Origin of the sequence: Nostoc sp. DedQUE02, assembly GCF_034531035.1 — a bacterium.
In the GTDB taxonomy this organism is placed as follows: domain Bacteria; phylum Cyanobacteriota; class Cyanobacteriia; order Cyanobacteriales; family Nostocaceae; genus Nostoc.
Map to the genome: position 1 here is coordinate 1 of NZ_JAVRBY020000026.1, position 98,253 is coordinate 98,253.

Here is a 98,253-nt window from a genome sequence, read left to right on the forward strand (position 1 = left end):
CTATGGGTCAGCCACTTTATATAGTACATAAATACTATAAAATAGCGATCACGCTGTGCCAGTTGCGTAAGTCCTGTGCCATATTGATGCGTTTCAATCCCTAATAGGGATTTTAGTTGATTGCAATTTACTTATAAGAAAGAGAACTCTACTATGTCTATTAAGTTTCAATCCCTAATAGGGATTTTAGTTGATTGCAATCTTAATAGAGGTGTACAAGCTTAAGTGTAAGTTAGTTTCAATCCCTAATAGGGATTTTAGTTGATTGCAATCTAGGTAGTGCATCCATAGCGGTCACATAATCTGCGTTTCAATCCCTAATAGGGATTTTAGTTGATTGCAATTTCTGGTTGTACCCAAGCACCCTCAAACCATATATGTTTCAATCCCTAATAGGGATTTTAGTTGATTGCAATGTTATATTGACGCTTATAGTTCTAGCCCTGTAGGCGGTTTCAATCCCTAATAGGGATTTTAGTTGATTGCAATTTAAGTTTTATCCAGCAAGGGAAATGCGGGCCCAAGTTTCAATCCCTAATAGGGATTTTAGTTGATTGCAATCACGGGGTTTTGCTGATGGTGCAACTGTTAACTTGTTTCAATCCCTAATAGGGATTTTAGTTGATTGCAATGCACAACAGGATACTTTCGGAAAGTAAATAATTTTTGTTTCAATCCCTAATAGGGATTTTAGTTGATTGCAATTGCACAATATTGGCGTTATGTCTATTTCTTGTGGTTGTTTCAATCCCTAATAGGGATTTTAGTTGATTGCAATTATCGGAAGTATGAGAACACAACAAAAGTACACTGTTTCAATCCCTAATAGGGATTTTAGTTGATTGCAATTGGATACGCTGACATCGTTACAAACTGGCAAGGCGTTTCAATCCCTAATAGGGATTTTAGTTGATTGCAATTAATCCCTCTTTGTCTGTCTTACTCAAGTTCTCACGTTTCAATCCCTAATAGGGATTTTAGTTGATTGCAATACTCTGGATGTCAGCAATGTTTGGGTAGATTTTGTTTCAATCCCTAATAGGGATTTTAGTTGATTGCAATTCTGGTAAACCTACTTGACCAAACTTATTAACTCCAAGTTTCAATCCCTAATAGGGATTTTAGTTGATTGCAATTTTATTTCTCCTGCTCTGTCTTCTGCTTCTGCTAATGTTTCAATCCCTAATAGGGATTTTAGTTGATTGCAATAACGCCAGTGACCATCGGCTCTATATGGAGTCACAAGTTTCAATCCCTAATAGGGATTTTAGTTGATTGCAATGGAAAAATCCAGTTTCATTATTTCTCTTAATAATGTGTTTCAATCCCTAATAGGGATTTTAGTTGATTGCAATTTTCATCCCAGCTTTGGAGGATAGTTTGATGTTGTTTCAATCCCTAATAGGGATTTTAGTTGATTGCAATTTAAGTCCATAAAAGCTAGTACTTGGGGGCTAAGTTTCAATCCCTAATAGGGATTTTAGTTGATTGCAATCCAAAGAACCGTAGAGGCTGCCAGAGGTATCCAAGGTTTCAATCCCTAATAGGGATTTTAGTTGATTGCAATACTCTACTACCACTTGCATTATGGGATTATATACCGTTTCAATCCCTAATAGGGATTTTAGTTGATTGCAATAGCTTGAGGTTTGATGTCTTGCATCTCATCCATGAGTTTCAATCCCTAATAGGGATTTTAGTTGATTGCAATTTTTCATAATGATAAGCTACTAGTACGCCTGGGGGAGTTTCAATCCCTAATAGGGATTTTAGTTGATTGCAATAAGGTATTGTGGTCTACGGTGCTAGAACTTTAAGGTTTCAATCCCTAATAGGGATTTTAGTTGATTGCAATCAAACTGGGCGATCGTTTCATCAGCTACAGCCTGTTTAGTTTCAATCCCTAATAGGGATTTTAGTTGATTGCAATCCGATTATGAACTGGCAGCCCAAGAGGAACTAGGGGTTTCAATCCCTAATAGGGATTTTAGTTGATTGCAATTCCGTAACGTAGGCTTTGAGTTAGCTAATCAGCTGTTTCAATCCCTAATAGGGATTTTAGTTGATTGCAATTTGCTGGCTACCCTTAGCGGCTGATAGGTTTCCCGTTTCAATCCCTAATAGGGATTTTAGTTGATTGCAATCCCAGGCGATCGCTGATATCACAGACCTCTGGATTGTTTCAATCCCTAATAGGGATTTTAGTTGATTGCAATAACCAGCGTTGTATTATCGGCTACCTCTGTGGTTGTTTCAATCCCTAATAGGGATTTTAGTTGATTGCAATCTGTACCGTTCTGGTGATTAGAGGGTAAGAAGTGTAGTTTCAATCCCTAATAGGGATTTTAGTTGATTGCAATTTCCAAAGACATGAAGCCCACAAAGGTTTGCTCTGTTTCAATCCCTAATAGGGATTTTAGTTGATTGCAATTTGCATACCTGAACTATAAGGGTATTTGGAGATGGGTTTCAATCCCTAATAGGGATTTTAGTTGATTGCAATCGCTGGCGTGTGAAAGCCGTGTGTTATTTGGTTTTCAAGGTTCAATAGCGCGAATGCAAAAATCATAACATAAGGAGTGGTAATTGTGCTAAATGTAAATGGCTGAAAGTCAGTCTACATAAGGTGCGCGGATGGTTTAAAGATGTTACAGCCCTCAAATCCTTATAGATAAAGCAATCTAGCGATTTTTGTAGTCACCCCTTCACCAACACCTACCCATTCGCGCACTTGGCAAAAAAACCAGCCTGAATATTTAAAATTTTTCTTTAGCAGCTAACATCTGTAAAATCTTTTCTACATGATCCAACTCTCCAACGATTCGCCGAATTGGGTGAGGCCAAACCTTGACAAGAGTAGGAGTTGCAGAAACTTGATTGAGTTCTGCTTGTTCTGGATGACTTAAAACATCAATTACCTTCAAAGTATAAGGATGTCCAAGCGATCGCTCTAATAATTCATGTAAATTTTGCAGAATGCGTTCAGTAGTACTGCTATGTCCGGCTACAAACAAGCGCAAAACATAGCCTTGTGCGATCGCTTCTTTCTTTTGTACTATTACTGGTTGGTGGTATTTTGGCACAGGTTCCGAAAGGTCTAAACGGACAATTAAATCGTGATCTTCCCAAAGCTGCGGGAATGACGAACGATAAGTTGTTAAAACCATGCGATCGCACAAACCTTCTTGCCAAGGAGCTGGTTGCCATACTAACTCCCCTGTGCCAAAAATGGCATTCAGCAAAGCTTGATGTCTAATTACAGCCGGATAAGCTTCAGCAAAAATTCGCACTTGTTGAGTGCGCGGATCTAACCAGTTATCAATAGTCGCAGTATAACAAGGTACTAAAAAGTGCGGTGGTTCTGGTAAATCTAGGATTTCTTGCAAAGCCGAACACAAATGCAAGTGCCATCGACCTTGCTTACTAGGGTCGATGCAGTAAATTAAATCTCCTCCAGGTGTAAAAAGCGCAATGCCCTTAAACAACTGGGGTGTAGATAGTTTATTTGTCGTCAAGTTATTCATAGAGGGTAAGCAGCTAAAAGTAAAAAAATCTTTCTTTTACCTTTTACCTTAGCTATAACCGCAACCAGGATCAGCTATAAAATTAGGAACCTCTTAAAAGGGAAGCTACACACAGATATTCACGCCGATCTACTTAAAATTATGTCTGATGACGCAATTATTCAATCTGATTTATCAGATTACGCTGATAACAGGCAAAACATCTCCCAGATTCTCAAGATATAGGAATTAAGCGTTTTAGGCGATCGCTCTAATAGCAAACGGCTAATTCAACTGGGTTTTAATCTCACTGTTATGAGTTGCAGTGGCTACTTGTGGACAATGAACTTTGGTAATTGGTTAGTGGCTATACCAGCACTAGTAATCTACGGCTTCAGCCTGGCTTCGATATTTGCACCGATGTATGAATGTTTTCACAGAACGGCTTTTGCTAACAATCGTTTGAATGATGCTGTAGCTTAGTTTTCCGGGTTGCTCTGAATTAGGACACACAGAAAATTGCTGACGTTAGCGATCAAGAAACTTTACCATTTTTCCCCATCGTCCTGTCACCTGTCACCTATTCCCTATTTCCTTTGATTTTAATTTGTTCTAGACTCGACCTTAACGCGCCTTTGCCCGATCATGAAGAATGATTAAGAAAAACGAGTATAGACAAACATGATAAAAATGCTAGCTGAAAACTTAATGGGAATTGAGGCAAGCTTACAAATTAATTGGGTTTGGCTAAATGCCAGCTTACAGTTTGCTAGTTGGGCAATCTTCTCACTTTTACTCGCTGAGGTCTTGAGAGACAGTTACCATGCTTTGTGTCACCAAGTCAATTGGCTTGCTAAATGGCACAACAAGCACCACATGGCCTATCGCCGCGATTTATCAATAGTTTCCCTGAAAGTTTATCAAGAATCCCAGCTTTATCACGATATTTTAGAATCGAGTTTACTGCTAGTGGTATTGGTAGCCATTGCCTTAATTGTCCAACAACTGGGGTTATGGTTGGGAGTAGCTTATGGTTGCACCTTCTTGTATGGCGCGTCTGTGCGGTATTTTCAGGGAAAAATTGATACAGACTACAACCACTTACCCGGCCCGTTAGAGACAATTCCATCCATTTGGTGGGTGAATCGGTCTTACCATTGGCGGCATCATTTTGATGATGTCAACGCTTACTACAGTGGTGTCTTTCCTCTAGTGGATAAAATTCTTGGTACAGGACTGTCTCTCAAAGGTAAAACCATCGCTTTAACCGGAGCATCAGGAGCGTTGGGACAAGCGTTGGTGGCTGAACTTGTCAAGAATAATGCTAAAGTTGTCGCATTAACCACTAATCCAGAAAAATTAGTAGAGCAAGTTGGGGTGAAGGTGGTTCCTTGGCAGTTGGGTAACGAAGCTGAACTAAGAGATAGTTTAGAGAAAGTAGATATTTTAATTATCAACCACGGAATTAATGTCTACGCCAGCCGCACATCGGAGGCGATCAACTCCTCTTATGAGGTGAATACCTTTTCAGCATTGCGGTTGATGGATATATTTTTGACAACTGTAACAGGGCCACAAGCAAAAGCAACGAAGGAAATTTGGGTAAACACTTCTGAAGCTGAGGTTTCTCCAGCGCTGAGTCCGCTTTATGAACTTAGTAAGCGATCGCTAGGGGATATTGTTACCCTGAAGCGTTTGGACGGGGATTGTGTAATTCGCAAGTTAATTCTTGGCCCATTTAAGAGTCAACTGAATCCTTATGGAGTGATGTCTGCACAGCAAGTTGCTCGTGCAATCTTGTTTTTTGCGCGGCGAGACTTCCGCAATATTATTGTGGCAATAAATCCTCTTACTTATCTGCTGTTTCCCTTAAAGGAAACCACTGCGTCACTATACTATCGACTTTTTAGCCGGACAGCGAAAAGCGAACAGGATTTAGGTAAACAATAACGTAAACCCTTATTTTCAGGTAGGGGCAGTCTATGAATTGCCTCTACAGGGTTTAGTTTGCGTAGGCGTAGCCCGCCGCAGGTGATCGCTCCGATTGAGTACTGATTATTTAATTAATATTGAAAAAAGCATACTCTTATGCACTTTTAAACATGGAAAGGCTATTATATTCCAGACTTTCAGTCATTAGTAAAGTAATAGCAGTGTCATCTATCCCTAAATTAAAAAGAATTGTAATTTTTATCTCGCTCAATTGCAATGTTTGATAAATTAATATATGGCTCAAATAGAGGTTTTATTTTAGGTGTTTGAACTATAAACCACTCTCTAATTTCCCTGAGTTTCTTTATATAACTATTTAATTGTTCGCCGTTTATTTGTGCATCTGATTTATTATTTCCTTCACTTGTATTATACCATTCAGTAGATTTGGACTGTTCTGTTCCATAGTTATTTGCATCATTAATACAGTTTTTCAAAGCAATTAATTCATTGGCTTTTTCATAAATTTCTATAAGTTTATGGTAAACTTCCTCACCAAATAAAAATTCTGCTTCAAATAGTGCAGGTAAACAACTATTTATTTTCTCTTGTATTATTTCAGTACTATCCCTTCTACCAGAACTAACTAAAGTCATGGCAGATACATAAATTTGTAATCGCTTGTCAGACAAGTTTTTTCTTAACTGCTGTCGATTAATTTGGTACTGTTGATATGCAATATAAGCTGCAATGCAAGTAATTGGAGTAAAAGCCTTTAGAAATTCATCTGAATTTTTCAAAAAGACGTGAAAAATTAAAGTTGAAATAAATGGAGATAATATAAATAACAAAGATGGCATAATAAGTGGTCTGTGTTTAAGCCAATTCAACAGTTCCATGATTATATTTAATCTATAAGTAATCAATATAGATTTGTAAATAAGCCACACGCCTGCTATGGATAAACCTATGATAGCTGGTAGATTATCAAGTATATTAACGTAAATCATATTCATATATATATTTTCAATTCTTTAACCGATGTTAAAAGCGTGGTTATCATAATTCATACATACTATTATACTAATAAGTAGTGATCGCGTTCTGTATAAAAGACAATTTCAGTATTTTCTAAATCTTCCTTGGGTTGCTCATTTCCATATTTATAGATGATTCTTTTTACTCTCTCCTATTTCTGAACATGGAAAACAAATAATTTGATTTAATACCGTTATAATTCACTTTGAATAAAAGAATCTATAAAAAACTCTTGGTAGATATCTTAAGATATTACCAAAATTATGAAAAATATCTGTTACTAACATATAAAAAATGATTAAACCGATGCAAAACCAGTAAACTGTCTCACATGAGGCGATCTAAAACCTAAAACAATATCCGTTTTTGGTACTCCCAATTCTACTAATTCATTAGCTACACCTTCCTCTGTAAAATCGCACTGAATCCAGATTTTTTCATTGATAATATCTATATGAATAACCGAACCATAAGTCCGTTTTTCACCTTCCCAACCTAGATGAATTACTAAATAGTGATTTTTTTGATTATCAAATATTAATTGTATTTCTGTTCCCTTGGCTAAATGACTTTTTGTATGTCTTGCTAATACTGTCTGTACTAATTCAGGATAATTCATTCCTTCCATAAAATAATCTCCTGTTTGCTACTTTCAAATATCAATAATTTTAATTTATGTTCAGCAATTATTTCTTGAATCACAGGTATCAGAAAAAAAGCTGTATATATTTCATAACTAATCGCTAAATATAAAATACGATCGGGTTCTTCCTTTCTTAAAATAGAACGGTAATTAAGTGTTTGTCCTAAAGCTGTATGAAATTCACTAATCGCTGATTTTCCCAAAAAAGATTTTATTTCAACTGCTATTTTTTCTCCTTCTTTTTCTGCTCCTAAAAGTCTTTCTGCTCCTAAATCAAGACGAAATTCTATAGTATCTACTAGAAATATTAAAGGATCATCAGTAATTAACCAACCATCTTTTTCTAAAGCTAACTTAACAGCATTATGAAAAAAATCTTTTGCTGACATACAAACTTACAATAACACCCTCCATCTTATTATATTCTCTCTCTGTGCCTCCCCATCTCTGCGAGAGAAACACAAAAAAAGGGATAAGCAAAACGCCTATCCCCCTAAAAAATCAATTAATCAATGTATCAAGTTCCACTTGTCCAAGAATTGATGTACTCAATTTGATCTGCTGTTAGGCTATCAATCGTGATACCAATAGCTTGCAACTTCAAACGAGCAATTTCTTGATCGACTTCAACAGGAATTGAGTGCAAGCCTGGTTGCAACTTACCTTTGTTCTTCACCAGGTATTCACAAGCCAAAGCTTGGTTTGCAAAACTCATATCCATTACTGCGCTAGGGTGTCCTTCAGCCGCAGCTAGGTTAATCAAGCGTCCTTGTCCAAGAACGACAACTGATTTACCATTTTTCAATTTATACTCTTCGGTGAAAGGACGAACTTCTTTGACTTCCTTAGCTTGTGCAGCCAAGTATTTCAAATCAAGTTCTAAGTCAAAGTGACCGGAGTTACAAACGATCGCACCGTCTTTCATGACATCGAAGTGTTCACCACGAACGACGTGCTTGTTACCAGTCACAGTGATAAAGATATCACCTTGAGGTGCAGCTTCAGCCATTGGCAGGACGCGGAAGCCATCCATTACGGCTTCAATTGCCTTGATCGGGTCGATTTCGGTGACGATGACGTTAGCACCCATCCCACGGGCGCGGAGGGCTGTACCTTTACCACACCAGCCATAACCGACGACAACAACGTTTTTACCAGCCAACAAAATATTTGTGGCGCGGATAATGCCATCTAGGGTTGATTGCCCAGTACCATAGCGATTATCAAAGAAGTGCTTGGTGTCTGCGTCGTTGACGTTGACTGCGGGGAAGGTGAGAACGCCTTCTCTAAACATGGCGCGTAAGCGCACGATACCAGTTGTGGTTTCTTCGGTGCTACCAATCAAATCAGCAATTTGGTGTTGGCGTTCTTGTACCAAAGTTGCAACCACATCGCTACCATCATCAACAATAATGTTGGGGCGATGATCTAAAGCTATTTGAACGTGGCGGTTATAAGTTGCGTTATCTTCGCCTTTTTGAGCAAAGACGGGAATTTCATGATCGACAACGAGGCTAGCTGCTACGTCATCTTGCGTTGATAAAGGATTGCTAGCAATTAAAAGCGCATCTGCACCACCGGCTTTCAAAGCGATCGCCAAATGTGCTGTTTCGGTTGTAATGTGGGCGCAAGCTACAAGGCGTAAACCAGCAAAGGGTTTTTCAATCGCAAAGCGATCGCGGATTTGCCGCAAAACTGGCATTTCGCGTCCAGCCCATTCAATGCGTTGTCTACCCAAGGCAGCTAGGCCGAGGTCTTTAACCTCGTGCTTTAATCGGGAAGAAGTTGCGGTCATCAAAAGTTACCTCAAAAAATAAAAAAGCTACGTAAAATTTACGCACTCTACTAGGTTATTCTACTACTGCCGATTTTTGCTTGTATGAAAGCAAATCAATAGTCAATAGTCCTCAAAACTAGCTTGACGTTTGATCGGCAGAATGTCAACTTCCTCCTCAGGTTCTTTCTTTTTGTTTTATCTTTGGAAAAAGTAAGGCCTTTTAACCTTTACAGGCTGATTTTAAGTACGTCGTCATCTCTCTAGAGATATAAAGTAAAGAAAAAAACATCAAATTTTTATCAATTCAAGGGAAAACCTCAACTTTAGATAGGTACATCTACCCAAAGGAATTAAGCAGGATAGTTAAAGTAGTGATTAATAGATTTTACTCAAGGAGGTGTTTGAGTGCGCTTTCAATTTTTGGCGTTGGCTTTGCCCGCCGTAGGCATCGCTAGTTCAATGGCCATAGCTGTTGTATCTGTCCCAAAAGCCACAGCCCAGATTCCTTTGTTACCACAACTGCTACCATCTCCCAGCAGTGTGAGTAATGATGCAAATAATCGACTTGTTACAGGCTGGATTTATTTAGATGGTCGTCAGTTATTTCAGATAGCGGCATCAAGAAGCAACTTTCCTGAGCGTTCAGAAGATATCCAAAAAAAGTTGGAGAAAATTAGCCAAAATTACTTTCAATCACCAGCAAAAACACCAGTCAAGGTAGATATTCGGGAAGTAAACCAATTACCAGTAATTTATGTCAACGACCAATACCTAATGACCGTCACTTCTGAAGATGCTGGATTGCGAGAGGTAGATATATCGACATCAGCAAATCAAATCAAGGAATCGTTACAAGAAGACTTGCAACAAGCAAAGCAAGAAAGGCAAACTCAATTTTTAATCGACCAAGGTAAAATTGCTGCCGGTATGGGACTGGCAATGATTGTGATGAGTTGGGGGGTATATAGCTGGCAAAGGCGTTCCAAAAACGATGTTGTATACCCCCTTGGCTCCCAAACCGCTAGAGAGTCCCTAAACTTGCCAATTTCATCAACAGCATCTCAACCAATTGCAACACAACTGAATCAACAGCAACATCGACATATCCAAGAAGCCAAAAGACGATTGTTTCAGCTCACTCAAGCAGGAATTTGGGGAGGTGGAAGTTTCTTCATCTTGGGTCTATTTCCCTACACACGACCATTTCAAGTAGGAATTCTCACAGCAGCCCAATTTCCTTTGCGATTAGGTATTGTGTTCTTGGGAACTTACGTAGCAATCCGTCTCATATACGCCCTGATTGACCGCTTTACCACTACTCTGATTAGCAGTGGTGCTTTATTAACTCCAGAAAGTTCTGAACGGCTGCAACTGCGAGTTTCTACATTTTCTGGCGTAACTAAAAGCATTGCTACTGTTATCTGCGTCGGAGTAGGCTTCTTGCTAGCGTTGCTGTCATTGGGAATAGATATCGTTCCCTTGCTAGCGGGTGCGAGTTTAGTTGGTGTTGCAGTGTCTCTAGCTTCGCAAAACTTAATTAAAGATGCGATTAACGGTTTCCTGATCATTCTAGAAGACCAGTACGCTTTAGGCGATGTGATTAATGTGGGAAATGTGGGAGGCTTAGTAGAAAATCTGAATCTGCGGATGACCCAGGTGCGGGATTCCGAAGGGCGCTTGATCACGATTCCCAATGGTGAAGTTAAAGTTGTTGCCAATCTTTCTAGCCGTTGGTCACGAGCCGATTTAACGATCCCCATCGCCTACCAAGCCGATATTGAAAAGGCTTTGAAGTTGATTGAAAGTATTGGCTTGGAGATGGATAAAGATCCACAATGGGAGCGTCAAATTCTGGAAACACCGCAAGTTTTAGGAATAGATCAGTTTGGCGATCGCGGTTTGATTATTCGTGTATGGATTAAAACACAGCCCCTCAAACAATGGGATGTCGCACGGGAGTTTCGCCGCCGTCTGAAAGTCGCCTTAGACGAAGCTGGAATTTCCATTTCTGTGCCTCAACAAGCAATTTGGGTCAACGATGAGCAATCGTTAAATTTCCAGAGTAATGGCAAAGCTCATTAGAAATTTGGCTTCATTACCAACCCCCTTTGGGGTAACAGGGCTGTTTCGTCCCCTAAAAGGCGCTGATTTACAAGCGTTTCAAGCAAAAAAATCAGGTGACTAAAAAATCTGATTGAACAAGAAAATGGCGATCGCACTTAAATTTATCCGTTGAAGTGGTAATTTTTCTTTTTCCCACTTCCCTAAATTTCTCGCTCATACTCTTGACAAAATCATGATCTTATCGAATGAAACAGCCCTGCTTTGGGGTAGGGAATAGGCAAGAGGGAAAAGGCAAGAGGGAACAGGCAAGAGTAGGATTGAGGATAAAAGATAAAATTGCCTGTTCCCTTCTACCCCAAAACCTCTTGTGTTCAAAGCCTGTTATTCAAGAGGAGTGTTTAGCTATGGTTCTAAATCCCCGAACAAAACCTTCTGTTCCCTATTCCCTATTCCCTATTCCCTATTCCCTGTTCCCTTTTAACGAGTGGCACTCTGTTAAGCCCAAAAGCTTGTGTCGCCTCGAAGTCTAAGTTTGGGCATACCCTTGTGATTACTGAACCCTATGCTGTATAGAAGTTGATAGCATAGGAGTTTATAAATATCTAAGCAGCAACGAAAATATCTGCGTTAGTTAAGGACAATCCAGTATTGAGTTTAGCAATTTGGATTTTGCCGATCGCTCCTGCGCCATCTTGATCGAAGAAGAGAGAACCATAACCTTTGTCGTAAATAAATCTTTGGCTACTTGTATTTGCTGCCGAACCAATGAAAAATTGATTAGCAGCGATCGCCACACCAGCAACTAATCCTCCACCAAAACCAGCCGCAGAGACAACAATCGTATCATCAACTACACTAAAATCAGTAATCCGGTCGATTCCTTCAGTGCGAGAGTTGAATGTAAAGCGATCGCCTCCGCTAGCACCTGTAAGTGTATCATTGCCAGCACCACCAACCAGGATGTCATTACCAGTACCACCATTGAGGATGTCAATGCCAGCGCCACCATTGAGAGTGTCATTGCCAGCATCACCATTGAGTTGATTGTTAGCACCGTTCCCTGTAATTGTGTTGTTGAGACTGTTACCAGTGCCGTTGATTGCAGAGGTGCCTTTGAGAATGAGGTTTTCTAAATAAGCTGGGCCTAAGTTAAAGTTGTAGGCAGACTCAACCGTGTCTGTACCTTCATTAGCGTATTCGGTGATAGTTATGTAATTATCACTATTAAATATATAGCGATCATTCCCAGTGCCGCCATTGAGCGTATTATTGCCAGTGCCGCCATTGAGCGTATCATTCCCAGCACCACCATAGAGCGTGTCATTGCCAGCGCCGCCATCAAGACTGTCATTCCCAGCTTTTCCATCAATGACATCGTTCCCGCCTTGGCCAGAGAGATAATTGTTGTATTGATTCCCTGTTAAAGTGTCATTAAAGTTGCTTCCTATGGCATTTTCAACAACACATATACCTCCTTGGGAATTGGCGATCGTAAATCCTCCTTTAACACCAACAACTTGACTAATGAAGCCGCCCGCATCAGGATCGTTATTCGCCAAAGTAGCATTGTTCAAGTCGATAATGACTGAATTAGTTGCGTTTTGACCGCTTATGGTATCTGTTCCGCCTGCATCCCAAATACAAGACCAATAGGTTCCTGCGCCATTATAAGATGGAAGTAAATAGACATTATTACCTGTGTTGTATGTCTTATTGATACCGTAAATATGTTGGATGGCTGCGATATCAAATGCCATTGGCCCCGCAGCAAATCCCCAATTTGCACTATACCCAGGAGAATAGGGACTGTTATCAGTGTTGTAGGACATGATTGTTGTCACAAACTGATTGAGACTCAAGTCACCTTTATCAAAAGCATTGTCAACGCCAGGAAATACGGAAGAAGTTCCTCCATTATCGTGAGGATGGGCTAATCCCAAAGCATGACCAATTTCGTGAACAAAAGTGTAGTAGTAGTAGCTACCAACTACGAGTTTTGCATCAGGATTGTCTTGATAAGGCTCCCAGTTAACTCGAACATCTCCTTGCCCATAAACGTCATCAGATTCTCCTGGTGGATTTGCTTCACCTAGTACGCCATCACTGTCCCAAAGAGAAGAATCAACACTATGAAAGGTTAACTCAGCTTGAGAATCATTAAAACCAGAATACTCTAGTTGGAAGTTAGCGACATTTGACCAGGCTTTGATTGCATTAGTATAAGCTGTTATTTCAGCGTTATAGAAAGTGTCATCCCAAGACTGATTATCAACAAAGGAATAAGTAATTTTTCTATTGTCGTTTTCAATTTTCCAACGACTGCCCCATAATAAGCTGTCTACATAGATTGAACCAGTTTTAGCAACACCACCAGTAGAACCAACAAATTTAGACATCAGTTTCTCTTTTTCAGAATTAGATAGTTCTTTCAATTATTTTGGGAAAAATATAGCTAGGTATTTACTAAATACAAGCAGAAGTAAAACCCCTTGTAGCTTGGTATCTTGCCCGTTGGTGTGATTATGCTTATAACTAAAGTTACGAACTCATTCACAAAATAGATAATAAAAAAAGTAAAAAAATTAGTCATTAACCTTTTATGCAGTCTTATATGCAAGATTTAGCATCTACATATACATGATCCTCTATGTAAGATTGCAGAAAACTACATTGTAATTTAGCCAGAATTAGCGAAACGGGCGGTTAGAAACCGCTTCTACACGAAACTTTACCCACCTTCCCTACGGAACGCTACGCGAACGTGGGTTTCAAAACCTTGATTTGACCTTAGTCCGCGCAGGCGAACTTTGCCTGTATAGCAGCGTACTCCTACTGTGAAGCAAGCTACGCGTCAGCGTTCTGGAGGCTCTATTCCATTCGCCAAGGCAAAAGTAGACACCAATGCCCCTGCCCCAATCCTCAATTTTGTGCGATCGCTAACACTAAACCTTAATAAATTCTTATATTAATAAAAAGCTACTACCTCACTAACGAGTCTTGAACTTTTCCTGAATTTATGTTTGTCAATACCTTCATCAGACGTCCAGTCCTGACGACGGTCTGTACGTTCATTATTTTGCTGCTGGGGAGCATCTGTATTCCCATCCTGCCCATTTCTCAGCTACCGGATCTCGCCCCGGTGCAAATTACCGTTAGCTCTAACAATACTGGTGCAGATGCTCAAACAACAGAGAATACTGTTACTAACATCATTGAGCGACAAATTAATGGTGTTAAAGATGTATCTTATATCTCTTCTAATACGGGTAATGATGGTTCTAGCAATATAACTGTCTCCTTCCCAACTAATGTTAATAGCGATATTGCTCAAGTAAACGTTCAAAATAAACAAGCACTTGCTGAACCTCAATTGCCAGATACTATTCAACGGACAGGTGTCACCGTTGAAACGGCATCGAGCAGTCTCCTTCTTGTCTATGGGTTTTACTCAGACAATAATGAGTATGACAACATTTTTATCAGCAACTATGTCGATCTGTATATTTTGGATCAGATCAAACGGCTTCCGGGTGTAGGAAAAGCTACAATTTTTGGGGAGCGCAAATATGCCATGCGTCTTTGGCTCGATCCCAACAAGCTTGCCCAACATCAACTAACTCCTCAAGATGTGACAGCCGCCCTGCAAGAACAAAATATTCAGGTGGGTGCAGGGGCAATTGGTAAGGAACCAGCACCAGATAATCAAAGTTTTGAATTTGCTTTACGGGCAACCAGTCGATTTAAAGATGCGGCTGAATTTGAAGATATGGTGTTGAAGGTGAGTCAAGGTGGTACTAACAGTACCACTAATGGCACCACTAATGGCACTACTAATAGCACCACTAATAGGACTATTAATAGCACCTTAGTTAAGGTCAGAGATATCGGTCGAGTTGAACTAGGAGCAGAAAGCTATCTCGCTGATGCCAAATTCACTATCCCAGGAAATGCTCCTAAGCCAGCCGTGGGTTTGGGGATATATCAACTTCCGGGTAGTAATGCCTTAGACGTTGCCCATGCTGTTGAAGAACAGATCGTAAAACTAGAGAAGAGTTTTCCACCTGGACTAAAAGCACAGTTGGCATTTGATACCACTCCGTTTGTAGAAATTTCTTTAGAAGAAGTTCTACACACTCTGGTTGAAGCGATTATCCTGGTAGTCTTGGTAATTTTCGTCTTTTTGCAAGACTGGCGTACCACGATCATTCCCACTGTGGCGATCCCCGTTTCCTTAATTGGGACATGCGCGGCTCTGTTGGTTTTGGGATTTCAGATTAATACACTAACCTTATTTGGTTTCGTTCTGGCGATCGGTATCGTTGTGGATGATGCCATTATTGTGGTCGAGGCAGTTGCAGTCAAACTAGAGCAGGGCATGAGACCCTTTGAGGCAGCCGTCGAAGCCATGAAGGAGTTAACCGGGGCAATTATTGCCACTTCCCTTGTACTCATGGCGGTATTCATTCCAGTTGCATTCATTCCCGGTACTACTGGGATTGTGTACAAACAATTTGCCTTAACCGTTGCTTGCTCCATTGGCATCTCGACCTTCAACGCCTTAACCTTCTCTCCGAGTATGGCAGCTATCCTCATGCGCCCTGCTCAGACTCCACGGGGGCCTTTAGGTTGGTTCTTTACGCAGTTTAATCGGGGATTTGCTTGGTTCACACGGCGATATGTCAGGTTTGTTAGCTACCTCACCCATATCAAGCCGATTGTAATTGGGGTTTTTATTACTGGTTTACTAGCAACGGTTTTAATGTACAGAGCAGTGCCTACCGGATTTATTCCAGAAGAAGATCAGGGTTACTTCTTTGTAATTGTCCAGGGGCCGGACGGGGTTTCTTTGAAATACACTGAATCTGTTATGGATCGGGTTGTCAAAGAAGTAACATCGGTTCCCGAAGTGAGAGCTAGTTTTATGATCAGTGGTTTTGGTTTCGATGGTAATGCTTCTAATTTAGGTATTGCCTTTGCTAACCTGAAACCCTGGAAAGAGAGACCTAAGGAATCTGAGTCTGTCTATGGAATACTTCAAAGGGTGAACAAAAAGCTCTCTACAATTACAGATGCTAGAGCGATCGCTGTGAATGCTCCTCCGGTTAGAGGGTTAAGTAGTACAGGTGGTTTTGAGTTTATCATTCAAGACCGAACTGGAAGTGCGCCGATTCAAACCTTGGTTGATACTGCTCAAAAGTTCATTGCGGCGGCAAATAAAAAGCCTGTTTTACAACGAGTCTTCACTCAGTTCACCGCAGACACTCCCCAATTTGACATTCAGGTAAACCGCAACCAAGCCAAAGCTCTCAACGTCGAACTCAACGACATCTTTGGGACATTGCAAAGTTACTTGGGGTCGCAATATGTGAATGACTTTGTGCAGGGACAGCGACAGTATCGAGTATATGTCCAAGCAGATGGAGCCTTCCGCTCTAATCCAGATGATATTGGCAAGCTGTATGTTCGCTCTGCAAGTGGGGCGATGATTCCATTGAGCAATCTGGTGAAAGTTACTCCCTTTGTGGGGCCAAAAACCATCTCTCATTACAACTTGTACAGATCGATCAAAGTCCAAGGCGCTCCTGCTCCCGGTGCTAGTTCTGGGGAGGCAATTAAAGCGATGGAGCAATTAGCAGCAGAAATGTTGCCTCAAGGATTTGGTTACGAGTGGACAGGGACTTATCTTCAGGAGAAGACATCTGGAGGAGCTACAGGCTTGATTTTTGCCTTAGCGATCGTGATTGTCTTTCTGGTGCTATCTGCTCAGTATGAAAGCTACGTTGACCCAATTATTATTTTGCTGACGGTTCCTTTGGCAGTCTTGGGAGCAATGACGGCGATATGGCTACGTTCCAATATTTTCATGGCAACTAGCCTTTTCCCGAAAGTGGTGGATGATATCTATTGCCAGGTGGGTCTGGTGACTTTGATTGGTCTAGCCGCCAAGAACGCGATTTTGGTTGTGGAATTTGCCAATCAGCTGCATGAGCAGGGCATGAGCTACACACGGGCGGCAGTGAAAGCAGGGCAAGAACGTCTGCGCCCTATCTTAATGACTTCCTTTGCTGCGCTGTTAGGATTTTTGCCCTTGGTGATCTCTCAAGGGGCTGGAGCCAGCAGCCGTTGGTCTTTAGGAACAGCGCTCTTTGGGGGACTGATGCTTTCAACATTCTTGAGTTTGTTCTTAGTACCAATTCTCTATATTTTGGTTAAGAGCTTGGCTCAGGCTGTATTTTCTCGTAAGCGAAGGGGAGGCTCAAACCCTCCAGATTCTCCCAATGGGACTTCGGTATCGGAACATAGAGTTTTGCCTGCTGGCTCAAGTCAGCCAGAGACACAACTTAGGTCTCAGCAGGATGGGATAACCTGATTTTTGCCCTTAACTCTCTCTCGAAAAGTGGTTAGTTTTGAGGGTTTGTAGTAAGCACTAAAGTCTTTACTACGAACCCTGTTTACCTAGCAAACTATTGACACCAATAGAGGATTTTTGTAGGTAAAAGGCTTAATATCCCTAACATTCTTCAATTTTGATACCATTTTCTGTAATTTCCTGCTTGCTAAAAAAATTAGTCGAATAGAATTAAGTACGTAGATAAGGAAGAGTGAAATGGGACTTAGCGACGGACTTTTGAATCCGACCAAAAAGGCTATGGTCATAGAGGACTGTTGCAACATGATCGAAGGACAGTTGGCATCGAAGTCAGGTATGAGCGGCATCGCTTTGAAAACTGCCTTCGCTGCTCTCAAGGGCGTTAAGCCAGGGTACATCCCCTATGTCGTTGAGCAGATTTTACCGCAATGCTTCACGGCGCTTGATCCCATCTGGAGTGAAGGTGTCAAGAAAGGCGACCCAATTGAATACTTGAGTGCGAATCGCTCTGATACAGCAGACGCGCTGTTGGGTGTTACTGATGCGAGAGTCAAGAACGCAAAGCGCCAAATCGTGCGAGGAACCTATGAAAAACTTCGTGGTTCAGCCAAAAAGCACGTAGAAGAAGCAGTGCCAGATTTAGCAAAAATCATCAGTAATTATACTAAAATTTGAGCTAGAAGGGAAGAATCACAATAAACGTATGCCGCCGTTCGATGCGTCGTTGGCTGGCATACGGGGCAGATTTACATACTAAAAACGTGTGTATATTTCTAAGAAAATCAAGTGATGTTAATCCATTGATGCATATATATTTGACTTTAGAGGGAGCGATCGCACTTCGCAAAGCCCACCTTAAAGGTGTTGAATTAGCTGTTGGAGAAACAGATTTGCTCAAGCGGACTTTTCCGGTAGAGTGTCCCTACAAATTGATAGAGATTGTGGACTATAATTTCTATCCCGGTGAACCAAGCAAGTTACTAGATGAATCAGAGCAGTAATTTGAAATTAAAGTAAATCTTCTTCAGATAACTGGGCTATTTTCATTAAGGCTTTCAAGGTTCCAACTTTCAAATCTTGATTGCGGTGAACAGGAATTGACAGGATTTTTTCTACTTCGGGGTTTTCATAAATATGATGACTGCCAGTAATTCTTTGCAAAACCCAACCTTTTTGTTCCACAATCTTACAAAGTTGCTTGCCAGAAATCGATTTCATACAGCAATTTCGACGACTTGATCTGTTGACTCAATTGCATTACGACTATTGGCAACTTCAAGCCAACCTTCAATAGCATCCTTTAAATTAGCGATTACCTCTTCTCTGGTGTCTCCTTCTGTAATACAACCGGGAAGCGCGGGAACCTCTGCCCAATAGCCGCCTTCTTCTGCTGGATGAATGATTGCTCTAATTTTCATAAACTTGTTGAGCTAGTTTGTGAGAATACACTAATAAACATAGCTGTTTGCTCTTAAGTCTGGCTAATAAAATTAATTTGGTCAAATCAGAAAAATCCTTATCCAATGTTCTTATCTTTGACCTTGAACTAAATCATTAAATTGAAAAGACGAGCCGCTTTTCTTTATTATCTTTATATTTGAGAGAGAGTCATGAGTAGGATCAATGCGTGTTATCTTTTTGGGTATTTTGATGTTCTTGATGCTGACGAAACGACATTCATAATCCTTGAGAAAATTTTGCTCCTTCCAAAATGATTGACCAATTTCCCGACAGTAGGCAACAAAACACTGCGCTCCTTTAAGTTGTTCAATAATTTCTGTGTGCGATCCTCCTTTCCCTGCCTTCATCTCAATACAGAGGATGACTTTTTTCTTACCAGTATCAGTAACTATGACAAAATCTGCACGTTTACATTCACCACGGTTTCCTTTAAAAACTGTATCCGGCGACTTAAATTTATCTGCATTGATGATTATGACCTCATCATCATCAGGCATACCATAAATAGTTACATCGTAATTGGCGGGTGGAGGCTCTGTGAGTGTTACCTTATTTTTGCCATAGCGATCATTTTCCAATGCTACTGTAGCGGTTTCTTTGATCATTTCTTTGAGGATAGCAATATCAGACATTACTCCTCACCCCAGACAATTGCTTCCTGAATCCGGTTCATCGTTTCGATGGTTGTATCAAAGCTGCGGGCTTCAATACCCAGTTCTGGGTCTATATTGGCTGGTATCAGAGTCTGGCATCTACTTCTTCTCTTTTTACCCTCTAATATTATCGATACAACTTGGGCGATATAGACTTTGATTTTTTCAGAAGAGATCAGTTCCTCTTGCCGATAACCTTCTTCTTCAGCAATTTGCTTGAGATGAGGTTTATCGTGATTTAGCATGATCAGCGTATTTAGTTCTTTGATGATGTAATCACTTTGGGTAGTGATAAAAACCTTAATGCCGAGGTTCACCAGTTGGGCAAATAGCCGTGCGATGCGGCGCTGGTTTTCGGGGTGTAGGTTCATCTCAGGTTCATCCACTATCAGTAAATCACCAACCTGGGCTTCGTGTCTCAGATAAAAGCCGATATGTAGTAGAGAACGCACGGCGCTAGAACTTTCATCGATAGAAAGCTTGATCCGTTGACCTTTTGGCTCATAATAAAGTTCATCATTACGGGTGACTGTATATTTACCACCAATGATGTCGGCGAAATCAGCCAGCACATCGGGATAGTTCTCAGCTATGAAACTGCTTTTTTGGAAAATTGTCTCCAGTTCCCGCGTAAAATCCACATTTTTTTCTACTGGGAGCGGATAATCCTGGTATACCTTAAATAAAAGCTCTCTTGGATTGATGTTTTTATCAGCCTGACCCATTTCTTCAAGCAAGCGATTACGGGCAAAATTCAACTCTTTGCGAAAAATGGCAGCACCAGTTCGTTCTGCACTAGCGATAAAAGGGTTAGGAAGAAACTGATCAAAAATAATATCTTTTAGTGCGTCGGCAATGATGCGCTTAAGGATGTCGCGGGGAATTTTTACCTTTTCTTTCTCAACAAGCAGAGTTACAATTAATTCTTTGCTTCCTTCGCTTTTGGTAATAGAGAAAAGTGATGCCTCGCCAGAGCCAATTTCCCGATTAAATCTGGCTGCTAAACTAATATTTTGGATGTCTAGACTTACTTGAAAATCTGTTGTTTTAAATCGTTCTGCCGGTGCTGCAAAAATCTTTGGTAATTCTTGGGTATATGCCTGACAACCTTCATTCACAATCTGGTCGGACTTTTTAATATAGTCTTGTATATCAAGACGAATTACGCCGTTCGCAAGGAGCTGCTTAATCTTATCGGCGTTGATTTGGATCGTAAACATTCGTCGCCAAGTAGACAAAAAGCCAAACAACGCATAAGTAGCGTAGGTCTTGCCCGTATTATTGTAGCCACAAATTATTGTCAGGTCGCCAAGTGTGAATTCGGCTTGCTTTAAAGCACCAAGATTTTTGACTTTAATTTTCATTGCCGTATTCTTTTAGCAATTATCCCCTATCTTTGAGTGATAACACTTTAACATTAACCTTTAAATCATATCCCTAGTGGGATTTAGAGGTCTAAACTATTTATCAGACGGCAACACCGATCAAACAATAGCCGCCTCTGGAATCGCACCCTGCATTCTCCCAAAAGCATCAATTAAATTCTGCAATTGTTGATCTGCTTTAAAAACTCCTAACCCGCGTACTGTAACTTTACCAAGCGAATAGACAAACCTGGCCTTGAGATTGTCTGGTAAATTCGCCGCCAATAAATTCCAAGCTGGTTCCTCCATCGGCGTTTCTAAAACGACGTGCTGCTTGTTTTCTGGTTTAATCCGGCTAAATCCGAGTTTTTTCGCTAGCTGTTTGAGTTCCATGACTCGCAAAAGTTGATTTGCTGACACTGGTAAAGTACCATAGCGATCGCTCCACTCGGCTGCAATCTGATTTAATTCTGATTTAGATTTAGCTGTGGCCACCGCCCGATATGCACTCATTTTTTGATCCAAATCGGTGATATAGTCTGCTGGGATAAATGCCGTCAGGTTAAGGTCAATCTGGGTATCCTCCACTTTCGGAATTTCTTGTCCTCGGATTTCCCGAATTGCTTCTTCTAGCATTTCCATGTATAAATCAAAACCTATGGCATCCATTTGACCAGATTGTTCTGCACCTAGCAAGTTACCCACGCCTCTGATTTCCATGTCACGCATCGCTAGCTGATACCCAGAACCTAACTGAGTAAATTCCTGAATTGCTCGTAATCGTTGCCGTGCTGCGTCAGATAATGCCCGTTGCTTCGGATAAAATAACCAAGCATGAGCTTGGATACCTGCACGTCCCACACGACCGCGTAATTGATATAGTTGTGCCAATCCAAAGCGATGAGCATCTTCAATCAAAATCGTGTTGACTCGTGGAATATCTAAGCCAGATTCAATAATTGTTGTACAAACAAGGATGTCTGCATCGCCATTGCTGAAAGTGAGCATGGTTGATTCTAACTCGCTTTCATCCATTTGACCGTGAGCGATCGCAATTCTAGCTCCTGGTAAAACTTCTCGTAAATTGGCTGTTGTCTCTTCAATTCCATCCACTCGTGGAACTACATAAAATACCTGCCCGCCTCTGTCTAATTCTTGACGAATCGCAGTGCGGATACTTTCGGAATTAATCGGTGACAGATGGGTTTTAATTGGTCGTCTGGTTGGGGGTGGCGTGGTAATCAAACTCATTTCCCGAATTCCTGACAAGGACATATACAAAGTTCGGGGAATGGGTGTGGCAGAGAGGGTAAGCACATCCACTTGAGTTTTTAGGCTTTTAATTTTCTCTTTCTGGTTTACCCCAAATCGCTGTTCTTCATCCACCACCAACAGTCCTAAATCTTTGAATGACACACCTTTACCTAAAAGTTGGTGTGTACCAACTACTACATCTAATTCACCCGTTGCCAATCGTTTTTGAATCTCGCGGCGTTCTTCAGCAGACCGAAAGCGGTTGAGCAAACCAACATTTACGGGGTACGGTGCAAAACGTTCTTTGAGTGTATGGTAATGCTGCTGTGTTAAAATTGTCGTTGGCGCAAGGAGTGCCACTTGTTTACCGGCGGTGACTGCTTTAAAAACAGCACGAATCGCCACTTCCGTCTTTCCGAAACCGACATCGCCACAAACTAAGCGATCCATTGGGCGATCGCTTTCCATGTCGCGTTTTACATCTTGTACAGCTTTGAGTTGATCCGTTGTGGGTTGGTAGGGGAAAGAATCTTCCAATTCCTCCTGCCAAGGCATATCACTTGGAAAGCTAAAACCTTGTTGTTGCGATCGCGCTGCATACAGTTTCAACAAGTCCACCGCCAATTTTTTAATCGCTTTGCGGACTTTATTCTTGGTATTTTCCCAAGCTTTACCAGTCATCCTGTTCAGTTCCGGTGCTTTATCACCCCCGGCGCGGAACCTCGATAAAGCGCCTACTTGGTCGGCTGCGACTCTGAGTAACCCGTCAGCATACTGCACCACCAAATAATCACGGGTTTCATTATTAATCGTCAAACTTTCCAGCTTGACAAATTTGCCAACACCATGATTTCTGTGAACTACATAATCACCTGGACGTAGTTTATTGGGATCAACTTGCTTAGAAGTAGCTTTGTGGCGCTTGCGGATATAGCCAGGAGTCGCCAAAGAATGCTGCCCAAAAAATTCCCGATCTGTAACGACTACCAATCGATATGTAGGTAGGATAAAACCTTCTAGTTCGGCAAGACCAGAATATTTTAAAGCTATGGGAGTATGGTTGATTTGCAGCTTATCTATCGCTTGGTAGTCGCGGGGATTGGGGATAAACTGAGCTGGACAATCATGTTCTTGCAACAGCGAGACAGAACGGGAAGGTTGAGCAGAAAGCAACCAGATCGAGAAATTGCGATCGCGTTCTTGGCGGATGGTTTCAGCTAGTTTAGCAAACTGGTGCGGCGTGGCTGGAACAGGACGGCAGGCAAGATTGATCCCACTATTTTCCTCTGACAATTCCGACAAATATAATGTCTTAAATTTGGCAACATCAAGCAGACAGTCATCAAACGAACGGTGGATTTTCGGCAATCTTAGAGGGGTAGATTCTTCCCCATGCGCCATTCCCCATTGTTCTTCGGCATTTTCTACCCAGCGATCGCTATGAGCATGACACTGTTCAGGCTCATCAATGGCAATCAGGGTATTTTCTGATAAGTAGTTTAGCAGAGATGCTGGTTGCTCGAACGCTAACCCTAAAAAGCGACGACTACCTTCAATCAGTGATGAGTGCCCAGTTCCGAGTGCTGAGTCAGAATTTAACTCAGCACTCAGCACTTGGAACTGGGCACTATTCTTCAGTGCAGCCATCACCACAGGAGTAAAGCTAGTAGGGGTAAGAATTATCTGGTCAACTTTGTCGAGGGCAGAACGTTGGGTTGCTGGGTCAAATTCTCGTATTTGCTCGATTTCATCACCAAACCATTCCAGGCGAACTGGAAACTCAGATGAAACCGGGTACACATCAACAATATCGCCCCGTCGGCTCCACTGTCCTTCTGTTTCCACCAGAGGTACTCGTTCGTACCCCAAAATAGTTATTTTCTCACTGAAGCTATTCAGGTCTAATTCCATCCCTTTTTTCAGGGTAAGACAGAATTGTTGAAATGCTTCTGGCGGAGGTAAATGAGGTTGCAGCGCCCCTTGAGTAGCCACAATCGCTAAAGGTCGCTTCACTCCAGTACTGGGGATTGGAAATTGGGGATTGGGAACAGACAAGGGAGTAACTTTTTCAATAATTCCCTCTTGTCCTCCTTGTCCTCCTTGTCCCCAGCGATGCACTGAGTCTGTCGTTCGCGGAGCGTCTCGAAGAGAAGTGTCCCCAGCGATGCACTGAGTCTGTCGAAGTGTCCCCAGCGATGCACTGAGCTTGTCCAAATGTCCCCTATCCCCTGTTACCAAATCTGCCAATACCTGCATTTGCCCCCAACTCATTTCAGTTTCCGGGTCAAAAGGTTCGTAAGGAGAAGCCTCGGAGGTGGGGTAAAAATGTACTGTTTGCCATCCCATTGCCTCCAATTGTGCGTAAACGCGTCCAGCTTCTTCTAGGGTGGCACAAACCACGAATAAATCCTTGCTCTGAGCTTGTGCTAATGCCGAAGCCACTAGAGCCTTGGGCAGCCGGGGAATACCATTCAACCGCAATTCTTGTTGCCGATTCAGTTTAGAAATAAATTCAGTAGTGAGCGACGATCGGCCTAAGGCACGCACAATAGAAGAAAATGACATAAGTACTACTAGCGATGGGAGTCGTTGTGGGTCAGCAAATTTTGAGGCAGTTTATGTCAACCATTTTAAAAGTGTTAACAGCTTTCTTATCCCTTCGATGGAAGAATAATGCACAGCGACTAATAAACTTAAGAACTATAACTATTACTTTGTGTATAGTCAAAGCATTTATCGAAGCACCTTTAATACTAGATACTAGGGATTGAGCTACGTTCGCTCTGATAAACCGCAATTTTAAACATGTCCTCCATAACTTTTGAAATTTTAATCATTTTGGTGCTAATTATTGCCAATGGCGTCTTTTCTATGTCTGAGATGGCGATCGTCTCGGCACGGAAAGTTAGGCTACAGCAGCTTGCCAATCAAGGAGATATCAAGGCAAAGGCAGCATTGAAACTAGCTGAATCTCCAAATCATTTCCTGTCAACCGTTCAAGTGGGTATTTCCTTGATCGGTATCCTGACTGGTGCTTTCGGAGGAGCAACAATTGCTGCTCGACTGGCAATCTATGTGCGACTTGTCCCCTTATTAGCACCTTATAGTGAACCGATATCCTTTGGAATAGTGGTTTTGCTCATTACCTATTTCTCACTCATTGTTGGCGAATTGGTACCGAAGCGTCTGGCGTTAAATAACCCAGAAAGGATTGCCTCGATTGTAGCTATTCCGATGCAAGCCTTGGCGGCGATCGCTTCTCCTGTAGTCTTTCTCTTAAGTGCTTCTACAGATTTGATCCTGCGAGTGCTGGGAATTACAGCTTCTACCGAGCCGCAAGTCACCGAAGAAGAAATTAAAATCTTAATTGAGCAAGGGACTGAAGCGGGAACCTTTGAGGAAGCTGAACAGGATATGGTAGAGCGAGTCTTTCGTTTAGGCGATCGCCCTGTCAGCTACTTAATGACACCCCGTCCTGATATTGTTTGGCTAGATTTAGACGACTCTGCCGAAGAAAATCGCCAAAAAATGGTTGATAGCGCCTATTCTCGGTATCCAGTTTGTCAGGGGGGACTTGACAATGTGCTAGGTGTTATCCCTGTCACCGATTTATTAGCCAGAAGTTTTCGAGGGGAACCACTAGATTTGACGATCGGATTGCGACAGCCCGTATTTGTGCCCGAAAGCACTCGTGGCTTGAAAGTTTTGGAATTGTTCAAGCAAACCATTACTCACATGGCGCTAGTAGTGGATGAATACGGTGTGATTCAAGGATTAGTAACTCTCAACGACATTATGAGTGAAATCGTGGGTGATGTTCCTTCAACCGATGGACAAGATCAACCACAAGCTGTGCAACGCGAAGACGGTTCCTGGCTTTTGGATGGAATGCTGCCTGTAGAGGAGTTTTTGGAACTTTTTGGGATGGAAGAGTGGGAATCTGAGGAACGCGGCAGTTATCAAACATTAGGCGGTTTTGTGATTACCCATTTAGGTCGTATTCCTGCCGCAGCAGATCATTTTGAATGGCAAAGTATGCGAATTGAAGTGATGGATATGGATGGTAATCGCGTTGATAAGGTGCTAGTCGTACCAAAGTTAATTAAATCAGCAGAAACGAAAAAATCTGACTAGCAAAAGAGGAATTATTGAAAAAGTCACTTTCTTTATCTCTTCCCAATCCCCTTAAGTGCGAGATAGACGTTTGACTGCTTCACCCGCTAACAACTGATGAGCTTGTTCCAGAAGTTGGGGGATTTTATCGGCGTAGGGATTACGTCTGAGACATTGCCGCAAGTCTAGTTCTTCTAGCCGATCGGCTTTGTTGCCGGGGAACCAGTGGCCACCATTGCCAAGCAGGTTGTAGCGCATTTTAGCGTAGTCTACTAAATCGTAGGCGATCGCCAAATTCCGTAGCCACAAAATCACCCGAATATTTACCTCACCAGGAGTTTCCTCAAAGGTTGGTAGATTTGTTTCCCAAGATTTTATCCAATCTTCTCCCAAAGTAGCGATCGCTTCTGATTCCAACCTTGCTAAAATTGGCGGTAAAATTTCTGATGCCCGATCTATTAATTCTAAAGTCTTCAGGTGTTCATCAAAATCTTCTGGTTTTGCTGCTCCCAAACTTAGAGTATGTACTTCTCGATGGCTCAAACAAAACAAATCATTAAACACCATTGGACTCAACGGGGCGCAAAGATTTACTAATTTTTCTGGGGGTTCATACAATAAACCTCCTTTATTAGATGGACTAATAATAAATACCCCCATATCGTGGCGTTTAGCTGCTTCAATTGCCGCCCAATTCCATTGATTAATGTAGTACCAGTGCAGGTTCACGTAATCAAATTGATTGGTACTAATTGTCTGCACAATCATCTCTGTTGAGCCGTGTGTAGAAAAGCCAATAAATCTAACTTTTCCCTCTGCTCGCAACTGCTGCGCTACTTCTAAACAGCCGCCAGGACGGATGCTATCATTTAACGACTCAGGATGATTAATACCGTGCAACCCTAAAAGGTCAACATAATCTAGTTGGAGATTTTTTAATGATTGTTCAAATGTCTCTCGAAATTCTTTTGCATCTGCCTTTGGGCTGATTTTAGTTTGAACAATTAACTTTTCACGGGGAAACTTGGGCAATATTCTCCCCAATTGCATTTCAGAAGTGCCATAACCACGGGCAGTTTCAATATGATTAATCCCAACTTCGACTGCCCTTCTAATAGTCGCTTCTAGATTCGCCTGGTTATCAGCAGGAATTTCATGATTGGGAACATCCTCCCATTTGAACTGATATCTCATGCCACCGCAGGAAAACACTGGCATCTGTAATTCTGTGCGTCCAAATCTTCTATATAGCATCAGTGGATTGTGGATTGCTTACCAACTTAAAATTTGAAAACGATAGTCATGCGAGCTTTCAGTGCCACAATTATTACCTCTGTTCAATCTGTGACACTAGCAATATTCATCGGATTATTAAATCGGTCAGGTATTTTGGTTATTGGATTCTTACCAATATTCCAGTTCCACAGAATAATTATCTCATCCTAGTTACCACTAGCAAGCATTTTTATCGAACAGAATTCAGGAGTCAGGAGTCAGGAGTCAGTTGGGTATTTTGACCGAAAGGCGGATAGCGTAGCATAAAGCCAACTCTTAGAGAGGCTGATCGCTTCTCTACAAGACGCTACGCGAACGCTGAGAGCAAGTCCGCGTTAGCGAGTATTTTCGAGTCGCGTCAAGATTGCTGACTCCTGAATTCTTCTTCAATTTATTTTTTTAGAGATTGAGACTGGGCCTGAGTTAAGCAATTTCTCAATTTTTCGGCTAACACCTGTACATGGGGTTCATGAAGTATGTCAAGGTGAGAGCCAGGAACGTAATGGATATCTAATCCTCCAACTATTACATCGCCCCAGCCAAATTGAGGATCGTATTGTGTACCTATAGCTTCGTCGCGATTTTCATCCTCTGTCCGCAAAAGAATAGCTCGACCAAGGTAAGGTGAAAAGATATATTCACTGATGGCTTGAACATTAGCATCTATAATCTTTGAATGCTTGTCAGTTTCAGTTAAATGCAGTACGTCTTCCAAGTAACGATTATATCTATTTTTGAGATGGTGCTTACGCCAATAGCTCCATCTCACAGCCTTTTGCCAAAGGTAGGTAGGCCCTTGTTGAATAATATTATTTAAATGCAAAAAAATTCGTTTGATAAATGACGCCTGCCAGCTATAACCTGGACGACAACTGTCAAGTATAACTAGAATGCCTACTTGTTCGCCTTGCTCTTGGAGTTGCCGAGCCATCTCAAAGGCAACTGCACCCCCAAAAGAGTAACCTCCGAGAAAATAAGGCCCCTTGGGTTGAAGGGTCTGGATTTCTTGAATGTAGTGCGCTGCCATATCTTCAATGCGAGTGTACAGAGGGTGTTTTCCGTCAAGCCCCCGTGGTTGTAATCCGTAAAATGGTTGTTCTGTCCCTAGATACAACGCCAATTCTCGGAAACACAATATTTCTCCACCCAGTCCGTGAATACAGAAAAAAGGTGGCTTGGAACCGTTGGGTTGAATTTCTACTAAGGATGACCAGCGAGATTTTGATTGCTCTAAAGCCAAGTTTGTTGTTAAATCTTCTTGGCAGATTATTTTGGCTAGAGCCTCTACACTACCCGACTGGAAGAGAATAGCAAGAGGCAGATTTTTACTAAATTTCTTCTCAATTTGCCAAAATAGTTTTACCGCTAGGATGGAGTGTCCTCCTAGCTCAAAGAAGTTATCTGTGACGCCAATGGGCTGGACACCTAAAATTTGTTCCCAAATCTGTGTTAACTGGCGTTCCACTTGATTGCGGGGAGCAACAAAGGTATCTGGCTCTTGCCTCGATAAGTCTGGTGCAGGTAATGCACGGCGGTCTACCTTGCCGTTGGGGGTTAAGGGTATGGTGTCCAGCAAGACAAAAGCCGAAGGTAACATATACTGTGGCAATTTTGTCGAGAGGAAGCGCCGGATATCAGTAATCGCGATCGCGGAGTCTTGATTTGGTATAATGTAAGCCACCAAACGTTGATCGCCGCGAATATCTTCACGGGCAATGACTACAGTCTGGAGTACATCTGGGTGTTGGGCTAATACCGTTTCAATTTCCCCTGGCTCAATGCGTATTCCCCGGATCTTGACTTGATGATCAAGGCGTCCGAGAATTTCTAGAGAGCCATCTGAACGATAGCATCCGCGATCGCCTGTATAATAAAGCCAATCATGGCGATCGTTCCGAAAAGGGTTCTTGACAAACCGAGAAGGGTTTTCTTGCTGGGCATTGATATAACCTAAACTGCGGAATGGAGTTCGGATCACAATTTCACCTGGTTCTCCAATACCACACGGTTGCTGATTTGGTGTGAAAACCAGTGCTTGAGTTTGAGGCAGGGGTAATCCAACTGGTTGTACACCAAGGCTACACTCAACAGGTACGCGGTAATAACACTTTGCTAAAGTTGTCTCTGTCGGCCCGTAGAGATTAACTATTTCACCAGATTCGGGAAAAGCATCCCGCCACCGCACTACAAGTGTTTCCTTTAGAGGTTCTCCAGCCAAGAACAACCAGCGTAAGTTACGTAAAGAAACTCCTGATGGCACATTCGCTAACCATAATTGCGCCAGTGAAGGAACTGTATGAAGTACAGAAATTTGCTCATTTTCCAAATAATGCAGAATTCTAGTCGGTTCTAAGTTATCCTCTTCTTCGGGCAAACATAGAGTTGCACCACTCGTTAAAGGTAAGAAAATATCTCTAAGAACGACATCAAAAGAAAGACCAGTTAATTGGGCAATGCGGTCTTGCTGATTAATTTCAAAGGTCTGTCGCTGCCAGTTTAGAAAATGTGCCAAGCCTTTGTGACACCCCAACACCCCTTTCGGCACACCAGTAGTACCGGAAGTAAAGAAAATATAAGCTGCATCATTAGGAGCGATTTCAGGCAGGTTTACTGCTTCAATGCTCTTGTTGTATGAATTTATGGCTTCTCCTGTATCTGGGTTTACACAGATGATAGTTAAAGACTCCGATATTTTTTCGTCTTTTGGGTGTTGACCATCAATATATAATATGTATTTAGCTTTAGCTTCCTGTAACATCAGGCGCTGGCGTTGGCTAGGAAGTTTTGGATCAAGAGTGAGTAACACACCGCCACTCAAGAGTACGCCAAGCACACTGGCAATTAGCCCAAAGCTGCGTGTACCATATACGGCTACGACATCTCCCCGCTCTACTCCGTGAGATAACAAAACCTGTGCTAAAGTTTGAGCGATTTTGCCCAATTCCTCATAATTCCAAGTGCGAATTCCTTGACAAAGTGATGAATGCTCTGGGGTACGATTTACCCAAGAGGTAAACATTGTTGTCGTCAATTCATACTGTGGTTCTGGCAAAATTGCCCTTGGTTCTGGCAGCAAAAGTTGTGCTTTTGGTGTCACCAGAGAATATAAACTAATCTGCTTCTCTGGAGCAGCAACAATTTGATTCAGCAGATGATGAAATTGATTAAGCATTTCCATCATCCGCTCTGAAGTAAACAGATCGGTGTTGTAGACTAAATCAAGTTGGATTCCTTGATTTTGTTCTGTAACATACAGGGTTAAGTCGAACTTAGAAGCTGTTTCTATGATCGAAACTGGTTCTATAGCCACTCCAGGTAGTTCCAGTTGGATGTCCCTTAAGTTGAGCATATTAAACCACACTTGAAATAGTGGGTTACGACTAGTATCCCGCTCTGGTTGCAGTTCTTCTACCAGTTTCTCGAAGGGCATATCTTGATGAGCATAAGCATCTAACGCCATCTGGCGAATTCGATTTAGCACTGAACAAAAACTGGGGTTATCCGCAAAATCAGTCCGTAAAACAACGGTATTAATAAAAAATCCGATCAACCCTTCAATTTCAGAACGGTTACGCCCAGCAATGGGAGAACCGATGAGAATATCTTCTTGCCCAGTATAGCGGTGCAGTATTGTCCCAAAGGCTGCCAGTAATGTCATGAATAGAGTGACACCCTCTTGATGCGAGAGTTCTGTGAGTGATGCACTCAAAGTCTGCGGTAGCATCAGAGATTGGGCTGCTCCTTGGTAAGTTTGCACTGGTGGCCGTGGTCGTTCGGTAGGCAATTCCAGTACAGTATTAGCACCTGCTAACTGGGTTTTCCAATAGTTAATTTGCCTGGAAAGTACCTCACCTGATAACCATTGGTGTTGCCACACAGCAAAATCTGCATACTGAATGGGTAATTTTGTTAAGGGGGAAGGCTTACTGCTCAAAAATGCTTCATAAAGCGCTATTAACTGCTGCCAGAGAATACCGATTGACCAACCATCTGAGGCGATATGGTGCATCATTAACAAGAGTATATGCTCCTGTTCGTCTACCTGGAGCAAAGTAGCTCGCAACATCAAGTCAGATTCTAAGTTGAAGGGGCGTTGCACCTCTTGATTTAAGAGAAATTTTACTTGCTCTTCTGTTATCTTGATGATTTTCAGTTCTACTGGTCGGGGTGTGCCAATTACTTGTATGGGGCTACCATCAGATGATGTAATAAAGTTGGTTCTTAATGCCTCATGATGGACAACGATCGCATCTAATGACTGTTGCAATACACCCACGTTTAACTTGCCCCTTAAGCGTTGTGCATTGGAGACGATATATGCTGGGTTATTGGGTTCCAACTGCTCCAAAAACCAGACTCGCTGCTGGGCAAAGGATAAAGGGGCTGATTCCCGGTTCGCTATTTGGGGAATAGTCTGATTTTGGGGATCATTTTCTGGAGTTTGGTTTTGAGCAATCGCTTGAGCTAAGGTAGCGATCGTGGGATTCTCAAATAATAGTTGCAATGGTATTTCTATTTGAAAAGCCTGACGAACCCTAGACATCACTTGAGTCGCCAGCAGTGAATGACCTCCCAATTCAAAAAAATTGTCGTGGATGCCAACTTGTTCCAGACGCAAAACTTTTGCCCAAATGCCAGCTAAGACTTCTTCTGTCGAATTCTGAGGTGGAACAAAGTTACTTGACAGCCTAATATCAGATGTATCTGGTGCAGGTAAGGCACGGCGATCTATTTTACCATTGGGATTTAATGGTAAAGTATCCAAAAATACAAAGAAACCAGGCACCGTGTATTCGGGCAACCGATTTTCCAAAAAGCGACGCAATTCAACCTGACTAGGAATTTGCTCTGAACTGGCAACAACAATATATGCAACGAGTCGCTTATCCCCAGGAACATCCTCTCTGGCTATGACTAAAGTCTGTTTCAGTGCCGGATGTTGAGCTAGTACGGCCTCAATTTCTCCTAATTCAATTCGGAAGCCGCGTATTTTCACTTGGTGGTCAATCCGGCCAAGGAACTCGATATTACCATCGCTCAAATAACGTCCCAAGTCCCCAGTTTTGTAAAGGCGTGCCCCAGGTTCAGAGCTAAAAGGGTCGAAAATGAACTTCTCTGTGGTCAATTCTGGATGGTTAAGATAGCCTCGCGCTAAACCAATACCACCAATGTGTAGTTCACCTGATTCACCAACAGGTACTGGTTGCAAATTTTCATCGAGGATGTGAATCTCTGCATTGGTAATGGGGCGACCAATGGGAGCGATGGCATAATTAGCGCCGCGCTGGCAAGTCCAGAAAGTGGTATCAATGGAAGCTTCTGTCGGGCCATAACAATTATGTAGAACATTATCCAAATTCAGTTGGGCAAAGAAGCGTTCTATAAGTTCACCAGGTAAAGCTTCACCACCGCAGATAATGTGTCTGAGGAATTGGCAATTCTCAATTCCCTTTTCTTCCAATAAGACACGCAGTATGGAAGGTACTAAAGCCAGGACGGTGATTTGCTGCTCAGTAATTACCTTCACAAGGTAGGCAGTGTCTTGATGTCCACCAGGGCGAGCCATAAATAATTGCCCCCCAAAGCATAATGGCCAGAATATCTGCCATACTGAGGGATCGAAGCTAAAAGAAATAGTTAGTAAAACTTTGTCTGCGTGAGTTAATCCAAAAGTTGTTTGTTTCCAATGGAGTTGATTGCAGATACCACGGTGAGGGATCATTACACCCTTGGGCTTTCCTGTAGAGCCAGATGTGTAGATGACGTAGATAAGGTTATCAGCCGTAGTTTCATTTAGAGGATTTTCTTGACTGTTTTGAATATTCCCTTGCCAATTTGAGTCCAGACAAACCACTTGTGCCTGATGCGGTGGTAAGTTCTTGACCAATTTTTCTTGGGTTAACAATACTGGTGTCTGAGTGTCTTCCAAAATGAAAGTTAAACGATCTGAGGGATATGCTGGATCTAAAGGTACATAAGCGCCTCCAGCTTTGAGAATGCCCAGTAGTCCTATAATCATCTCTAAGGAGCGCTCCAAGCATATACCTACAAGTACTTCCGGCCCAACGCCTAAAGCACGTAGGTGGTGCGCTAGTTGATTCGCGCGCTGATTTAACTGCTGATAAGTAAGTTGTGTATTTTCATATACTACTGCAATGGCTTGGGGCGATCGCTCTACTTGCATCTCAAACATTTGATGGATGCACAGATCCTGATGATAAACTAATTGTATATCATTCAGTTCCTGTAAAACTTGAGTGCTGATAACGTGAGTTAAGGTATCTAAAGGAATATTTTGGTTATATTCTGAAGTTTGACTATTTATCTGCATTTTCTATACATCAACTCTATCAGGAAATCTAAATCTTTGTTAATTTATTATTTATTGTAATATGTGATTATCCAAATTCTACCTGAGGGTATATATTAACGATTTCAGGTTCTAAGCTTCGAATAACATAGCTTTTGATAACTGGCAATATGCAATATAATAGATGGTTATATGCATCTTCAAGGGAAAGATAACTAATCTTGGAATCTCTAGTTAATCAATTTATAATCAGCATAATAATTTTATATAACTACTAAATTTCATCTAAATTATTAGCGAAATACTTAAAATAAAAGCAATGATTGATTTGCTGTTTCCCTTTTGTTTAAAAACTATTTTTGCTTGCTTAATCACAATAGAACAAATACATACAATAATGATGATGAAAAGACTCTATCCTTTTTTATAAAAATTTGCTGAGGGAAAAAATCATTATTACCGAATCTTCATTGTGTTTCTTTATATGTAAAAATAGTGTAAAGCCATCATTTATGATTTGCCAAAATAATTAAGTAGGTTAGTGTAAAAATTTGTCATTATAATCAGATAGGAGACACGGAGAAGTTCGAGCGACGGCTTTCAGCGTTGGCGCAACCCGCCACAGGCATCTAAACTTAGACCAATTTGCCTAAATCCTGCTGCTAGCAATTATTATCAGCCGCGCTATCATAAGCGAATAATCAAGAATATCCAAAAAAGGGCACAACGATTGGGTTTCAAGCTTATTCTCCAACCTCAAGCAAATGCGGTTTCTTAGGAGAGCTTTATGCGGACTCAGCAAAACCATCATAGGTGGGTTTTATCTCACTATATATAAAGCATACATAAAGCCAATAAAATCTTTTTCTCTCGCAACAAACACTCATTCAAGCTCTTTAGCCATAAATAAAGGCTTGCCACAGATCCAATATTGATTTTTTGGCGTTGCAGAATAGAAATATGAATGAGAGAGATCGCTATGAAATGTCCAAGATGTTCATCAGATCATATTCGCAAGAATGGACGACAGCGTGGTAAACAAAATTACATATGTGTAGACTGTAGACGCCAGTTCATCGAATCTTATGATCAGAAGGGGTACACAGAGGATATTAAAATTGAGTGCTTAGAAATGTACGTTAATGGATCTGGTTTGCGCGCCATAGGAAGAGTTAAAAAAGTACATCATACTACTGTCATAAATTGGGTGAAACAAGTGGGTAGTACTCTACCAGATACGCCTTATAGAAGTGAAATACCAGAAGTTACCGAAGTTGATGAACTTGAAACTTTTCTTGGCTCAAAAAAAACAAAATTTGGTTGTGGACAGTAGTAAATCATAGCGTTGCGGGAATTATAGCTTGGGTTTTGGGAGATAGAAGTTCAGAAACTTTTAAACATTTGTGGATAGCGAGCAAGTGTTGGCAATCTTACTTCTATGTAACAGATGGTTATCCTGTATATCCTTGCTTTATTAGCAATGAAGACCACATCGTTAGTAAGACATATATGACAAGAGTAGAAGGTGAAAATAGCCGTTTAAGACATTATCTGCAAGGGTTACATCGTCAAACTTTTTGTTACTCTAAAACCGAAGAAATGCTGAAATACTCAATTCGGTTAGTAATACATTATCTTAAGTATGGCTCTGTGGCGCTGCGGGCGCGTAGCGCCCGCAAGCTTGAAGCGATGTCTACGACGGGCTACGCCTACGCATGATTCATATTTTGATTCAGCAACGCCGATTTTTTTATGGTGATCCCACCGTACTTTAGCTCTCAGTTTTAATCGACAAGGTTAAAGCACTCTAAAATTTAATCTAGACATAAAAAAATCAGCTCAAAAAAATTGGCTCTCTTTCGGAAGGTAAAAATATCTACAATGCAGATATAACAAGGCTTACAGATACCAGACATTACTGATGTTACTTGAACTTATTTTCATTAATCTGCAATCTGCCACTAATTCTTTTAGGGATGCCCATCAACCTGACCGTAGTTAAATCACCACATGCAGTTATGTAAAGTTTTGTAACAAAAATCAAACTTTTGATGCATTTCGTTATAAATTGTGTGTAAGTTTTGTTAATCAGTAATTATGCGTAAAGAAACAAAGAAGCTTTTGAGCAAAACTGAATTAGTGTAAGTAAACATGCTAGAGTAAATTGCAAGCAGGTATCACATATCTCTCATAAAAGCCTAGCTTTGCAATATGATTTTAGTAATACAGTCCAATTATTTATTAATCACCTTAAAAATCTTAATACCATATTGTTTGCCTGACCTGGTTTATTGTTAATGTCAGTATTTTTATAAAACTATAAGTTAATTCACCAAAAGATCATTTATTCGGCATCAAAGCTCAAAATTTTCGGATTAAACTTGGTGTTAACCTGAATAAGAAGTTAAGCATTATGATAGCAATTACAATGAAAAGTAAATTTTAAATATGCTTTTCATCAAAAATTTAAAGTTACTCTGAAGAAAATGGTTAATAGTAGAGTATAAAGGACAGGTTTCTTCGAAAGAAAAATGTGAGATACCTCACTTGTATAGGTTTCCATCAAAATTTAACTACATCAATTATTACTAACTATGAGTAATCAAAGCATTGCAACAAATAAATTGAGTGAAGTGCCTTTAGACTTACGTGCATCTGCATCTGTCAGAGTACGTAAGGGTTCGTGGTGGTTAAGATTAACAACATTGTTTTTAGTAGATTACACTCTGTTATCCTTAGCTTGGGTTTTAGCTGGATATCAATTTTCTTATGATAATTTAACTTGGTATGTACAGAGTCACTATTTACCAATTTTAATAATTATTGGCATTCAAATAGGATCACTAGGTCTTGAAGGTATTTATCGAGAAGGTCAAAAACGCTACGACTATTTGAATATTATCAAATCGCTAACTTTTGCTCATGGATTAATCCTCCTTGTTTGTTGTTTGTATAAACCAGTTATTGATATTACACAACCAAGATTAATATTACTGTCTTGGTTGTTAAGTATAATATTTATTTGTAGTGGTAGATATACTGTAAATATTATTCTTGAATATCTACGAAAACAGAAAAAAATAGTTCGTTCTTCTGTATTTATCATTTGTGATCCTCAAGATCATGAGCAGATTTCTAGCTTTATAAGAAAAGAAAAACATTACATTGTATCTGGAACGGCAAATGCTAGTTCACTAGACAGATATAAGCGTCAGCAAACGTTGAATCACCTTAATGAATTAGGTGTAACTGAAGTTTTTATATCTTGGGATGCTCTAAAAAATAGAATGTTTTTATGCTGGTTGTTTCAAGCATCTGGCATCCAAGTACATATTTTACCGATGGAATTAAAACCAATTTATAGAAATGTAGAGTTTAATAAAATAGGAGGAATGCCTTGTTTGAGTTTGGATTGTCCAATACTTACAGGTAAGGACTTTTGGATAAAGCGTAGTTGTGATTTTTGTTTCGCGACTCTATTTGTAATGTTATCATTCCCTATTTATATAGCTATAGCTATAGCTATAAAACTGGACTCTTCCGGCACAGTATTTTACAAGCAAACTCGTATAGGTTTACATGGACAACAGTTTAAAGTCTGGAAGTTTAGAACTATGAGGTCTGATGCGGAAAAATTACAGAAAGAATTAGAGGCTTTAAATGAAACAAAAGATGGAATTATCTTTAAAATTAAAGATGATCCTCGTATTACCCGTGTTGGGAAGTTTCTCCGTCGTTACAGCTTAGACGAATTACCCCAACTTTTTAATGTTATCCTTGGAGAAATGAGTATAGTAGGACCTCGCCCTTTACCTACTAGAGATGTTGATAAGTTCTCTGAGCATCATTTTATTCGACATGAGGTATTACCTGGTATTACAGGTCTTTGGCAAGTCTCAGGTCGCTCGGATATTTTAGATTTTGAACAAGTTATTCATCTGGATCTTAGCTATATCGAGAATTGGTCGCTTCGATTAGACTTTGAAATTCTCTTGAAAACAGTTATGGTAGTCTTGAAAAAAGACGGGGCTTACTAAGGTTAATGTGAAACAAAGGAAGTATTTAGCTCAGAAAATGATGTTTTTGAGATCAATAAAACCAAGCTCTTCCATCACCTTGATCTAGAGGAACCCAATTAATTATTAGATATTGAACTGTAAAATAGCGAAAGCTATATTTATATTCATACATAGAACATAGATTTACCAAGGTCTAAAGCAACATCTTTTGTTCTAAATTTAAAAGTCGTAAAGTTCAAATATAGAGCCTTGATTTATTTCACTTCAACATCAACCCATTAAACCAAAGGAGTTATTTATGGAACCCAGAGGATTTGAGTTAATAACTCGCTATAAACGCAACTACCGCATCCCTGCTGAAGCAGAAATCACCGAACAAATGATACTTGAACACTGGGATTTAGAAAGAAAATTGACACAAAAGCTTTTAGAATCGAACTCAGAGAATCGATGGGAAATATTTGAGCAAGCCTACACTACTCTTTATAGTAAATTAGAATGGCAAAACTCTTTTGTAAGAGACAGCGCACCAACTATAGAGAGATATGAAACTTGGCTAGAAATCATAGGTTCTCCACCCAAGAAAATTTATGAGATTGGTTCTGGTAAAGGAGAAATGATAGCATATTTAGCCAAATGTGGGTTTGAATGCAAAGCTACAGAAATTACAAGGGAGCGTGGTTCAAAACATGTAACTGATACGTCACTTAACTTGTCTTGGGGGAACTCTGACGGTGTGCACTTAGACAATTTTGAACAGCCTGAATTTTATGATGTAGTCGTATCTAATCAAGTTATCGAGCACTTTCATCCAGATGATTTAACTACACACTTTAAAAGTGCTTATAAAATTCTCGTTAATCAAGGAAAATACATTTTTACAACACCTCATTGTCATACAGGTCCTCACGATGTATCATTTGTTTTTGGCTATGATAATCCTCAAGGTATGCATCTAAAAGAGTACACATATAAAGAATTACACAATTCTTTGAAGATTGCTGGATACAAAGGTATTTATTGCGCTGTTCCAGCTAAATTGAGAAAATTGTTATCTATATTAGGCATTAAAAAAGAAGAAACAATAATATTCATAGGTATTTTGTACTTGAATATAATGTTCATTGTAGAAAATATTCTTTTCGTAATTCCCAGTAAAAACCTACGCCGTTTTTTTAGTAGATTGCTTAGGAAAGTTTATTTGTTTGCAGACAATATTTTCTTAGTTGCCCAAAAATAGAATATTGTAATCAAATTCATTTTAGATAAATTTAATTTTTTAGAAACAATGGGACAACGAAAACTACTAACAAATTCTTTCTCATTGTTGATCAATCGGTTAGTACAAAGCATTACAAGCTTTGTGTTAGTGGCATCTATCGCTCGTACTCTAGGAGCCTATGAATTAGGGCGATATCTACTAGCATTTAGCTACTACTATATCTTTATGGCAATTGGTTCGCAGGGTCTAAAAACCTTGTTGACACGAGAACTGTCTCGCAACCCACAAGAAATGCCTATTTACCTGGTGAATGGTACTTTCTTGCAAATAGTTTTAAGCATTATTGCTTATGTTGCACAGATCATTGTAGTGTTTGTACTGCCCTATAATTCAGACACCTCAACCACTTGCTACATCATGGGATTAACAATAATTCCGTTTTCGCTTTCTAATATCACGGAGGCAGTTTTTCAGGCTCAAGAAAGAATGAATATGATTTCCATATCTACAGTGCCAGTCTATGTCCTACGTTTAGTAGTGATGCTCTGGTTTTTGCATCTGAATTATGGAGTAAATCATTTAGCTGGAGTTTTAGCAATTTCTGAAACTATAGTTTTTGTAATTGAATGGATTTTGCTTACGAGAGTAGTTAAGCCAAAATGGCAAATTAAACAAGATTTTATATTGCAATTATTGAAATCTGCTCGGACATTTATGCTTATTGATGCAGTAGGTATAATTAGTAGTAGAATGGGCATTTTAATTATCTCACTTTTGGGAAGTGAGTTGATGGTTGGTCTTTATGGCGTGATTGGACAATTGATGCTACCTATGACTATCGCTTGCGATAGTATATGTATGGCTGCCTTTCCTGTTATGACAAAGGCAGTATCTTTAGGCCGGCAACAATTGCGACAAATTACTGAAAATGTAATTGAAATGCTTTTGTGTCTATCATTGCCACTTTTAGTTGTGATACTTTTTGTAGGAAATGATTTAATAACATTGATTTATAAAGATCCTAATTTTAACCAGGTAAATTTAGTTTTGAAGGTAAGTTCATTAACGCTAATTACGTATCCATTTTCGCGCACACTTGTCTATCTGCTTTTGGCTAATGGGTTTGAAAAATTTAACTTAGGGCAGGTTATTGTTACTAATGCTGTAGGACTAATATCAGGTGTTGTGTTCATTTCACAATACAAACTAATGGGTGCAGCGTTTATGCAATTATCAATGTCTATTACTGGTTTTACATTACTCATATATGCGGTGTACAGTAAGCTGTTTCCATTGCGTTTATTGCGAATAATGCGTCGTCCCATGTTAATTAGCGCTTGTATGGGATTGGTATTGTTAATACTACAAAGATTTAGGCTAGAGTTTATATTTATTTTGCTTATTTCAACTTGCATTTATAGTTTGCTTGCTAGTTGTTTGATAATCAATAAGTTTGGAGGAGTTCGAGCTGTGTGGGGAAAATTATTCAGTATGAATTCAGAAAAAATATAGATAAATATATAAAGTGGTAAAAGCAGAGTTAATAAAGAAATATTGTATAAAAAGTTAATTTTATGATCAAGGTTGCTTTACTACATTTTGGTTTTGAAGACTACACCATCGAATTAGCAAACAGTTTAGTTAAATATGTTGATTTAACTCTAATTCATCCAGAAAAAGTCTCGGATGTATGCAGGGATGCTCTTGATTCCAGTATTCGTGTCATTAGCTTTAAAAAACCACGGATTCGCGATCCGCGAAACCTGTTATCTATGAACGCTATGATGCGTATTATCAAAGGCATACAGCCAGATATTTTACATGTGCAAGAAACTAACGATCCCTGGTACGATTGGACTTTGTTAGTCAACAAGATGCCACCACTGGTGACAACTATTCACGATGTATTCCGTCACCCAGGAGATAGCATGGCTGTATTCGGTTCAGAATATACCAGGCGTCTTGCCTTTTACCGTTCCCAACAATTGATTGTCCATACACATCAACTAAAAAAGATTCTAGTTGAACAATTCTCTGTACCTCAAGAGCGAGTTAATGTTTTACCGCATGGGGAACTTGGTAGTTTGTATCAGCGCCGGAGTGATCAGAATAGTCAGCCTCGTGAGCCAAATACATTGCTATTTTTTGGACGTATCTGGCCCTATAAAGGGTTGAAATATTTGCTTGAAGCTATGCCTTTAATTGCTGAACGTGTACCTGAAGTCAAGCTGATTATTGCAGGACGAGGAGAAAACATCAAACAATATTTTCCTAATGGCTATGATGAGAAACGCTATGAAATTATCAATGACTTTATCCCCCTTGAAGAAGTAGGTAATCTATTTCGACGCAGCACAATAACAGTTCTGCCATACATCGAAGCATCTCAAAGTGGTGTGGCTGCTTTATCTTATGGAATGGGAACCCTGGTTGTAGCTTCTGAGGTAGGGGGATTGAGTGAGATAGTTCAGCATAAAAAAGATGGGTTGTTAGTTCCACCTGGTGATGTCCGAGCTCTAGCTGATGCCATTATTTATCTACTCAGCGATCACAATTTGCAACAGCGTATGCAAATTGCGGCATTAGCTCGTTGTCAAGAAGATTTAAACTGGTCAAATATTGCTGCTAAAACCGCTCAAATTTATTATAAAAAAATGAATATGCAAAATAAATATTAGTTATTAGTGAATTTATGAAAAAAATACTAATTTTTGCTGAATATGCATTTACAATTTTCAGCTTATTGATGTATTCAGGTGCAATTTTTGTTCTAATTCTCTCAGGAGGAGCAGGACAGAATGATGTGGTAGAATTTGATAGTTCTTTGATTCGGATTATTTTTTCCTTCATCTACGCAGTCACCTTCGTACTATTAATTTTGCGTTGGAAGAAAAGCCTTTATTTCCTTAGTAAAGACCCTTTACTTTATTCTTTTATTATATTGACCTTTGTTTCTATTACTTGGTCTTTTGAACCATCAACAACATTAAAAAATAGTTTTGCCCTCATTAATTCCAGCTTGTTTGGGCTGTATTTTGCTTCGCGATATAGTTTAAAACAGCAATTAAATTTACTTGCTTGGAACTTTGGAATTATTATAGTATTCAGTTGCATTTTTGCTATAGCCTTGCCTAAATACGGAATACAGAACGACTTGGGTGGCCCAAAGTGGCGTGGAGTATTTACACACAAAAACGGTCTGGGAGCAAGGATGGTAATTAGTGGTATAGTTTTTTTTATCCTTGGTTATCAAACTCAAAAACGTAGTTGGATTTTCTGGGGCGGCTTTAGCTTGTCGATACTACTCTTAGTTCTATCTTCTTCCACTTCATCTCTACTGAATTTATTAATTATAATATTAGCATTTTTTGCTTTTCAAATTTGGCGTTGGCCATACCAGGTGATGGTACCAACCCTAATAATGATCGCAACCATCACTCAAAGTTTATATTTTTGGTTATCTAATAACGGTGCTGCCCTGTTTAGTTCAATTGGTAAAGATGCGACACTAACAGGTCGAACAGACTTGTGGCCGTTAGTAATAGATATGATTTGGAAACATCCTTGGCTTGGTTATGGTTATGGCGGATTTTGGCAAGGATGGAATGGTGAATCTGCTTATATTTGGCGTATAGCTGGATGGATGCCAAACCACCCTCACAATGGTTATCTGGCTCTTTGCTTGGATTTGGGCCTTTTAGGGTTAGGACTATTCTTTTTAATATTTTGGCGCAATTATCTGCAAGGATTAGTTTGGGTGCGTGGTAGTAAAACAGCATTCGATGTTTGGCCAATTGTACACATGACATATATAGCCTTATCTAGCCTTACTGAATCTAACTTGGTGGAATCCAATAGTTTGACTTGGATGCTCTATGTAGCGGCATGTCTATCAGTGAGAATAAGATAATAATTAAGCCTAAATGGGAACTAAATTTGTAACTTAGATAGTCAATGGTATTGTGATATTATAAAATCATATTCAGTCTTGCCAATTGCACTATTTTGTGCATAGCTCTCAGTCAATTTTTAGTTTCTTGCTCAAGACCTGTACTTTGGAAGATTTATGTTAGAAAAATCTATGGAATCAAGAGAATCTATTGATTTGAACCTGAGTCGTTACTTATTGATATTGAAACGGTGGTGGCTACCTGCTGTCAGTATCTTTATGGCTACAGTTATCCTGAGTGCTATAGCTACAAGATTTATGAAGCCATCCTATGAAGCAGAAGGAAAACTATTATTTAGAGTTCCCTCTTTTAAAGTAGCAGGAAATAATCTTTCGCCTGGTTCCTCTGAAGGAGGAGATTCAGGAGATTTGAAACCCTTGGTAGCAACTCAAAATCCCATAAGCAGTCAGATAGAAGTTATTTCTTCCCCTACTTTATTGCAGCGGACAATAGATAAACTAAAACTCAAAGATAACGAAGGTAAACCTTTAGAAGTAAAAGCGCTACAAAAAGCTCTGAACCTCAAAATTATTGGTGGCACAGATGTACTACGAATTAGTTATAGCAGCCATGATCCCGAAGAGGCAGCAGCAGTAGTTAACACAATTATGAGGTTTTATTTAGAAAATGATATTTTGACAAATCGCTCTGAGGCAGGAGCAACTCGGCAATTTATGGCCCAGCAGCTTCCTACAACTCAAGCCTCTGTTAATAATGCAGAAGTAGCGCTACGTATATTTAAACAAAAACATCAGATTGCAGATTTATCAGAGGAGACAAGATCAGCTGTTGCGACTATTGGAAATCTAGATAATGAGATGAATACTGTTAAGGCTCAACTGGACGAGGTAAACGCCCAAACCAATGAGCTGCGCCAGAAAGTAGAGCTAAATTCCCAAGAAGCGATCGCTGTGAGTGCCCTCAGTCAGTCACCAGCAGTACAGGGAGTTCTGACACAACTTCAAGAAACTGATCGGCAGTTAGCGATTGAGCGCAGCCGTTTCCTAGATGACAACCCCATAATTATTAACCTAGAAGCGAAAAAAGCTAGTTTAAAATCTCTCCTGCAACAGCAAATTGGTCAGACTATTGGTAATCAAACACAAGTTCCCCAGAGTTTATTGCAGATTGGAGAACTCAGACAAAGCCTCATACAAAATTTTCTACAGTCAGAGATACAACGCTTTGGCTTAACTCAAAGGCTTTCCTCTCTATATAACTCTCGTTCTAAATACGAACAGCGAGTGAAACTCATACCCCAACTAGCGCAAAATCAACGGGAATTAGAACGGAAAGTTGAAGTCGCAGAATCTACCTATCAAACTCTATTGAAAAAGGTTCAAGAGTTACAGTTAGTTGAAAATACAAATACAGCTAGTTCCCGAATTATTGCTCAGGCTTTAGTGCCCAAAGATCCAGTAGCAGGCAAAAAAATAATCGTTTTGGTGCTAGGAGTGATGTTCGGTTTATTTTTTGCCACCACAACAGTCCTCTTTCTAGGGATGAGAGATAGATCTCTAAAAACACTTAAAGAAGTTAGAGATATATTTGGATATACGTTGCTGGGAATTGTTCCTTTGTCTGTTAAAAAGCTTCGTTCCCGTTATTCAAATGCAGAATTAATATCTCAAAAAATTGCCGTCAGAGATACTCCTCACTCTTTAACGAGCGAAATGTACCGGATGATTCAAGCCAATCTGAAATTCCTGAGTTCAGATAAAGTGCTGAAAACTATCGTGATAACTAGCGCAGTTCCTAAAGAAGGTAAGTCTACAGTTTCAGCTAATTTGGCCGCGGCGATGGCTCAACTAGGACGCCAAGTTTTACTAATTGATGCAGATATGCGAGTTCCTTCTCAGCATCATCTCTGGCAATTAACCAATGAAGTTGGTTTGAGCGAGGTTCTTGTCGGTCAGGCTGAATTTCACACTGCTGTATCCAAGGTAATGGATAATCTTGATGTTTTAGCAGCTGGAGTTAGACCTCCCAACCCACTTGCTTTACTTGACTCAAAACGGATGGCATCACTAATTGAGAGTTTCTCATCTAAATATAACTATGACTTTGTCATTATTGATGGTCCTCCACTGCTTTTAGCAGCCGATGCTTTAACATTAAGCCAAATGAGTGATGGTATTTTGTTAGTAGCTCGACCTGGGATACTTGATTCCAACAGTGCTAATGCTGCTCAAGAGATGTTAGAGAGATCCAATTACAACGTTTTAGGTTTAGTAGTGAATGGAATCATTGATAAAAATGAATCTAGTACTTATTTCAACCATGCTAAGGAATACTTTACTCATCAAGATTTGACAAAAGGAGTAAATCTACAAAAACGTATTGCACGCAAAAGCTCTGTATTATAGATCAGGATTATGTTTCACAACTGAAGACTATAACTGGTGTCTCATGTCTGTCTATTTATGTTTAATTAACAAAAAACTAAGCCTGCAAAGTCAGGCTTAGTTGGTGTAACTGTAGACTTCAGTCTGACAGCATTATAGGCAGATAGCAGAACATGATTTTACCGTTACATAGTTACTGTTCATATGCCCCAATATCATATCCAGAACCAGCAGGACGGCGATTGCCTGCATAATCAGTTTTCAAATCCGTCCACTTGTAACCCCGGTCGATTGCTGGGCTGGTTGACTTTAGTCTAAAGTCACCAATTGAGGGATTGACAAACTGTGCGTCTCCAAAAAGATCATGAGGTCCGATCACACCAACCACTGCACTCTTGTTGTATAGATTGTGGTCATAGGTCATGTTGGTATTCGCGTAGTTCCTGTTCACACTTTGCCCAGGATCAGCCTGGATAATATTATTGATAATCTTGATATCAGATGAGAAACTAGCCAATGATTGGCTTTTTTTAAGCTCTGGGCTTTGGGTGTTCGCATATACCGTGTTGTTGATAATATCGACATGATCGCTATTAAAGACATGAAGACCTGAACCACCATTCTTGTAGCTGATATTGTTGGCAATTAAAGTCCGTCCTTTATATGGACTTAATTTTAATTTTGAGCTAGGGCCATTTCTTGAGGAATCGACAATCATCCCATTACCATCTGATATCCTACCGGCATCAATCCAGGGAACGTACATACGATTGTTGTAGAGTTTGTTGTTAGTCAGGAATATCTTGTAACCCTGGTTTCCATCAAAATTCCAACTGTTGAGTATCGAAATGCCACTAGTCCCATAAACAGTATACCAGGCATTATTATACACAGTATTATTATCCAGCTTCAGATAATCAGCCGCCATTACTCCGATACCTGCTCCTCCACAGTCATGCACTTTACTGTTCAGAATATTTATGTGATGAACACGACTACTACTTCCATCAATGGTTATGCAGTTTCCGCTTGTAAGGGGATTTGATCTGTTATACTTCTGGCTTAACGCATAAGCAAGAGTGATATTGGCATTGTTTCCTATAACTTCCAGCCCGTTGATTTCGATATATGAAACTCCATTTGACAACACGATACCATTCCAGGTATTATGCTGAATTTTTGGGAAATGCCCAGGATATGCTTTGTACTTAATCCATGCATTTGCATTTCCAGAACGTTTAATACTCAGTACAGCCCCCGCTCCGCCGGGTATATTTTTGTAAACTCCATTCATAACAAGTACCGTGTCCCCAGGGAGAGTCAGATTTGCTGCCCTTTGGAGTGTCCGAAAAGCGGATGAGGTAGAGAGTCCGCTTTTCTTGTCGTCTCCGGTACCACTTACATAGTATGTTGTCGCAGTTGAAGCAGCACTGATCAGTTTGCGGTTAGGTAGTGGCATTTGCTGAACAGTGGGAACAGTGGATGACTGACGAACATCTTTAACAAAAGACTCTGTTATTCTCTGTCCTTGAACCAGACCTGTTAATGCCCAAGGAAGTACAAGAGATGCGCTCAAACTGAGAAAGCCTAAACCATGAATCATCATAGGGAAAAAATAGGGTATGTTGCAAAAACCAATCGTCAACGGTCAGTAACTCTAGCCTTAGTCAGTAACTCAGTATTGGATACGGTGGTGTAACTGCTATTTGTAAGTTTATACACGGTTTTGTAGGTTTACACCTGCGGATTTTCGCGTAAATATGGCTGAACTGCCTTTTTAGCTTGTGTTTCAAAAAATGGTAACTATATAGTAAAAGTACTGAACAAAAATTCTCAGTACTGAGAGTCACTCCATTAATGGACACTAAACAACCGTACAAATAGCGTCATTTCCAATTGCACATCATTCTACTGTGTATACGCGGTATCTGTGGTTAAAATAGTATATCTGTCATCAATTGGTTAATTTACTTAAATAATTCTTATGATAATAATAATCAGTAAATACATAAAAATACCTTAAAGACTAGCTTTTAGAGCTTATGGTCTTTTAGATATTCTCATTATCACGATCAATCTAAGTAACTACAACAAGTTTACAAAAGCCTATCAATGCACATCAAGAATTTTTAGATAGGGTTTTAGAATGAACAATATGTGTCAATGAGTAATATTACTTATTTAGCATAAAAATAAAGAGTAGAAAACACAATTTTGGAGGAAGCGATGCCTTCTTTGCAAGACGCTATGCATAGGTTACTTCTCTGTAAGAGTACGCCTTAGACTTGATTTATTCTTGCTCTGAAAAAGAGTACAAGAGTGAATTTAATACTCTCATTATGTATTTTCTATAGCAATCTAAATTAAATCGTGAGAAAATATGGAGACAAAAATACTTATTTAGTAAGCTTTTCAGCTTTTTTATCTCTCACGAATGACTTAGGATTGCTACATTAACCTTGACTATTAAGTTTTGATTCAAAGATAGTGCAATTTTAGGGACAAAGAGAGTTAACCAACGCCCCCAATTTGCATCCCCATCTTAAACTAGAGTCCGAACAAGTTCAAAAGACTAAAGATAACACCTAGAGGTCCAGTTACAGTGTTTATGGTATCGCCAGTCTTTGCTGCACCAGATCGGTTGACTACTACAACGTCATTATTGCGAAGTATGGGATTAGTTTGCTCATTAATCCCAGCAGAAAAATCCACTTTTACTATACGTTTAGTGACGGAACCATTAGGGTTGAGGCGAATCAAATCAACAGCACTACTACTAGCTCTGGCATCATTAAATCCGCCAGCAGCGAGTATAGCTTGATTTAGAGAGCTATTTGGCTGAATGTCTGTTAACCCTGGTTTTTTAACTTCGCCTACGACACCAACTTGAATGCGTGTAGGTGACAAAGTAGTGGTAGCTAATTGAGTAGCTTCTGCGGGGTTAATTTCAGTTGCCGTCGGAATAACAATCGTATCTCCATCTTGCACAATGATGTCTTGATTGGCGTCACCACTCTGCAATAATTGCCAAAGATTAATATCTATAGTTTGTTCTGAGCCAGTTCTTGTAGGTCGGCGTAGCTTGAGACTACGAACATCAGCTTGTGCTGTAATTCCGCCAGCTAGTTGAATTACCCGCGTCACATTTGGTAGACCATTGGGAGTGGTAGTACCACTATTAGCAGTTGCGCCACCCTGTCCATCTGTATTAGCTGGGGTGACAAGATACGAACCGGGACGGTTAACTTCACCAATAATTGTTACCGTCCGGGGTGTAGTTTGGCTGGCGGCAAAGTTAGATGCAAATATATTGCGAGACTCTGCAACGTTGAAGTTGGTTGCTGTTGGCACAACTATGGTGTCTCCATCCCGCAAGGTAATATCCTGTGATAATCTGCCTGTTTGAATGAGTTCCTTCAAATTGATGGTGACGGCTTGCTCCGAAGAACGTCCTATTTTACGCCGTAATTGAACTTGAGTCACATCCGCAGCTAAAGTCACACCCTGCGCTGTTGTTAATGCAGCTAATACAGTGGGGTATTGTACGCCTGGATTGTCTCCCGCGCCTCCGCTCAAGCTGAGAGTGTAAGCTCCGGGACGTGTCACCTCTCCGGCAACGAAAATATTGATGGGACGAGACGATAACAAATTGACTGAGATCAAGGGACGTTTCAGGAAGCGAGCATATCTTCTAGCAATTTCGTCAGCAGCCTGTTCAGTTGTTAGACCAGAGACTGGCACGCTACCAATTAAAGGTAAGTTGATTGCTCCACCTGGAGGAACTTGGTATTCTCCTGTATATTCAGGTACTTCAAATACATTCACACGAATGCGATCGCCACCTCCTAATAAATAATTAGTATCTATTTGTGTTTGTATGGCTGGTGATTGTGTAGTTGGTGGTAATGGTTGTCCCTGAGCTAGACTGGCAGATGACATAGCGGCATTGACAGCAGTTAACAAAGCCACACCCACGACTGGCTGAGTTAGAAATTTAGACAAACTTTTGTTAAGCATATTTACCTGAGACTCTGAAACTACAATCAATAAAGTACTGTCTAAACATTTTTATTTTGACTATACCTAAGTATTCAAGTTCCCCGACACTCTTATTTTCCTAGAAAAATGTGATTTTCCGGAGGAAATTTGTTTATTGAATTTAAATTTTTAGTGAAGTTAACTTAAAGTTAATGCTGTTTGAATAGAGCAATATCAAAAAATATATAATTGACGCAATTAAACACGTCTTATACAAGAAATTGTCTGTTAGCCATCAAGTACTTAACGAATAAAGTTTTCTTATCAAAGTTAATTTGATAACATTTAAAATCTCCAATGAGTAGTAAGTGACTACCAAAATTAAGAACAAGTTCATTAAATAAATACAAATAATCTTAAAAATAGGTCGAGATTTTATTTTTTGGGGTTGAGGTGAGCAAAGATAACTCAAAAAGACAGAAGTTTTGAGTTTTGTTCTTCAGACCAGCCGACAATTTCCTATTTAACAGTAAAACTAATTCAATGAGTTATTTTTCTTTTGGATTTGTTGAATAAAAAATTCTTCTAGGGAGTGACGCGACAAGTTCATGGCAATAATTTTACCCTCCATAAGATGAAGACTGGCAAGAAAATCATAGTAATCATCTTGTAGTGTACCGTGCCAGGAACCATCAGGCTCAAAGATGAGAGTGGGTATCCATTTTTTGAGAATTTCCCAGTCACCGCCTTGACCTTTGATGTAATATGTGTCTTTTCCGCCTAAAAGTTCATTGAGAGAACCAGAGCAAATTAGTTCACCTTGGGCGAGGATGGCAATGCGATCGCAAATCTGTTCTACTTCACTAAGAACGTGGCTATTAAAAAAAATCGTCTTGCCGGCGGCTTTGAGCGCCAGAATAATTTCCCGCATTTGGTAGCGTCCCACAGGATCGAGTCCAGACATTGGCTCATCTAGAAAAACCAAATCTGGCTCATTAATTAGCGCCTGTGCCATACCAACACGCTGGAGCATTCCTTTGGAATAGCGGCGCAGGAGCTTTTTACGGGCATCAGCTTGGGATAAACCCACTAATTCCAACAGTTGGGGAATGCGTTGGCGTTGGACACTTTGGGGAATTTGGAATAGCCCAGCAGCTAGCTGTAAAAACTCCCAACCAGTGAGATAGTCATACAAATAGGGATTTTCCGGCAGATAGCCGATATGTTGCTTAACACTGCGATCGCCTATTGGCTTACCCAATAATAATCCCCGTCCAGAAGTGGGATGAATAATTCCCAGCAATAATTTTAAAAGCGTGGTTTTACCAGCACCATTAGGCCCCAGCAACCCAAAAGTTTCGCCTTTGTAAACCGTTAAAGAACAGTTTTTCAAAGATACGACTTTTTGATTTAGCCAAAAACCGGTGCGATAGACTTTTCGCAACTCAGAAGTTAGGACTACTGGCGGAGTGTCTGTCGTATTAAGTTGAGAATTAGGGTCATCTGCAACAGACTTCATCTCGGTTAAATCACTATTTATCAGCTTGGTATTAATTAAAAATTACCCGGTAGGCTGATAATAACCATCACCAAGCTGTGTGTCAATTATCCGAAATAGGAGACTTGCGAAGAAGCAAGGGAACAGGAAAGCAGAGGAGCAGAGGAGGCAGGGGGAGCAGGGGAAAAGGTTATGGTTCGGCAAGCTCACCAACCAGGTTAAAGGGAAAAGGAATAAATTTAATCTTTCCTCTTTTCCCTTTACCCTTTTCCCCTTTCCCTTTCCCCATTACCAATGCCCCATGCCCAATATCCAATTTGACTCTTTTCATAGAACTCCCTTAGAACTGGGAATTAAGCCAGCACGTCGGGAGTCAATTTCTACCGCCTGCCGTGTTGCTCTTGCGAAGGCTTTAAATGTCGCTTCAATGATGTGATGGGAATTAATGCCATCCAATTGCCGAATGTGCAGTGTCATTTGGCTATGGTTCACCAAAGCCACAAAAAATTCTCGCACCAGTTGGGTGTCATAGGTTCCTACCCTCTGAGTAGGAATTTGCAAGCCATAGCTGAGGTGAGGCCGTCCAGAAAAGTCTAGTGCTACCTGAACTAAGGCTTCATCCAGTGGTGCAAGAAAATTACCAAAGCGGACAATGCCTTTTCTATCGCCTAGTGCTTGGTTGAAAGCTTGCCCTAAAGTAATGCCTACATCTTCGTTGGTGTGATGGTCATCAATTTCCCAGTCTCCCTTGGCTTGGACATCTATATCAATCAGCCCGTGGGAGGCAATTTGATGCAACATGTGATCCAAAAACGGAATACCTGTTGCTGCTGTGCAAGTTCCTCTACCATCCAGGTTGATGGTAACTTGCACATTAGTTTCACCAGTGGTACGGTGAACAGTCGCAATCCGAGAAGTTTCAGTTAGGCGATCGTAGTTTGAATTAATTTTGCTGATTTGCATAGGAAATTGGGAATGGGGGATGGGGAATGGGGAATGGGGAATGGGCAAGGGACAAGAATTTTACTAATACTCAATTCTCAATACTTCGGCTTCTCTAAGAGACGCTACGCGTAGCTTACTTCCCCGCAGGGGTACGCTCAGTACAAGTGCCCAATTCCCAATCCCCCATGCCCAAATTATCTTACATTCCCATAATTTCATATCCTGCATCTACATATAGAATTTGTCCGGTAATCCCACTGGACAAATCACTACACAAGAAAGCCGCAGCGTTGCCTACTTCTAGCTGAGTGACGGTGCGTCGTAGGGGAGCTACTTCTTCTACATGATGAATCATATCCAAAATTCCACCCACTGCTGAAGATGCCAAAGTGCGGATGGGGCCTGCTGAGATGGCATTCACGCGGATATTTTGTGGCCCTAGTTCAGCAGCCAGGTAACGCACACTCATTTCTAAACCCGCTTTAGCAATTCCCATAACGTTGTAGTTGGGGATTGCTCTGACACCACCTAAATATGTCAGAGTGACGATACTACCTCCCTCTGTCATCAAAGGTTTCGCTGCACCACTTAATTGCACTAGTGAGTAAGTACTAATTTCTAAGGCGGTGTTGAAACCAGAACGAGAGGTTTGGCTAAAATCTCCAGTTAAATCGTCTTTGCTGGCAAAAGCCAGACAATGGATGAGAATATCTAATTTTCCCCACTGATCGCGGATTGTTTCAAAGGTAGATTTAATTTGGTCTTCATCTTGGACATTGCAGGGAAGAAATAAGCTGGGATTGAGGGGTTCTACCAATTCCGCAACTTTTTTCTCCATTTTGCCGCGTTCATCCGGCAGGTAGGTAATACCCAGGTTTGCTCCAGCTTTGTGAAGTTGTTGGGCAATGCCCCAGGCGATCGAGCGGTTATTGGCAATACCTGTAACAAGGGCATTTTTTCCAGTCAGATTTAGCATATCAATTGTTAATGCGATCAATCATTAGGAGCATACTAGAATCTGAGGCTAATTTATCTTTGTTTTATACAGGATTTGCAAAAATGAATATTGCTAAGAGTGTTTCCTGTGACAAAAATCTTGATTTTTCCTAAAGATATTCTCAAGATATCTTTATTTGTTCTTCAAAAAACCTTTTAAATACAGCTATTGGAACTACTTATCAACAATTAGTAGCTGAAAGGATCAACAATTATGTATCATTATAAACAAAGAGTTATGAAGAGATTAGTTGGAGTATAGGAAAGTACAGAAAGGTTGACGGTGCTTTATTCATTTTTCGGGTGTATTCTTAGGTAATCAGTTTTTGTTTTTCCGGCATTGGGTAGGGGAAGGGAGATGATCGTGACACAAGATAAAGCCCTAGCAAATGTTTTTCGTCAGATGGCGACCGGGGCGTTTCCGCCAGTTGTGGAAACGTTTGAACGCAATAAAACGATCTTTTTTCCTGGCGATCCTGCCGAACGAGTTTATTTTCTTTTGAAAGGTGCTGTTAAACTTTCCAGGGTGTACGAGGCAGGAGAGGAAATAACGGTAGCGTTGCTGCGAGAAAACAGTGTTTTTGGTGTATTGTCATTGCTGACAGGAAATAAATCGGATCGGTTTTACCATGCGGTTGCATTTACGCCTGCGGAATTACTGTCAGCACCAATTGAACAAGTAGAGGTAGCACTCAAGGAAAATCCAGAATTATCAATGTTAATGCTGCGAGGTCTGTCTTCGCGCATTTTACAGACAGAGATGATGATTGAAACTCTTGCTCACCGAGATATGGGTTCTAGATTGGTGAGTTTTTTGTTAATTCTTTGTCGGGATTTTGGCGTTCCTTGTGCAGATGGAATCACTATTGATTTGAAGTTATCTCATCAAGCGATCGCAGAAGCAATTGGTTCAACTCGTGTTACCGTTACCAGGTTACTGGGAGATTTGCGTGAAAAAAAGATGATTTCTATCCACAAAAAGAAGATTACTGTGCATAAACCTGTTACCTTAAGTAGGCAATTCACATAAAAAAAATTGGAGAAAGGGGAGTTGGCGCGTGTTGTATTTTGCAAGATGACACTAATAGCTAGAGGTAAATCTAAAATTGAATAATTTCAGCTATTGCCAATTTCCACTTCTTTCCAGACAATGCTTAAAAGTAGTAGGCTGTATCTGGAAGGATTTCGGTAGCTAAAGATGACCACCGGATACATCCTCATCGCAGCAATTTTGATTTTGGGAGGCGTAATTGCCACCGTGGGCGATCGCATCGGCACACGAGTTGGCAAAGCCCGCCTCTCACTTTTTAAGCTTCGTCCAAAAAACACCGCAGTACTAGTAACAATTTTTACTGGTGGTTTGATTTCAGCATCAACTTTAGGGATTTTATTCGCTGCCGACGAAGGCTTGCGTAAAGGAGTCTTTGAGTTAGAAGATATTCAAACAGACCTGAGACACAAGCGGGAACAGCTAAAAACCGCAGAAACTCAGAAAAGTCAGGTAGAAGGTGAGCTAAACCAAGCAAGAATTGCCCAAGCAAAGGCCCAACAAGATTTACAAGCAATTAATCAGTCCTTACAGGCAGCAAATGCCAAACAAAGACAAACACAAGCTCAGTTAAACCGCACCATCAGTCAACAAGCTCAAACCCAAACTCAACTCCAACGCACTCAAGGTCAACTAGATCGGGTTGTAACTCAATACCAAAAAGCCATAGCTGAATTGCAAAGCGTTTACGACCAGAGGAAGGCACTACAGGCGGCAGTTGAACTATTGAAGACAGAACGTCAAAGACTCTATGCAGAAGCGAAAAAAGCCATTGACGAAGCCAAAACAGCAATTGAAAAACGCGATCGCGAACTTGCTAACCGTCAAGAAGCCATAGAAGCGCGCGATCAAAAAATTTCCCAACTAGATCAACTAATTCAAAAGCGGAATGTAGAAGTTGCAGCACGAGAGCAAGTGATTGCCAAACGCGAATCGCGTCTCAAAGAATTAGAAGCACAACAGGAGGAATTAGAACAAGAAGTTGCCAGACTGGAAAAATATTATCAGTCCTACCGCGACCTGCGTTTGGGTAAGCTGGCCTTAGTTCGTGGTCAAGTTCTGTCTGCTGCTGTCGTTCGTGTTACCCAACCTGCTGCTGCTCGTCAGGCAGTGGTACAACTTTTACAAGAAGCCAATCGCAACGCCAACCTCGAATTAAGCGAACCTGGTGCAAATTCTGCCAACGTAGAGCTACTGCGTGTTACCCAGGATCGGGTCGATCAACTGAGCAAGCAGATTAGCGATGGTCAAGAATACGTGGTACGAATTTTCTCGGCTGGTAATTATGTCAGGGGAGAAAAGCAGATAGAATTTTTTGCCGATACAGCGCGGAATCAACTGGTTTTTTCGGGAGGTGCGGTGCTGGCCACGACTACTGCCGATTCCAAAAGCATGACATCGTATCAGTTACAGCAACGCCTGGAAATACTAATTTCTGCTTCTCAATTTCGGGCCCGTAATGCCGGAATTGTCGAAAATGTGCAAGTAGAGGGGACTTTTCTCCGCTTTGTCAGCCAACTAAGACAGTATAATCAACCCTTGGAGATCAAAGCGATTGCAGCAGAGGACACTTATACAGCCGGGCCATTGAGAGTAAAATTAGTGGCAATAGTCAACGGAAAAATTATTTTTAGTACTTAAAAAATTTATTTGCACACTGTTATTAGTAAGATTTAAACATATTGAATAGCAGCCCAAATATTTGTTGTAATTGCATTTATTCTCTACGAGACGCTAGACCAAATTTCTAATTTTTAATTTTTAATTTCTTATGACTTTCCCGGAATTTTCACCAACGCAACCAGTGATTTTGGGGTTTGATCCAGGTCGAGATAAGTGTGGTTTAGCGGTGATGGGACTGGATCGGCAACTATATTATCATCAGGTCGTGCTAGCAAAAGAGGCGATCGCTATCATTGAGACACTACGTCAAAAATTTCCCATTTCCTTAATGGTCATGGGCGACCAAACTACAGCCAAGCAGTGGAGACAGAAACTATATCAGGAATTGACAGAACCTCTAAGTATTATTTTAGTCGATGAGCGTTATACAACCTTAGAAGCACGCGATCGCTATTGGCAAATGTACCCGCCTAAAGGGCTAATAAAGCTATTACCAAAAGGTATGCGGCAACCACCACGACCGATAGATGACATTGTTGCCATCCTTTTAATCGAAAGATACTTAAATCGTCTGACTGAATCAGCAGTTAGCCAATTTTAGATTTTGGATTAAAGAAAATATAGAACTTACGCACACTCTATGAATTCTTCTGGTGTGTCCGTGCCTTCTCTTCTCTTTGAGAGGCTGCGCGTTGGCGGAAGCCTCTCGTAAAGATGGCGGTTCGATTGCATTTTTGCATTTTTCTCAGGCTAAAAACTATGCAACCTAAAGGCAGATTGGCTATTAACCTTTTGAGCGATTTTTCGATAAGTCCTGGAAAAAATCTAAAATTGAATGGCTCTTAACTTCTAGAGTTCCGCGCGAATAGTAAAAGCATAGTCTCCTCCAGGTTCTAGTTGGTAATCTTGTTGCTCCAAGAATCGACCGAGGGGTTCTTTAATTAAGGCGCGGCCTTGGGAAGGCTTGACGGCAAGTTCTCCCCGGCGAAAATGCCACTGGAAATGCCACTCAAACTCACCTGCACTCACTTCGCCTTCAAGGAAGCCGTGTTGCCAGGATTGGCGAGTAATTCTGACATGGGCAATGGTTTCTGGCAGACGTTTTGCACTCACAATGCTTTATGTCAAGTGTGGAATAAAAGCCGATCATTTAGGCTACTTATTTTATTTACCAAACATAGCTTAATTAGACAAACTGACAAAGTGGGTATTTGTAGTTGACTAAGTTGTGTTCATGAGCAAAATGACTTCATGATACTGAAGTTGCCACTATGTAATCCTATCTGGGTTGTGAAAATTATTTTGTTTAACGAACCGCGTACCTCTACAAGGAAGCTACGCACAGCCTCTCGTGGAGAGCGTCTGAGGAGCGGCTGCTATGGGTTAAGAGAAGCTTTCACAATCAAAAATCATTCAATTCATCCAGTCAAAATTTTGTCAGCATCGTAACAACAAGGACTGTCGAAGTTTTTGATGATTTGAATGGAATTACTCTTCCCCTTCTGCTCCCTGCCCCTCTGCCTTTTGTGACTCCCCTCCTCTTGACTTATGCCCCTGGTGAATGCGCTACCCTTGTACTATGGTTTAAAGTAGAGTTAGCAATTAAGCTAAATAAAACTGCCAATGGTGTTTAATCCTGACTTTTTGAACGACAACTCTGAGGAACACCCTAATCAACTTCTTTCCGGCCACTCTGAGGAATACCCCAATCAGTTACTCAAATATCTACAGCATCAGTCTCCTGATGTTTTAGCGAGGATTGCTCAGTCCGCCAGCCCCGAAATTAAACAAATCATCTCGCAAAATGTCCAAGGGCTAGTGGGAATGCTCCCGGCAGAAAATTTCAACGTCCAAATCACAACAGATCGGGAAAACTTAGCTGGGCTTTTAGCCTCGGCCATGATGACGGGGTATTTTTTGCGCCAGATGGAACAAAGAATGCAGTTAGAGCATTTGTCTAATGGTCAATAATCAATAATCAATAGTCAGTAGTCAAACATTCTGGGACTATTGACTATTGACTATTTCTTTTCAGGATAAGCTCCTGATTGTACTTTGAAGGTTTGAATTTTGCCACTGCGGTTGACTTCGATCGCTATTATGTCTCCAACTTTGCTAGACTCCACCAGTCTCTGAACTTGGGCTGAGGTTTTGACAGGTCTGCCATTAACTTTTTGAATCACGTCTCCAGGAAGCAGTCCTCCACGCTTGGCTGGGGAATCATCTGTGACTCCTTTAATCACAATTCCAGCATCCTGCTGAATATTCAGTTGATTTTCTTGATTAATCTGTTGTTTTCTGATGGGAGAAAGGTCTGCCATTTCAACACCCAAGAAGGGATGTTCTACACGCCCTTTGGTAAAAAGTTCATTGGCGATCCGGGCGGCGGTCTCAATGGGGATAGCGAAACCGAGTCCTTGAGCATCAGCGCGAATGGCAGTGTTAATGCCGATCACTTCGCCTTGGGCGTTTAACAAAGGCCCACCAGAATTACCAGGGTTAATTGCGGCATCAGTTTGGATAAAGCTGACTCGCTTATCTGGGACACCAACTTGAGTGCTGGTACGATCGGTAGCGCTGATGATACCGATAGTGACAGTATTATCTAAACCTAGAGGATTGCCAATAGCGATCGCCCATTGTCCTGGCACCAGGTTTTGCGAATTGCCCAGTCTCACTGTCGGCAAATCATTCGCTTTTATTTTCACCACCGCCACATCTGTCACAGAATCAACTCCTACCACCTTACCCTCTAAACTGCGACCATCCTTGAGGGTAACTTGTACTGTATCTGTATCTGCCACTACATGAGCGTTAGTGAGTAATTCTCCATCTTCGCTCAAAATAAATCCCGATCCTGTACCGCGCTCGATGCGTTCTTGAGGAATTGGTTGGTCATCTTCTCCAAAGAATCGCCGTAAAAGGGGACTTTTCAAAGCATCAGAAATGGGATTGGCTACTTTGCGAGTGGCATTAATCCGCACCACCGCAGGGCCAACTTTTTGTACTGCCGTCGCGATAAAATTAACATTATCGCCCCCAGTAGCCCCAATCGCTCCGTTAGGAGAATTAGGAACTACAGATTCTGGAGGCGAAGCCATTGTTACATTTTTTAACTGTTGGAACGAGCGATTTTGTGGCAGGAAATAGCGACTGCCAAACAAACCTGCACCACCGCCAATTACCAGTAAAAATACATAAACCGCCAGTTGCTTTAAGGATAACTTCATAATTGTTTTGCTCAAGAACAGCAATGCAGTTGCTAATTTCTAAGTGTAGTCAAGCTAACGGCAAGTGGACAGATCAATTTACGAGAAATTAGCGATTGGGGATTGGGAATTGCGAATTGGGGATTGGGCATGATTATTGTCCTTTGTATTGCTAGTTCCTAGTTCCTAGTCCCCAGCGATGCACTGAGTTTCGACTACGCGGTAATCGAGCGAAGTCGAGATTCAACTACCGCGCAGTCGTTGTGTCCCCAGTCGCCAGCCCCTATTCCCCACTTTCCACTGTTCCCATATAAAATCTAAAGTTAATGCGCTCTTGACCTGTATACATGACTTTACCCTTTCGTCAAGTGTTTCTCTGTAGCTTAATTAGCGCCTTGGGGCTAGTAAGCATACTGCCATACCCAAACAGTACCAACGCTGCTGTGAGTGGTTGTCCAACTCCAGCTTTATCTCGCTTCCAACGCCATAAAGTTGTTCGTGGCGAAACTTTGGAGAGCATAGCGCAGCGCTACAATCTCATTTCTACAACTATTATCGGCATGAATCCAGCTTTGCAGAATGGTGCAATACCTGCGGCGGGTTCCACCTACATAGCCGTTGGTAGTGTGCTTCAAATTCCTCCCTACAATGGGATTGTAGTCGAAGTGCCTCGCGGTGAAACTTGGCGACAAGTAGCGGCACAATACAAAGTTCGGGCTGATAGCCTTTTTGAGGTGAATGGCTGCCAACAAGACCCCAGAATCGTGTTTGTTCCGGGGGTAAACTGGTCGCCCAATGGTGTTGTAACCAAGTCCCCTTTACCTAGTGATGCAAGTACACCAAACCGTGCATCCTTGTCTGGATATCCCTTGGCACAAGTGGTAAATGTGGGATTAGCTTATGGCTGGCAAATTAATCCTGCCACAGGTGAAGTTTTCTTCCACAGTGGTGTTGACTTATTAGCACCAGTTGGTACTAATGTGCTAGCGATCGCCCCTGGAACTGTAGCCTTTGCCAGCGATCAAGGTTCCTATGGCAAATTGGTCATTATTAACCACAGTGGCGGACTTCAAAGCCGCTATGCCCAGCTTGAGAGTATCAAAGTTACTGTCGGCCAACAAGTGAAAAAAGGAGACTTACTAGGAACAGTAGGCACTAGTGGAAAACCAAGTTCCCCTCAACCGCACCTCCATTTTGAAGTGCGTTCTAGTTCATCTCTGGGTTGGGTAGCAGAAGATCCAAAGGGTTATTTGAAAAAATGAAGTTCGTTTTGAAACGCAGAGGAAATCTCTGTGTTCCTCTGCGAAACCTTCTCTACGAGATGCTGACGCTCCTAACGTCGCTACCGCTTCGCTAATGCGAATACGATCCTTTGCGTTAAAAAAAAGATGCTATATTTTCGCTAGATTTTACGATGTGCATTCCTGCCTCTGCAAATCTTGCAAATGCTGCATCTGCCTGTTCTGTGTAGTCCACAACACCGGGGACAACAACGGGGGAAGTGCAATCTTCTAGCAAATAAATTTTTTTCGCCAGGGTGGCATCTACCTGTTTAATTTCTGTTAATAAATCGTCAATTGTCCAAGCAACGCAGTGACTTTTAGCTTGACCACCAATAATTACTGCATCATATTCTAAAAGTTGTTTAATCAGGCGCGTGTTCTTTTGAGCGAGTGGACGTTGCTCAAAATCTTCCAACACTTCTGGACGCAAAATAGAATAGTTTTCTGTTAAGGGATTTTCACCTTTAATTTCAAATTGCGTCTGACTCTGACGCGCAATGCCGTGGAAAAATATCGCTTCTTCTACCGATGAAACTAGAGCATGACCAATACCACCCAACATAGAATGATAAGGCCAAACAGTAAGAGGATATTTACCGTCTTGACTGAGTTTTTTAAGGTAATGGTAAGCGTGTTTTTCTAATAATTCATAATTTCCATTAGTAACACTGTTAGCAACTGCTGGGTTAACTTTCCAGATACCTTGTTCAACATCTGCTGGTGTAATACTAGTAGCTGCTGGAGTGGGATGTTCTCCCGTAGCGTTCACCCAAAAGATCGGATGGAAAATTTGCGTTGCAGTGTGAGTATCTAGAGTTGGTACAATTTTCGTGATTATTCCCAAGTTTCGATAGATAAACTCACACAATCTGACGTTATCATCCACCGCCGCATTCCCGGATTTCCCACCTACAAATAGTTCAAAGCCAGGTATACAGAAGGTATTTTGGACATCAATTAATAGTAGGCAAATCCGGCTTTTATCTAAAGATGCAGGTTTGATATCGTGTTGTTTTGCCCAGATTTCAGCTTCGGCGGCACGTTCTTGATAAGGTACGCGCCAGACTTTGCCCACTTCTTCAGTCTTAAAGTGTGGAGGAATTGGTAGTTGGGGTGTTATTTGGATGTTCATAATTACAGCCGCTTTTATTCTGTAATAACATCTATAATTTCAATCCCCAAATTTTCTAAAATCTCGAATAAATCTTGCACTCCAAAGCAGTTGCATCAATCATCTAACTCCGCCATTAAATCAGCAACAGTTCCACTACGTACTTCCCTTTTAGCATAGGCTTCACGAGCTTCTGGATCTAATGCTTCTACCGCTTCTATGGTTTTCTGAAATGTAGATGTTTTTTCTAGCATAGGCTTAAAGCATTTGGTGATAAGTCTAATTTAGCTGGTGGTAGGAGCGATCGCTCCTCATTTTCCTTCCTTAATAGTATATTTGTATTATGAAAACATAAATTTAGCGATCGCTCTTTTTTAGTCTAAAGTGCAGTAATAAGGCGATCGCTTCCTAAAGTTTTCCTGCTGAACCCTGGGCGATCGCACTTAAGCTACTCAGTTAAAAAGATTTTTAGGCAATATATCTTTACAAAAGAGCAAAACTCCTCAATTGCTGTTTATTTCTTCACCTTTCTGATTCTCCATTTTTTTCTATATTAATCGTCCAAAAAAGCTCTAGCTGTGGCAATCTGGGAAACAGAGATTTATTAAATCTGATATTTGAGCAACAGCAAATTTACCTAATCAGGTTATGCAAACTCTGCCCACAGTAAACACTTCAAGCATCACATCACCTCAAGCCACCTTTGATACAACTATCAAGCGGCGTAAAACCCGCCCTGTAAAGGTGGGAAATGTCACCATTGGCGGCGGCTACCCCGTTGTGGTGCAGTCAATGATTAACGAAGACACTCTTGATATTGATGGTTCCGTGGCTGCTATTCGTCGTCTGCACGAAATAGGCTGCGAAATTGTCCGCGTCACAGTGCCAAGTATGGCTCATGCAAAAGCTTTAGGGGAAATTAAACAAAAATTAATAAAAACTTACCAAGACGTGCCAATTGTGGCTGATGTTCATCACAATGGGCTGAAAATCGCTGTGGAAGTTGCCAAGCACATAGAGAAAGTACGGATTAATCCGGGCTTGTATGTGTTTGAAAAGCCAAACATCAATCGCACTGAGTATACTAAAAGCGAATTTGACGAAATTGGCGATAAAATCCGCGAAACCTTAGAACCTCTAGTAGTTTCTTTGCGCGATCAAGGAAAATCGATGCGAATTGGGGTAAATCACGGTTCCCTCGCTGAGAGAATGCTATTTACTTACGGTGACACTCCCGAAGGAATGGTGGAATCTGCCATAGAATTCATCCGCATCTGTGAATCTTTGGATTTCCGCAACTTGGTAATTTCCATGAAAGCCTCACGAGTCCCCGTGATGGTAGCCGCCTATCGCCTCATTGCCAAACGTATGGATGAACTGGGTATGGATTACCCGCTACATTTAGGCGTTACGGAAGCCGGTGATGGCGAATACGGGCGAATTAAATCTACAGCTGGTATTGCTACCTTACTTGCTGATGGCATTGGCGATACAATTCGCGTCTCACTAACAGAAGCACCAGAAAAAGAAATTCCCGTCTGTTACAGCATTCTCCAAGCTCTGGGATTGCGAAAAACGATGGTGGAATACGTCGCTTGTCCTTCCTGTGGACGCACTTTGTTTAATCTAGAGGAAGTACTGCACAAAGTCCGGGAAGCCACTAAACACTTAACTGGGCTAGATATCGCAGTAATGGGTTGTATTGTCAATGGCCCTGGAGAAATGGCAGATGCCGACTATGGGTACGTTGGCAAAACACCTGGTTATATTTCTTTGTACCGTGGTCGAGAAGAAATTAAAAAAGTCCCAGAAGATAAAGGTGTAGAGGAATTAATTAACCTGATTAAGGCAGATGAACGCTGGGTAGAACCTTAAAGGGAGCAGAGGAGAAGGGGAGAAATCAATTCAAAATTCAAAATTCAAACACTGTTGAACTTCTGCCTCCTGCCTCCTCTTTCCCAATGCCCAATGCCCCATACCCAAAAACTTTGTATCTTTCAGCTATCAAGTTCGCCGGATTGTCAAGTATTTTGTTTAAATTAAGGATACATACTCGGTCTGTACAGTGGTAGCCTGTGTTAGATTGAGCATACTGACTATATTATTTTCCCTCTGATGCAGCTGTCATTATGGTGACTACAAAAAGTATACTTGTTTTGGGTGCTACGGCAGTGACACTCTCCACGATCGCTGTTACTAGCCTTGGCATTCATTCGCGAGGTCAGGCTTTATTTAAAGCAAGTCCTAAAGAATTAGTAGATGAAGTTTGGCAAGTTATTGAGCGCCAATATGTAGATGGTACTTTTAATCAGGTGGATTGGCAGGCTGTTCGTAAGGAATACTTGAGCAAGTCCTACAGTAATCCCCAAGAAGCGTATAAGTCCATTCGGGAAATGCTCAAAAAGCTAGATGATCCATACACCCGGTTTATGGACCCGTCCGAATTCAAGAATATGCAAGTTGATACCTCTGGGGAATTGACAGGCATTGGAATCACGATCAGTCAGGATGAAAAAACGAAGCAATTGGTTGTAATTGCGCCAATCGAAGATACACCAGCCTTTAAAGCTGGTGTTTTGGCGAAAGATGTCATCCTCAAAATCGACGGCAAAGATACTAAGGGGATGGATACCAATCAGGCAGTATCCTTGATTAGGGGTGAAGCAGGAACCCAAGTTAGCCTGACTATTGGGCGTGACGGTCAGACAAAACAATTTGATATCAAACGGGCACGAATTGAAATCCATCCAGTTAAGTTTTCCCAAAAGAAAACCCCAGCAGGGAATCTTGGTTACATTCGCTTGAACCAGTTCAGCGCCAATGCTGGTAAAGAAATGCAAAGCGCCATCAAAGATTTAGAAAGCAAAAAGGTAGCTGGATATATTCTGGATCTGCGTGGTAATCCAGGCGGCTTACTCTTCTCCAGTGTGGATATTGCCCGGATGTGGATAGATAAAGGTAAGATTGTCTCCACAGTTGAACGCCGAGGAGAGGCAGAAAAGGAAGAGGCAAACGGACGAGCCTTGACAAATAAACCTTTGGTGGTGTTGGTAGATAAAGGTTCAGCTAGTGCCAGTGAAATCCTCTCAGGGGCTTTGCAGGATAATAAGCGTGCTACTTTGGTTGGTACTCAAACCTTTGGCAAAGGACTGGTGCAATCAGTGCGTCCCCTGGAAGATGGTTCAGGATTGGCAGTGACAATTGCTCATTACTATACCCCCAATGGTACAGATATCAATCACAAAGGCATTTCGCCAGATGTGAAAGTGGATTTGACCAAAAAGCAGATGGAAGATTTGTGGCTCCATGAACGTGACAAACTCGCGACTCTTGCAGACCCTCAATTCGCTAAAGCGGTGGAAGTGATTGGTAAAAAAATTGCTGTTCAGGGCACACCTACAGCAGAAAAATGAAGAGTTAGGTAATGAAAGTTAGGAGTGAATAGTGAGGAGTTAGTAAAGTAATAAAGTCCGTCACTGTCAACTTCTAACTACTAACTAAACTGGTTGGCATTTTCCAGCCCTAATAAGTCCAACCCGACGAGCGATCGCTTCTTCTTGCGAATTAAAAGGCCCCCACTGTTCTATAATTTCTAGATTATCGTCGTCAACTTGGTCGCTGGGGATAATTTCACAGTTTCCAACAGAACGCTTGACAATATACCAAGTTTGTGAATTGCTCATATTTTAAATAAAAATCTTGTTTTTATAGTAAGAATTTTACGCCATACAGAAAATATCTTCGCACTTGCTGAATCTGGGATTTAGCAAGTGTAATCGTATAATTAGTTTTTATTCGGATCAATAATATCTTAGATGCTTGAGGGTCGTTTCTGTAGCTAACTCTACACTCAAAAGATTTTCTCTGCTAATTCGTTATCTTTTGGCCTTTATATTAGCTGGGCAAAATGAAGAAATAGAGCTAGAAATTACACCAGATGGTAGTACAGAACCATGAATAAGGTAAACTATGCAGCAATGAGCGACCAAGAGCTAAAGAGTTACTTTATCACCCACAAGGATGATAAGGAAGCCTTTTATGCTTACATGGATAGACGAAAATCTCGTCATCGTGATGTTGCAATACAATTAAACGATCCGGCTTGGGAAGAAAAAATAATTGCTGTAATTCAGAAACAATTAGGTTCTGATTGATAACTTAATAATTTCATATTCTTAATCGAGGTGAACAAAATTTTTGTAATCACCTCGATTTCTCAGATAAATTTACCTTTACTAATACTTCCGCTCTTTTGGCTCAAACATAGTAATCGCCACTGGCCGATATTGAATATCAATTCCGGCTGGTGAATAATAAGCCATTGTGTGTTTGAGAAAGTTCGTATCATCTCGCTGGGAATAATCTTCGCGGAAATGAGCGCCACGGCTTTCTTGGCGATTTAGAGCTGATACCAAAATGGTTTGCCCTACTACCATCAAACTTCGCAATTCTAAGGCTTCTACGAGTTCTGTATTCCAGCAACTACCTTTGTCATCTAAATAAATTTGCGGGTATTTTTGTTGTATTTCTTCTAGTTTCTGCAAACCTTCAGTCATTAATGACTCAGTGCGGAAAACACCACAGTACTCAGTCATACAATCTTGGAAGGCTTCACGGACTTGATTAATGCGGTACTGTCCTGGTTGTTCTAGCAAAGCTTGAATTTGTTGCTGGGCTTCTGTTAGATATCGTTGCTCATCTACAGAGGGTAACTTACGTTTTTGCACAAATTTGGCGATCGCAGCTCCAGTTCTTTTACCATAAACTACACATTCCAATAGTGAATTACTGCCCAAGCGATTCGCCCCATGTACGGAAACACAAGATGTTTCACCCGCAGCAAAGAAAGCCTCAACTAAACCATCGCCACTACTGCGAACTTGACCATCGGTGTTAACTGGGATACCACCCATACAATAGTGAATTGTCGGACGGACTGGCATCGGTTGAGTTACTGCGTCAACACCTACTAAACGATGGGCTTCTTCCCAACAGAAGGGAACGCGACTCATAATTTTTTCTTTGCCCAGATGGCGCAGATCCAGATAGACGAAGGGGCCACCAGCACTGCCATTGAGATGAATACCACGTCCGGCGCGAATTTCGTAAGCGATCGCTCGTGAGGTAATATCACGAGGAGCTAGTTCCATCCGACTGGGCGCATAGTTCGCCATAAAGCGATCGCCTTCACTGTTAATCAGATACGCCCCTTCACCCCGTACCGCTTCCGAAATCAGCACCCCTACCGGATATAAGCCAGTAGGATGAAACTGCACAAATTCCATATCTTCTAGGGGCAAACCTGCGATCGCAGTCATTGCCAAACCATCACCCGAAGAAGCGTAATCATTGGAGGTAGTGTTATAAACGCGACCATAGCCCCCGGTGGCAAACATCACCGCCTTAGCCCGCACCACCTCGATATGTCCATCCAAAAGATGGAACATGACCACACCCTTGGCCTCATTTTCTTCTAAAATGAGACGCATCACGTACCACTCTTCATAAACTTGCACCCCATAACGCCGCAAATTGTTAACCAATTCGTGCAAAATCGCGTGACCGGTTTTGTCAGCAGCGTAACAAGTGCGGTTGTGAGAATGTCCACCAAAAGCTCTTTGGGCAATGCGCCCATCCGGTAAGCGAGAGAACAAAACGCCGAGATGTTCCAAGTCAATTACCACATCTGGCGCTTCTTGGGTGAGAATTGCCACAGCATCTTGGTCTGCTAAGTAATCAGAACCCTTGACAGTATCAAAAGCATGTGCTTTCCAACTATCTTCGGAATCAACATTTTTCAGCGACGCAGCCATACCACCTTGAGCCGCAACCGAATGGGAACGAATTGGGTGGGTTTTGGCAACCACAGCAATATTTAAACTAGGGTCAATACGGGCGATTTCCACAGCAGCGCGACATCCCGCCAATCCACCCCCGACAATAATCACATCATGTTCCAGCATATTTAGCCCCCGACTGCAAACCCCTGCTGTTCTATTGTAGAGACGTGATGAATCAGGCAGTGCGTTGCAACAGTGGCATCTCTACAAAAAAATCCCTGCTTATAGACAGGGATTTTATGACAAATTTTGAAATTAGGAGTGAAAAGTTAAAAATGAAGAGTTATGGCACAGATAGAGTAACAGTGACTCATAACTCCTGTACAGACGCGATTAATCGCATCTCTACTCCTAACTCCTAACTATGTTAGCTAGTTGCTTGTACAGGTTGTTGCTGAGACACATTACCTGGTATGGGTTCCATTTTGGTTCCTGGGCCTACAGGAGTGACTTCAATATGATTTAACAAGGTAGTGACAAACGCAAACAACAAGAAAGGTAGCGATAGCAGAACGACAAGGCCCGCCGTTGCTAAGGCATACACAGGTCGCTTGGCACCCATTAGTGCCAAGGCTGACGCCAAACTTAGGGTAATTGTAATTAACCAAACAATTATTTGACCGTAGATATCACCGAAAGTCAGGGTACAGACAAACCGATACTTTTGAATATTATTTCCGCTCATCACATTTGCCTCAAGTCTCTCCTAATAGGTTCTACGTTAGAACTATGTTTGCCTTGTCGGCAATTTCTAAATATTTTTGCAAGCTTCGTAATATCACTTCACAATCAAGCCGCCTTTGGCGACAAGGCAGCGATGCTAGAAAAAACCTTTTCTCTTCATAAAAGAGGTCGCAATCCCGATTGCCTCCTTAATAAATAGTCTTTTTGGTTAATGTCATCTGTCAAATTGAGGATATTCAGAATATATATAGGAATCCGGTTTGATTACTGGAATCACTTGGCTTAGTAGGCAATAGGCAAAAGGATTTCAGATGATTGAGGTATACCGAATTTTTTTCAAAAATCAAATATGAGTCCTATAGCAATTCAATTTAATTGTGAAAATTGCAACCCGTAGATACCTGAGTTTTTTGAGAAGTCTGGTATCTATGTTGATCACGAATGATTCAGGATTGCTATAGGATCTAATTTTTTGCTAGTAAATATTAACTAGAGAAATCAAGGAAATTCAGGATGTAAAACCGATTTTTTGATGTTAAATTTTGAGTATTGCCCGAATTTGTTGACTTAAATCAACAAAAACCTTTATTTTTCGTGGCAACATTGTTTTAGGAGTGAATGTGAATACTATTTTTCTTCGTAAAGGTGTTTTTTGGTTGCCAAGTATAGCTGCTCTTGCATTTCTCAGTAGCGGCTTATCTGCAAGTGCCCAGACAGTAGACAAGGTGAGCAGTCAGTCATTAACTGAACCTTCCGCAACCGTAGCGTCTCCTAACGACTTTAGTCCAGAACTAGATACTACAAGCCCAAATCTCTCTACAGAAACAACTGAAACTTTTACAGTTAGAAATCTAACTCAGGTACAGGAAAACGCTAGTGTAACACCTACACCTGTTCCCGGCACAGTGGCAACCTCATCTGCGACGCTCACCTCTGAGTTTGTACAACCGACTTCTCAAACTCCTGCTCAACCATCTGCTACCAAAGTAGCGCAATCAGATATTGATTTAGGTAGAACTACTCGTGGTGGCAGTAGCTATCTTGGCATTGCTGCTAACATTGGTTTGAGCGGTGGTGACACGTCTTTGGGCGACGGTAACTTCGCCGTAGTTAGTAAAATCGGACTGACTAATTCTATATCGGTGCGACCCTCAGCCGTATTTGGGGACAACACCACAGTTTTACTTCCGATCACCTACGATTTTAGCTTCAAATCAGCAGATGCTTTTAGCGAACCATTAGCGATCGCACCTTACGTCGGAGTAGGTGCAGCTTATAAAACTGGTGATGATTCGCAATTTGCCTTTTTGGTATCTGGTGGGATAGATGTGCCTCTAAGTTCTCAATTTACAGCAACAGCTGCTATCAATGCTGGATTCTTTGATGAAACTGATGTGGGCTTGTTATTAGGAGTTGGTTACAACTTTAATGGGCTTTAAGTAATTAGGAGTTAGGAGTTATAAGATTAAATTTACAACTCATAACTCCTAACTTTCTATTTGGGGGTAACTTTATCAATTACCTTGATTGTGCCATCGTCTCCTACTGTCCAAACATCGTATACACCGACGACATCACCGTTAGCATCAACATCTACGTTGCCGCTAGCTCCTTGGTAGTTAATCTTTTTACCATCTTTAAGTAACTTCAGTCCCTCGCAGACATCAGTAACTTCTGTGCCAGGCCCATCAGCAACTTCCCGGATTTTGCTGGCTATACCAACGCCCGTATTTTCCTTAGCAGCTTGCGCCGCCAATGTTAATAAAGCAGCTGCATCCCAAGCTTGAGGAGCGTATTCCCCAGGCGCACCACCTTTTTTATCCTTCCACAGTTTGGTGAAAGCTTCTAATGCTTTACCATCGGAACCCGGTACTGTACCGATCGCTCCTGTTAAAATATATTTACCATCACTGCCTTTGCCAACTTGTTCGGGAAAAGTAGGTGATTTTACCCCATCTGTCAGCAGAATCTGTACTCCCTTCGCCACACCTTGCTGATAGGCGGCTTTCAGGAACAGACTACCAGTTTCTGCATAGAGTACAGCTAAGACTGCATCTGGCTTACCAGCAAAAGCAGCAGCCGCTTCTGTATCAAATGTTTGAGCTTTTGGGTCGTAGCGGACAGGCTTATCTTTATTAACTATAGTTCCACCCAATTTTTCAAAAGTTTGCACGAATGCTTTTTCAAACCCTACGCCATAGTCGTTATTAATTACGACTGTAGAAACTCGCTTGAAACCTTTTTTTCTGGCAAGTTGAGCTAAAGCTAGTGCTTGGTAGGTATCGGGAGGAGCGGTACGTGCCCAAAAGCCTTTATAGTCGCCTTTTTGAGCCTTGTCGGTAAATACGGGACTGGTACTACCAGGAGAAACCAGCATAACTTTATTCGGCGTGGCAATTGAGACAGCTGCACTAGAAACGCTACTGGCAAAAGAACCAACTACACCTGCTACTTTATCTAAAGTTGCTAACTTGGTCATCCCAGCTGCACCTGCTCTTGGGTCGGTTTGGTCGTCTACTTGCACCAAGGTAACGGGTTCGCCATTCACTCCACCGCAAGCGTTGACTGTATCGACCAGTAAAGGTACGGAACCTAGCATCTGCTGTCCTACAGAAGCCAAGTCGCCTGTTGTCGGTAGCAATGAACCAATTTTTAGCCCTTTAGTATTACTTGTGGTAGTTGAGTTTGCTGCTGGGGTAGCGGTAGTTGCGTTGTTAGCTGTGCCATTGGGCGTACTGCTATCACCACAAGCCCCTACTAGAAACCCAGTTGCTAGGGTAGCTATACTTAAACTTAAGACGGCGCTAATTTTTCTCATAAATTACTTTTACTCCTCAGATATTTAGGAGCCTAAAAATAAAATCCAAACTAGATTTGTAACTTAGCTGGATCTTATCAAGATTCCAAAAGATAAATCATATCATCCATCTTTAGGAGTAGAAATATTTACGCCGATATTAGTATTTCTTTTTTACACAAAATATATGTGTATCAAAACCTGAAAAACGGAGAGGGAGGGATTCGAACCCTCGGTACGGAGTTGCCTGCCGTACAACAGATTAGCAATCTGCCGCTTTCGACCACTCAGCCACCTCTCCATGACTCACGAATATCAATGTTACCAGACTTGCCATTAAGAGTCAATAGTCATTTGTCATTGGTCATTTGTCGTTGGTTATCTATAAAACACTGATGACTAAAGACTAGGGACAAATGACTAATTTTTTAAAGGACTTGCGATCGCATCCAAGCTATGGGCAAGGTGCGTAACTTTTTCCACTGGGGAACAAAAGCCCGCTGACTGAATACATCGTAATCGTTGCTTTCAATCGCCTCCAAAATTTGACCGTACAGCATTGATGCTGCCCATACAGGCCAACGGGCATCGGATGCTAAATAAGTAATTCCCTGGTCGGATATGGTATAAAATTGGCGGGCGCGGTCAATTTGAAAGCGCATCAATGCCCGCCAACGATCGTCTACCACACCTTTGAAGAAGTCTTTCTCGGTATAGTTAAATTTTGCCAAGTCTTCCAGGGGAATGTAGATCCGTCCCCGTTTGGCATCTTCTCCCACATCCCGCAGGATGTTGGTGAGTTGATTGGCAATTCCGAGAGCGATCGCTTCTTCTATGGGAACATAAGGTTGTTTGTTCTGTTGCCACGGTGCTGCATATATGGTGTTATCCACACCCATAACTGATGTTGACATTAAGCCAACAGTGCCAGCAACGCGGTAACAGTAGAGGTATAAATCCTCAAAGGTTTCATAACGACTGCGATATAAGTCCATGCGCTGACCGGCAATCATATCCCGAAATGGTTGAATGTCCATCGGAAAGCGCTGGAGGGTATCAACTAAAGCTACATCGTAATTTTCTAATGGACGCCCCGCAAAAATCGATTCCAGCTGCTGTTCCCATAGGTCTAGGGTTTCTGGCGTGGTAATAGCAGATGCGGGGCCATCCACCAATTCATCTGTACGGCGACACCAAGCGTAAATTGACCAAATAGATTGACGTTTTACCGGACTCATCAGCAAAGTACCCAGGTAAAAAGTCTTGGCATACTTTGCTGTGAGATGCCGACAAAGTTTGTATGACTCGTCTACAGAGACCAGCGTTTTCATGCGCGGCGGGGAATCAGGCAGTTGCAGCATTCGTTGCGGGCGGTCGGGTGAGCGTTTGCAGGTTTGAGGAATTTGCTACCGGGAGGGCCTCAGAAATCGCCTGCGCTGTCAGCTTACCAGAAAGTACGGCACCTTCCATACTGGCTAAGTAGCGTTGCATGGTGTAATCCCCTGAGAGATAGAAGTTACTAATGGGGGTTGTTTGCGAGGGACGGTACTGTTGACGACCAGGGGTCGCTTTGTAAACTGAACGGGGCGTTTTCACCACATGAGATTTCAGCAATGTTGCTGGATTGTCTCCCCCGAAGTGGTCGGGGAAGAGTTTTTCTAACTCGGCAATAGTTGCAGCCACAATCTCCTCATCGGATTTGGCAATCCAATCTTTTGCCGGGGCTAGAACTAATTCCAGCATCGAGCGTTCGGGGTTGGCGTATTCACGGCAGGTATTGCTCATATCAGCATAAACGCTTAGGAGGGGCGATCGCGAGAATAGCAAGTGATCAATTTGCGTAAGTTTACGATCGAACCACAAATGCACGTTAATCACAGGTACGCCTTCCAACCCGTCTAACTTTTGGAAAAACTCCATTTCTTTCCAAGGTGCTGGCAAAATCACCTTCAGAGGGTCAACCGGCATGGCAGATACATACAAATCCGCCGTGAAAACTTCATCTTCGTCTCCATTCAACCCCCGCATCAAGTAACCTTTGACGCTACCATCGGCGTTTAGCAAAATCTCTTTTAAAGGGGCATTCAAACGGACTTCTCCACCGCGTTCGGTGATGTAATCCACTAGAGGTTGACACAATCGTTCTGTTGGCGAACCATCCAGAAAGGCCATTTTCGAGCCTTTTTTTTCTTGGAGGAAACGATTGAGGGCAGTTAAAAGAATGGTTGCTGAAATTTCATCTGGCCCGATGAAATTCAGCGACTTGGCCATAGCAATAAAAACTTCTTTATTGACCCGTTCTGGAATTTTGTGTTTACGCAGCCAATCTGTCCAGGAATATTTGTCCATTTCTTCAACGTACTTTTGCCCCTGAATCATGGCCGGCAATAACCCGATGCCAAAGCGAATTTTTTCTGGCCATGTCAGCATGTCGTTGTTTCGCAGAATTGCCACTATACCATTAATTGGTGCTGGCAAATCTGGGAAATCAAAGCGACTGTAAGTACCAGGTGCATCTGGCTGGTTGAAGATCATTGTGTGTTCTTTCCACTGCAATCGATCTTCAATGTCCAGTTCTTTGAATAACTGCAACATATTGGGATATGCGCCAAAAAAGATGTGCAGACCTGTTTCGTACCAGTCTCCATCAGCATCTTTCCACGCGGCCACTTTACCGCCTAGAACGTCTCGACGTTCCAAGACAATGGGTGTGTGACCTGCGTCTGTAAGATATTTCGCGCAGGAAAGTCCTGCTAGTCCCGCTCCCGCGATCGCTACTCGCATGTAACCCTACTGCTCTTCAATATTTCTTAACCGTTTTGTCGTTCTCATTATACGTTGCAATCCGTTACATTTGGCAGTGATTGTGCGATCGCTTCCCCAAAAAACTTTTGCCAAAGGGAATTTTACCTACGCGCACTTGCCCAAGCAAATTGCCAATACCATTGTTGGCAATAGCTTTGTGGCGTACACTTTCTCTATATTTACATGCAAGTGATTTAGGTAAACAAAAGTATTTCCTTTGACTGAAAATAGCTAATTTTAAAAGTTGTCTGAAAGGAGTTGATTTCTTGGCTAATTTGTGTATTTGCTATTAGGAAACATCTGGGGCATTACTTAAAGAAAACTTTCCTCTCCCGATAAAGGTGTAGGATAAATGTTTATGTCCTCTAGGTTGAACAACCAAGTTGTTTACCGCACAACTTAATAGGTAAAAGATTATGGGTGTATCGCAGGAGCTAAGGCGCTTTGGACATCACTTAATTTTAGGTATTTCCGGCACGACATTAAGCGATGACGATAAACGCGCACTCAATGAATTAAAACCGATTGGGGCGATATTTTTTGCTAAGAACTTTTTGGATGGCACTCCATATCAGGTTTGGCTGGAAAGCTTCAAAGATTTGAATAACCAGATACGAGAATATACTGAGCGTGATTCCATGTTCCTCACTCTCGATCATGAAGGAGGTCGTGTAATTCGTACACCATTGCCAATTACCCGCTTTCCTCACGCTTTTTTGCTGCGATCGCACGCTTATGAAATAGCAAAAGCCACAGCAGTAGAATTAAAATCACTGGGAATCAATTTGTCTTGGGCACCTGTAGCAGATATTTTTTCCCATCCCGATAACCCTGTGATTGGGTCTCGCGCCTTTGGTAACACTCCTGAAACTGCTACTCAAGGTGCGCGTGACTATTACCTTGGACTTCGAGATTCAGGAATTTTGGGATGTGCTAAACACTTTCCCGGACATGGAGACACCAGTAAAGACTCTCACATTGAGCTACCAATACTGAATTTAACTTTAGAAGACCTGCGACTTCGAGAACTTATACCTTTCAAAGCCTTAATCGAAGTACAAATTCCTTTGATTATGACTGTCCATATCTTATTTCCCAGAATAGATCCTGATGTCCCAGGAACGCTTTCTCAGGCTATCCTCAAAACCATACTTAGAGAGGAACTTGGCTTTGAAGGAGTAATTGTATCTGATGATTTGGATATGAAAGCGATCTCAGATATGTTTATGAAAGCTGGTACTGTGGCGCGGTCATTTAATGCAGGCTGTGATCTGTTTATTGTATCGCGTAATATTAATTCATCATCTATTGAAAGAACTTATCGGATTGCTGAAGATTTTGCTGATTCGCTCAGTAACGGTAGCTTAGATGAAGCAGTCGTAGAAGCAGCCAGAGAAAGAATTGAGAAACTACTGGCAGTAACACCGCAATATCCCATACATGCTTTGGATAAAGATGTATTATTACAACATGCTCAACTAGCGATCGCTAGTTGCTATTCATAACCCAACGCCCATTCAAGTTGCATATTAGCGATTGCCAAAAGGCTAACCAAGATTGCATTTCTTAATTTTGAATTTTGAGTCGCACCTTTGGTGCGCTAGAAGCGCAACTTGAATTTTGAATTGTTTAATGGGTGGTATAGGGGTCGAACCTATTTCTGCGGGTTAAAAGCCCGCTGCACAGCCGGTATGCCAACCACCCTAGTTGATTTGAAAAAGAAATGAGCAAGTGCGATTTGTAATACCAACATTTAGATATAAATCCACCAGGGAGGTACTGCCCCTCCTGTTTCTGTGTTATCAGCACAGCGCCTCACTTTTCGGCTTCAGGTGGAAAAGAGGAAGATGGAGGAATCGAACCCCTACAGTTGCCCATACCCTGGTTTTCAAGACCAGTTGCCGTCCATTCAGCGGCATCTTCCATTCAAGGGTGCCTGACGGGACTTGAACCCGCTATGACTGGTTCCACAAACCAGCGCCTCGACCACTTTGGCTTCAGACACCATCATCAGTGGAATCAATGGGAATTGAACCCATAACCTCCTGCTTGCAAGGCAGGCGCTCTAGCCATTTGAGCTATGACCCCATAAAAATTCAAAATTCAAAATTCAAAATTAAAGACATTTTCAAACGGGAGTGGTAGGACTCGAACCCACAACTTTCGAGGTAGAAGCTCGAAGCTCTATTCCATTGAGCTACACTCCCAATATTTGGTAGTCCTGGCAGGATTTGAACCTGCAACCTCTTGCTTGTAAGGCACTTGCTCTACCGTTGAAGCTACAGGACTACGCAAGCGAGTGGAGGGACTTGTTCGCACAGCGTTCTCGAAGAGTACCCACGCACTGAATATGGCGTACTCAGATGCTACCGATTACATCACACCCGCAAATTTTTAAAGCGGATAACGAGACTTGAACTCGTGCCTAGAGTTTGGAAGACTCAGATGCTACCGTTACACCATATCCGCATTCTGGAGCTGGTAACAGGAATTGAACCTGCAACCTACTGATTACAAGTCAGTTGCTCTGCCAATTGAGCTACACCAGCACTAATTTTGGTGACGGGGGCAGGAGTCGAACCTGCCGATGTTCAGGTTATGAGCCTGACGAGCCACCGTTGCTCTATCCCCGCATATTCACCAATACCCCTGACTGGATTTGAACCAGCAACCTCTTCGTTCTAAGCGAAGCGCCTCTTCCGTTGGGCTACAAGGGCGAAATCTGAGTGGTAGGGATTGAACCTACGACCTGGAGTTCCCGAAACTCCCGCGCTCCCAACTGCGCCACACCCAGATATTTTGGTACTCCCGACAGGATTTGAACCTGCAAAAAACTAGATCCTCGGTCTAGTGCGTCTTCCATTCCGCCACGAGAGCTTAGTACCCCTGACAGGATTTGAACCTGCAAAATCTGGACTCTGATTCCAGCACGTATGCCAGTTCCGTCACAGAGGCATATCGGGATGGCAGGATTTGAACCTGCGACTCCATGCTCCCAAAGCATGGCTTCTGGCCACTGAATTACATCCCGTTAGTACTCCTGGTGGGAGTCGAACCCACAACTAAACAGATTTTAAGTCTGCCACCTCTTCCAATTGGGCTACAGGAGCAAAGTTTGGTACTCTTGGTGGGAATCGAACCCACAACATACCGTTTTTGAGACGGCAGCCTCTTCCAGTTGGGCTACAAGAGCAGAGTTTGGCAGCCCCACCAGGACTCGAACCTGGAATCTTCGCCTTCAAAGGGCGCTATGTTGCCAATTACACCACAGGGCTTTATTGCCAGGGCAGGGTTTGAACCTGCAACCTCATCGTTCAGAGCGATGCGACTTCCCAATTCGTCCACCCGGCAATGAATGGCTGCCTCAGTAGGACTCGAACCTACAACCGCGCGGTTAACAGCCGCTTGCTCTACCATTGAGCTATGAGGCAACGAAGCCCCCCAGGTCGGAATCGAACCGACGACCTCCTGTTCTTCAGACAGGCGCTAACTACCAACTGAGCTACCGGGGGATAAGGAGGAGAGATGGGTTTTACCCAGTGGACTGGTTTAATTCAACTCGAATCAGCCACTCCATCATCTCTCCCATGTAACGAGAGTGGAGGGATTTGAACCCTCACGTCTTCAGTTTCGTAGACTGAGATGTTATCCAGTTACACCACACTCTCAAAACGGAGAGAACAGGATTTGAACCTGTGACGGATATTAACTACCCGTTTCCTCTTAGCAGGAGGACGCTTTCAGCCACTCAGCCACCTCTCCACAGTGGGTCGAGCAGGATTTGAACCTGCGTGCAAAAAAGAACAGTTTTACAGACTGTCGCCTTCAACCAGACTCGGCCACCGACCCATAATGATTCCCCTGACGGGACTTGAACCCGCAATTTCTGCTTTGAAAGAACAGCGACTTAACCATTCGTCCACAGGGGCATGATTGACGCAGGGACTAGGATTTGAACCCAGAACATCGGATTTGGAGTCACGAGGTGTTTCCGTTACACCATCCCTGCATTGGTAGCAGTGGCGGGATTTGCATCCGCATCGACCCGGTTATGAGCCAGGGGCTTTACGTTAAGCTACACTGCGGCACCAAAGGCTGAGGTGAGATTTGAACTCACGATGTCGGTTTTGCAGACCGGCGCCTTCGACCACTTGGCTACTCAGCCATTTGGGAGTCCCGACGAGATTTGCACTCGCAATCTTCAGCTTGAGGAGGCAGCGCGTTGCGGAGGTTCCCTCCGTTGTAGCGACTGCCGTAGGCTGACGGCTTAAACTATTCGCCTATGGGACTTCAACCAGGGTGACGGGACTTGAACCCGCAACATTTCCGCAGACAACGGAACGCTCTAGCCAATTGAGCTACACCCCGATTTTGGGAATCTGTGCCTAAATTTTTAGGTTTTTAGGCACATGTTTTGTTGGTGAACTTGCCCATTTCTTATTCAGTTTTCAAGGTTCAGAAAAATTACTTTTTACTGTTAGAAACTGTTAGGAAAACAACCGAAACTCTAGGTAGCAAGCCTGTTGTGTATTACGGATGTATTCAGTGGTTTTGATGAGTGCAAACTTAGAACTTTTTTCGTTTATTGCCTCTACTACCGATGGTTTGCAAGTAGGAGCAGTTTTGTTAACTGGGGACTCTGGTTTATTCCAACGCCTGTCCTTTAGTTGGATGTAGAACATAAATTTGACTTTTGAGAAGCTTTGTCTTTCGCCTTACTACAAACATACTACAAAATACTACAAGAGGTGTCAAGGGGTTTCAGAAAGTTTTTTTGAAATTGTCTATAAAAGCTGCTGCACTTATATTTGAGCTTGCTAAACCCTCTGAAAAATCAAACTACAGCTTATGATTGTGTGAATCTTTAAAAGCCTGACGTGACAGATAATTCCTTCAAGCGACAACAGATAATTAGTTTTGTCGCGATCGCCTCTAGTATTACAGCTTGTAGTATTGCTCCAGGTATCTCCCCACAATCGGGATTGAACCAGCCACTAAGCAAAATCCATACTGCACTTCAAGATCCAGCAAAGGGCCAAATGAAAGCCCAATTACCGCCATCAGCCAAAGTAGAAAACCCTACTTTTACAGTCCCAGATAAATTTCAGGGAAAAACTGTTTATAAGGTGCAACCCACCAACAATGAAAAGGTTATTGCTCTCAGCATTGATGATGGCCCTTGGCCAAAGACAACCCTAGAAATGCTGGATATCTTGAAGCAAAATGATGTTAAAGCCACATTCTTTTGGGTAGGACAAGCTTTAGAAGCAAATCCAGACTTAGCCAAGCGTGAAGTAGCCGAGGGACACGCCATTGGCAACCATACTTGGCATCATTGGTATCGGCGAATGGATGAAGCCACAGCCAAGAGTGAAATCGATCGCACAGCCGATCTGATATACAAAATTACAGGAGTCAAAACTTCTCTGTTTCGTCCTCCTGGAGGCTTTTTAAATAATGGACTAGCTGCTTACGCCAAAAGCCAGAAAGATACTGTCATTATGTGGTCGCTAACTTCCGCTGATACCGATCCTCACGCCAAACCGCAGGCTTTTGTAAATAATGTCCTCAAAGGCGCAAAACCTGGTTTCATTGTTTTAATGCATGATGGTGGTGGCGATCGCCACAGAACTGTACAAGCTTTGCCACAAATCATCAGCGGACTCAAACAGCAAGGCTACCGATTTGTAACAATTCCTGAACTGCTAAAAATGACGCAATAAAGGGTGAGAAATTCTCCTCACCTGATTTTAGATTTTAAATTTGGGATTTTGGATTACTCAATCCAAAATCCCAAAATGTTTGTTCTGGCAGCATCTCCAAGAGTTACCCCCGAATTTCAACGTGAGAACAAATCCAAAATCCAAAATTGAGTTACCCAACTCATTTCGTTTATTCGCTCATCACAGAAGCACAAGATTGAGCTTCCTGCCAAAGTTTGTGCAAAAAGAACTCAGCGCGATCGCTCATAGTGGTGACAAACACACCGACAGCATCCTTAGAACTAGCTGATAGCCAAGAACCCCGCAGGGTGACTTCCATATATTCGGCATCGCACGCACAGAGGGCAATGATTTCTCTGTCATCTCTTTTTACCTCAGACTTCAGTACTTCTACTCCTGGCAAATCAACAGGAAGCAAAAAGGAAGCGGTAGTGGGTTCAATGCATAAACTTTGCCCAACTCGCAGGGCTAAAATCACTCGTTGCGCTACCCATTCTTCTAGCGACAAAGTGACACATTCCAAATCAAAACTGCTTTCAGTGTAAGTTAATTTCAGCATTCCTTATGCTCTCCTGTTATTCCAGGTTTGCTTGCATATCTATCCAAAACTGTTCAGCAAAAGAAATCGCGGGGTGCATTGGTGGTTTTGGTTTGGTACGCAGTTGCATACCAACTTCAAACAAAGTGCGATCGCCTTTACGGGAGTTACATCTTTCACAAGCTGCGACTACGTTATCCCAAGTGTGAGAACCGCCTTTAGAACGCGGCATCACATGATCTAGCGTTAGATGTTTGCTGCTGCCACAATATTGGCAACTGTGATGGTCTCGTCGCAATACTTCCCGCCGATTCACTGGCGGAACTTTCCACATCCGCTCATTAGAAGTGATTGTCAAGCGAATATGTTTTGGCACATCAATTACCAAACTGGGTGAGTGAACTTGCCATCCGCCTTCTGTGGTAAAACCCAGAGGTTGCGCCTTGTTGGTTACTAACAGTACAATCGCCCGCTTGATATTGACCCGACATAGTGGCAAGTAATTTTGAGAAAACACAACCACAGATTGCTCTAACACTTGCATTGCGTTCGCGCCGCGCCTGGAAGATATCGTCACAGCTTAACTCCTTATAAAAAAACCCCCGCTTCTTGTTTTGGTGAAGCGGGGGTTAGAATTGACCGGAAAATTTTCTGGTCTTATATCGGTACAGGATTCCTCTGTCTGTACCCCCCGCTTTGTTCATCTAGTTGTGGTTTTGCAATTAGTACACTAATGCTGAGATATTTATAATCATCATTACCTTCTGTGATTTGCCCATGATTTCGGCTACCATCGCCCATAAATAAATACTCCACTTCCATAGCAGCTGATTCCCAATCGGCTCGGCAATTGGTAGCGCACAAAATTGAAGTAGAGATGGGGTAAATGGATTTCACAGAAAATTTCACCTATTGAACATTCCTTTAAACATACTACACTTGTATTACTATCCTGTCTATACCTTTAAGGAGAAAAAGTGATGCATACGATCGCCCGCACCCCAACCACCGATATGGAAGTTACCAGCATCCGCCTAGAGCGGGAACTCAAAGATAAACTCAAAGAAATAGCTGGGAATCAGGGATATCAAGCTCTAATCCGAGATATCCTTTGGAATTATGTCCAGCAAAAATCAGGTGAGTGGAAGCCTCGATTTTCGCGATCCGACATTCGAGCTAGCATAGCTGCCACAGCTCAACAAGAAGAACGCTGTGTACTGACAGGTCAACTAATTCAACCCCAACAACCGATGTTGTTAGGACTGACGAGGAACGGCGATATGGTTCCTCTGAGTGTCGAGAGCTTGGCTGGATAAGTTTTATATTCAAACGAATGCAGTCCAGTTATTTTTACTAATAACTGGGCTGCATTCAAAATTTAGTTTCATTAATAATATTTTACTGAGAGCTACGGAGAGCAAAGAGTAGCTTGTTAAACCTACTAGTTTTTTTTGAATGTAATAAAAATTTATAAAGTAAATTACGTAATTTTACGTGATGTAAAGGGTAATTTTGCTCGAATTCTAGCAAAATTACGGTTTATGTATACTTACAGACAAGATAAAGTTAATAAATTATTTCAAGTATAGAGCAGTTAAAAATAAGCTAACTGAAGTATTTATAGGATATCTTAAGTATTCTATATACTTATGTACCAATGTAGCAATTTGCTTGATACAGGGGAAATTTGGCCATCTGAGATAGAAAAGGGCTATAACAGGTGAGAGAAAGTATTCACACAAAATTTGTCAATTATTAGGGTGTAGCAACACAACTAAAGGTGAAGAATATGCCAAGAGGTTGGGTGCAAGAACAATGGGGTTATTATCCGAGGGCGTGCCAAGAATGAAAAAACCTTTATCATCGCCGCCACATTACGTAGATGACATAGATCGACTACAACCTTACCAAGTCAAGGTGATGCAGCATCAGGAAGAACGTGCCCGCCAGTTGGTACAAAAGATTAACCAAATCATTGCCAATAGCTCTGCTACAGCATTGATGCTGCAAGATATTGCCCAATTGCTAGGAGTTGCTTTTCACGTAGATTGCTGCTGCTTGGTTTCAGTGGCGGATGAGACATCCGACGAAGCAACTACTACTAATTGGTGTGCTGATGAGTATCTAGGGTTGCCACACCCAGAAGAAATGTTTTCGATGGAACAGTTGCTTATGCACTCGCCAGTGCTGCAATGTGCTGCCCAACCATTGACTATTGAAGACATTTCCATAATTCAAAATAGTCTGGTAATTGGGTGTCAATATTTGCCACTACCGATAAAAGCGGTTTTAGCAATTCCCACTCGGTTTGGTGGCAATAATAACGGAGTGATTAATCTGATTAAATTCCAACCTTATGAATGGAGTGAATCAGAAAAACAATTGCTCAAAGAAGTAGAGTCGGCTTGCGCGATCGCATTTTCTGGAGTGGTACAAGCTCAACAAATTGCTCATCAAGAGCAGTCCCTAGAAAAAAGCAAGCAACATCAAAGCTTAATCAAGCAATTAACCATATTAAGTCGTAGCAACCTGGAGCTTAATCAAATGCTCCAGTTAGTTATCGCCTCGACTGCCGAATCTCTACAGGCAGATCGGGGTTTGCTCATATCGCTGAAATATACAGATCCACTATTTAGGACTCAAGCTAAAAAACAAATTCCCAAAGCCAAGGCTACCGTAATTGGTGAATGGGCTAAGGAAACACAAAATTCCGGCACTAGTAAACTAGACACCTTAGCTCAGTCTTTCTTGATTTCAGACTGTGGTCTATGCCAGCGTGCCTTCATCGATTCTGGAAAACCAGTAATCTTCGATGACTATACAGACCAAAACGATACCTTGACAGCAGCTCCATTATTTGCGATAGAGGAATTCCCTGCCGTACTTTTAGTGCCATTAGAGAGTCAAGGTAAAATCTTAGGATTCTTGGTGCTACAGCAATCTGTGATTCGCAATTGGCAACCAGCAGAGTTAAATCTTGTAGAAATGGTTTCTGCTCAAGTGAGTAACGCCATCATTCAGTCACAGACGTTGCGCCAAGTGCAAACTTTGGTAGATGAACGGACGGCGAAACTCCAAAGTAGTCTAGAACTCCAAGCAAAATTGCATGAAAGAACACGGCAGTATGTCGAGCAGCTACGCAAACTTAACGAACTCAAAGATGAATTTTTGAGTAACATGAGCGATCGCCTACGCTACCCCTTGACAAATATGCTGATGTCAATTCGCAACTTACGTTTGCCAGGAATAGCACCAGAGCGTCAAGTTAGATATCTGGATATCTTAGAGCAGGAATGTTCAAAGGAAATCAACTTGATTAATGACTTGTTGACACTCCAAAAACTAGAGTCGCCTCACGAAGCTCCGCTATTACAATCTATAGATTTAAATACTAAAATCCTGGATATAGCAGCATCTTTTGAGAAAAAACTCGCAGAGAAAGGATTAAAGATTTCTGTAGATTTACCAGAGGAATCGCTAAAACTGCAAACGGAACTGGAGAGTTTTGACCGCATCCTGCAAGAATTGTTAACGAATGCCTGTAAATACTCAGAGCATGATACAATTGTCCATTTACAAGCGGCTCACCGAGTTGATCAACAAATTGATCAAGTTATCATAAAGGTGACGAATACAGGACGTGCCATCTCTGAAGAAGAAGCGACCTACATCTTTGACAAGTTCCGTCGCGGAAAAGGGCGTTGGACTCCAGGGACAGGCTTGGGACTTGCTCTAGTCAAGTCTTTAGTGCAGCATCTAAATGGAGCGATCGCTGTTGAAAGTGTCCAAATCTCGGATTCGGAACAGAGCGAAATTTGCTTCACCCTGACTCTGCCCCAATTTTCTGACGAAAGCAAACCATAATTCTGAAAGTGACTAAAAAACAGAACACAACAGAGAACCCTGATTTGCAAGCTTCCACTGATAACACTAATCTAGAAGGAGACTTGCTTGCTAAGGTAGAAGTTCAAATTGAGAAAATAGCAGAGCGACAACGGCAAATCAGCGCTAAAGTCCAAATTCCTCAACCAGTGGAGCAAATATGGAAGGTTCTGACAGATTATGAAGCCTTACCTAACTTTCTCCCCAACCTTGCCAAGAGTTGTATTATCGAGCATCCTAATGGTGGAATTCGACTGGAGCAAGTAGGCTCCCAGCGCTTACTGAATTTCAACTTTTCGGCGCGGGTAGTTCTGGATCTGGAAGAATGCTTCCCCAAAGAAATTAATTTCCGCATGGTAGAGGGAGATTTTAAAGGCTTTTCTGGTAGCTGGTGCTTAGAGCCTTATTCCTTCGGTGAGTATATAGGAACAAATTTGTCCTACACAATTCAAGTTTGGCCTAAATTAACTATGCCAGTGGGAATCATTGAAAATCGCCTGAGCAAAGATTTACGGTTAAATCTACTAGCTATTTACCAACGTGTAGAAGAACTAGCCAGCAAAGAACCGTATGTATAATAGTTAAACCATCATTCAGAAGTATCTCTGGATGATGGTTTTAATTGGTACAATTTCAAACAAAAAAGTTTTTGCTTTTTGATGCTTTTAAGTACCCCCAGGGGAATTCGAATCCCCGTTACCTCCGTGAAAGGGAGGTGTCCTAGGCCTCTAGACGATGGGGGCATCTGACTCAGACCTTTTATAAGTTAACCAATTTCCTTGCAGTTGTCAACAGGTTTTGCCAAAAAAAGTTTGTGGCAGCTAAACTAGGTGGAGCCGAAAGCTTGAATAGGATACAAAGACATGGAGACACAAAAAGAAGTCTGTAGACGCTGCTGTGGTCAGCCGCAGAGTGCCTCAGTGCCCGACGCTAGCGATTTAGGGGAATACACAGATCAAAAAAACGCTAAAGACAGCAGGGAACACAGGGTATGATGTTGTACCCTGTAGAGTTAATATCTACGGTTTTTTACAAAAGATTTTGAAATAAATCGCTCAAAATCTACAACATGGAAGCATCTTTTGAAATCACTATACAGATGGCGATCGCTGTCTTTGCAGGCATTAGCGCCCAAGTGCTAGCTGCATACCTTCGTGTACCCAGTATCGTCTTGTTATTGCTGTTGGGCATATTGTTTGGTTCCGATGGCATCGGGTTATTGCATCCCCATTCGCTAGGCACTGGGCTGGAGGTTATTGTCGCTTTAGCAACGGCAATAATTTTGTTTGAAGGCGGACTTAACTTGGATCTGCGGGAGTTAGGCAGAGTTTCAGTCAGCCTGCAATTGCTTGTCACTCAAGGAACGCTGATCACATTACTTGGTGGGAGTATGGCAGCCCACTGGCTGGGGGAATTTCCCTGGAACATAGCTTTTCTCTACGCTTCCATAGTTGTGGTGACAGGCCCAACCGTCGTTGGCCCTTTGCTCAAACAAATCAATGTAGATCGGCAAGTAGCAACACTTTTGGAAGGGGAAGGGGTTTTAATTGACCCTGTAGGGGCTATCCTTGCCTTCGTTGTCCTCGATACGATTTTAAACGGCGATGCTGACCCAATCAATGCGATCGCAGGTTTGCTGATGCGCTTGGCTGTTGGTGCAGCAATTGGTGGTGCTGGCGGTTATTTGATGAGTTTGATTTTCAAACGCGCCAGTTTTCTGTCATTTGAGCTAAAAAACTTAGTAGTGTTGGCGATACTTTGGAGCTTGTTTACCTTATCGCAAATGATCCGTAGTGAATCGGGAGTCATGACAACAGTAGTTGCAGGAGCAGTCTTTGCTAACTCCTCAGTCCCGGAAGAACGTTTGTTACGGAGCTTTAAAGGTCAGTTGACAATTCTCAGCGTCTCGGTGCTATTTATCTTATTAGCTGCTGACCTATCCATTGCGAGTGTGTTTGCTTTGGGTTGGGGTAGTTTATTCACCGTTTTGGTACTAATGTTTGTCGTTCGCCCGATTAATATCCTCTTGTGTACCTGGAACAGTGACCTAAACTGGCGACAGAAAGTATTTTTAAGCTGGGTTGCTCCGAGAGGAATTGTTGCCGCCTCTGTAGCTTCTTTTTTTGCGATTTCGCTGACACAGCGCGGCATTAACGGTGGTGATTCCATCAAAGCTCTAGTTTTCCTGACAATTATCATGACTGTTGTCTGCCAAGGGCTAACAGCTGGCTGGGTTGCTAAGTGGCTGCAAATCACCTCTAAAGATGCAACTGGGGCAGTAATTGTTGGTTGTAATCCTTTGAGTCTTTTGATTGCCCGATTCTTTCAAGAACGGGGAGAAAACGTGGTCATGATTGATACTGACCCCGAATGTCTTGTCCAAGCTGAGGCGCAGAATCTCCGGGTGATTGCCAGCAGTGCGCTGGATGCTGCTGTTTTAGAAGAGGCAGGACTTGCCTCTATGGGTACTTTTTTGGCTATGACAAGTAATGGCGAGGTGAATTTTGTTTTGGCTCAACGAGCAGCTGAGGAATTTAAACCCCCGCGTGTCTTAGCTGTTTTCCCCCGCGATCCGCAGGCGAGTACTTCGGCTAATAAAGTTAATCAGGCTTTTATCCCAGACTTAGCGATTAAAACTTGGAATGAATATCTCAATGATGGGCGAGTCAAACTAGGAACAACCACATTGAATGAGTTGGAATTTTCCACTCAATTTGATCGCATTCAAGAAAAGATTCGGACTGGGGTATTGATACCGCTATTGTTAGAACGAGAAGAACGCTTACAGGTAATGCCAGCTAATCAAGATTGGGAAATTGGCGATCGCATTATTTATCTGTTACATGACCCTAGACCGAGCCTTTTAAAACGTTTATCTGGTGCCACCCAATCCACTCCCCTCTCCCTAGAGAAGTTACCAGAGGTTGAAGATTTATCCCTGGCTCAATTATCTCAACTTTCTACTAGTGAGGCTCCTGGGGGGTGAGGCAGGGGGCAGGGGAGAAAATGTTGTAATTTCCCAGAATTAGACCAAATAAATTTATTTATGGCGTTCTTCTCCCTGCTCCCTGCTTCCTGCCCCTTTTCCTCTTATCAGCCTTGGGAAGGAATAAATTCGCTTTCTGGTTTTGGCGCTTCTTGATACATTTGCCATTCTTGCCAGAGTAAAGCAGACAAATGTACTATGGCAAGAATTAGCGTCGTTACCGAAATCAGATAACTGTGGATTGTGTAAAGGTGTTCGACGGTAATTGTGTTAATGGCTCCACCACCAGTCAGGATTTCGCGCAGTTGCCCACCAATCAAAGGAATGGCTTCGATGGTTCCTAGCTCAATGCTAAAACGCCAGTATCCTTCCTGAGTCCAATCTAAAATCATCGCTGTCCAATCCAGCCCGATCGCACTTAGGGTCAACAAAATCACACTAATCCAAGCAGCCAGCCAACTCTTGCGAAATTGCCGACCTAAAAACATCACCACAATTTGAATTAAGGCGATCGCAATTACTGCGTTACCAGCAATATCATGCGCTCTCAGAAACAACCAGCCGTATGGCAGTTGTGTATTAATCATCTTTAAAGAGTTATAAGCCCCGCCTGCTGTCGGTTCATAGTAAAAAGCAAGCAAAACTCCGGTAGATATGTAAATTAAACACAGAGTCAGAATCACAACTGATAATATCGTTGCTATTCGTCGCAAAATCTTATCGAACTGGGTGCTTTGCATGGCTCACCCCTCCTGTTCTTAACTAAGTATTTATTCTCATTATGATTTTAGCTAAGAAATATTAATCAATGTTGCGTTTTTCAAATAAAAAATAAATCTGATATAGTACGCTATTCTCAATGAGCCGATTAGAGGAGTCAATATTGACAAACTAGGGAAAATTAAAAATCTCCGGTAAATTTGAGTTGACCTCATTTATACGCAAAGGGTGGCATGAACAATAACAAAAATATTGAGTCGGAGAAGTTGTCTTATAAACTCCAAGCGATCGCCACTGTGGTGTATGATACAGCGACAACTTGTGAAGACGATACAGTAGCTCTTTTGGCGTTGCTACGGCAATTGGAGCAATTACACCGAGATATCCGAGATGGGGTTTTTCAAGAGAGTTTGCCTGTTAACCGTCGCCAACTCTACTCACTGCTGAAAGATATTGAGTCTGAGGGAGGCTGGCCTTACATTGAGCGTATGAGACTACAAGCCTTTTTAGCAAATTTGCCACAAGAGGCTCCCGAAGAAAATAGCCATGAAGTTTTGGAGAGCGATCGCTCATGCGGCTGATTAGCTCAAAATTTATTTCTAACTGTGAATCGCCTCATCAACCGCTAAACCAACAACGGTTGCTCATTGAGGCTTCAATCTAATTCGTAATTAAAAAGGGTTTGTACGAGTTATGCCATCACAAAGAAGGCGATCGCGTTCTTCAAGATTGCGGTTGTGCTTGAGGTAATCACCCACCCAGTTGCAACCACGAACAAGCAGATCATCAAGGTGTAAATTCCATAAAATTATCGTGTTGTCATCACTAGCTGATGCTAGCGTTTGACCATCTGGGCTAAAGCTAACACTTAACACCGGAGCGCGATGCCCATTGAGGCTTTTAATTAATTTGCCATCACGGCTCCAAAGTTTCACTGTACTGTCCCAACTGGCCGCGGCGAGCAATTCACCATTGGGACTGAAAGTCACAGCATTGACGCTATCGCTGTAACCCTTTAATAAGGTTTTTAACAACGTGCCATCCTGTCGCCATAGTTTTACGGTGTTATCCCAGCTAGCCGAAGCTAGTAACTCGTCAGTGGGACTAAAGCTGACACCCAATACCCAGCTATCATGGGGTGAGAAAGTTTTCAGCAAAGTGCCATTTTGCTGCCAAAGTTTCACTGTTTGATCGTCACTGGCAGAAGCTAAAATCTGACCATCAGGGCTGAAATTGACGCTATTTACCCAACCCTGATGCCCCACTAAGGTTTTGAGCAACTTGCCCTGACGGTTCCAAAGTTTTACTGTTTTATCTTTGCTAGCTGATGCCAAAAACTGACCATCAGGGCTGAAACTCACGCTCATCACACTATCGTTATGTCCTTGAAGAGTCATGATTAAAGTACCGTCAAGCCGCCAAAGTTTTACAGTTTTGTCATAACTTCCTGAAGCCAGCATTTCACCTTTTGGGTCAAAACTCACACTAGGGACTTTATTTGTGTGCCCTACCAAAGTTTTGTAAAGTCGGGTTTTCACTTCGCCATTACTGGTGTAGCGTTGCCAAAGTTTGACAGTGCGATCGCTACTACCAGAAGCTAGCATCTGACCGTCGGGACTCCAAGCAACGCTCAAAACTCGCTTCTGATGCCCTTGAAGAATAGTCGGTGTTGGAGCATCTAAACTCCATAGTTTTACGCTTTTGTCATAACTTCCTGAAGCCAGCAATTTGTTATTTGGACTAAAAGCGATGCTGACAACAGCATCGCTGTGTCCTTTGAAGGTTTTGAGTAATTTACCAGTGATACTCCAGAGTTTTATGGTATTGTCTTCACCTGCGGAAGCTAACTTTTTACTATCAGAACTAAAGTTCAAACTCCACACTGTACTGCTATGCCGCCGTAAAGTTTTGTAAGGACGAAAGTCAAAACCGTCTTTAGTGCTGTTACTTTCCCTAAGCCAAAGCTTCACTGTCTTATCTCGACCTGCTGATGCCAAAAATTTCCCGTCTGGGCTGAAAACAGCCACAATCACGCCTTGCTGATGTCCCTGCAAAGTTGTAACAAGGCTACCATCCCGTCGCCAAATTTTTACTGTCTTGTCGTCGCTGGCCGAGGCGATGAATTGACCATCGGGGCTGAAATTTACCCAGTTAACCCACCCTTGATGCCCTTTCAATATTTTTACTAAGCTACCGTCTTTGCGCCAAAGTTTTACAGTTTTATCCTTACTGCCAGTAGCTAACAATTCGCCATCAGGACTGAAATTAACGCTATAAACCCAATCTTCATGTCCTTTGAGGGTTTTATATGGTTTGGGGTCAAATTCACCTGTAATCGGGTTTTTGTGCCAGATTTGCACTGTTTTATCGAGGCTGGCAGATGCTAGGCTTTGGCCATCAGGGCTGAAACTTACACAGGTAACAGCATCAGTATGACCTTTGAGGGTTTGGAGTAAAGTACCGTCAGGATGCCAAAGTTTCACCGTCTGATCTCGGCTACCTGATGCTAGCAACTGACCATCCGGGCTGAAAGTTACTCCCCAGACAATATCAGTATGCCCTTCCAAACGGTTCGCCTCTGTTACTCCATAAACTGCCTGTTGCAGGGCTGTCACCACTCGCATTCGGGTATCTGGCTGCACTCCATCAGCCTGTTTAAGTCCTCGCCAAGCCCGCAAACTTTCTAATAGGGCATCAAACTCTTTATTAGAGGCAAACAGAGCTTCACTAGCAGCAGTGATCGCACTAATTTGCAAGTTGGTTTCACTGCGTTCAGCTCGTAAAGTTTCGCGGACTGCTGCTCTTTTCTGTAAGTCGGCTTGCCACCATAGTGCTGCGATTGTTCCCCCCATGATTGCCAGGATTGCGCCTGCTAACCGCGCTTCCCGTAGCCGTCGTTGCAACACCAAATTAAGTTGCTCTTGACTCAGTTTTTGGGCTACTTCCGCTCTAGTTTTTTCAAATTTGATTTTTTCTAATTCGGCGAGCATACCATAATTGTTCTTTTGGCGGATTGGTTCAACTAAATAATCGTGAACCAACTGGTAGCGATCGCCTAATTCTTCTCTGACTCGCAATACTAACCCTGAACCCACCAATATTTCTAAAATCAGTTCTCCAACTGTGTCAAAGCTTGATATTGTCTCTATATCAAGATTATTCACTAATGCAGCCGCTAAATCAGCTTTACTTTTTAATGGTCGTGTTCCCTTTTCATCAGTTAACTCAAATAATAATTTCCAACTTAACTCTTCGTTTTCTTGACCACAATCTTTGATAACTTCCCCAAGCCAGCGTTCCACCAATTTTGTCGAGCCACCGCAAAGCTTATATTTTCCAAGCGTGGTAATATTTTCTATTTGTAGTTGGGCACCGACTATTTGTAATTCGATTGGATGTACTTCGTCTAATTCTCCTGTCAAATCCTGTACTAATCGGTTAATTAATTCCTCACTCATTTCATAATGTGAACGTTGAGTAAGGCTGCGAATTATGGCTTTGGCATCTTGGCTAGAAAACTTTCCTAAATAGTAACGAATGTCCTTATCAAGAATATTTTTATTAATTACTCCTAAATCATATAATCCCGTACTATTTTTTTGGCTCAAACGTTCAAATTCTAATAAATGATGCAAGTAATCTTCTCGTAATGAAATAATGATTTTTACATAAGAAATATTTAAACATTCACTAAAAAACTTATAAAACTCTATTCGTTGTGTGGAAGGATTACTAACAAAGAAAAATTCTTCAAACTGGTCTAATATAATGACTATTGTATAATTTCGCTCCGATGCTAAACGAATTTTTTCTAATATTATGGTGGGTGTAGAGTCAAGATTAAGAGATATTCCTGTGGATGCTAGCGCTTGGTTGATACTGCCGATCAAGATTGTCATCCAATCAGTATAAACAGACAAGAGAATCGGTATAGGAATGCGTTCACCGATAACTTTTCCCTTGAGCGCTGGGACTAAACCAGCTTTGAGAATTGAACTTTTACCTACACCGGATGGCCCATAAATTACTGTGAGTTTGTAGTCAGCACGGGCAATTCTTTCAATTAAGCGATTCACATCTTGTTGCCGTCCAGAAGCAGATATTTCTTGAGCAATCTCTTCAGGAATAAACGGTATTTTGTGAGGTTCTAGTACTGGGTTAATTCTGGGGCGTTGCGGCTGTAATTGACTTGCCCCGATGAAGGCACGAAAGCCATACTGATGTTCTATTTTAATTTTTTCTTGCTTCAGCTTAAAGGCTTCTGTATAGTTATGACGTTCAAAAAAATAAAGCGATCGCAGTTCCTCTAAAATCTCTAAATAAAGTAATGGCTGATGTTGTAGCTCACAAACTACCCTCGCCCATTCCAAGTTATTGATAGCTTCCTCCGACTCACCCAGACGCCGTTGTGTACGTGCTAGCAAAAGAAGATACCAACTTTCTTGTCGTCGTGTTCGCAAAGCTTCTCGTAGAGAAATTTCTGTCGCTTCTTCAGAGATAGAAAGTGCTGTATTCGCTAATTCATGAGCTAGTACCCAATTCGACTCAGAAGCCGCCACATTTGCCAAAAAACCATAATTTTGAGCAACTTGTGCGGGAGTTCCATAAGTTTTATGTAGATGTAATGATTTTTGAGCTAATTCTTTTAAATCATCCCAGGCTTGTAAGCGTTGTAACATTTCACAAGCAGGCAAAATGAATTTAGCAACTAAGTCTTCTCTTTGTACCTCCTCTAATAGCTCCAAGCATTGTTGAAACCAGGACAGAGCATGTTCGCAATAGCTACTAGTATTCTGATATAAATCTGCCATTCGGTGATAACAAAGCCCAAGATGGAATAGCACTATTGCTTGCTTGAGTAAAGAAGCAGGTATCGGGTGAGTAGATGAAAGGGGCAAAGAAGAATTACTCTCTAACTCTGCTAGTCTCTTTGCTTCCTGTTGCCATAAAGCTAGGCTTCTTTGATAATTAGCTAAAGCACCATTAATTTGATCGTTGGCGTATTTATCTCGCCCCAACACAAATTCTAAACTAGCTTCTAATCCTGGTGTTAATTGAACGCCATACAGGCGCAGCAAATCATTACGGGCTGATTCTATTTCATGGCGGTGTTGAGACTTGGGATCTAAATCTAGGAAAGCATTAGATAAAAATGTTTCAGCACCTGCTTCTAAGACTTTGGCAAATAGAGATTCAGCCTCTTGATGGATCAAAGCAATTAAATCTACTTTGGCCATTTCAAATTTAATCGTGGTTGCAGCCCAGCTTTTAAAATCAGGCGCTAACCTTGAAAGCAATGATGCCACTTCATCTTGTAGCCACAATACCAATGGAAATGGAAAAGTTGCGGCGTAGATATCTCGTGCTTGGTTGATACCTGTAAGTAAGTTTTCCAGGTCGGTAGTTGACTCAATACCGAAAACCATCACAGCCGATGGCAAAGAGTCTGTAAGGACGGCAGGATTATCTAAAGATAATTCTGAGACGATTGTGCTGTGTAAAGAAGTCGTTAATGGATTGAGAAAAATTTCTCTGATATTGATGTCTTTAGCAATGGAGCGAATATTTTCTAACATTTGCTCACGTAATTGCTGATAGTTACATCGAACTAAAATCAGAGCAAATTGACCTTCAGAAAGTGCGATCGCTCTAATCAGTCTTTGCAAAGTATGCTGATTTTCTTTGGTGTAGACGCGTAGCTGTTTGTCATTAGTCATTGGTTATTGGGCATTGGGAATGGGGCATGGGGCATTGGGCATTGTTCATTAGTTATTAGTTCAATGACAATTGACTTACCCCGCACTGTTACTTGTTTTGTTGCCAAGCCAAAACTTTTTCTGTTTCTGCCAAGGCTGGACTGATGCCAAACCACCGCCCCACAGGATCGCGATATTCAAACAGATACATGCTTCTTAGTAAACTCTGGTAGTCAGACTCACCTTTAACTCTTTGCTGCTGCACTACTTCAAACAATAATTCCCACTGAGACTCATCAATAGCTAATAGCAAATCGTCGCGGTAGTCCTTAATCACGGCTTCTAAACAGTCCCTAGAAAAAGGCGGATCTTGTCGTTGTAGGCAACTATAAAGTAAACCCAATAAGTTGCGAATGTGACCACCGCTAACACGACATAGACGATCCAAGGTTTGGGAGTGATCGAATAATTCTGTAATTAATAAAAGTCTGTTTTCTAAAGGAACTTCTGGAAAAGCTCTAGCTAGAACTAACTGGCGCACTAGTGACATCCCTGGTTCGTAGTCACTGCCATCTCTTTGGCGTACTAATACCATCGGCAGTACTTTTGGCGCAATCCCTCCTCCCAGGCGATTTTTCAGTGTCTCATACTCATTGGAGAAAATTAACGTTAGGGGAATTGTGTAAACTAGGTGGCATTTTAGTCGGCGTAACTGTTCGCCCCGGTCGATGAAGAGATATTCTGGTTGCGATCGCCCCGATGCTAAGGGACGCATATCCACTCGATCCAAATTATCTACAATCACTACCAGTCCTTTTTGACCCCTTAGCTTTAGCTGTTCAACAGCCCTTTCTAAAATTTCTTCGTTAATCGCTTGCAAAATACTATTGGTACGTGGTTCCAGATATTGCCTTAGTTGATTCCGCATCTGGGTACTATCTTTGGTTTTGGCGGTAATTTTGGCAATCCCCAAGGACAACTCTGCTTGTCCAGAAAGCTCTATAGGGCTTTGCAAAAAATCGCCTACTTCTTTAAATAAATTGGTAAAGTAACCAGGTTTGAGTTTGATGTTAATGCCTTCTAAACTGGCACTGACTTGACGGGCTACACTCAGCAGAATATCGCTGATATCAATATCCGCCATATCTAAGTCTTGACTAGACTCAAAGTAAACTACATGAAATCCCGCCAATTCTAGTTCTGTTTTGAGGCGCTGCAATTCCGTTGACTTACCGCAGCCAATGTGACCCGTAAATAACTGGCAGGTTGGCTCATCAGGAGAAATCCGAATGATAGTCCGTTGCAATTCTTCGACAATCTTGCAACCGCGTACATTAGCAAAATCTATGTAATACTGCTGATCTAGCACGTTACTTATATTTAGCGTGTAGCTGGGGTTACATGCTTTATAAAAACGTGACAAATTGAATGTCGTTTTCATCTGTGTAGAGGTGTATGTAGATGCTATATATTGTGGATTATTATACTGACTTCTTCTATGCTACATATACGCATAAAATTGCTTCGCAAGGTAGTAGTGTCTTGCAAGTAACAGCACCTATTGCAGAATTACTGTCAGTAATATGGTAGAGATTTAATTGATCCCAATAGCGTTAAGCATATTTGTCCTTTTTACACCTGCTATTGAGATTTTGACAATCTCTCGCTTTTGTTTGATTTGCCACAAAATTATCTGATATAGAAGTTGTGTAAAAAAAACTACAATATTTCATAGTTTTCAGTTTGGATAGCTCACGTGTCTAGATGGTATGAATTATAGCAAGGTATACAGAGATTCAGGAATACTTATTTATCATTTCACATTCTATTTGTCAAGAAAACAAAATCCTTAACATTTAAACTAATATTTTGTAATCTTTAGGAAAAAATCTTCAAAAATAACTTGTCAAAAAGACTACAGTCAGTTAAAAATGGACACCGGAAACTTTGATAGGAACAATGACTAGCGCCATAATTTTTGTGTAGTTACTGTAAAGTGTTACTAAAAATAAAAAAAGTCTTGAGGAGAGCGGCTAAAAGATGCCAACAGTGTTTACTGAAATTAATGATGATACGAGCGTGTTAATGAATTTAGATTGCAACCAAAAAGGGGTGTGAATGGCTGGCATAATATCAGTTTCCCGCACGGATCTAGCCCAGCGTCGTCGGAAATTGCGTCGGCAACGGCAGATGAAAATTATTCAGGCTATTTGGCGAACCTTTGCCATTACTGGTTTTGCGGGTGGATTGCTGTGGGTGGCAGTCCAACCAGTGTGGATGCTAAAGGCTCCCAAACAAATAGTAATGAAATCAGGCAATAAGTTACTGTCCGATCAAACAACTCAGTCACTATTGGTGCTGTCTTACCCCCAGTCTTTGTGGCGGATTGAACCTTCGGCGATCGCTAACTCTTTGAAGAAACAACCAACTATTGCTCAAGCGATCGTCAGACGCCGCCTCTTTCCTCCAGGATTAATCATTGAAATTCAAGAACGAGTACCTGTAGCGGTGACTCAAACACGTGGCAACAAAAAAGTAACAATCGGCTTGTTAGATGCAAGTGGGGCCTGGATGCCTTTAGAAAAATACACATCACTCAATCCCACTAAAAAATTACCCAATCTTAGAGTAATTGGTTCGCCTAATCAATACTGCCTTTACTGGACTCAACTTCATGAAGCTGTCAGCCAAAGTCCCGTGAAAGTGATAGAAATTGATTGCCAAAATCCGACGAATTTAATTTTGAAAACAGAACTAGGAAATGTACATCTTGGCGTTCCAGGTCCCCAGTTATCTGAACAAATTAAGATACTTGCCCAAATGCGACATTTAGCGGCAAAATTCAATTCCGGTCAAATAGAGTATATTGATTTGAAAAATCCCGAATCTCCATTAGTACAGATGAACCAAAAAGACCAAAAATTAACTCCCAAAATCCCTAAAAACATTTAAGGTGTTTAATGTATTGATAACTCCTGGTAAATTAAGAAGCTTTATGCTGATAAATATATTTATTATTTTCAGTTTTCTAGTAAACTGCACGAAAATCGGCATTAACTTCTAATTAAAATGAGAGGATCAATCATAAAATCTCCATTGCGAGTAAAAGATCCTCAATTGTTACCCTAACATCTAATAGTAGGGTGCAAGATGTTGGACAATTGAATGATAGTCTGTGTCGTGCAAAACCCCTGCTGCTTATACATTCTTTGACCAAAACCAGTGCGGAAAAAAGAAAAATGCTTGAGTTTTTCATTAAGATTCAGACTTGCGAGTAAAGGGCACTGATGAAAACGGTTTACGCCGCCATCGAAGTGCAGAGCTAAAAACGCTCTAGCTTTGGTCTGTTGAGGACACTTCCGAAGACAGGTTACTGAAGTTTTAACCTGTAATATAAAATGCCACCAAAAATTGCGTAAGCATTGCTTCTGGGCAATAAGTTTAGAGTACTTTGTTCCGCAATTCTATTGAGTGACAAAACCTCTTAGGAAATCTTGATTTGTTAACCGCACTAGTGACGTTTCTCGTAGGATAGACTATTACTCCAACAAAGTGTCCATTAAGACCCCCCAAGTAACAAATTAATCAGGTATAGTCTGACAAGTAAATTATTGCTTACCTTAGCCTTAAGCATAAGTAAGTAAAAGGTAAATTTTGTGTCTAAAGTTGCAGTCATCCCCAATGGTGAAACCTATTAACAATATTATTATTGAGGCAGAGAAGATGCCCTGTAGTGGGTCTTTACTAGTTATGCCCTTCGTTGAGAATAATGAAGAGATTAATGTCTGGTTGAAGTTATACAGGTCACTTTTAGATAAATATAGGTATACTTCTCTAGAATTGGCTGTGCGATCGGCTGCTTTAAAAGCTTATCCCATAGCAAATTTTCGCACCGCTAATTCTGTTAGGCTTGGCAGTAGTGAAAACAATAAAGAACAATGCCATAGTATTGTGGCACTGTCAAACTAAAGTTGACTCTGAGGTGAATAACACCTGAAAAAGTCGTTTATCTACCCTTTCACAAATCCAATGACACTTGATAATAACCAAGGACTTAACTATAAAAATTCCCAATCTACGGGACAGCCAGGGTTCTCTTTGGCAGTTAACTCGACCAATCCCTTTAATAACTCTGGGCTGAACTTCGGACAAAATCACGATAATAAGAAGATTTCTCCTGAAAATAGCCGAATTGGCGAGATTGTTCCTGGTCGGGTCGCTAACATCAAAGTGATTGGTGTTGGTGGTGGTGGTGGCAATGCTGTTAACCGGATGATCGAGTCTGATGTCTCCGGGGTAGAGTTTTGGTCAATTAACACTGATGCTCAAGCTCTTACCTTAGCTGGCGCTCCCAGTCGATTGCAAATTGGACAGAAGCTAACGCGGGGTTTAGGAGCGGGTGGTAATCCTGCCATCGGTCAAAAGGCAGCTGAGGAATCAAGGGACGAAATTGCTACGGCTTTGGAGGGTGCAGACTTAGTATTTATCACTGCTGGTATGGGGGGTGGTACTGGGACGGGTGCAGCACCAATCGTGGCAGAAGTGGCGAAAGAAATGGGCGCTCTCACTGTTGGTGTAGTTACACGTCCGTTTGTCTTTGAGGGACGCCGCCGCACCAGCCAAGCGGAAGAAGGTATTCAAGGGCTAAAAAGTAGAGTAGATACACTGATCATTATTCCCAACAACAAACTGCTGGAAGTGATCCCCGAACAAACGCCTGTGCAAGAAGCTTTTCGTTATGCAGATGATGTACTGCGTCAAGGGGTGCAAGGTATTTCTGATATCATCACGATCCCCGGTTTGGTAAACGTTGACTTTGCAGATGTCCGAGCTGTGATGGCAGATGCGGGATCGGCATTGATGGGAATTGGCGTTAGCTCTGGAAAATCTAGAGCCAGAGAAGCTGCGATCGCAGCTATTTCTTCACCATTACTAGAATGTTCTATTGAAGGTGCTAGAGGGGTTGTCTTTAATATCACTGGTGGTACTGACCTCACCTTGCATGAAGTGAATGCTGCCGCAGAAGCAATCTATGAAGTTGTTGATCCCAACGCCAATATTATTTTTGGGGCCGTAATTGATGACAGACTCCAAGGTGAGGTAAGAATTACTGTAATTGCCACCGGGTTTACAGGTGAACTGCAAGCTGTGCCACAACAAAGCGTGGCTAACGTTCGGGTAGCACCTAATACCTCGAAGCGACCAACAACACAGCAACCCGCAGTTAATCCCCCAACCTCAACCCCAACCTCAACCCCAACTCCAGCTCCAACTCCAACTCCAGAACCAAAAGAAAAACCTGGATTAGATATACCTGATTTTCTGAGAAACCGACGTACACCAAGGAATTAAAAGATTTTAGATTTGAAACTTCCTTGTGAGCGCTCAGTCGAATGATTTTAGATTAACTTAGCAGTCTCAGGTCAGGCTGAACGTTGTATAAAATCTGCTACTTCCACCAGGGTTTTACCAAGGGCAGGGGTAAGCAATTTTTTGCCATCCCCAATTTTGCCAATTGGTAACAGGACTTACGCAACTGGCACAGCGTGATCGCTATTTTATAGTATTTATGTACTATATAAAGTGGCTGACCCATAG

At 41.7% G+C, this 98,253-nt stretch carries 70 protein-coding genes, 31 tRNA genes and 1 CRISPR repeat array; of the genes, 35 read left to right on the plus strand and 66 right to left on the minus strand.

Going from position 1 to position 98,253, the window contains the following annotated elements; all coding sequences use genetic code 11:
• Positions 1-90 precede the first annotated feature (90 nt).
• Positions 91-2,503: a CRISPR direct-repeat array (repeat unit 37 nt; unit sequence GTTTCAATCCCTAATAGGGATTTTAGTTGATTGCAAT).
• A gap of 253 nt (positions 2,504-2,756) precedes the next feature.
• On the minus strand, positions 2,757-3,524 hold the full coding sequence (locus RMX98_RS19610) for a circadian clock KaiB family protein (protein ID WP_322678676.1): 768 nt from the start codon (positions 3,522-3,524) through the stop codon (positions 2,757-2,759).
• Between the two features lie 321 nt (positions 3,525-3,845).
• On the opposite strand from RMX98_RS19610, the gene RMX98_RS19615 reads away from it, so the two are divergent.
• Entirely contained in the window at positions 3,846-3,986 is a 141-nt protein-coding gene (locus RMX98_RS19615; protein ID WP_409881369.1) for a hypothetical protein, read from the plus strand.
• 198 nt (positions 3,987-4,184) lie between these two features.
• The gene (locus RMX98_RS19620; protein WP_322678674.1) at positions 4,185-5,453 is read left to right on the plus strand and encodes a bifunctional sterol desaturase/short chain dehydrogenase; all 1,269 of its coding nucleotides are present in this window, start codon (positions 4,185-4,187) and stop codon (positions 5,451-5,453) included.
• Between the two features lie 221 nt (positions 5,454-5,674).
• On the opposite strand, the gene RMX98_RS19625 is transcribed toward RMX98_RS19620, so the two are convergent.
• The 4 genes from RMX98_RS19625 to ahcY all read right to left on the minus strand — a co-directional run bounded on the left by RMX98_RS19625 (position 5,675) and on the right by ahcY (position 8,911).
• The gene (locus RMX98_RS19625) at positions 5,675-6,451 is read right to left on the minus strand and encodes a hypothetical protein (protein ID WP_322678673.1); all 777 of its coding nucleotides are present in this window, start codon (positions 6,449-6,451) and stop codon (positions 5,675-5,677) included.
• 320 nt (positions 6,452-6,771) lie between these two features.
• Positions 6,772-7,101, minus strand: a complete 330-nt coding sequence (locus tag RMX98_RS19630) for a XisI protein (RefSeq protein WP_322678672.1) — start codon at positions 7,099-7,101, stop codon at positions 6,772-6,774.
• Positions 7,089-7,505: a XisH family protein gene (locus tag RMX98_RS19635; protein WP_322678671.1), complete on the minus strand. Its 417-nt coding sequence runs from the start codon at positions 7,503-7,505 to the stop codon at positions 7,089-7,091. Before RMX98_RS19635 ends, RMX98_RS19630 begins: the two co-directional genes overlap by 13 nt.
• A gap of 128 nt (positions 7,506-7,633) precedes the next feature.
• Entirely contained in the window at positions 7,634-8,911 is a 1,278-nt protein-coding gene (gene ahcY / locus RMX98_RS19640; protein WP_322678670.1) for an adenosylhomocysteinase, read from the minus strand.
• A gap of 387 nt (positions 8,912-9,298) precedes the next feature.
• Here ahcY and RMX98_RS19645 point away from each other — a divergent pair, with 387 nt between their 5' ends.
• Positions 9,299-10,975, plus strand: coding sequence for a mechanosensitive ion channel family protein (locus RMX98_RS19645; protein WP_409881371.1), 1,677 nt, complete (start codon positions 9,299-9,301; stop codon positions 10,973-10,975).
• Positions 10,976-11,559: 584 nt separating this feature from the next.
• Here the strand turns inward: RMX98_RS19645 and RMX98_RS19650 are convergent.
• The gene (locus RMX98_RS19650; protein WP_322678669.1) at positions 11,560-13,353 is read right to left on the minus strand and encodes a M10 family metallopeptidase; all 1,794 of its coding nucleotides are present in this window, start codon (positions 13,351-13,353) and stop codon (positions 11,560-11,562) included.
• Positions 13,354-13,791: 438 nt separating this feature from the next.
• Between RMX98_RS19650 and RMX98_RS19655 the strand changes: the two genes are divergently transcribed.
• The 4 genes from RMX98_RS19655 to RMX98_RS19670 all read left to right on the plus strand — a co-directional run bounded on the left by RMX98_RS19655 (position 13,792) and on the right by RMX98_RS19670 (position 18,328).
• On the plus strand, positions 13,792-13,926 hold the full coding sequence (locus RMX98_RS19655; RefSeq protein WP_322678668.1) for a hypothetical protein: 135 nt from the start codon (positions 13,792-13,794) through the stop codon (positions 13,924-13,926).
• Between the two features lie 47 nt (positions 13,927-13,973).
• Positions 13,974-17,327 carry an efflux RND transporter permease subunit gene (locus RMX98_RS19660; protein ID WP_322678667.1) on the plus strand — a complete coding sequence of 1,118 codons (3,354 nt, stop codon included), beginning with the start codon at positions 13,974-13,976 and terminating at the stop codon, positions 17,325-17,327.
• Positions 17,328-17,564: 237 nt separating this feature from the next.
• Positions 17,565-18,002: a DUF6918 family protein gene (locus RMX98_RS19665; protein ID WP_322678666.1), complete on the plus strand. Its 438-nt coding sequence runs from the start codon at positions 17,565-17,567 to the stop codon at positions 18,000-18,002.
• Between the two features lie 41 nt (positions 18,003-18,043).
• On the plus strand, positions 18,044-18,328 hold the full coding sequence (locus tag RMX98_RS19670) for a DUF29 family protein (RefSeq protein ID WP_409881372.1): 285 nt from the start codon (positions 18,044-18,046) through the stop codon (positions 18,326-18,328).
• A 7-nt stretch (positions 18,329-18,335) separates the two neighbouring features.
• Here RMX98_RS19670 and RMX98_RS19675 read toward each other — a convergent pair whose 3' ends face one another.
• The 5 genes from RMX98_RS19675 to mfd all read right to left on the minus strand — a co-directional run bounded on the left by RMX98_RS19675 (position 18,336) and on the right by mfd (position 24,624).
• Complete coding sequence (locus RMX98_RS19675) at positions 18,336-18,545, minus strand: type II toxin-antitoxin system HicA family toxin (RefSeq protein ID WP_104908348.1); 210 nt, start codon at positions 18,543-18,545, stop codon at positions 18,336-18,338.
• Positions 18,542-18,745: a type II toxin-antitoxin system HicB family antitoxin gene (locus RMX98_RS19680; RefSeq protein ID WP_322678664.1), complete on the minus strand. Its 204-nt coding sequence runs from the start codon at positions 18,743-18,745 to the stop codon at positions 18,542-18,544. Before RMX98_RS19680 ends, RMX98_RS19675 begins: the two co-directional genes overlap by 4 nt.
• 111 nt (positions 18,746-18,856) lie before the next feature.
• Positions 18,857-19,420, minus strand: a complete 564-nt coding sequence (locus tag RMX98_RS19685; protein WP_322678663.1) for a hypothetical protein — start codon at positions 19,418-19,420, stop codon at positions 18,857-18,859.
• Complete coding sequence (locus RMX98_RS19690; RefSeq protein WP_322678662.1) at positions 19,420-20,805, minus strand: AAA family ATPase; 1,386 nt, start codon at positions 20,803-20,805, stop codon at positions 19,420-19,422. The genes RMX98_RS19685 and RMX98_RS19690 overlap by 1 nt, the downstream gene beginning before the upstream one ends.
• A gap of 120 nt (positions 20,806-20,925) precedes the next feature.
• Positions 20,926-24,624, minus strand: a complete 3,699-nt coding sequence (gene mfd, locus RMX98_RS19695; RefSeq protein WP_322678661.1) for a transcription-repair coupling factor — start codon at positions 24,622-24,624, stop codon at positions 20,926-20,928.
• Between the two features lie 240 nt (positions 24,625-24,864).
• Between mfd and RMX98_RS19700 the strand changes: the two genes are divergently transcribed.
• Positions 24,865-26,193: a hemolysin family protein gene (locus tag RMX98_RS19700; protein ID WP_322678660.1), complete on the plus strand. Its 1,329-nt coding sequence runs from the start codon at positions 24,865-24,867 to the stop codon at positions 26,191-26,193.
• Positions 26,194-26,244: 51 nt separating this feature from the next.
• Here the strand turns inward: RMX98_RS19700 and RMX98_RS19705 are convergent, their stop codons facing one another.
• Together RMX98_RS19705 and RMX98_RS19710 are read right to left on the minus strand one after the other, a co-directional pair.
• A complete protein-coding gene (locus RMX98_RS19705; RefSeq protein ID WP_322678659.1) occupies positions 26,245-27,426 on the minus strand; it encodes an aldo/keto reductase in 1,182 nt (393 codons plus the stop codon).
• A 412-nt stretch (positions 27,427-27,838) separates the two neighbouring features.
• Entirely contained in the window at positions 27,839-33,778 is a 5,940-nt protein-coding gene (locus RMX98_RS19710) for a non-ribosomal peptide synthetase (RefSeq protein ID WP_322678658.1), read from the minus strand.
• A gap of 958 nt (positions 33,779-34,736) precedes the next feature.
• On the opposite strand from RMX98_RS19710, the gene RMX98_RS19715 reads away from it, so the two are divergent.
• From RMX98_RS19715 to RMX98_RS19745, 7 genes are all read left to right on the plus strand, one after another.
• Positions 34,737-35,476 (plus strand): IS1 family transposase gene (locus RMX98_RS19715; RefSeq protein ID WP_409881374.1). Its coding sequence is split into 2 segments (ribosomal slippage): positions 34,737-35,073 and positions 35,073-35,476, totalling 741 coding nucleotides; the frame shifts between segments, so codons are not numbered across the junction.
• 875 nt (positions 35,477-36,351) lie between these two features.
• The gene (locus tag RMX98_RS19720; protein ID WP_322678656.1) at positions 36,352-37,794 is read left to right on the plus strand and encodes a sugar transferase; all 1,443 of its coding nucleotides are present in this window, start codon (positions 36,352-36,354) and stop codon (positions 37,792-37,794) included.
• 280 nt (positions 37,795-38,074) lie between these two features.
• Complete coding sequence (locus tag RMX98_RS19725) at positions 38,075-39,016, plus strand: class I SAM-dependent methyltransferase (protein ID WP_322678655.1); 942 nt, start codon at positions 38,075-38,077, stop codon at positions 39,014-39,016.
• A gap of 48 nt (positions 39,017-39,064) precedes the next feature.
• Complete coding sequence (locus RMX98_RS19730) at positions 39,065-40,510, plus strand: oligosaccharide flippase family protein (RefSeq protein WP_322678654.1); 1,446 nt, start codon at positions 39,065-39,067, stop codon at positions 40,508-40,510.
• Positions 40,511-40,572: 62 nt separating this feature from the next.
• A complete protein-coding gene (locus RMX98_RS19735; RefSeq protein WP_322678653.1) occupies positions 40,573-41,676 on the plus strand; it encodes a glycosyltransferase family 4 protein in 1,104 nt (367 codons plus the stop codon).
• A 14-nt stretch (positions 41,677-41,690) separates the two neighbouring features.
• Entirely contained in the window at positions 41,691-42,908 is a 1,218-nt protein-coding gene (locus RMX98_RS19740) for an O-antigen ligase family protein (protein ID WP_322678652.1), read from the plus strand.
• Positions 42,909-43,064: 156 nt separating this feature from the next.
• A complete protein-coding gene (locus RMX98_RS19745; protein ID WP_322678651.1) occupies positions 43,065-45,314 on the plus strand; it encodes a polysaccharide biosynthesis tyrosine autokinase in 2,250 nt (749 codons plus the stop codon).
• A gap of 172 nt (positions 45,315-45,486) precedes the next feature.
• Here RMX98_RS19745 and RMX98_RS19750 read toward each other — a convergent pair whose 3' ends face one another.
• The 6 genes from RMX98_RS19750 to fabI form a co-directional block, all read right to left on the minus strand.
• A complete protein-coding gene (locus RMX98_RS19750) occupies positions 45,487-46,938 on the minus strand; it encodes a right-handed parallel beta-helix repeat-containing protein (RefSeq protein ID WP_322678650.1) in 1,452 nt (483 codons plus the stop codon).
• Between the two features lie 902 nt (positions 46,939-47,840).
• Positions 47,841-49,310: an SLBB domain-containing protein gene (locus RMX98_RS19755; protein WP_322678649.1), complete on the minus strand. Its 1,470-nt coding sequence runs from the start codon at positions 49,308-49,310 to the stop codon at positions 47,841-47,843.
• Positions 49,311-49,806: 496 nt separating this feature from the next.
• A complete protein-coding gene (locus RMX98_RS19760; protein WP_322678648.1) occupies positions 49,807-50,790 on the minus strand; it encodes an ABC transporter ATP-binding protein in 984 nt (327 codons plus the stop codon).
• A 169-nt stretch (positions 50,791-50,959) separates the two neighbouring features.
• On the minus strand, positions 50,960-51,100 hold the full coding sequence (locus RMX98_RS19765) for a hypothetical protein (protein WP_322678647.1): 141 nt from the start codon (positions 51,098-51,100) through the stop codon (positions 50,960-50,962).
• A complete protein-coding gene (gene hisB, locus RMX98_RS19770) occupies positions 51,097-51,732 on the minus strand; it encodes an imidazoleglycerol-phosphate dehydratase HisB (protein WP_322678646.1) in 636 nt (211 codons plus the stop codon). The genes RMX98_RS19765 and hisB overlap by 4 nt, the downstream gene beginning before the upstream one ends.
• Positions 51,733-51,913: 181 nt before the next feature.
• Entirely contained in the window at positions 51,914-52,690 is a 777-nt protein-coding gene (fabI, locus tag RMX98_RS19775; RefSeq protein WP_322678645.1) for an enoyl-ACP reductase FabI, read from the minus strand.
• A gap of 378 nt (positions 52,691-53,068) precedes the next feature.
• On the opposite strand from fabI, the gene ntcA reads away from it, so the two are divergent.
• The 3 genes from ntcA to RMX98_RS19790 all read left to right on the plus strand — a co-directional run bounded on the left by ntcA (position 53,069) and on the right by RMX98_RS19790 (position 55,982).
• Complete coding sequence (ntcA, locus tag RMX98_RS19780; protein ID WP_322678644.1) at positions 53,069-53,740, plus strand: global nitrogen regulator NtcA; 672 nt, start codon at positions 53,069-53,071, stop codon at positions 53,738-53,740.
• Between the two features lie 168 nt (positions 53,741-53,908).
• Positions 53,909-55,399, plus strand: coding sequence for a DUF3084 domain-containing protein (locus RMX98_RS19785; protein WP_322678643.1), 1,491 nt, complete (start codon positions 53,909-53,911; stop codon positions 55,397-55,399).
• Positions 55,400-55,529: 130 nt separating this feature from the next.
• Positions 55,530-55,982 (plus strand): pre-16S rRNA-processing nuclease YqgF, encoded by a 453-nt coding sequence (locus RMX98_RS19790; RefSeq protein ID WP_322678642.1) that lies wholly within the window; start codon positions 55,530-55,532, stop codon positions 55,980-55,982.
• A 248-nt stretch (positions 55,983-56,230) separates the two neighbouring features.
• On the opposite strand, the gene RMX98_RS19795 is transcribed toward RMX98_RS19790, so the two are convergent.
• Positions 56,231-56,494 carry a DUF3146 family protein gene (locus RMX98_RS19795; RefSeq protein ID WP_069070640.1) on the minus strand — a complete coding sequence of 88 codons (264 nt, stop codon included), beginning with the start codon at positions 56,492-56,494 and terminating at the stop codon, positions 56,231-56,233.
• Positions 56,495-57,004: 510 nt separating this feature from the next.
• On the opposite strand from RMX98_RS19795, the gene RMX98_RS19800 reads away from it, so the two are divergent.
• On the plus strand, positions 57,005-57,352 hold the full coding sequence (locus RMX98_RS19800) for a DUF760 domain-containing protein (RefSeq protein WP_322678641.1): 348 nt from the start codon (positions 57,005-57,007) through the stop codon (positions 57,350-57,352).
• Between the two features lie 50 nt (positions 57,353-57,402).
• Here RMX98_RS19800 and RMX98_RS19805 read toward each other — a convergent pair whose 3' ends face one another.
• Positions 57,403-58,611, minus strand: a complete 1,209-nt coding sequence (locus tag RMX98_RS19805) for an HhoA/HhoB/HtrA family serine endopeptidase (protein ID WP_322678640.1) — start codon at positions 58,609-58,611, stop codon at positions 57,403-57,405.
• 326 nt (positions 58,612-58,937) lie between these two features.
• Here RMX98_RS19805 and RMX98_RS19810 point away from each other — a divergent pair, with 326 nt between their 5' ends.
• Positions 58,938-59,852, plus strand: coding sequence for a M23 family metallopeptidase (locus RMX98_RS19810; RefSeq protein WP_322678639.1), 915 nt, complete (start codon positions 58,938-58,940; stop codon positions 59,850-59,852).
• Positions 59,853-59,967: 115 nt separating this feature from the next.
• On the opposite strand, the gene RMX98_RS19815 is transcribed toward RMX98_RS19810, so the two are convergent.
• Positions 59,968-61,005 carry a cysteine hydrolase family protein gene (locus tag RMX98_RS19815; RefSeq protein WP_322678638.1) on the minus strand — a complete coding sequence of 346 codons (1,038 nt, stop codon included), beginning with the start codon at positions 61,003-61,005 and terminating at the stop codon, positions 59,968-59,970.
• Positions 61,006-61,100: 95 nt separating this feature from the next.
• Positions 61,101-61,238 (minus strand): hypothetical protein, encoded by a 138-nt coding sequence (locus RMX98_RS19820; protein ID WP_322678637.1) that lies wholly within the window; start codon positions 61,236-61,238, stop codon positions 61,101-61,103.
• A gap of 394 nt (positions 61,239-61,632) precedes the next feature.
• Between RMX98_RS19820 and ispG the strand changes: the two genes are divergently transcribed.
• Entirely contained in the window at positions 61,633-62,859 is a 1,227-nt protein-coding gene (gene ispG, locus RMX98_RS19825; protein WP_322678636.1) for a (E)-4-hydroxy-3-methylbut-2-enyl-diphosphate synthase, read from the plus strand.
• Between the two features lie 254 nt (positions 62,860-63,113).
• Positions 63,114-64,397 (plus strand): carboxyl-terminal processing protease CtpC, encoded by a 1,284-nt coding sequence (ctpC, locus tag RMX98_RS19830; RefSeq protein ID WP_322678635.1) that lies wholly within the window; start codon positions 63,114-63,116, stop codon positions 64,395-64,397.
• Positions 64,398-64,481: 84 nt separating this feature from the next.
• On the opposite strand, the gene RMX98_RS19835 is transcribed toward ctpC, so the two are convergent.
• Positions 64,482-64,667, minus strand: coding sequence for a DDE transposase family protein (locus RMX98_RS19835; RefSeq protein WP_322678634.1), 186 nt, complete (start codon positions 64,665-64,667; stop codon positions 64,482-64,484).
• 270 nt (positions 64,668-64,937) lie between these two features.
• On the opposite strand from RMX98_RS19835, the gene RMX98_RS19840 reads away from it, so the two are divergent.
• Positions 64,938-65,138, plus strand: coding sequence for a DUF6887 family protein (locus RMX98_RS19840; protein ID WP_322678633.1), 201 nt, complete (start codon positions 64,938-64,940; stop codon positions 65,136-65,138).
• An 81-nt stretch (positions 65,139-65,219) separates the two neighbouring features.
• On the opposite strand, the gene RMX98_RS19845 is transcribed toward RMX98_RS19840, so the two are convergent.
• Both RMX98_RS19845 and RMX98_RS19850 read right to left on the minus strand, forming a co-directional pair.
• A complete protein-coding gene (locus RMX98_RS19845; RefSeq protein WP_322678632.1) occupies positions 65,220-66,947 on the minus strand; it encodes a succinate dehydrogenase/fumarate reductase flavoprotein subunit in 1,728 nt (575 codons plus the stop codon).
• Positions 66,948-67,191: 244 nt separating this feature from the next.
• Entirely contained in the window at positions 67,192-67,509 is a 318-nt protein-coding gene (locus RMX98_RS19850; RefSeq protein WP_322678631.1) for a hypothetical protein, read from the minus strand.
• Positions 67,510-68,128: 619 nt separating this feature from the next.
• Here RMX98_RS19850 and RMX98_RS19855 point away from each other — a divergent pair.
• Positions 68,129-68,947: a hypothetical protein gene (locus RMX98_RS19855; protein WP_322678630.1), complete on the plus strand. Its 819-nt coding sequence runs from the start codon at positions 68,129-68,131 to the stop codon at positions 68,945-68,947.
• A gap of 56 nt (positions 68,948-69,003) precedes the next feature.
• Here the strand turns inward: RMX98_RS19855 and RMX98_RS19860 are convergent, their stop codons facing one another.
• The 4 genes from RMX98_RS19860 to pds all read right to left on the minus strand — a co-directional run bounded on the left by RMX98_RS19860 (position 69,004) and on the right by pds (position 73,089).
• A complete protein-coding gene (locus tag RMX98_RS19860; RefSeq protein ID WP_322678629.1) occupies positions 69,004-70,326 on the minus strand; it encodes an ABC transporter substrate-binding protein in 1,323 nt (440 codons plus the stop codon).
• A gap of 188 nt (positions 70,327-70,514) precedes the next feature.
• A tRNA-Ser gene (locus tag RMX98_RS19865) sits at positions 70,515-70,606 on the minus strand.
• Between the two features lie 127 nt (positions 70,607-70,733).
• Positions 70,734-71,666: a 15-cis-phytoene synthase CrtB gene (crtB, locus tag RMX98_RS19870; RefSeq protein WP_322678628.1), complete on the minus strand. Its 933-nt coding sequence runs from the start codon at positions 71,664-71,666 to the stop codon at positions 70,734-70,736.
• Positions 71,650-73,089, minus strand: coding sequence for a 15-cis-phytoene desaturase (gene pds / locus RMX98_RS19875; RefSeq protein WP_322678627.1), 1,440 nt, complete (start codon positions 73,087-73,089; stop codon positions 71,650-71,652). The genes crtB and pds overlap by 17 nt, the downstream gene beginning before the upstream one ends.
• A gap of 437 nt (positions 73,090-73,526) precedes the next feature.
• On the opposite strand from pds, the gene RMX98_RS19880 reads away from it, so the two are divergent.
• Positions 73,527-74,615 carry a glycoside hydrolase family 3 protein gene (locus RMX98_RS19880; protein WP_322678626.1) on the plus strand — a complete coding sequence of 363 codons (1,089 nt, stop codon included), beginning with the start codon at positions 73,527-73,529 and terminating at the stop codon, positions 74,613-74,615.
• Between the two features lie 128 nt (positions 74,616-74,743).
• Here the strand turns inward: RMX98_RS19880 and RMX98_RS19885 are convergent.
• From RMX98_RS19885 to RMX98_RS20025, 29 genes are all read right to left on the minus strand, one after another.
• A tRNA-Lys gene (locus RMX98_RS19885) sits at positions 74,744-74,814 on the minus strand.
• Positions 74,815-74,951: 137 nt separating this feature from the next.
• Positions 74,952-75,034: transfer RNA gene (locus RMX98_RS19890), tRNA-OTHER, on the minus strand.
• Between the two features lie 7 nt (positions 75,035-75,041).
• Positions 75,042-75,115, minus strand: a tRNA-His gene (locus tag RMX98_RS19895).
• 9 nt (positions 75,116-75,124) lie between these two features.
• Positions 75,125-75,198, minus strand: a tRNA-Ala gene (locus tag RMX98_RS19900).
• A 45-nt stretch (positions 75,199-75,243) separates the two neighbouring features.
• Positions 75,244-75,317 (minus strand) — tRNA-Arg (locus RMX98_RS19905).
• A 6-nt stretch (positions 75,318-75,323) separates the two neighbouring features.
• Positions 75,324-75,399, minus strand: a tRNA-Val gene (locus RMX98_RS19910).
• 109 nt (positions 75,400-75,508) lie between these two features.
• Positions 75,509-75,579, minus strand: a tRNA-Gly gene (locus tag RMX98_RS19915).
• A 4-nt stretch (positions 75,580-75,583) separates the two neighbouring features.
• A tRNA-Thr gene (locus RMX98_RS19920) sits at positions 75,584-75,659 on the minus strand.
• An 8-nt stretch (positions 75,660-75,667) separates the two neighbouring features.
• Positions 75,668-75,744: transfer RNA gene (locus RMX98_RS19925), tRNA-Met, on the minus strand.
• 10 nt (positions 75,745-75,754) lie between these two features.
• A tRNA-Leu gene (locus RMX98_RS19930) sits at positions 75,755-75,827 on the minus strand.
• Between the two features lie 4 nt (positions 75,828-75,831).
• Positions 75,832-75,904: transfer RNA gene (locus RMX98_RS19935), tRNA-Pro, on the minus strand.
• A gap of 6 nt (positions 75,905-75,910) precedes the next feature.
• A tRNA-Leu gene (locus tag RMX98_RS19940) sits at positions 75,911-75,987 on the minus strand.
• Positions 75,988-75,991: 4 nt separating this feature from the next.
• Positions 75,992-76,065 (minus strand) — tRNA-Leu (locus tag RMX98_RS19945).
• A 3-nt stretch (positions 76,066-76,068) separates the two neighbouring features.
• Positions 76,069-76,141 (minus strand) — tRNA-Pro (locus RMX98_RS19950).
• A gap of 4 nt (positions 76,142-76,145) precedes the next feature.
• Positions 76,146-76,220: transfer RNA gene (locus RMX98_RS19955), tRNA-Leu, on the minus strand.
• A 6-nt stretch (positions 76,221-76,226) separates the two neighbouring features.
• A tRNA-Leu gene (locus RMX98_RS19960) sits at positions 76,227-76,303 on the minus strand.
• A gap of 6 nt (positions 76,304-76,309) precedes the next feature.
• Positions 76,310-76,385, minus strand: a tRNA-Gln gene (locus RMX98_RS19965).
• Between the two features lie 3 nt (positions 76,386-76,388).
• Positions 76,389-76,461: transfer RNA gene (locus RMX98_RS19970), tRNA-Gln, on the minus strand.
• Positions 76,462-76,466: 5 nt separating this feature from the next.
• Positions 76,467-76,541 (minus strand) — tRNA-Asn (locus RMX98_RS19975).
• A gap of 6 nt (positions 76,542-76,547) precedes the next feature.
• Positions 76,548-76,622: transfer RNA gene (locus tag RMX98_RS19980), tRNA-Phe, on the minus strand.
• 81 nt (positions 76,623-76,703) lie between these two features.
• A tRNA-Arg gene (locus RMX98_RS19985) sits at positions 76,704-76,778 on the minus strand.
• A gap of 4 nt (positions 76,779-76,782) precedes the next feature.
• Positions 76,783-76,872 (minus strand) — tRNA-Ser (locus tag RMX98_RS19990).
• A gap of 4 nt (positions 76,873-76,876) precedes the next feature.
• A tRNA-Tyr gene (locus RMX98_RS19995) sits at positions 76,877-76,959 on the minus strand.
• Between the two features lie 7 nt (positions 76,960-76,966).
• Positions 76,967-77,038: transfer RNA gene (locus tag RMX98_RS20000), tRNA-Glu, on the minus strand.
• A 9-nt stretch (positions 77,039-77,047) separates the two neighbouring features.
• Positions 77,048-77,119, minus strand: a tRNA-Trp gene (locus RMX98_RS20005).
• Positions 77,120-77,121: 2 nt separating this feature from the next.
• Positions 77,122-77,195 (minus strand) — tRNA-Ile (locus tag RMX98_RS20010).
• A 7-nt stretch (positions 77,196-77,202) separates the two neighbouring features.
• Positions 77,203-77,275, minus strand: a tRNA-Cys gene (locus RMX98_RS20015).
• 3 nt (positions 77,276-77,278) lie between these two features.
• A tRNA-OTHER gene (locus RMX98_RS20020) sits at positions 77,279-77,400 on the minus strand.
• A 4-nt stretch (positions 77,401-77,404) separates the two neighbouring features.
• Positions 77,405-77,478: transfer RNA gene (locus tag RMX98_RS20025), tRNA-Asp, on the minus strand.
• A gap of 186 nt (positions 77,479-77,664) precedes the next feature.
• Between RMX98_RS20025 and RMX98_RS20030 the strand changes: the two genes are divergently transcribed.
• Both RMX98_RS20030 and RMX98_RS20035 read left to right on the plus strand, forming a co-directional pair.
• Positions 77,665-77,787 carry a hypothetical protein gene (locus RMX98_RS20030; protein ID WP_322678625.1) on the plus strand — a complete coding sequence of 41 codons (123 nt, stop codon included), beginning with the start codon at positions 77,665-77,667 and terminating at the stop codon, positions 77,785-77,787.
• 200 nt (positions 77,788-77,987) lie between these two features.
• Positions 77,988-78,833, plus strand: coding sequence for a polysaccharide deacetylase family protein (locus RMX98_RS20035; protein ID WP_322678624.1), 846 nt, complete (start codon positions 77,988-77,990; stop codon positions 78,831-78,833).
• 169 nt (positions 78,834-79,002) lie between these two features.
• On the opposite strand, the gene RMX98_RS20040 is transcribed toward RMX98_RS20035, so the two are convergent.
• The 3 genes from RMX98_RS20040 to RMX98_RS20050 form a co-directional block, all read right to left on the minus strand.
• Positions 79,003-79,392, minus strand: a complete 390-nt coding sequence (locus tag RMX98_RS20040) for an alr0857 family protein (RefSeq protein WP_322678623.1) — start codon at positions 79,390-79,392, stop codon at positions 79,003-79,005.
• Positions 79,393-79,408: 16 nt separating this feature from the next.
• Positions 79,409-79,915: an HNH endonuclease gene (locus RMX98_RS20045; protein WP_322678677.1), complete on the minus strand. Its 507-nt coding sequence runs from the start codon at positions 79,913-79,915 to the stop codon at positions 79,409-79,411.
• Positions 79,916-80,028: 113 nt separating this feature from the next.
• Positions 80,029-80,280, minus strand: coding sequence for a hypothetical protein (locus RMX98_RS20050; RefSeq protein ID WP_322678622.1), 252 nt, complete (start codon positions 80,278-80,280; stop codon positions 80,029-80,031).
• 71 nt (positions 80,281-80,351) lie between these two features.
• On the opposite strand from RMX98_RS20050, the gene RMX98_RS20055 reads away from it, so the two are divergent.
• The 3 genes from RMX98_RS20055 (at position 80,352) to RMX98_RS20065 (ending at position 83,831) form a co-directional block, all read left to right on the plus strand.
• Positions 80,352-80,687 carry a hypothetical protein gene (locus RMX98_RS20055; protein WP_096535028.1) on the plus strand — a complete coding sequence of 112 codons (336 nt, stop codon included), beginning with the start codon at positions 80,352-80,354 and terminating at the stop codon, positions 80,685-80,687.
• 529 nt (positions 80,688-81,216) lie between these two features.
• Complete coding sequence (locus RMX98_RS20060; protein WP_322678621.1) at positions 81,217-83,235, plus strand: GAF domain-containing sensor histidine kinase; 2,019 nt, start codon at positions 81,217-81,219, stop codon at positions 83,233-83,235.
• Positions 83,236-83,243: 8 nt separating this feature from the next.
• The gene (locus tag RMX98_RS20065; RefSeq protein WP_322678620.1) at positions 83,244-83,831 is read left to right on the plus strand and encodes an SRPBCC family protein; all 588 of its coding nucleotides are present in this window, start codon (positions 83,244-83,246) and stop codon (positions 83,829-83,831) included.
• Between the two features lie 92 nt (positions 83,832-83,923).
• Here RMX98_RS20065 and RMX98_RS20070 read toward each other — a convergent pair.
• Positions 83,924-83,996 (minus strand) — tRNA-Glu (locus RMX98_RS20070).
• Between the two features lie 326 nt (positions 83,997-84,322).
• Here RMX98_RS20070 and RMX98_RS20075 point away from each other — a divergent pair.
• Entirely contained in the window at positions 84,323-86,239 is a 1,917-nt protein-coding gene (locus tag RMX98_RS20075; RefSeq protein ID WP_322678619.1) for a cation:proton antiporter, read from the plus strand.
• 107 nt (positions 86,240-86,346) lie between these two features.
• Here the strand turns inward: RMX98_RS20075 and RMX98_RS20080 are convergent, their stop codons facing one another.
• Positions 86,347-86,979: a cytochrome b N-terminal domain-containing protein gene (locus RMX98_RS20080; RefSeq protein ID WP_322678618.1), complete on the minus strand. Its 633-nt coding sequence runs from the start codon at positions 86,977-86,979 to the stop codon at positions 86,347-86,349.
• A gap of 213 nt (positions 86,980-87,192) precedes the next feature.
• On the opposite strand from RMX98_RS20080, the gene RMX98_RS20085 reads away from it, so the two are divergent.
• Positions 87,193-87,540 carry a hypothetical protein gene (locus RMX98_RS20085; RefSeq protein ID WP_322678617.1) on the plus strand — a complete coding sequence of 116 codons (348 nt, stop codon included), beginning with the start codon at positions 87,193-87,195 and terminating at the stop codon, positions 87,538-87,540.
• A 90-nt stretch (positions 87,541-87,630) separates the two neighbouring features.
• Here the strand turns inward: RMX98_RS20085 and RMX98_RS20090 are convergent, their stop codons facing one another.
• Both RMX98_RS20090 and RMX98_RS20095 read right to left on the minus strand, forming a co-directional pair.
• Positions 87,631-92,676: a hypothetical protein gene (locus tag RMX98_RS20090; RefSeq protein WP_322678616.1), complete on the minus strand. Its 5,046-nt coding sequence runs from the start codon at positions 92,674-92,676 to the stop codon at positions 87,631-87,633.
• A gap of 88 nt (positions 92,677-92,764) precedes the next feature.
• The gene (locus RMX98_RS20095; RefSeq protein ID WP_322678615.1) at positions 92,765-94,096 is read right to left on the minus strand and encodes a P-loop NTPase fold protein; all 1,332 of its coding nucleotides are present in this window, start codon (positions 94,094-94,096) and stop codon (positions 92,765-92,767) included.
• Between the two features lie 677 nt (positions 94,097-94,773).
• Here RMX98_RS20095 and RMX98_RS20100 point away from each other — a divergent pair.
• The 3 genes from RMX98_RS20100 (at position 94,774) to ftsZ (ending at position 98,007) form a co-directional block, all read left to right on the plus strand.
• Positions 94,774-95,607, plus strand: a complete 834-nt coding sequence (locus RMX98_RS20100) for a cell division protein FtsQ/DivIB (RefSeq protein ID WP_322678614.1) — start codon at positions 94,774-94,776, stop codon at positions 95,605-95,607.
• A 729-nt stretch (positions 95,608-96,336) separates the two neighbouring features.
• Positions 96,337-96,624 carry a hypothetical protein gene (locus RMX98_RS20105; RefSeq protein ID WP_322678613.1) on the plus strand — a complete coding sequence of 96 codons (288 nt, stop codon included), beginning with the start codon at positions 96,337-96,339 and terminating at the stop codon, positions 96,622-96,624.
• 60 nt (positions 96,625-96,684) lie between these two features.
• Complete coding sequence (gene ftsZ, locus RMX98_RS20110) at positions 96,685-98,007, plus strand: cell division protein FtsZ (protein ID WP_322678612.1); 1,323 nt, start codon at positions 96,685-96,687, stop codon at positions 98,005-98,007.
• The last annotated feature ends 246 nt before the right edge of the window (positions 98,008-98,253 follow it).

Bases quoted from the DNA above. Each gene is read 5' to 3' on its own strand.
- ispG (WP_322678636.1), top strand. From the start codon at position 61,633: ATGCAAACTCTGCCCACAGTAAACACTTCAAGCATCACATCACCTCAA.
- ftsZ (WP_322678612.1), top strand. From the start codon at position 96,685: ATGACACTTGATAATAACCAAGGACTTAACTATAAAAATTCCCAATCT.
- RMX98_RS19710 (WP_322678658.1), bottom strand. From the start codon at position 33,778: ATGCAGATAAATAGTCAAACTTCAGAATATAACCAAAATATTCCTTTA.
- RMX98_RS20100 (WP_322678614.1), top strand. From the start codon at position 94,774: ATGGCTGGCATAATATCAGTTTCCCGCACGGATCTAGCCCAGCGTCGT.
- RMX98_RS20090 (WP_322678616.1), bottom strand. From the start codon at position 92,676: ATGACTAATGACAAACAGCTACGCGTCTACACCAAAGAAAATCAGCAT.
- RMX98_RS19790 (WP_322678642.1), top strand. From the start codon at position 55,530: ATGACTTTCCCGGAATTTTCACCAACGCAACCAGTGATTTTGGGGTTT.
- RMX98_RS20080 (WP_322678618.1), bottom strand. From the start codon at position 86,979: ATGCAAAGCACCCAGTTCGATAAGATTTTGCGACGAATAGCAACGATA.
- RMX98_RS19685 (WP_322678663.1), bottom strand. From the start codon at position 19,420: ATGTCTGATATTGCTATCCTCAAAGAAATGATCAAAGAAACCGCTACA.
- ctpC (WP_322678635.1), top strand. From the start codon at position 63,114: ATGGTGACTACAAAAAGTATACTTGTTTTGGGTGCTACGGCAGTGACA.
- RMX98_RS19880 (WP_322678626.1), top strand. From the start codon at position 73,527: ATGGGTGTATCGCAGGAGCTAAGGCGCTTTGGACATCACTTAATTTTA.
- RMX98_RS19720 (WP_322678656.1), top strand. From the start codon at position 36,352: ATGAGTAATCAAAGCATTGCAACAAATAAATTGAGTGAAGTGCCTTTA.
- RMX98_RS19725 (WP_322678655.1), top strand. From the start codon at position 38,075: ATGGAACCCAGAGGATTTGAGTTAATAACTCGCTATAAACGCAACTAC.
- RMX98_RS19745 (WP_322678651.1), top strand. From the start codon at position 43,065: ATGTTAGAAAAATCTATGGAATCAAGAGAATCTATTGATTTGAACCTG.
- RMX98_RS19835 (WP_322678634.1), bottom strand. From the start codon at position 64,667: ATGAGCAATTCACAAACTTGGTATATTGTCAAGCGTTCTGTTGGAAAC.
- RMX98_RS19860 (WP_322678629.1), bottom strand. From the start codon at position 70,326: ATGAGAAAAATTAGCGCCGTCTTAAGTTTAAGTATAGCTACCCTAGCA.
- RMX98_RS19665 (WP_322678666.1), top strand. From the start codon at position 17,565: ATGGGACTTAGCGACGGACTTTTGAATCCGACCAAAAAGGCTATGGTC.
- RMX98_RS19820 (WP_322678637.1), bottom strand. From the start codon at position 61,238: ATGCTAGAAAAAACATCTACATTTCAGAAAACCATAGAAGCGGTAGAA.
- RMX98_RS20060 (WP_322678621.1), top strand. From the start codon at position 81,217: ATGAAAAAACCTTTATCATCGCCGCCACATTACGTAGATGACATAGAT.
- RMX98_RS19610 (WP_322678676.1), bottom strand. From the start codon at position 3,524: ATGAATAACTTGACGACAAATAAACTATCTACACCCCAGTTGTTTAAG.
- RMX98_RS19840 (WP_322678633.1), top strand. From the start codon at position 64,938: ATGAATAAGGTAAACTATGCAGCAATGAGCGACCAAGAGCTAAAGAGT.
- RMX98_RS19810 (WP_322678639.1), top strand. From the start codon at position 58,938: ATGACTTTACCCTTTCGTCAAGTGTTTCTCTGTAGCTTAATTAGCGCC.
- RMX98_RS19850 (WP_322678631.1), bottom strand. From the start codon at position 67,509: ATGAGCGGAAATAATATTCAAAAGTATCGGTTTGTCTGTACCCTGACT.
- RMX98_RS19760 (WP_322678648.1), bottom strand. From the start codon at position 50,790: ATGAAGTCTGTTGCAGATGACCCTAATTCTCAACTTAATACGACAGAC.
- mfd (WP_322678661.1), bottom strand. From the start codon at position 24,624: ATGTCATTTTCTTCTATTGTGCGTGCCTTAGGCCGATCGTCGCTCACT.
- RMX98_RS19635 (WP_322678671.1), bottom strand. From the start codon at position 7,505: ATGTCAGCAAAAGATTTTTTTCATAATGCTGTTAAGTTAGCTTTAGAA.
- RMX98_RS19785 (WP_322678643.1), top strand. From the start codon at position 53,909: ATGACCACCGGATACATCCTCATCGCAGCAATTTTGATTTTGGGAGGC.
- RMX98_RS19690 (WP_322678662.1), bottom strand. From the start codon at position 20,805: ATGAAAATTAAAGTCAAAAATCTTGGTGCTTTAAAGCAAGCCGAATTC.
- fabI (WP_322678645.1), bottom strand. From the start codon at position 52,690: ATGCTAAATCTGACTGGAAAAAATGCCCTTGTTACAGGTATTGCCAAT.
- RMX98_RS19845 (WP_322678632.1), bottom strand. From the start codon at position 66,947: ATGCTGGAACATGATGTGATTATTGTCGGGGGTGGATTGGCGGGATGT.
- RMX98_RS19700 (WP_322678660.1), top strand. From the start codon at position 24,865: ATGTCCTCCATAACTTTTGAAATTTTAATCATTTTGGTGCTAATTATT.
- RMX98_RS19800 (WP_322678641.1), top strand. From the start codon at position 57,005: ATGGTGTTTAATCCTGACTTTTTGAACGACAACTCTGAGGAACACCCT.
- RMX98_RS19730 (WP_322678654.1), top strand. From the start codon at position 39,065: ATGGGACAACGAAAACTACTAACAAATTCTTTCTCATTGTTGATCAAT.
- RMX98_RS19625 (WP_322678673.1), bottom strand. From the start codon at position 6,451: ATGAATATGATTTACGTTAATATACTTGATAATCTACCAGCTATCATA.
- RMX98_RS20105 (WP_322678613.1), top strand. From the start codon at position 96,337: ATGGTGAAACCTATTAACAATATTATTATTGAGGCAGAGAAGATGCCC.
- ahcY (WP_322678670.1), bottom strand. From the start codon at position 8,911: ATGACCGCAACTTCTTCCCGATTAAAGCACGAGGTTAAAGACCTCGGC.
- RMX98_RS20045 (WP_322678677.1), bottom strand. From the start codon at position 79,915: ATGCAAGTGTTAGAGCAATCTGTGGTTGTGTTTTCTCAAAATTACTTG.
- RMX98_RS20095 (WP_322678615.1), bottom strand. From the start codon at position 94,096: ATGAAAACGACATTCAATTTGTCACGTTTTTATAAAGCATGTAACCCC.
- pds (WP_322678627.1), bottom strand. From the start codon at position 73,089: ATGCGAGTAGCGATCGCGGGAGCGGGACTAGCAGGACTTTCCTGCGCG.
- RMX98_RS19620 (WP_322678674.1), top strand. From the start codon at position 4,185: ATGATAAAAATGCTAGCTGAAAACTTAATGGGAATTGAGGCAAGCTTA.
- crtB (WP_322678628.1), bottom strand. From the start codon at position 71,666: ATGCTGCAACTGCCTGATTCCCCGCCGCGCATGAAAACGCTGGTCTCT.
- RMX98_RS19675 (WP_104908348.1), bottom strand. From the start codon at position 18,545: ATGAAATCGATTTCTGGCAAGCAACTTTGTAAGATTGTGGAACAAAAA.
- RMX98_RS19630 (WP_322678672.1), bottom strand. From the start codon at position 7,101: ATGGAAGGAATGAATTATCCTGAATTAGTACAGACAGTATTAGCAAGA.
- RMX98_RS20040 (WP_322678623.1), bottom strand. From the start codon at position 79,392: ATGCTGAAATTAACTTACACTGAAAGCAGTTTTGATTTGGAATGTGTC.
- hisB (WP_322678646.1), bottom strand. From the start codon at position 51,732: ATGCAAATCAGCAAAATTAATTCAAACTACGATCGCCTAACTGAAACT.
- RMX98_RS19755 (WP_322678649.1), bottom strand. From the start codon at position 49,310: ATGCTTAACAAAAGTTTGTCTAAATTTCTAACTCAGCCAGTCGTGGGT.
- ntcA (WP_322678644.1), top strand. From the start codon at position 53,069: ATGATCGTGACACAAGATAAAGCCCTAGCAAATGTTTTTCGTCAGATG.
- RMX98_RS20055 (WP_096535028.1), top strand. From the start codon at position 80,352: ATGCATACGATCGCCCGCACCCCAACCACCGATATGGAAGTTACCAGC.
- RMX98_RS19615 (WP_409881369.1), top strand. From the start codon at position 3,846: ATGAACTTTGGTAATTGGTTAGTGGCTATACCAGCACTAGTAATCTAC.
- RMX98_RS19660 (WP_322678667.1), top strand. From the start codon at position 13,974: ATGTTTGTCAATACCTTCATCAGACGTCCAGTCCTGACGACGGTCTGT.
- RMX98_RS19705 (WP_322678659.1), bottom strand. From the start codon at position 27,426: ATGCTATATAGAAGATTTGGACGCACAGAATTACAGATGCCAGTGTTT.
- RMX98_RS20075 (WP_322678619.1), top strand. From the start codon at position 84,323: ATGGAAGCATCTTTTGAAATCACTATACAGATGGCGATCGCTGTCTTT.
- RMX98_RS19735 (WP_322678653.1), top strand. From the start codon at position 40,573: ATGATCAAGGTTGCTTTACTACATTTTGGTTTTGAAGACTACACCATC.
- RMX98_RS20085 (WP_322678617.1), top strand. From the start codon at position 87,193: ATGAACAATAACAAAAATATTGAGTCGGAGAAGTTGTCTTATAAACTC.
- RMX98_RS19765 (WP_322678647.1), bottom strand. From the start codon at position 51,100: ATGAAAAGAGTCAAATTGGATATTGGGCATGGGGCATTGGTAATGGGG.
- RMX98_RS20030 (WP_322678625.1), top strand. From the start codon at position 77,665: ATGAGTGCAAACTTAGAACTTTTTTCGTTTATTGCCTCTACTACCGAT.
- RMX98_RS19670 (WP_409881372.1), top strand. From the start codon at position 18,044: ATGCGTCGTTGGCTGGCATACGGGGCAGATTTACATACTAAAAACGTG.
- RMX98_RS19680 (WP_322678664.1), bottom strand. From the start codon at position 18,745: ATGAAAATTAGAGCAATCATTCATCCAGCAGAAGAAGGCGGCTATTGG.
- RMX98_RS19815 (WP_322678638.1), bottom strand. From the start codon at position 61,005: ATGAACATCCAAATAACACCCCAACTACCAATTCCTCCACACTTTAAG.
- RMX98_RS19650 (WP_322678669.1), bottom strand. From the start codon at position 13,353: ATGTCTAAATTTGTTGGTTCTACTGGTGGTGTTGCTAAAACTGGTTCA.
- RMX98_RS19805 (WP_322678640.1), bottom strand. From the start codon at position 58,611: ATGAAGTTATCCTTAAAGCAACTGGCGGTTTATGTATTTTTACTGGTA.
- RMX98_RS19740 (WP_322678652.1), top strand. From the start codon at position 41,691: ATGAAAAAAATACTAATTTTTGCTGAATATGCATTTACAATTTTCAGC.